Origin of the sequence: Nitrincola iocasae (genome assembly GCF_008727795.1) — a bacterium.
In the GTDB taxonomy this organism is placed as follows: domain Bacteria; phylum Pseudomonadota; class Gammaproteobacteria; order Pseudomonadales; family Balneatricaceae; genus Nitrincola; species Nitrincola iocasae.
The window spans coordinates 745011-860353 of record NZ_CP044222.1 but is presented as its reverse complement, the minus strand read 5'-3'; the positions used below and the strand labels follow the sequence as shown (position 1 = coordinate 860353).

Below are 115343 nucleotides of genomic sequence, written 5' to 3'. Positions count from 1 at the left end.
CCACTTTTCGGGACGGGTATACCGCATCCACTACTTCACCACTGACCAGGCAGCAAGGCGATTCTGAAACACAGCCGCAGTTTGCCGCTCCAAACACCGTATCATGGATAGTGTCATCCATCCGGGAAACCTGTGACACTCTCGTTTCTGTTAAGGGTTCGCCGCCATTACGTAAATAATCTGCATAGTGAGCCCTGACCGTTTCATCCACCGCACCAGCATTGGCGGCATTGATTAGTGAACGCTGTGTTTGTAAACGGGCAGAAAACTTCTCCGGCTGCTCCAAAAACAGACACATCATATCTTCCAGGGTCGGTTGATAGCTCATTGGGTACCTCCTTTTAGTGGGCTGAACAGGTCTTCCATGGTCTGGTCGTTATCATTGGATTCATGTCCAACTTGTTGCTCATACGTAGACTCAAGTTTTTGCAGTAAGAGCCCTTGCGGCACCCATTGCCATAACCCTTCTATGCGTTCATGGGCTGATTTGTGCTTATCTTTTAAAAAAGTGAGTGCTTGTGGATAGTTCTGTGGGAAGTGTTCACCCAAAAGCACCAGGCACTGGGCAAGTGTTTTGACGTGCTTGGTTGAATGGCAATCAAATTGTTTCCCCAACTTGGGGGCTAGCGCAGCATAGCGGAGGTAGTCATCCATAGAACAGCGTTCGGCATAATGCTGATGTAGCGTGATGGCTAAGCTGTTCTGCTGACGACAGGCATTTAGAAAGCCAAACTGTTCAAACTCTTTTGCAGTAATACGGAAACCACGACTTCCAGTAATAACATTGTCTGGTAGATTATCGGCAGGCGCTAGTTTAAGCAGACGCTGCTGGTAACTATCCAACGCAGCGGTCAGTGGCAGGGGCTGATCCAACTTAGCCCATTCCGGAACACGCAGCCAGGGGCTCAGCGGCACATAAAAAGCACTGACCGGGGCACAAAATCGGGTTTGCTTCCAAGGATCAAGCGCACTGAACAGATCTGTCAGGACACGTGGGTCATAAAAACGAAAATAGATCGGTGCCTGTTCATCAGCGGGGGTCCAGACCAGGGTAAATAAGCGAAAATGATCTCGCAGTGCCTTTAATTGAGACTGACTTTGAAACAGAATTAGCGCATGACTATCTTGTGGTCGTGCTTGAACAATGTAGGTTATGGGATTATCGGGTTCCAGACGAACCAACCAAGGGGCTATCGCCTGAGACTGGACATCCTGCGTCGAATACAAACACGCATGTGGCGGCAGGTGCTCGCTCAACAGCGATTGGATTTCAGGCCAGTTTACACCGTCTACGATGGCCCAAAGTGGTTCTGCATCTGACTGTAGTAAAGATCCCCATTCTACTTCTGAACCCAGTGGGGGCGGTGGTAGATGCGTGATGCTAGAGTCACTTTCCTGGCGGCATTGGGTATCTATTGTTTCTGCATTCCCTGCTTGTAAGGGTCCCCTATTGACCGGTTCAAACCTTCCAAAGACCACTCGATTATCATCATTGAGCTGCTGAGCCAGCTCTACCAAGGGGCGACTCATACCCTGACGAGCAAAATGCTGCAGCAAGGGCTCAACCTCTTCAAGCCCAGTAAGGTCGAGATGCAGCTCCTCTAGCGAGGTTAACAAAGCGGCTTCAAATTCATTCTGGGTGTCAGCTTGAATCACCACATAGCTACGACCATCCTGAGCATTGCCAGCCCAGGGAATATCGTGCCCCGGGTGAACGCGTACCTGACACTGTCCGATCCAGGTCGGTCTTGTTATTGAACTCATGCGGCACTCTTGGGACAGTGAGAAACAAAGGGGGAACCTGTGCCCGACGCTGTATCCAAAACCTCTGGGATAGCGGGTATAGCGGCGGTGCCTGGCGATGCAGAACCCACATTGAGACTGGGAACCACGTTGACACTGCCTGCGGACACTACCAAAGCCGTCCCACCAGACACCAGGGTGATCTTTCTGGCATCCAGAACAATTTCACCACCGGTTTTATAGGTGATATCGCCTCCCGCTTTGGTGTGTTGATCGCCACCCAGGGTAATCCCCTGATTGCCATCAATTTTTTCAGTCAAATTACCGGTAATAGTCGTATCTTGATTCTGATCGATTTTTTCGATGCGGTCATGAGCAACGGCCAGATAGGAGTTATTGCCAATAGTGGCGGTATCATCAAACTCAACTCGCTTGTGGCGTGAGTTTTGCACCTGCAATTCCATGTTTTTCTGCGCATGGATATAAATAAACTCTTCACCCGCCTCATCCTCAAAGGTGAGCTCATTAAACCCTTCCCCCTTGTGCGTATCGCTGCGCAGGGTCATGCGGGTTTTATTCGCCGGTAGGCTGTTGGGCGGCATCTGTTCAGCGTTGTAGACACGCCCGGTGATGATCGGTCGGTCCGGGTTGCCGTCGTAGAAGTCGACAATCACTTCCTGACCGATACGGGGTATGAATATGCCACCCCAATTCTTGCCGGCCCAATTGTTGCTCATGCGGACCCAGCAGGAGCTGTTTTCGTTGTACTGGCCGTAGCGGTCCCAGGGAAACTGAATTTTTACCCGGCCATAGTTGTCGGTGTAGATCTCTTCACCGGCCGGGCCGACCACCATGGCGTTCTGGGGTCCCTGCATTTTTGGCCAGCCGGTAATCATCGCCGGACGATAGACGCGGGAAGCTGGCATGGCGCGGAAGGTGTTTTTGTATTCGCGCTCGACGTCATCCTGACTGGTGTAGCTGTAATCACTGGCCTGGTGATCTACGCCCAGCAGCAAGTAGTCATCCATCTCGTCGGGGGCATCATCGTGCCGATTCAGGGTAAAACTATGCCCGGGCGTAAAGCTCCGGCAGCCACTTTCACCTTTGACCTGATCGTGGGAGGCTTCGTCCTGTTCAATGCGTAAACGGGTGAGTTGATCACCGAAGCTTTTGTCCTCGTAGCGGCCCGGGTAGATAAAATGCTCAAAGCGTTTCACACCATTTAAGGGCATATCTGCCGCGACACCCGTCTGCAGTCGATCAGAAGGCTTTTTGAAATCATAGTCACGTTTGGCATAACGTCCGGTTCGAAACTCATATTGATGCGACCAGGCATGAATACTATGTGCCGACAAAGAACCAGCCTGGTAGCTCACTGAGCCTTCTTGGCAGGTCTCATAAGCACCATTATGGTCAGCGATAATCAGGGTATGTTTGCCGTCTTCGTGATGGAAATAATAGAAAATCCCTTCCTCTTCAAACAGACGAGACAGGAAGGTGAAATCACTTTCCTGGTATTGCACGCAATATTCCCTGATCGGGTGCTGCCCGATCAGTCGGAACTCAAAATCATTAAAACCATTTTCAGCAAAGATCTCAGTAGCGATCTGTTTAATAGTTTTGTTCTGGAAGATTTTCGAGTCGCTGGTTTGTGTTAAGAACCATAACCAGGGCACCACTTCGGCCGTGTAACGGCGTAATCCCTGCAACTGCTCACCTTCACCCCGAAAGCGCCGGACGTAACCATTAATATGCCGATAGCCACCTGAGCGAAGTCCCAGGGTGTCTGTCTGCATAATTTTCAGCGTCACATTTTCACCCACGATTTTGTCTGCCTCAATCTGGGTACTGGCGGAATAGAGTTCCACATCAAATGCATACAGCGACGAAATGTTTTCCTGCCCCTTTAATCGGGTCAGTAACAATACATCAGACCCCAGTGGGGTATCGATAGCCAGGAGCCGGTCCTGTTGGGTAAAGAGAGCCATAGTAATCCCTTATTAAGCACATCAGTAACGTTGAGTTGTTTATGACAACGAGTCAGTAATAATACATAGTGCAACGCGTAAAAGTTGCAGCACGCATCGTCTTATCTCCTGCTGTAGCAATCGGACGACCACCACCTGTTGGTGATGCAAACTATGTAATGGCTGTTGATCCATATTTATGCACTGGACATTGATCCAAATCACCCAACCGCACTAGAGGTTTATGGTTAATGAGCGTATCAATTGAAGCGAAATAGAGGATAAAAATATAGCAAGCAGGGTGATTGAAATGGAGAGTCGGCATGACTATATCCTTGTCGTGATTAGTTCATTAAGTTCAGAAATGGTCCTTACTTCTTAGAGCAGAGCCTAATTTTTTTAGCCTGTGGAGTCAAGAGTGCAAGGGGGTCTTCTAGGGGCTAGCCTTCTTCATCTAAATCCTGGCTTAGCATTTGGCAAACTTCCCAAATCGCGTTATAGTTCGTTCGCGGTCATCAGGGAGTAGGCTGTCTCATGTAAATCATCAGCATGGGTGTCATTCAACAAGGAGTGTTTTATGGGCAAGCCCTCTGCACGTTTAGGCGACAACCACAGCTGTCCTGCCGTTACCGGTAAAACCCCGCATGTTGGCGGCCCCATTTCCAGCGGCTCTAGCGATGTTTTTATAGGCAATCAACCGGCGGGGCGTGTGGGTGATAGCCTGGTGTGCAATGGCCCTCCGGATACCCTTGTCAGTGGTTCTGCCACGGTGTTTATCAATGGTCGCCCTGCCGCGCGCATGACCGATTCCACCGCCCATGGCGGGGTGATTATCGGTGGACTGGGGTCTGTGCTAATCGGTGATGGCGCAGCCGCTAGTTCAGGTGAAGGCGAAGCTGACCAAATTGCGCCCTGCTCCCCCAACTGTGGCAATCCGGTTAACCCGATTCTCGGCTCCAAGTTACTGCCCGCCACCACTGACTTTGCGTTGCCAGCACCGGCTCCGTTTGTTTTTAGCCGTGGTTATGTTTCCAGCAATGCCAACATCGGTATACTAGGGCAAGGCTGGTCAGTCACGGGTAACAACTTGCGTTTAACCCTCCAGCCTATAGAAACACCGGAGTCTAATGGAACAGACGCCACGGATGCGTTAGCAGAGTTTGACGACTTCGCATTAGAGCACAGCACCGAAGTCACGAATCAGCCAGTTAATCAATTGATCTTGCATGATGCCCATGGTCGGCGGATTCGCTTTTCAGAATTAGCCCCCGGTGCTGTGGTCTATTCAGATTCTGAACAATTTTGGTTGGCCCGTGGCGGTGTTCAAGACCTATCCGATCAACAACCCACACAGTCCACAAACTCACATCCAAGCCAGCACCCCGCGTTTAACGGTCTACCTGAATCTGAAACTCTTGATGAAAATCTCTACTTCGTATCCACCGGCCAGCGTGTCTATCTGCTTAAACCCTGTGCACTGGATTGGCAGCTAGCCGCTGAATATACCCAACAGGGTTACGGCACCACCTATGAACGTGATGCCGCCGGTCTGATTCAGCAGGTGATTGACAGTGCTGGCCGACGCTACCAGTTTCATTATCAAGTGGCTGCCAACCCCGAACCTGACGACCCCAAGGTGCGCTTAAATGCGGTCGATGTCGATGGCGAAGCTGCCTGCCAACTGGTTCAATTTGATTACAACGCCACGGGTGATTTAATCGCTGTCCGCGATCGTACCCATCGAATCGTAATAGAGTATCAATGGACTCAGCATATACTAACCGGTTACACCCAGCCGGGCCGTCGCACCATGCACTACGAATGGACCGAGCACACACCGCAAGGCAAGGTACTCAAACAGATTGAAGAAGACGGCCTGACACGCACATATGATTATCAAGACACCTTCACCCGTGTCACCGATAATCTCGGACGTGAGGAGCGTTATGCCTTTACCGGCAGCGGCCCTAATCTACGCTGGAGTGCACATCACCGCGCGGACGGTAGTGAAATTCACTACAGCTACAATAAACAGGGCCAGCGGTTATCTGAGATCGACCCATTGGGTGGCGTCACCAGTTATCAACGTGATGGCTACGGTCAGCTGATTTATGTTTCTCTACCGGATAAACAGCACTACCGCTACCAACGGGATGCCAATGGACGTCTGACACAGACCCAAGCTCCTGATGGTGCAACCCATCAGTTTCAATATGATGATCAGGGCAATATCTCTGCCATCACTGATGCTCTTCAGCACACCTCGCAGATTGAGTATGATTACCCGAGCTTACCGGACAGACCCACACGACGCATTGATCCAGAAGGCGCAACGCACCACTATACCTGGACAGACCTGGGCCAACTGGCCAGTGTCACCGATTGCTCTGATCAGACCACCCAGTATGAATATGATGTATGGGGGCAATTGATTCGAGTCACCGATCCACTGGAGCAGATCACCTGCTTCGAATACAACGCCGTTGGCCAACGCACCGCTGTCATCTTGCCGGATCGCAGCCAGTTGCACTACACCTACAATAACGAGGGCTTGTTGAGTGAGGCCCGCGATGCCAAGGGGGTAATTCAGTCACTGCGTTACGACGCTAAAGGCCAGGTCATTGCCGAGACCGATGCCAATAACCATACCCGCCGTTATCGTTATGACCTGGCCGGTCGTCCGATTGAAATCACCAACGCCAATGGCGCGACCTATGCGTTTGAGTATGACACCCTGGACCGGGTGGTGCGCGAGGTCGGCTTTGATGGCCGTGAACGTCACTATACCTATAACCTGCGCGGGGATCTGATCCAGCAGCAGGAAGTGGTCAACGGCGAAACGCAATCCACGACCTTGCATTATGATGCCCTCGGCCGTTTGCTGGCCCGTGAACTGCCTGCTACCGAAATGGCACCCGAACAGGTGGAGCACTTCCGCTACGATGCCGTCGGTCGCCTGGTCCAGGCGGATAATATTTATGCGCGGGTTGAATGGACTTACGATCCCTCTGGGGCGCTCCTGATTGAACAGCAATGGCATAAAAACGCGCACCTCGCACTGCAACGTGCTGAAGTCGAGCCACCGGAATGCGACCAATTCCTGCCCCCTATACCGGTTAAAGAGGTTGTCTGGGAGTGGCATAATCAAACCGAATACAACTCGCAGGGCCTACCCACGCTGACCCAACAGGGTGAACATCCCATGGGCTGGCTCACCTACGGCAGTGGGCATTTGCTGGCATTACGCCTGGGCACCCTGGAGTTCTCTATTGAACCCGATGCCCTGCATCGGGAGCAGACGCGTCAGATTCAGGTCAGAGATCAGGCACAGCCTCTGCTGACACGCGAACGCCGTTACAACCCAGTGGGTTTACTGGCGGCCCAACGCGATATCTATATCAGCGGTGAGCAACACCTCTCCGATCAAAGCCACCCGATTCAGATCCATCAATACCGCTACGATGCCCGTTTTCGTTTAACCGGCCTTACGCAATCAATCCCAACCTCAGAGCCCAACACGCCACTGATCACACAGGTGGCGCAGACGTTTGAATACGACCCTGCCGGGCGCTTAACCGGCAGTGCATTACAAAGCCCAACGGGCAACCATGAACACCACTACGCGCTGGACCCTGAAGGAAACCGCATCAACGGCCTGCCCTCCAGTCAAAGTACCTGGTCGACTAACCGTATTGATCAATACCAGCGTGCCGAATACCGCTATGACAATGCCGGTAACCTGATCGAAAAACGTACCCCTTACGATCTGCAGTCCTTTGAATACGACGGCTTACAGCGGCTCTCCAGCGTCACACGCCAGCGGCCCGGCTACCCAACCACGAAAACCTATTACGTCTACGATGCCCTGTCGCGGCGCATCGCTAAACAAGTGTTCCCCGAACGCTGCCCGAGCCAGCTCACCCGCTATGGCTGGGACGGAGATCAACTGGTGCATGAAGACACTGGCGAACAACGCACCACAGTGTTCTACGAACCCAGTAGTTTTGCGCCCCTGTTTAGAGTCGATGAACTCGGCATTGATGCCCTCGAAGCCAGTGGACTGACACTGGAACAATTTAACGACCACAATATCAACACCCCACGCTACAGCGCCTTCATCACCAACCACCTCGGCACCCCGACCAAACTGATCGACGAAGACGGCCACCTGCTCTGGAGCGCAGAACCCGATGACTGGGCAGCCATCAAAAACGAACGCACGGTGCCGAACCTACAACAACCGATTCGTTTTCAAGGCCAATGGCTGGATGAAGAAACCGGACTGTATTACAACCGCTATCGTTACTATGATCCCAAGCAAGGGCGGTATATCACCCAAGATCCGATTGGATTGGCGGGTGGGCTGAATAGCTATGCGTATGTGGCCAATCCGACCGGGTGGGTTGATCCGTTGGGGTTGCATCCTTTGCTTTCGGGCCTTGCTCGTGTCGCAACAAGGATTAGACAAGCTTCTACAGCTATTACAGTAACACAAGCACAGCAAGCCAATGACATAGGAAATGCCATTAGTAACGCTAGAGCCTTACCACAATGCATATATCATGACAAGATTATGCCATCTCAAATACCTCCGATTGAAGAGCATTTCCGTGAAATAGCGGATCAAACTCGTCAAACCAAAATTGAGGGGTGTGAAAGCGATCGACGCAATCAATTGCAATCGGGTGCACGTTATTCCCTTGAGGATATTCAGGCAAACTATAACCTGTGCATTATGGATGCTGAACGCGACATAGGGGAACAAATCGCTGCAGATGCAACCAGGGTGAAGGATATAGTTGCAGATCAACAGAAACGCACGAGGGAGCTATGCCTTCCTGGCGTTCCAAACCCATAATGCTAAAATCTAATATGCAGAAAAAAATAGCGACAAAGCAAAGTAACAAAACGATAACCATTTGGTATTTCATTATATGGATAGCCATCATCGCACTGTTTGGATTATTTTTTTATTTTTATATAAATAAACAGCGTTTAGCCTACGAAATTTGGGAATACAAAACTTTGAGCTTCTCTATGTCTGAAATGACAATATATGATAACGCTCTCATTTTTTCTGATGAAACAAATCACCTCTATTCCCTTTCGCTAGATGGCACTCTCAACTGGAAACTAGATTTAGAATGTCCACTAGAAAACAAACTTACGGTTAGTGATGATTTTATCATCATAAGCACAAATGCTGCTTATCAGACCTTTTATCCAGACACCGTTACAAATTGCCGAAATCCACAGCGCATACATGTTATTGGAAAAGCAGATGGAAATGTTCACGACATAGTAAAAACAAATCGCAGTATCATGGCATACTTAGCAAAAAACGAACGTATTTTTTTTTCCACAACACTTGAGCTCTATGAGAAGTCAGTTACCAGTCAATCTATTAATCTAATAATGGGTTTTGATCAAAACGATACAAGGCTTAGCGGGTTTAATTCGGATTTTTATATTCATAACAATGTATTATATATGAAAAACCTATATCAAGACGTATTTTCATTTAACGTAGATACGCATGAGTTAAAATGGCGTTATACCTCTGACTGGAATAATGAAGAAAAAGATTCAGTTGAACCAACATTGAACTCACGTTCACTCATCTATGATGAAGGTGTCATTTACACCGTCAATAAAGTACAGCACTCTACTGCCGCCGATGTTTATGCCTTTGATGCTGAAAGCGGCGTTATTCTAGGCCGTTACCATATTGAAGCCGGAGCAAGCCCAGGGCGCCTATCGGCTTCAGAGAAACATATTTATATTCCATCTGTCGATGCCCGTGTCCATGCACTGCGAAAACGTGACCTTATACCTGTTTGGGATGTGCCAACCAGAGGTAGTATTCGAGGCGCAATGGTGCCGTACAATGGGGTAGTCTATGCTGGCACTCAAGCCGGCGGTATCATTGGCCTTGATGAAAAAACCGGTGAGCGGGTGTATTACTACCCAACAGAACACCCCATCCCACGTTCGCTCGCCATACAAGATGGCATTATTTATTTTGCAACCAATGGCGGGTCGATCCATGCTGTTCGGTTACCTGACGAGCTGACAGTAGTGAGAAATTGATCGATAGACTGTACCAAAGTATTTTCTTGCGAAGAGATCGGGATCAGTAAAAATTTAAAACCAACAACACATCAAGAAACTAACGCTCTTTAACAAAACGCAATCAAAACACACAGTAGCACAGAAATCTGTCGTGCTACTGTTCTTAATTGATTGAACAGCCATCTAGCGTCACTGATTGTTCAAGATTACCAATATTCAAGGGGTCAGCCTTCTTGATATAACCAGACTGTTATGAATAAACTTTCAGCATGAAAGCCATTCAACAAGGAACGTTTCCTGAATTCAGATAATAACCGCAACACTCATGTGACGTACTAGGTCGGAGGGAGGTCAGCTTGTGCTGCATTAACCCTCCTTGATCAATACAAGCCGCCATAAAGATAAGCACAAAGAGCAAGCCTATCAGATTAAACAGGCCATACGCATCAATCGATCTCTAATGCTCTGCTCTTTGGTGTCAGTTATGTCCATTTGCGTTGGTTTCATCAACTATAACTATCCATTGTATGCTTTTTATTGCGTCTGCAGCCTTGCTCGGATTTCACGCTGCTCGGCTGGGGTTGGCGGTGGATAAGGGATGCCTTTTTCGATGAGAAGCGCCTTAATCTGTTCTCCAACATGACCTAGTTGTCGACGTGAACTAGACTCAATATCGTATATATTAGTTGCTATAGAACCACCTGTGCTTGATATTAGGTTCGGAGCAGCCCCTCTCTGCAGTAAATTCAAAGAAAAATCATAACCGCTAACATAGACTGCATACAATGCAGCATTTCTCCCAGAATTATCCACTGCATCCATATCAGCACCGGCCGCCAGCAGAATTTCAAAATGCTCCCAGTTGTCTTGACTTATAGCTTTGAATAAAGGGCGCTGATTTGTTGTATTTGTAGAATTAGGGTCTGCACCATACTGCAACAACAATTTCAGTAAAGGGGTGCTATTTCCTCCAGCTACAAACATTAATGGCTGTGTATAACTAACCCCAAGTCTATCCGTATACTTCACCGGAAAATTAGGATCTGCTCCTAACTGCAACATCAGTTCTGTCGCTTGCAGATCCCATTGCATGATAATCCACAACAATGGCGTAATATCCTCCCGCCCATTGATATTTAAATCTAACCCTTGATCTAAAATGGACTGAGCCCGCTGCCGATCTTTACCCTTTACTGCATTTAAAAAAGACGCCATCGGTTCATCAAAGTATTGATCCGCTGGAAATTGTTTGTTGTTCATTGCTGTACCTACCTGTAAGCATCCGGTTAAAAGTATAAGAAGACCTAAACACATCAAGATCCATAATATGCGCTGCTGCAAATCACTGGTCATAACATTCCTTTGGAATAATTCGATAGGGTTTGTATATCTTCCTGTTTTTGTGTTTCTATCCCTTGTATTACTTGATTCATTCCATGTCGAGCCAACGGATCCCCCCCTTCTGCGCTTGGCAAGGTAGACAAGCTACCGGATGCCTTAGGCAACCAGTTTTATTCAAGGGGTCAGCCTTCTTGATATAACCAGACTGTTATGAATAAACTTTCAGCATGAAAGCCATTCAACAAGGAACGTTTCCTGAATTCAGATAATAACCGCAACACTCATGTGACGTACTAGGTCGGAGGGAGGTCAGCTTGTGCTGCATTAACCCTCCTTGATCAATACAAGCCGCCATAAAGATAAGCACAAAGAGCAAGCCTATCAGATTAAACAGGCCATACGCATCAATCGATCTCTAATGCTCTGCTCTTTGGTGTCAGTTATGTCCATTTGCGTTGGTTTCATCAACTATAACTATCCATTGTATGCTTTTTATTGCGTCTGCAGCCTTGCTCGGATTTCACGCTGCTCGGCTGGGGTTGGCGGTGGATAAGGGATGCCTTTTTCGATTAGAAGGGCTTTAATCTGTTCTAGCAGTGGTCCAAACTGCATACGCGAATCAGATTCTACCTTATATAAATTAGTGGCTATAGAGCCTCCTGTACTCGAGATTAAGTTTGGTGCAGATCCTCGTTGTATTAATTCCAAAGCAAATGCGTATCTACTAACGTAAACAGCATGTAAAGCAGCATTAGCACCTGAATTATCCACTGCATCCATATCAGCACCGGCCGCTAGCAGAATTTCAAAATGCTCCCAGTTATCCTGGCTTATAGCTTTGAATAAAGGACGCTGATTTGTTGCATTTGTAGAATTAGGATCTGCACCATACTGCAACAACAATTTCAGTAAAGCGGTATTATTACCACCAGCAATTATGGCCAGTGGTTGACTATAAGTGACACCAACCAGCCTATTTGAATACTTAACTGGAAAATTTGGATCCGCACCCAACTGCAACATCAACTCCGTCGCTTGAAGATCCCATTGCATAATGATCCACATCAGTGGTGTGATGCCTTCACGACCATTAATATTCAAATCAAGCCCTTGATCACGTACCGACTGTGCTTGCTGACGATCGTTTCGTTTAACTGCATTTAGAAATGCTACCATCGGTTCATCAAAATATTGATCCGCTGGAAATTGTTTGTTGTTCATAGCTGTTCCTACCTGTAAGCATCCGGTTAAAAGTATAATGAGACCTAAGGACATTAGGGTCCAAAATGTGCGCTGTTGTATATCACCGGTCATAACATTCCTTTGGCATGGTTGGAAATGGTTTGAATATCTTCTTGCTTTTGTGCTTCTATCCCTTGTACAACTTGATCCATTCCATGTCGAGCCAACGGATTTCCCCCTTTTACGCTTGGTAAAGTCGACAAGCTACCGGATGCTTTAGGCAACCAGTTTAGTCCGGCAAAGCCCATTCCCGTTATAAAAGCTCCTACAGGGCCTGCCACCTTGGCGGCAAGACCTGTGACTAAGGCTTTTACACCTGTACTTTGTGCTAAAGTCAATACTTCACCCCTAACGGCCTGGGATTGTATTAAAGCTCTCGTTTCTTCAAAAGATAAAGCACCGTTTTCCAACTCCCGTGAAAGCGTTTTAGGGTGCAGACCTGCTGAGTTAAAGGTATAGCCTTGAGCTCCCGTCACCCCTACTGCTGCACTCGCTAATCCACCTCCTAAAGAATGGCCAACATTCACAAAATCCCCATCTAAAGCTTCATCAACATGCCTACTCAACCTTATCGCCTGCGTATATTGCTCAGATTCAATCCCTAGGCCCTGCTGAGCGTTATTTTTCCAGTCTACACCTGAGGTTGTCCCCCTAAAGGTCAACATGGTTTCGCCAGTGATATCAGACTCAAATAGAGCGGCGCCAAAGCCGGTTTCATCATTTAAAAAATCGCTTGGTTCCAAGCCTTTTTCTATTAGCTCATCAGCACCAAGAGCCCTAAGGCCTTCAGGGGGTTCAGGTAATACATCTGATTCACCACGATAATAGGCATCGTGAGCGTAGACATACTGAGCGGCTTCAGCCCGTATGATGTTATCATTATTAAAATCTAGACGCTCACGGGCATTGGTCAGTTCGGGAATATCAGCTGTGGTGCTAATCAGCTCCTTGCGCATCTCATAGCGTTCTTTGCGTGTAATACCTTCTTCGGATTCCAACTGGGCAGCAGATGCCTCGGGCACACTACCGCCGACTTCTTTTCCACTGAACATCGCCAACCCGGCGGCCATGACGGGGGTAATGTTGGATAGCAGTGAGGCAGTCTCCGAGGCATCCGGCCCTTCAGGGCTAGCCCCTGACGCCACGCCGCAGTTGATATTGACCGTTCCTCCATCGATATTCACCGCACTGCCACCCAGAATATGAATGGTGGGGCTGTCGAGGTGGATGGCACTGGGCGTTAGCACGATTTTGGAGGCACCGCAGACCAGCTCGATGGTTTCACCCGCTTCGATGCTCAGGGTCTTGCCGACTTTTAAGCTGTCTTTGATGCCCACGCGTTGGATTCGAGATAAGCCGACAAGGCTTTGCTGCATGCCGCCCACGGTGAGGGTTTCATTCAGGCCCACCGCTTGAATGCGGGCTAAACCGACACTTTTGATCTCGGTTTTGCCGATGCTATGGGTGTGGTTTTTGGCAATCGAGACCTTTTCGTTACCACCCACGGTTTCTTTGCGGTTGTTGACGATGCTGATGGTTTCGTTATTGCCGACGTCTTCGGTACGGTCATGTTTAACGACGACCGTTTCATCCCGATCGATGGTTTTTTCCCGGTCGCGACCGACCCAATGGGTTTCATCGTTCTCGACTTCGATATCCTGGTTCTTTTCGGCGTGGATAAAGAGTTGTTCTTCGCCTTTCAGGTCTTCAAAGCGAATACAGTTGGCATTATCCGCCGTACCCCCTTTACTGGAGCGGGAGAGGACACCACTTTGGGTTTTGTTGGCGGGCAGGTTCCAGGGCGGCATCTGTTCGGCGTTGTAGACCCGACCGGTGATAATGGGGCGATCGGGGTTGCCATCGTAGAAGTCGACAATGACTTCCTGACCGATACGGGGTATGTAAATCGAGCCCCAGTTTTTACCGGCCCATTGATGACTGACACGGACCCAGCAGGAGCTATTCTCGTTATATTCGCCGTAACGATCCCAGGGAAACTGGACTTTGACCCGACCGAACGCATCGGTGTAGATCTCTTCGCCTGGAGGGCCCACCACCCTGGCGTGCTGTGGGCCGAGCATTTTGGGCCAACCGGTTTTTAGTGGCGGTCGGTAGACGCGTGAGGCGGGCATGCACACAAAACAGTTTTCGTAATGGCGTGTCTCTTCATCGCGGCTGGTGTAGCTGTAATCCGCCGCATCGTGCTGGATGCTCACCAACAGATAGGTATCGAGTTCACCGGGGTTGTCATCGTGTCGGGATAGATCAAAGGTGTGGCCTGTGCGGAAGGTGCGGCAGGTACTTTTGCCCAACACCTGATCATGCAGCGCTTCGTCGTGTTCGATACGCAGGCGTGTGAGGCTCTCACCCAAGCCTTTGTTGTAATAACGGCCCGGGTAAAGATACTGCTCATAGTGACCTATGCCCGGCACGTCCATGTCCCCTTTGATACCGGTTTGCATCACATCGGATGGTTTTTTAAAGTCGTAATCGCGTTTGGCGTAGCGTCCGGTACGAAAGCTGTGCTGGTGTGACCAACTATGAATAGTGTGCGCACTTAAGGAACCGGTGCGGAAGGTGACTGAACTTTCTTCACAGGTTTCCGGGGCACTGCTATGGTCTGCCAGCACGAGGATATGCTGGCCTTGGCTGTGCTTGAAGAAGTAGTAGATGCCCTCTTCTTCAAACAGACGGGATAAAAAGGTGAAATCACTTTCCTGATACTGCACACAGTAATCACGGACAGGGTGCTGACCGATCAAGCGAAATTCAAAATCACTGAAACCGTTATCGGCAAACACCTCACTGGCAATCTGGCGGATATTTTTGTGCTGAAAGACTTTGGAGTCACTGGTTTGGGTTAAAAACCATAACCAGGGCACGACTTCTGCCGAGTAACAGCGTAAGTCTTGCAGCTGACTGCCTTCACCCCGAAACTGGCGTACAAAACCGTTAATCACTGTATGTGAGTCAGTTTTGAGGCCCTGATCATCCGCTTGCATCAGCTTGAGGGTGACGTTTTTACCAACAATCTCAGCAGGTAAAATCGACTGACGGATGGAGTACATCTCTATTTCTAACGAAAACAAGCTCGACAGAGCCTCCTCGCCTTCAACACGGGTGAGTAGGACCGTGTCTTGACCCAGGGGGCTGTCCATGGACAGCAGGCGAGATTGTTGTGAAAAATGAGCCATGGTATTTCCTTTACAAGCACATGTGCGGAACACAGCGTCCTATGCTAAGGCGCACTCGTCCTTTTCGCTTAACCTTGTACTGCTTAGGTCAATGGTATGATGTGCAGTTAAAAAATGTCTACTGGATAGTCATCTAGTAGACATTGATTCCGCCTAAGCTTATAGCTTAACGCCCAGTGCAATATCGTAACCCGCAGGTACGCTACCTTCTGGACGGTGAGCTTCATCCCATGGAGTGTATTTCATCTCAATCTTGGTAAAGTTGAGTGTGATCGACTCTTGTGGACGATTGTCTTCATCGGCTGATACGCTGTAGCCACTAACCTATTCCGCTTCGGCTTATGGCTACTAGGCATACGACACCAAACCACCGAGAAGCATTGCCCTTGGCAGAATGGTCGGATCGAACGCTTCTTTGGCACCTTCAAAACCCATATCCGCCAAATCCTGATTGAGGATGCCACGCAACTGGGTAAGCAAGTGCCCACTTTTTTTGGGTGGAATATCCAGATTCGACTGCACCAGAGTCTGGGAGGACGAACACCCGCTGAAGTCTGGCTAGGTCTTGAACCACCTAAGGCGAGTAGCTGGTTCTATGTGTCATTATGGCATGGCGCATTACGTGGTTTTTACGCACCACCCACATAATCAATAAACATTGCTCTTTAAAAAACAACACAAACACACTGTCCGCAAAGAACAGGGGCATACCCTACTCGAAAGCAGCCCAATGCCGAAAAAAGTGAGTGTCGGTTGCTAAAAATAGGCGTTTTAAAGCTGTCATTTGACACTCGATTGCACATATCTAACGCAAAACTGATCGAAGCTTAATCAATTTTATTGGTTTTCACATACCCAACTGCCTTGCGGACAGTGGACGGGACACCGTAACTTGAGTAGTAAACCCTAATAGAAAAAAATCACCTCCAATTAGCAATGATATCGTCATATTCTAGAAAGTTCGTCACCCCTATCACAGCCTCTTCTACAGAAGAACGGGAAAAAACGCCCTCAACTCGCTCACATAAGTTATCTAGACGACTGGCATTACCCCTCCAGTCTTCTGGATTATCAAAAAATTTCAACAGATGCAGCGAGCCATCCCCCAATGATTCAGCACACATAGCCTCATCTACTAAATCGACCAGTTTGACACCATGCTGCGCTAGCAACCCATCAGAGAGTAACGTATACCAGTAAACACCGGAAATGTATTGATCCAGTTTCCGGCCTATCCAGTCCTCAACGTGGTTTTTTCCTATCGTGATATAATACCTGTTGCGGTGATCGTATTCACCATCTTCGCAAGCATATCCAAATACTGGTTTACAACCGATCAAACTCTGAAACAGCGCTATACTCAACTCTCCAGATAAGTCTTCGGTCAACCAAAGAGTAACTTCAGCATAACCACTACGTGGCGTTGAGATATCAATACAGGTTTTATTTTCAGAGTACAGGAAAAAACCGATGGAGTTTTCCTTCAGAAAAGTCTGGAAGCGTTCCGTATCTGACAGCACATTAGCCTTAATAACTCTACCTTCGTCCTCTGCAAAATATATTGGTCGAATCGACTCTGGCAACACTGTTAGCGCTTCCGTAAGAACTCCAGAATCGGTGCCATTTTTAAAATAAAGTTTCGTCTTAATCATCACTGAGGTCCTAAATCATCGCGTCTGATAATTCGATCAAACGCCTCTCTAGTTTGCGGGGTGACATGAGTCCTTTCTCCCGTAACCAACACCGACTCACGGCCTGATTGCCTTGCTGCTTCGGTCTGGATGCGAACTTGCCTTGTGCATGCTACACTTTTACAATCTTTGACTTCAATTGAGCGGGTAGATGTCATCGCATCAGGTATAGCATTTCCTTCATCTGTGCTAACTTTTTTTGTATTTTTTGGTAACCCAAGATCATCTAAAACTCTAGCTTCTGATGCACGCCCTCTAGCAAGCGGTCCTGCTACATCATCCCCAGCCTTAGCTACCTTACGCACTCGCAAGCCGGTTTGTGCCGCTTTCAAAACCCCCTTACCACCCGGGATAATGCCCGCAATGATTCCTGCGGCTGCCCAAGCGCGGCTAGTCTCTTCTCCCGTAATATAATCTTTACCCGATACCAGCTCAACAACGGATTGGACTGACCCAGCAACAGGAACAACACCTACGCCGATCGATACCGCATCACGAACACCAAAACCCGAATCACCTTCTCCTTCTGGTGCAATGATATTACTTTCACCAGCCATGCTAATGGGGGCTGCACTGGGATTGAATGGGCTTATATTCAATGCAGGACTTGGCGTGTCCGTTGCGACCGTGGTATGGATTAAGGGCGATGACTGCACGGGTGATGCTACCATCGGTGCAGGCTGTGCAGAAGGCGCGGTATCAACTGCAGATGGTGCATCGGGTGCCGTCAGTACATCCATCGCTTGCAGTGATGCTTCTTCTGGTTCATCCGGCCCCTCTGGACTGGCTCCCGATGCCGCTCCGCAGTTGATATTGACCGTTCCTCCATCAATATTCACTGCACTGCCACCCAGAATATGAATGGTGGGGCTGTCGAGGTGGATGGCACTGGGCGTTAGCACGATTTTGGAGGCACCGCAGACCAGCTCGATGGTTTCACCCGCTTCGATGCTCAGGGTCTTGCCGACTTTTAAGCTGTCTTTGATGCCCACGCGTTGGATTCGAGATAAGCCGACAAGGCTTTGCTGCATGCCGCCCACGGTGAGAGTTTCATTCAGGCCCACCGCTTGAATGCGGGCTAAACCGACACTTTTGATCTCGGTTTTGCCGATGCTATGGGTGTGGTTTTTGGCAATCGAGACCTTTTCGTTACCACCCACGGTTTCTTTACGGTTATTGACGATGCTGATGGTTTCGTTATTGCCGACGTCTTCGGTACGGTCATGTCTAACGACGACCGTTTCATCCCGATCGATGGTTTTTTCCCGGTCGCGACCGACCCAATGGGTTTCATCGTTCTCGACTTCGATATCCTGGTTCTTTTCGGCGTGGATAAAGAGTTGTTCTTCGCCTTTCAGGTCTTCAAAGCGAATACAGTTGGCATTATCCGCCGTACCCCCTTTACTGGATCGAGTGAGGACACCACTTTGGGTTTTGTTGGCGGGCAGGTTCCAGGGCGGCATCTGTTCGGCGTTGTAGACCCGACCGGTGATAATGGGGCGATCGGGGTTGCCATCGTAGAAGTCGACAATGACTTCTTGACCGATACGGGGTATGTAAATCGAGCCCCAGTTTTTACCGGCCCATTGATGACTGACACGAACCCAGCAGGAGCTGTTCTCGTTGTATTTGCCGTAACGATCCCAGGGGAACTGGACTTTGACCCGCCCGAACGCATCGGTGTAGATCTCTTCGCCTGGAGGGCCCACAATCATGGCGTGCTGTGGGCCGAGCATTTTGGGCCAACCGGTTTTTAGTGGCGGTCGGTAGACGCGTGAGGCGGGCATGCACACAAAACAGTTTTCGTAATGGCGTGTTTCTTCATCGCGACTGGTGTAGCTGTAGTCTGCGGCGTCGTGCTGGATACTCACCAACAGATAGGTATCGAGTTCACCGGGGTTGTCATCGTGTCGGGATAGATCAAAGGTGTGGCCTGTGCGGAAGGTGCGGCAGGTACTTTTGCCCAACACCTGATCATGCAGCGCTTCGTCGTGTTCGATACGCAGGCGTGTGAGGCTCTCACCCAAGCCTTTGTTGTAATAACGGCCCGGGTAAAGATATTGCTCATAGCGTCCGATACTCGGTACGTCCATATCACCCTTGATACCGGTTTGCATCACATCGGATGGTTTTTTGAAGTCGTAATCGCGTTTGGCGTAGCGTCCGGTACGAAAGCTGTGCTGGTGTGACCAGCTATGAATAGTGTGCGCACTTAAGGAGCCGGTGCGGTAGGTGACTGAACTTTCTTCACAGGTTTCCGGGGCACTGCTATGGTCTGCCAGCACGAGGATATGCTGGCCTTGGCTGTGCTTGAAGAAGTAGTAGATGCCCTCTTCTTCAAACAGACGGGATAAAAAGGTGAAATCACTTTCCTGATACTGCACACAGTAATCACGGACAGGGTGCTGACCGATCAAGCGAAATTCAAAATCACTGAAACCGTTATCGGCAAACACCTCGCTGGCAATCTGGCGGATATTTTTGTGCTGAAAGACTTTGGAGTCACTGGTTTGGGTTAAAAACCATAACCAGGGCACGACTTCTGCCGAGTAACAGCGTAAGTCTTGCAGCTGACTGCCTTCACCCCGAAACTGGCGTACAAAACCGTTAATCACCGTATGTGAGTCAGTTTTGAGGCCCTGATCATCCGCTTGCATCAGTTTGAGGGTGACGTTCTTACCGACAATCTCAGCAGGTAAAATCGATTGGCGAGTCGAGTACATCTCGATCTCAAAGGAAAACAGACTGGAAAGCGCCTCTTCACCTTCAATGCGCGTCAGCAGCAAGGTATCTTGGCCTAAGGGGCTGTCGATTGACAACAGGCGAGGTTGTTGCGAAAAATGAGCCATGGTATTTCCTTTACAAGCACATTTGCGGATGAGGATGTCTAACTTATTAAACACACCAATCCTGTGTAATTAACCTTGTACTGCTCAGCTCAATGTTGTGTTTATCTACAAAATATTAAAGTGTCTACTGGCCTGCTCGACCAGTAGACACTTGCTTGAGGGCTTTTTACAGCTTGACGCCCAGTGCGATATCGTAGCCTGCAGGCACGCTACCTTCAGGACGATGTGCCTCATCCCACGGCGTATACTTCATCTCAACTTTAGTGAAGTTGAGCGTAACCGTTTCCTGCGGACGATTACTTTCATCCGCATTGAGGCTATAGCCACTAATCAGTGTATTCGTCAACGTATACTCCATATAAGTTTCGATACCATTAGGGCTGGTCTGCACCATGTGAATCAACGCTGTTTTCCCCTGCCCCACACAAGCTTCGGAAAAGAAGATGGGTGAGGTTTTATCCATTTTTGTTGTCAGCGTAATTTCACCTATGCTGGGAGAGGTGGATTCACGATCTTTACCCTGACCGGGTTTAGTAGAGAGACCTCGACTGACATTCCAACTCATTGAATCACACTCAACCCAATTTGAGTGAGAAGACTCAGTCACATCACCTTCTACGCCATCAATCTTAAGATATATAGCCATGTAAACATCCTTTTAGTTTGCATATAAAATACTACCTATTGTGACTTTCATCCCAATAAAGCAGCACAACTCACAGATACACGACTTCCTAAACATGTATCCATACCAAACCTGTCTTTCTGCTGCATCAGCAACAAAAAAACAGATTTATTCAGAGGTGGCGGGCACTTCGGGTTGGTACTCAACCCAATATTTAAAGTAGCCCTCATCACCACAATTTATACTTTTCCGATTACAGCTTTCATTGAATACAAGCTAAAATCATAAGTGTTATTATGAAAAAACTCCATCATATAAAGCTATATAATCTAGCTAAGGATTTTAACATTCAACTATCCTCTCAATATTTTTGAGAGAATGTCTTTAAAATAACCCTTCTTACCCAATCAATACTTCCATATCAAACCTATTTTATCTAACTTCTGAATTAACTATAATGCTATCTATATATGTGGCACCCTCACCTTTATAGGTGATCTCTACAACAAAATCCAAAATCTGAGATAAGATATATACTTGCTGTCCATCTTCACTATCAAAATAGAAAAATTCAAGATCAGTAGAAGAATAATCAAACCTCTGCACTGTACTCTTCAACCCTTCTAAAAATCGTTTTTCCTCTTCTGAAGCTGGGTTTGTGAAAGCGTTTTTAAAGAACGTGTAAGGAGAATTTTTTGAGCCAATAAACTCTATCTCTTCTTTATCTATCCACCGGTACACGATACTATACTCCGGCGCAGTAATAATGATTGAGTGCTCATCCAATAGCACTTTTTCGTACTGTTCAGGTAACGGCAATGAAATCCGACCTTTCAGAACCAGTTCTTTCCCACTGCTTAGATTTGTATCGTTATCTGTATGATCAATGTTATGCACCTGGCATGCTTGTATCATATGCATCACTAACAAAACAGCTATAATTTTCCATGCATTTTTCATATATATAGCCATGTAAACATCCTTTTAGTTTGCATATAAAATACTACCCATTTTGACTTTCATCTCAATAAAGCAGCACAACTCACAGATACACGACTTCCTAAACATGTACCCATACCAAACCTGCCTTCCTGTTGCACCGGCAACAGAAAAACAGATTTATTCAGAGGTGGCGGGCACTTCGGGTTGATACTCAACCCAATATTTGAAGTAGCTCTCATCACCAAAATCCATACTACTGCGGCAACAATTTTAATTGAATAAAACTGGTTCATAATTGTTAGACGTTCGATATTTATCATATAAATTAATTAAATTATTATTCATCAGGCTTAACCCTGCTAGAAAATTTTCTTTTAACCGGTCTAAACAGAGTGAAAATAAAAATAAGTGTCAGAAAAAAAGCGGTTACATACTTACCAAAAGTAGAGTAAAAAAACCATGATAATACTGCAATGACTACACATGATATTAATATCAGAATATTCTTAACCATAACGGTCACGCATACTCAAACGATAAGGGCGATTTTTTAGCTCGGATGCCGAAGCTATTCCTAAATGAATGGTCTTTATCAATCACCTGAGGATTTTGCGTATAAAATGTATTAATACCTTTAAAATGCAGATTATGCTGATGTGTAAAGACAAATAGGTCTGATATTCGCGAGCCACATCCAAGTGAACGACCACTAGCGACAGCTATACTTCCGATAATGGCACCAACATACGCAGAGGCACCAAATGTAGCTGCCACTTTCAATTTTTCAAGACCTGTTGTAGCGCCGATCAACTCGGCCACCGTAGCGCCCTTACCTAACGTTCTTAACGCATCAACCATAACAATGGCATGAGCAAGTGCAGTGTTGTAGCTATCGAATAGTGTCGAAGGAACCGGTAGTCCCAACGCCTGCATATTTTCGTTAAAGTATTTTTTGAAATCGCCTGAGTTATAACACCCACTCATTTTGTCTCTCCCTAGTTGAGTTAAACGTGCTTCAACAGCAGTTTGATTAAAGCTTAATCCCCAATGCGATATCGTAGCCTGCAGGCACGCTTCCTTCTGGGCGGTGCGACTCATCCCAGGGTGTATACCTCATTTCAATTTTAGTAAAGTTGAGCTTAATAGATTCCAGTGGACGATTAATCCTATCGGCAGATACACTGTACTCACTTACCAGAGCATTGGTGAGGGTATATTCCATATAGGTTTCTATACCATTAGGACTGGTCTGTACCATGTGAATCAAAGCAGTTTTACCCTGCCCTACACAAGCCTCAGAAAAAAGCACCGGAGAGCTTTTATCCATCTTAGTTACCAGCGCAATTTCACCTATACTGGGAGAAGTAGATTCACGATCTTTACCCTGTCCTGGTTTAGTAGAGAGGGCCCGACTGACATTCCAACTCATGGAATCACACTCAACCCAATTGGTATGAGTTGACTCAGTCACATCACCTTCTACGCCATCAATTTTAAGATATATAGCCATGTAAACATCCTTTTAGTTTGCACTTAAAATGCCACTTCATTCAGAGGTGGCGGGCACTTCGGGTTGATACTCAACCCAATATTTAAAGTAGCCCTCATCACCACAATTCATACCGCTACGACAGAAATTTGAATTGAACACAAATTTTGCGAACCAGTGGCGTTCCGCTTCTGTCATGCTAGCCTGTCGGCTACTACTGAAACCAAACTGGCTCAGCCCGTATACTCCCCTATCGGCAAAATAAAGACGTCCTTGCTCAGCCAAATACATCCCTTCGGCCTGCGCTGAACGACAACTGCGTCGCCAATCAACTCCCAGCCCATCTCGCAGTTGAACAGGGGAACCCAGATGCACACTGGGCTGCTCACAGTCTGCACCCAGGTTATTCAGTATCGAGTCAGCATAAGCACGAACACCCTGTCCTGTAGTAGCGAAACCGGCAGCCTCCGGAGGTTCGGTTAACATCAGCACACGAATATTACGATATCCTTGTTGTTGCCAGGGTGTACTGGCCTCCGGTGGCATCAGCACCAGCACATTGCCATAATGAACAGGGTGCGGCGTCATGCTGAAAGGCTGATAACTTTCAGGTAGTGCAAAACGGAAGTTGTCTGTTTCTGCGAGTGACTGACCTGCTATCAGAGATAACATCAACGCTAACAGTGTGTGGAAAAACCTGAAGCGTTTCATAACGATTGATCACCTCTTTCGACACTGAACTGCCCGTTATCATCGACTGACAGGTGCAAAGTGCTCAGCGGCTGTTCGTCTGTCAGAGAGTTGAGCAATACCAGCGACAGGGCTGGCAAAATTTGTTTGCTGATGATGTGAATGGCATTGCGGGCCCCCGTATCCACTTCCTTGCAGCGCGAGACGATGGTTTGCAGTAGTTGATCATCGTAGCGGAGCTGTACCCCATGCTCCTGCGCAATACGCTGTACGATCTTATCCAATTGCAAGCGAACGATCCCCGCCATGGCGTCATCTTGCAGAGGCAGATATGGAATAATCCGCAGTCGTCCCAAAAATGCGGGTTTGAAATAGCGCAGCAACTCTGGCTTTATCAGGGATTCCAACTGTTCGCCATCTGGCAGGGTATCCGGATCAGCCGCTAATCCCGTCAGCGTTTCGGTACCGGCATTGGAGGTCATGATGATCAGAGTGTTGCGGAAATCTATATCCCGACCTTCACCATCTTTCAAGGTACCCTTATCGAACACCTGATAGAAAATGTCCTGAATCCCTGGGTGGGCTTTTTCAATTTCATCCAGTAACACCACACTGTAGGGCTTGCGACGTACAGCTTCTGTAAGTACGCCGCCTTCACCATAACCTACATACCCAGGAGGTGAGCCCATCAACAGAGAAACCTTATGCTCTTCTTTATACTCAGACATGTTGATGACAGTCAGATTTTGCTCGCCACCGTACATCAGATCGGCCAGGGCCAAGGCGGTTTCGGTCTTGCCAACACCACTGGTGCCACAGAACATAAACACCGCTAAGGGCTGTCGCGGATCAGACAAGCGCGCACTGGACACTCGAACACTTTCACTGACACGGTCGATTGCATGATCCTGTCCAACGATGCGTTTACCCAGGTCATGGCGTAATGACATCACCCGTTGCACGTCACCGGAAAGCATTTTACCTGCCGGAATGCCGGTCCAGGCCGAGACCACCTCTGATACCACCTGGACATCGACATGCGGGCGAATCAGTGGCTGTTCGCCCTGCAGCAACTGCAGCTGCTGTTGCAGGTCACTCAATTGCTGATGCAGCTCAAGAGGCTCTTCAGGTGACTCGGTCAGTTGACCACGCAACGCCACAATTTGAGTTACTAAATCACTTTCAGACTGCCAGCGTTGCTCAACAGCCAGACGCTCAATATCCAGATCAGACAATCGACTCACCAAGGAATCCAGTGCCTGATGCGTCACGCCATAGGCCTGCTGTTCCCGCTCAAGGCCTTTGACCTGTAGACTCAGCTGTTGAATCGCCGCCTGGATATTTTCCAGGTGCGAGGGACTGCTTTGATGCTGCATGCTGACGCGTGAACAGGCTGTATCGAGCAAGGAGATGCACACATCCGGTAGTTGCCGTCCGCTGATGTAGCGTTTGCTGAGAGTGACCGCTGCCTGGATGGCGTCATCCAGAATCATCACCCCATGGTGTGTTTCGAACCTGTCTGCCACAGCCCTTAGCATTGCTGTGGCCTGCTCGATAGAAGGTTCTTCAACTTTGACCACTTGAAAACGACGGGTCAGCGCCGCATCTTTTTCAAAATATTTTTTGTATTCCGCCCAGGTTGTAGCGGCAATGGTACGTAACTCACCGCGTGCCAAAGCGGGTTTAAGAATATTAGCCGCATCGCCCTGCCCACCATTGCCACCGGCACCCACCAGGGTGTGTGCTTCGTCGATAAACAGAATAATCGGCACAGGTGACTGTTTGACCTCCTCAATCACTGACTTGAGGCGTTGTTCAAATTCGCCCCGAACACCGGCTCCAGCCTGAAGCAGAGTCAGATCCAGGATGCGGATCACCACCTGGCGGAGCGATTCAGGCACCTGACCTTCAATCACCCGCTGTGCCAAACCTTCGACAATCGAGGTTTTACCCACACCCGCCTCGCCTGTCAGGATCGGATTATTCTGTCGACGGCGGCAGAGGATATCGATCACTTGACGTACTTCAGCTTCACGGCCCACCACTGGGTCTAACTGCCCGGCCCTTGCACGAGCAGTAAGATCAAGCGTATAGGCATCCAACGCAGAAGGCTTGCCAAATCGTGCTGCAGGCTGAGCAGCGCCAGCCTGCGGATGTACTTCAGCGCTGTCCGTAGCATCGCCCTCAGGGGTACTCTCCGAAAACGAAGTGAACTCATGACGCGCCAGCCGTTGCCCTTCACGCACGATACGATCCAAATCAGCCTGCTGCAGGGAGGCACAACGCGACAGCATTAACAACCTGAGCGACTCATCCTTGAACAGCACCACCAGACAAGCGGCGGAGGCGATCGCTGGAAAACCATATTCAAGGCTCGAGAGCATCCAGGCCTTTTTAAATACCTCAATGACCCGTGGTGAAAACGCAGGAGCCTGGGTATTACCCTGGTCAAAATGGGCAATATTGCGCTCCATCTCTTCGATAACACGTACCGCATTCAAATTGTATGCGGCCAACAGCCCGGCCAATTGATTGGACTCGGTTCTCAGCAGACCGATCACCAGATGTTCCAGCTCAACAGCGTAGTGACGATGTGCAACAGCTACCGAAGCCGCTGTTTCTACACCTTCGCGGGAGGTTTCCGAGAGTTTTCCGATCAGAGCCCTTGCATTCATCCTTCAATCCCTTTGTTCAGATTCAATATCACAGTTTTATCTGCTTCGATTGGCACCTCAGCCGCTTGCGGTGAGTTTTTTTGTACACTATCAACATCATCAGCGGATGTAGCCGCGCGCGGCTGGTCGAAGAAGTTTTCCAGCTGTTCGGCCAAGTCATTGAACTGGGATTTGAGCGCGCCTATTTCATCCTTGCGTTCAACTTTCAAGCGGGTGTAGAAATTACCCGCATAGAGACTTTGCAGAGCATCATTCAACACTTTGATCTGCTTAAAGAAATATCTATAAATTAAGTATACGACGGCAACCACCAGCCCACAGATCAACAGGATAAAACTGAGCAGATAGAAAAGGGTTTTATTGACGATACCATCGAGATTTTCTGACTTAATCCCGACATAGATTCGCCCCAGAGTGGAGTCGGCATACTGAATCCGACTGGAGAAACGATAGATTTCGGAACCTGACAGATCCACAGGGTAGTGAAACACATCATACTGAGAGTCCAGTTGTAAGCGGGAGAGTCCGGCAGGCGCCTGATAATAGCTGCCTGCATCAACCCCATCAGTGGAAGCCATGTATCGACCTTCGTTATCGACTAAATGGACATACAGAATCTCATCCGCAGCTGAAAAGCGGTTAATGATTGCATTCATCGAGGCACTGTCTCCCAAGAGTACCGGCTCAGCCAGATGATCATGCATCTGAGCAACAAACATGTCGCCATAAGACACTAGTGTATTGCGCAAACTGGAAGAAAGTTGATTGACGGTGAGATATAACAAGGCGGCACACAACATACCAAAACAAAGTGCAACGATACCGGTATTGCGCCAGGCAGTGCTTATGTGAAAGTTCAACAGTTTGCCATCACTCCTGAGCTCTGCATTCAAAGCGTCCAACTGTTTGAGCAGTTCAGTTGCAGACTGGTAACGAAATGCCGGGTTTTTATGCAGCAGTTTGCGGATGACTTTTTTAAGACTGGGAGGGATCTGTTTCGATTCCAGATCCACTTCAGAACGCTGGATCAGTTCATCAAGATCTTTCAGGGTGCTGGCCTGGAATGGCAGTTTTCCAAACACTAGATAGTAAAGCAGCACGCCAATCGAATAGAGATCGCTTTGAGCCGTGGGCCGATGCCCCTGCAACTGCTCTGGCGCCATATAAAAGGGCGTACCAATCACGAAAGTGTCGTCTGTCACACCAGATTCATTCAGATAGGCCACACCGAAATCGGTCAGTTGAACCAAGCCTTCGTCATTAATCAGTATATTGCTGGGTTTAATGTCCCGGTGGTATATGCCTTTTGCATGTGCATGCTCAATCGCTTTAAGCAACTGCACCACAATACGCAGTGACTGCTCGATAGTCAGATCGGGATGATCGCAAAACCAGGATTCAAGGTTACGGGATTCGAAGTGTTGCATCAGAATGAAATGCACTTCATCAATCTGCCCTACATCGAAGATGGAGACAATATTAGAATGGTGCAGACGCCCTGAGAGCTGAATTTCGTTCAGGAAAAGTTCTACGCGCTGTGCGTCCTGAGCAAACTCCGGTTTCAGAAGTTTGATCGCGAGCTCGCGCTGTAGCTTGGGGTCATAGGCCAGGTAGACCTGAGACATGGCCCCCTCACCCAACATCCTTTTAAGCTGATATCGTCCTAAGGATTCCATCCTTCCTCTATCCTGTTGTTTGTCCGGTCAAGGTAAAACACACATCATCTGCATCCATTGCCGGCATCCTGCCATCAAGCCACGCATTGTAACCCAAACGGGTGGCGTTGGTAAGACCGTTCTTATTCAAAGTTGCCACCGGTACTTCGGTACTGCGCAACACTGGCTGCAACTCCACATCAAAGCCTATGCCTAGGTACTGCTCTGTCACTGCAGCAACCAGTTGATACAAAGGTCCGCCGGGCTGCAGGGAATCGAACAGCAGATAATCGACCGGATGGGTGGTAACACGCAGACTCATATTGCCATCGATAATTTCCTCTCCAACCACAAAGTCTCTACCCAGGCTGGAGGCTCGGCAACCAAGTCGGTTGCACTCATCGACCGGGAGTTTATAGCGGCGAGCATGAAACTGCTGAACAATGACCTCAACTCCTATCACCTTGGAGAAAATTGCCTTTAAACCTGCGGAGGTTTTCCGCTGATTGGAAAAATAACCGCAAAAATAACTGGCCACCTGGGTCATCACTGGTGCCTGTTGAAAAGCATCCAGATGAGTTCCGGCATAACCTGAGATCAGATTTTCACCCCGAAATGCCGATTTATCCTCCAACCGCTGCCGCCTTTCGTGAATAAAGGGATAGCGATTGCGGTTCCAGGCAGTAAACAAAAAACCCAGTGTCCGGCTGTTGAGTGCATCCAAATAAACACGAAACGCATGATCACCCTGCCGGGCACGCTGATGAAGTAGTTCGGTATAAAAAGACGGGAGCACCCCCTGACTGCCAAACAGACCAAACATGGCAACCCTGAGGCGGTTTTTCCCGGGCATATCGGCATCCACACCGACAGAAAGAACCCCCTGAGTCGTGAAATTCAGCTCTGTCTGCTGTGAAAATTCGATAAACTCCGACTCCAGTGGCTGATCAGAAGGCATTAATCCTGCCCGGCTATTCTGCGTCGCCACATACAGGCATTCCGCCAGGCGTACCAGCTGATAAAAGTCATATTCAACCGGTCGATAGCGCAAATAAAAATTCAGATCAAACATTGGTCCCCCGTTCTCGGTGGCCAGGCATGATAAGGCTCTTCAGTCTGACTAAGTTGGACATCCAGCTGTGTAAAGGAGTTGATACTGGTATAGACCGATAAAAAACGTTCCAAAAGGGTACAGAACAGGAACGGGCTCGCGCCGGGAAAATTATTGGGATCAAGCCTTACACTGAAGCGACTTCCCCGACAGAAAAAAGCCATACCGGCAGGAGACAGAATCCGCCGGGCCTCAGGCTCGATGGAAAGCACCTCCAGCGCATCGATCATTTTGCGGGTTTCAGGACTATTTTTGAAATCGTAAAGCGATAGGATCTCTTTGAGAATACTGCTTGAATCCGCCGGATTACCGAGACTAAGGTAGTTAAGATTCAAGTGTGAAATAAGTTTCCAATGATGGCCATCCCGATCATAGTCAACTATCGCAGGCTTAACTGGCAGGCAGATTTTGGCATTGGTTACGCCCGGATTGGCCTCAAACAATGACAGATGCGACAACTTCCCTAGCTTCCATAATTCATGGGGCAAATTATCATTAGTCACCAGACACTCTAGCAGTAGCAAATGTCGATTAGAATTCAGCACATCCAGCGGCAGGTTGTGCAATGAAATCCCGGCATCCGGACCTGTGGCATTTGTCTCGTTCAGCTTGTGGCTGAAATGCCAGAAGGGATGTCCGGAATAATCGGCATAGTGCTCAAAATCAAAAAAGCGGCTTAAGGGGATCGTGTGATCGCTACCGTCCGACAACACCGCTGACTCAACCGAATAGACTTTTACATCCTGTCGATTACGGGCATCCGCAACCACAGGATAGTCAGACCGGGTATGGCTAATGCGGATTGGCTCAGCCATTTGTGCATAGAGGTTCACCACCGGCGTGGCATTCAATTGAAAATGCTCTGCAGTAATATGTGAGGCTATATCGTCATAGGCTTTATTCAGATAGAAGAACAGGCTGAAGGTATCTCCATCAGTTACTAATTCCTGCATAGCCGAGAGATCCAGTTCGACAAACAGAAATTTTTCCGGAAACACAAAGAACTCTGACAACAGCCTGTAGCCGGGAAATGACTGTTCAGAGTAACTCCAGGCTGCCTCTTCCGGAGCAAAACCGACTGTCTTGATGATATCTTTGTTCAGTAGTATCGGTTGTGTATCCAAGGCATGCCGGGCCAAAGCCAGCGTATTGACCTGACTGAATAAGAGTTCGTAGAGTTGGTAAGCTATGTACTTGGGAGCGTTCAAATAAATCCGCACACGCTGCAATGCCGTATTAGCCAAAGCCTGGGTATCCAGACCGGTAGCATCAAATACCAGCTGCAGCACGCCGGCCATCTGATTGGTACAGGGAATCTGCGGCGCCTCAAAAGGTGCCGGACGTAACATTGCTTGCTGTACAGTTAACGGTAGTACATCCACATCGTATAGGGTGGTAAATTGGCAGGTTCTATCCGATGACGCCGGAGATGCCAGCAAGCTGCCACGGGGTATCCGTACCGCATTAGACAAATCTGATGATGGCTGGAAGCTGACTACGGTATGGCTCGGTAATGGCTTTAGATAATGAGGATAAACCAGGTCAAAGATTGCCTGGCTCAATTCAGGATAATCATCTTCCAGCTTAGCCCGAATACGTGCATTCAGTAACGCCGTGGCTTGTATCAATCGCTCAACATGCGGGTCTCGATTACCCGATTCGGTCAACTGCAAGCGATGCGCAATCTTGGGGTACTTCTGGGCAAGGTCTTCACCGACCCTTTCCAAATAATTTAATTCTTTTTGATAAAGCTCAATCAATGCTGCTTTCATGATTACTCACTGAGTCTAAAGCGTCTGACAGTCGGCACAAAGGCGGCATTAAACATCACCAGTTCTGCACCATCATGAAGGGATAACACCGCATCCACCTGAAAAGCGATCTGTGTACGATTCAGCGTTGGCTCTTTCATGGATACCTTGACATCACAGAAGCGCGGTTCATTCGCTCGTAGCGTCTTCAGCAATATCTGACGCAATTGCTCAACACTGTCTTTTGAAGCGACATTCACCGAAGAAAAATCTACTACCCCAAAGCTGAGCAACGTATCAAAGGCAACCTGCTGGTAGAAATCCACATTCATTTTGGAATTCAACACCTGTTCCAGATCAGCCAGAACAGAATCCATATAAAGACGACTCAGTAACCGTGGCGAAACAGGCTGATCTTCAGTAAATCCGGGCTGATCATCCAGGAAGCGGTTTAGAAATGTAACCGACATATTCAGGCCTCAAACTCGATGGACCTGAGCTGACTCACCGCAATCAGCTCATCATCCAGGCAAAAGACCTTCTGCCCTACGCCAACAACTCCACAGGACAGTCGCTGGGCATCCCAATCTGTTGCATTCAGATCGACAACTCCATCAGGAACAAACGGATAGTGATTGATATGCAACAGTGTTTCTTGCCTAGCGCTCGCTGACGGCGTGGCTTTCCAGCTAACCGTAACACGTTGCAGCAAGCAGTCCAGCGGTTTGCCTGGTGGCTCAAAGCTCAGGCTTTCAAGTTGTGTCATGGGGATCAAACGGTACAGGCCCTGGGGAGATATACATTCAACAAAGCCACGCAACAGATCATCCGGATCCAACCACTCACCCTGGCGACTATCACCCTCAATCATGCCAACCCGAGCCTGACGATTCAGCTTATTATCGACATCCACGCCCTCATCGACGTCAGACTCCCCGGCCAAGCGGCGTAACAGTGCCTGTAACGCCTTTTCGGAAACCTGTGATACGTCAACTTCAACCAGTTTGCGCTGATTAAACAATAACTGTCGGGATGACAAAGCCTGGGTTATCTGACGGTAACAGTGTATCGAGAACGCCTTCTGCATATCCTGCGCGACCGACTGTTCAAGCAAACCCAGGTGGGTGAGGGCTTTTTCATACTGATTACCAAGCAGGTATAACTGCACCAACAAAAACCGCAGGGTTTCATCTCCCGCCCTGGCTTTCAAGGCCGATTGTGCCTGCAACAACGCCTGATCTAACGCCCCTTGGTTAAACTTTGCTAACACACTGTCCATGACTTCCCTCGTTAATTCCATCAACCGTTGTTCACGACATCCGTCGAGAACAGCAGTTCTGTTTCAACACATTCCAATTGATAATGCGGCGTCAATCTGACCACACACTTGAACACACCGGCTTGACCCGGCAATTCGAACACACTGACCTGCGCTTCACGCAGGGGATATTTGGCCAGCAAATGCTCTGAGGCATCACTGGTAGACATAACATAGTTCAGTAGCCAACTTTTCAGATACGCCTGACACTCATCGACAGAGGTAAAACTACCCACCTTGTCTCGCATCAGTATTTTCAGGTAATGTGAAAAACGCGACACACAGAGTACGTATTGCAGCTGTGCGGCATACCTTGCATTATGCTGTACAGCTGTATCATCGTAGCTGGGAGGGTTATGCAGACTCGGCGTCGTATACACAACGGTTTTAGCGCTATTAGTGGTGCTGGTCAGACTGATAAAGCCATAATCTGCCAGGGACTGAGATAGCTCATCATGTACCAGCTTCTCAGTTTGCAAACAGGGAAATGCATCAACCAGACTGCTAAAGCCGCTGGCATTGTCATTGACCGTTGCACCATGCGCTTTTACACCACAGATTTCAGCCAGCCATCCGGTCGCTTCATAACAATGTGTCAGCGTTCGGCCAAGCGAGTAGACCGGGCTCATCCAGGTAAAACTGTCAGCACAGCGTGTCGCCAGCACTTCACTGACCATAAAACCACTGTCAGATTGTAAATGAACCGGGGTGTCAATCAGTACACCAGGCAATGCCATACCAATAAAGCGGGCATCTGGATGGGAACGAAAACGATTCCATTTGAGGAACTTGAGCTGCCGATAGGTGGTGTCCAGGTTGATCCGACCTGACAACTGATCATAGTTTTCCAGATCCAATAAGGCCGGTGGAGCCCCCAGCATAAAGGGACAAAATGCCGCTGCACCTATCTGTGCCAGATGCTGAAGATAACTGATATAGGTATTCAGTGACGCAGGTTGATCCAAATTGACCCGGTGGTCGCAAAGAATCACGCCATAAGGTGTACCACCTGCGGTACCAAACTCTTGACTATAGATCTTGTGGAACAGATTGCTCTGATCAAACTCAATGGAAAAGTCAAAGTCCTTGAGCAACTCGGCATAGGATACATCCAGCATGCGCACGCTAACCGATGTGGTGGATGTAGCCTCAACCAGATAACGCAGCCCGTACCAGCCGGATTTCAGTGCCTGGAAATCTGGATGCACCAGAATTTCATGCAGCAACTGACTGATCTGCTCATCAATATCCGCAATCCAACGACTTACCGCCACGCGTCCTGCCATGGCGTTAAGTCGTTCAGTCTGTGCGGCGGCATCCCTTCCGGACATCACTTAAATCAGTCCTTACCCAGTTGAGGAATCTTGGCAACCATGCGCATGGAGACCGTCAGCTCTTCCAACTGTAACCAGGGACGCATCCAGGCAACGACATTGTACGCACCCGGCTGGCCTGGCACCTCGGTCACCTTGACCTTGGCTTCTTTAAGCGGATAACGTGCTTTCATCTCCGGACCCGAGTTTGGATTGTCATTGACATAGTTCATCAACCAGCGATTCAGCCAGGCTTCGACATCGTCAGCTTCCATAAAGCTGCCGATCTTATCCCGTGCCATGACCTTCAAATAATGCGTAAACCTTGCGGTGGCCATGAGATAGGGTAAACGTGCTGATATCGCCGCATTGGCAGTTGCCTCAGGACGATCAAATTTCTTAGGTTTCTGCGCAGACTGCCCACCGAAAAATACTGCATAATCAGTATTTTTATAGTGGCATAGTGGCAGAAAGCCCAGCTTTGAAAGTTCGGCTTCACGTCGATCGGTAATGCCGATTTCAGTTGGGCATTTCAGATCCAGGTCGCCATCATCACTGGTGAAGATATGCGCGGGCAGATTTTCCACTTTTCCGCCCCCTTCTGCGCCCCGAATCGAGGTACACCAACCGGTTGTCGAGAATGAATGGGTTAAGCGTGTACCCATGACATAAGCGGCATTCATCCAGCAGTAGTCATCGTGTGGCAAGGGCAGTGCTTTACCATCCGGTGTTTTCAATGCTTCTTCATAGTTGAAGGCGTCAACGGCCAGTGTGTCGGAGCCGTAGGGCAAGCGTGCCAGTGTCCGCGGCAGCGTCAAACTGACGAAACGAGCATCCTCGGAATCGCGGAAACTGCGCCATTTAATGTACTCTTTGGAGTCGAATACTTTTTCCAGATCACGCGGACGAGACAATTCATTCCAGCTTTCCAGTCCGAACAGGCTATGATCCGCTGCAGAGATGAACGGACAGAACGCCGCCGCGGCGACATTGGACATTTTCGACAGCAGCTCAATGTCTTCCGGATGGTTGGTCATCTCAAAGTCACCAATCACGGCACCATAAGGCTCACCACCGGGTGTTCCAAATTCGTTCTCATAAATCTTCTTGAAGGTTTCACTCTGATCAAACTCGACAGCCCGATCCAGATCTTTATATAGCTCACGCTTGGTCAGGTTGAGTACGCGCACCTTCAGGTTCGCATTGGTTTCAGAGTTGTGCACCAGATAAGAGAGGCCACGCCACGAACCTTCCAATTTTTTGAATTCGTCTGCGTGCATGATCTCCGCCAGTTGCGACGAGATCTTACTGTCAATCTGAGCTATAGCACGGTTAATGGTCTTGGCAATATTGCGATCCCACACCACTGTGCCTTCCTGGACTTCGTCTACCAGATTACGGATCAGGTCACGGGTATCATCTGCACTGGTTTGTTTGGTTGCGGAAATAACCTGTTCAAGGATATCGTCCTGGTCAACGACGCGAGTCTCTGAACCATCCTGTGTCTTAAACTGATTCATCATTACCACCCTCTTCTTCACCTTTCAGACGTTCCGCCAGTCGACTGACCTCATCAGTACTCTGCAGCACATTTTCCAGCAGAGACTCGAGTTCTTCAGATCGGTCTGATTTGGTTAGCAGATCACGCAGTTTGTTACGGGTATCCAGCAGTTTCTTCAACGGCTCTACCTGTTCAACTAACTGACCCGGCTCAAAGTCATCCATAGACTTGAAACTGAGATTAACCGACATAAGACTGCCATCATCAGCCAGGGTATTTTTGACTTTCAGATTCAGGCCCGGCTCCATTTTCTTCATCACATCATTGATGTTATCTCGATCGATCTGGATGAATTTACGTTCCGACAGAGGCTTTTTAGGCACGGTCGGATTGCCGGTAAAGTCGCCCATCACGCCCATCACAAATGGCAGTTCTTTCTCTACCATGGCACCTTCAGTTTCCACGTCATATTTGATGTGAACCCTGGGCTTACGGACTCTTTCAAGCTTTTTATGAATACTTTCATTCATGATGCTATTCCCTTACTTATTGATCACTTCAACGCCAGTGATCTTGTTGAAATTCGCGCGTGCGCTATCGTCTGTAATCAGTTCACCGATCAGTTCCGGCAAACTTAAATCCCCCCATCTGTTGATGCGTTCCAGGTTGTAAGCAATGGGTGAATGCGGTTCTGTCTCTTTGAAAAAGACAATCAGTTTTCGAATCAGGATAAAGGCGTCTTCGCGGTTGGTCGGACGATAGCCCTCCAGATTGAATTTGTGTTCAACAGGTGAAGCCGGCGGTGATACTGGCTCAATAGACATGCTTACCTCCTGATCATCAGACACCTCGGTCTGCTCAGAAACAGAGGTCATCCCGGACAGATGCATTGCTCTGTCCAGGGCTTCTTGCAACAAACCTTTAATCTGAGAGGACGGCGGTGATTCATGCCCGCACTGTGCATACAGATAGGCATCAATCTGACCAAAACTGTCCATGCATCGTTGTAGAGCATTGATGGCTGCTTGGTGTACATCAGTACCTAACTGACCCACTTGAGCTTGCAACTGCTCATAGTCAGGTAATCCTTTGCGTTTAAGTGCTTCCTTTTTCTGAGGGTCTTTAGTTTCAGACACCTCGAAAGCCTTGATACAATCCAGCAATGAAATGCTTTGTCCCTGAGGAAACAAGGGCGCCATACGCAAGGGCATAATCAAGGCACCATCAGAAGAAACCCCGTTAAGACCGGTTAAAGGAAACAGGGTTGATTCAAAACCATCTTCATCTTTAGGGTAGAGATTTGGCCAGTAGCTCAGTAGTATCTGATGCAGTAACTCAAAGCCTTGCGCCAATCCGGTAAAGCCCTCCAGACGAATAGCCGCTTCAAGGGTCCAGGCAACTACTTCTATATCCTTGCTACCCACTTGCAGTAATTCAATTGCACCGTCATAAAGCGGTTGCCACCCGGCATAGCCGGCATAAATATCATCAATACTCAGAGCCTGTCGCTCTTCATTTCTCAAGGCATTTCGCAGATCTTTCAATGAATGAAATTCATTGGCCCAGTGACTGGAGCGCAGATCGTCTCCTTGAGGCATATCATCCGATATAGGCTGTTGTAACGCATGCATATCCATATAGCCGTCCTGACTTCACCTGTTTACAAAAGTGCCTCAACCAGCACCCGCAATCTACTGGGCTGCTCCCGCACAGAATCGGTATTTATCAGCTCTTCAAACTGATTGGTACCTGACACACTACTGACCTCCAAAAGAACGCTGTCATGCGGTAGAAAACTGTCAATCTCAGCCGTCAACATGACAAACGGCAAACTGCCCAGCCCATCAAGATGCACTTCTTCTACACGAACATTTAAATCACTTAACAGCGTATTCAACTTCGGGTTTGATTCCATAACCTGGTGCATCAACAGATAATGCAGCAGATAATCTTCCAGTCGATTGCCATCTATCGCTTTGCGCTGCTGAACCTGATCTCTGAAATCACGTAAATCAAAGCCTGTATAGCCAAGAATCCAGCGATTGGGAGACAGGATGTCAAATACCTGAAGTTCGGCATTTTCATCTTCTATCACGCGTTCGTAACTGAATTTATATAGACCGGGACTATGTGAATACACATTCACCGGGGCCGACAGAGGTTTTTTCAGGTTAAACGGCTCTTCAGCCGCAAGGGCACTATAACGTTCCTGTATCAGATTGAACGCCAGATCATCGTTGCTGACATTCGCTTTACCCTGTCCATTAATATACTTCCCCAATACACTCACCGGAGAAAAGGAGCCTGTCAAACAGGACAGATACAATTCCATTCGTTGCTGCAGAACACCGGAGAGTTTCCGGGTCATTCTACGGCTAGCAATCAATTCAGCTGTATTCATCTCATCCCACTCTTCAATCGATATCACTTAAACGTGCTTCCAGGCGCATTGCCCGGTCCATATACTGCCGGGCACGCTGATGCTCCGGTTCAATGCTCAGCACTCGCTGAAATTTTTCAATTGCATCCCGCACCTCCTGGGCATGAAAATGGCTAACGCCCTCACGGTATGGTGTCTCCACCAGGGACTCCCGTAAGCGCTCATACAGCTGTTGATCACGTTCGGAAACGGCTTGTTTGCGGAGTAAGCGATAAGCGGCAACTGAATGCCCCTGCTGATACAGTTCCTGTGGCGTCGGCGGCTGAGGTTTTTCAGGTTCTATAGGTTCGTCTATAGGTACTGCCAATACCGTTACTGGGTCAGAATCTATTCCGGGCTCCTCAATTAATGCAGTCACTTCCGGGTCAAGTGAAGCATCCGGCGCACTATCAGCCGGAGTCTGTGCTACCGGATCCGCGGTGGGAGTGGAGGGAGTTGCACGCACCGCCGGTGCGGCCACTGTCCGTGCCGGCCTGGCTGGCTGGTAATAGTCATCCAGCAGCGGGAGCTGTGTCAGATCAGGTACATAGAGCTGCCGTGTTTTCTGATACTCAGCGTTAACCTGTGCGTTATAGCGCTGTAACAGTACGGCATAGTGCTCGTTATCATAGACCCGCGCGGAGACATCCGGCAGTGATTCATGCACGCCGTAAGTGACTCGACGAACCGCTTCGTTGTCAGTGTGCTCACCGAGCAAACCAAACAAATCTGTTGACTCCAGTTGAGCGGCAACCGCCTTGCTGTCGACATTGAATGGATCAGCAAATAACGACATACGTAGATGCTGCAGAGCTTGCTGCTCACTTCCGGTGAAATACAACGCATTGAAACGCTGCAGGTTCGCACGCCCACCTTCACCGGCGTTTTCCACCAACAGACGAACGCCGACTTGATGCAAGCCCTTATAGAACGCCATCAACTCGGATTCACTGGCCGCATCGACCGGGGCGAGTTGCATAGGCTTCTGATTTCCGGCTGTACAGCCTGCCAACATCAGAAATAGACTTATCAATAGTACGACTGATCTACACATCGGCCATCCCCACGATGACTGCACTGACATTATCAGTTGTTCCCCGAACTACAGCCGAATTAATCAGCGTTTTCAGGGCTGAAGCGTAGTCATCTGCATAGTAAAGCGACTTACCCAATTCCATCTGGTCGATGACGTTATAGAGGCCATCAGAACACAGCAGGAACACATCCTGTTCCTGCACATCGATTTCCACCATTTCAAACTCCAGCTTTTCTCTAACCCCCATCGCCCGGGTCAGAATATGGTTTGCCGGGTGTGTCTGAGCGTTTTCAGCCGTGCTTTCATCCAGTAGATGCTGACTTCTAAGCGCCTCATACTGGGTATGATCAATGGTCACCTGCTCAAAATAGACATCCCGCATCCGGTACAAACGGCTGTCTCCAGCCCAAAGTACGTATCCCTTGTCCTGACACAAAACCAGAATGACGAAGGTGGAGCCGATGATCTGTTTCGATTCAAACATGTCATTCGAAATTGAATAGATGATCTGATTGGTGCTTTTCAGCAGTTCAATCAGCTTACTGATAAATGCATCGATTGAACCCATCTGATCTGGATGCAGATCTTCCAGTGACTGAGTGATCAAGCTACTGGCCACACCCCCTTCAAGATGTCCACCCATGCCATCCGCCACACACCACAGCCCCAGAAGATCATCGGTATAGATCCGGTCTTCGTTGTTCTGTCTTACCGGCCCGGTAATGCTTTCACCGACACTGATCCAGCGTTTATCTGTATCGCTCTGCTCAGGCCCGGTCATCGAATATAAGGACTCATCACTCATGTCTTACCGGCCCCCTGGTTAAAATTGACTGATAATAGTCAACGGGCGGCATACCCGCGGTTTCGCACAGCTGATCCGGGCGATCTATCTCCCACCACCAACTATGTAAAATGGCATCCATATTTGATGGCTTATCAAACTTGCTGACTGGAAGAGACGCTAGCGGCTCCAACGCGGTAGCCAGGTCTGTGACACCAGGTCGAGCTAACAAAGCAGCATAGAGCAGGTCAACCTGCTTTCGACCGTGCAACGCCTTAACTTGCTCATCCAGTATCGCCTGCAAGGCCAGGTCCAGCAGTGGTTGATCCAGCCTGGTTGGATCAACCTGACCCTCAATAAACAAGCCGCTGAACAGCGGAAAATAACGTCCGACACGGTCTACACTAGGCACCATGACACCATAAAATGACGCTAAATCCGGGCACTTGGTTTGCAATATGCAGCCGCAGGGATTGGCGTTAAGAAAAGCCTGTAACCATTGTTCCCGCCCTAATACGCGCTCAGTTGCAGATAAAACCTGCACCGACCATTGATGCAAAGCAGTTTCTACTCCGGCCGGAAAATTCAACAACACATAATCCGAATGCGCAGGTAATTTTCCGTAGATTGCAATATTGATACTCATTAATTGCACCTGATGGACTTGAACAGATTGGCGTCAAACGGGTTATAGACACTGCCTGCAACCAGCTCAAAATTAAAACGATGACCTGAGCGGGTAGAGAACTCTATCAAGTAACGTTCACTGTCAATGCGCTTCATATGTCCCTGATCAAACAGCCTGAACAATGACCAGTCCCCCTGCTCAGTAATGGCTTCTGTCTCATCGGCCATCTCAATAACCAGGCGTGAAAACGACTGAGTAGACAAGTTCGATGACGGCCAGTCAAAACGACGCCCCAACTTGGGACCATGTGCATAACTCAACTCTTCATTGTCGATCACCAGGGTAATCTTGAGTATTTCCGGATCAACATCCCGTGGAACCAACTCAAAACTTAGCGACGGGGTATCACCTCGTGGCCCAAAAAACATATTTTGAATGCGATTGCTCAGCTCGACCTGCCGGAGCAACCGGTTCACTCCGGCTGACTCAAAGCCGGTTACCTGCTGCCAACGCCAAGGAGAATGAGAGCGGTCGACATAGGGAGACAAATAGGTCTCAAAATACCCATCAACAATGCCACCGCCAGCAAAATAACTCGCCAGATCTCTCAGGGTAATTTCTCGGCTGGCATCGGCCGCAAAGGGATAACGGCCTGCAATCATGTCGCGACAGGCCGGTACCACATTACTGGCCCATTGATTTTGGATATAACTGCGTGCCTGAGAACCGGTTTCTGCTTTGGCTGAGTCCAGCAACTGAGCAATCCAGGTTGACAGCGGCTTGGGTAAAGTGGCAATTTCCATTTCCAATTGAGCTACCACTTCGCCCATGCCTTGATGACTGCTGGCACGCATCCAGGCTGAGCGTTCAGAATTAACTGAATGCTGTAATCCCTGCAGGAAGATTTTTAACGCATCCAACTGCGAAAATAATGCAGAAAGCCGCTCGGGCTCATCCGCATCGGTAGAAAGGGCAAAACGGTTAATCTGGGCAAACATCGGCAGTACTTCCAGCGACATAAGTTCCATATAGTCATCGCTGAGCACGGCCATGGCAGGGGTTCCCTGCTGATTATTTGCTGGGTTGGCCGCTTCACTCACAGAGGTAAAAATGGTTGAGAATTCCGTATTTGCCCTGACAAGACCAAGCAATTGCTTGATGGGAGAGGACTCACTGATCAATACATCGATGGCACGGGCTTTTGCCTGTACATCATCAATATTATCCAGATGAATTGCATGCAGAGTATCCAGCCAGACTTGCTGATATTTCTGTAGATACTGCCTGAAGAGCTCGGCTTTATAACGCTCGGCCAGGGACTGATCATAGCCTAAAATACTGGCATCTTCTTCCAGCAATCTATCCAGAAAACCTGACTGTTGCGCAAAATAGCGCTGCGCTCCGATACGGGTATAAAGGCCTGCAATCAGAACCTCCTGCAGGCTTTTGCCTTCAACAGCAAAGATCAGCACACCGTTATTTCCCACCAGATCCAGCAAACTATAGCCTTGACTGATGGAGTCACTGGCGGCTTGTGACTCAATCTGCGCCAACAATCTTAAGGATACGGGTTGTTGCAGCAGGCTTCGCTGAGCAAGCTGAACCAACTCGGGATTCAACGATGGGTAATAATGCGCTGGCAATAGATCGATCAACTGTTTGACGTGATCCTCTAATGTGTTGCGAGAGTCGATATCGTAGTGACGAAAACGGGCCTGGATATACCGACTGACAAACGCCTGATCTATTTCAAGTTGTCCACCCAATACCTGATAAAATTTTAGGTCGTCAAACAGCCCCTCTTCCTGCTGCAGCAGTCGCTCTTCAGTGTGAAAGACCAACCTAGGTAACAGCAGGTTCAACAGGGAGCGTTCATATAACCGAACGGACTCCGCATGCATCTTACCGGCCTGATTCAAGCCAAAGCCTGACATTACCGGACCCTCTGCGTTCCAGCGCCCATGACCAAACGGAATGTCCCGTGATGTATTCAGTATGGGCAGGACATGTTTGATGTCATGATCCGATTCCTGGACGGTTTGGCGCTGCGCTTCCACTTCAGCAATAGCATCATTGAACTGCTTCAGTTGCTGAGTGTTTTGCGTAAAACTGTGATACCAAAAAGCGGTAATACCAATGCAGGCAGCCAATAACGCCACATAGCTGCCAAGGTAGAGCATCGAGCGAATTTTTTCGAACCGGGCATTATGACCAGCCAGTCCCGCTTCTTTGAATACCACGTCGTTAAGTAGATTTTTAATGAAGTAGCTTTTGCCCTGTCGCCCATCAGCGCCGCGGGCGCGCCCAAGATGGGCGGACAGACCGCTGATCACTTTATCCAGAACCGATCCATCTTGTATACCACTGGTGAAGTAGACGCCGCGTAACATCAGGTCCGTTTCGAACCGTGTTGGCTTGAAACTGGTATCCAGGAGCAGACTGATACGATCCTGCAAAGAGGCCATCATGCGCGGAAACAGATAAATACTGTCACGCTTGGTCAGATCGACTTCGTTTTTAAGGCCATCAAGTACCTTGAGCTGCAAACGTTCGGTCAGGAGTTTATGTTCCACCAGATAACGACTGACCGGATCATCCTGTTGATCTGCTATTTTGAATGTTGTCCCCCAAACCTGCTCTCGCCCTTCGCTGTCCAGGTGGCCAAAAAACTCTTCAAAACCAGGAAGCAGATCCAGTTTGGTAAATACCAGGTATACGGGAAACTCTATTTTTAACTTCTCATAGAGTTCGTATATCCGTTTTTTGATCAACAAGGCATCAGAAACAATATCAGCTTCGTCTTTACGTACCAGATCTTCAATGCTGTAGGCCACAACGATGCCATTAATTGGCTTACGCTTGCGATACTTGGCCAACAGAGACAGAAAGGTATTCCAATCTTTCTTGTCTCTTTCCTGTTGATTATCCTGCGTGGTGAAGCGACCGGCAGTATCCACCAGAATAGCTTGATCGGTAAACCACCAGTCACAGTTTTTGGTGCCACCGACACCTCGTATCGATGCACCAAACTGATCCAGCAACGGAAAATGCAGCCCCGAATTGATCAGCGCCGTGGTTTTTCCCGATCCAGGTGGGCCGATCAACATATACCACGGCAGGGTATACAGATAGTTTCCACCGGCTCCCGGCCCTTTTTGTCTTTTCAGTAGCCGGACCGCATCTTCAAACTTGGTTTTGAATTCGGTTTCATTGGCTTTATCAGCTTTGTCGTTCGTCCCATCCTCGGAGGATTTCACCACTCCCTGGCCCAGTTGATCATTGCGTTTTCTGGCCAGCACCCAGGTTCTGGCTTTATAAACCAGTGCCACTGCAAACAGGGTAAAAATCATACCTCCGCGAGCTAGCGCCGACTGGAAGGGGTTGCTATTGCCCATAGACAAAGCCGGTAGTACGAACCAGATAATAGCCGCCAATAACAGCAAGGCAATCAAGCCCAGTAGCCCACCTAGATTTTTAAAGATTCCCAGAAACATCCTCATACTGATTTCCCTATCCTCAACGCCAATCCGAGTTTGGTAACAACACCAGTTCTACCCGGCGATTCTGGGCACGACCGGCCGGGGTATCATTGCTCGCTAACGGTTGAGTATCGGCCTTGGCATCGATACTATAACGCCCCTGCTCATTACCAGCACGCTCCAACAATTCCTTGACCTGCTCCGCACGTGCCTGGGACAGATGCCAGTTGGATGGAAAGCGCAGCGTATTGATTGGTATACTGTCAGTATGCCCTTCAACGATAATCCGCCCTTCCACATCCATCAAAGCAGTACCTATATGGTTGAGCAGTTCCGCATAATCCGGCTCAACATCGGCACTACCCGAGCGAAATAACTGATCCGTATTGATGACGATACGGATCTGGTTTTGACGATCATTCAGACTCACCTGTCGCCGCTCGACCTCACGCTCCAACAAACGGCTGATGCGCACCAGGACTGATTCATCCACATCTGGAACCTGAACCTGGAAGTCGCCATGCTGTTCAGTCAACGTTCGCGAAGCATTTAATAATGAGAAGCTTGACTGGTCATTGACACGTATGAGCAAATAGAAATACACCACGCACATAATAGCCAGCAGAAAAACCGCCATAACCCACAGAGGTAGGGTTTTACGGATTTTTTCTGCCGCCACTTCCTCACCTTTCCAGTGAATGGAAACCGGCTTGGGAATCGCACCACGAATTTGGGTGATGGTGCGATACAAAGCATTTTTGAGTTCTTGTAACTTACTTGCTCGATCGGGTTCAATGGCATACTTGCCCTCGAACCCCAGGGCCAGGCATAGATAAATCAATTCAAGCAAATCAATATTATTTCTTGGGCTTTTTTCGAGATTACCCAAAATGACGAAGAAGTTTTCACCGCCCCAGGTTTCAGCATGAAAATAGCTTAGCAAGCTATGACGGCTCCAGTTATTCTTGGCTCCCAATGGCGTATTCAACACAAATTCATCGGCAGTCGCACAGAGTAAGTAGCGAGCGATCTCTATATCCTTGGAATCCACATTGGCTTCATAGGCTTTCTTTTCAAATACCTTAATCAACTCGATGAGCTTCAGTTTGAGGGCCTCTGCACTCAACTGAGTCTCGTAGTTACGAATCGACGGCAGCATAGCCAGTATTTCAAACGCTGCATTCTCCAGCAGGTTCATCCCACTGCTCAGCGATGAAATCTCTTCTATCGCCATGATCGACCCAACGGTACGTGCCGATTGAATCTGCTCATAATCAATCTGACCTCGCCCACCTGGGGTAGGTATCATGACTGTTCTATCACCGCTAAAACCCATACACCGTTCCTGTGTTACTGTTTGATCGCCCAAAGGTCCATTTTCAGATCGGGAAATTGTTCGCCGATATGCAGTGCAATTGCCCGGTTAGTGCGAATGGCTTCCCATAAACGTCCTTGCGCCTGAAGTTCAAAATAGACAGCACCGCCATAGTAGGGTATCTGTCTCGGTGCCACCGGCATCGGCTCAATGCGAATACCGGGAAGCTGTCGATTCACCAGTTGCGTAATATGTTCTACTGGCCCTATTTTCAAATGAGTGGGAAATTTACTTCGGAGTGCTTCTTTGGGTAAATCCGAAGACACAACTAATACATAGGAGCGCTCACTTAACTCTTCACCCGGTATCATGCCGATGCGGACGCCATAGCTTTTCACTTCAAGCTCTATCCGATAAGCATTTTGCTCCAGCAGGGTATTCAACGACCGGTTCAACTCCAGCATCAGTTCATCAAAGCAGCCTTTGAGATCCTGATGGTTATAGCCCAGCAGCTCTGTCAACGACCGCGTCTCTGACGTGAAGGTAGCGAGTTCTGCTGCAAGACTGAGCCCTTGTTCGTAGATCTCCAGTGGATGCAACCTGCCCAAGCGACCAAAATGCTCGAACAAGGCTTTATAACGATTGGTAATCTGCAGTAGCAGCAAGTCAGAAATATCGGCGGCAGCTTCCGTCCCGGCATTTAAAATACGTTGGGAATACAACTGGCTACGCAGAGACAACAGACCGGTAATTTCCCGCACATACCCCTGAAGATTGGCATCAGAGACAACAAACAGTGCGGGTGGAATAAAACGTTTATCCAAACGAATTTCATCGCCGGCGACAGAATGCACCTGAGCAATCGGGATCACGGTATTCTGCTGATGGGTAAGGCGTTCAGATTTCAGCTGAATTTTCTTATGCGCAACGTCTATATCGGCTAGACTGTTGGTGTCTGCCACCACATCGGTAAACTGCTGGGTTTCAATCCGAAAGCGGGCATTGCTGGCAGTTCTCTGGGGGCGATCCATATCGACACTGCCATTTTTCCACAGCGGCAAGCATAAGTTGATCCGATCACCATCCTGTAACTCGCTGACATCCAGTGCATCTGGCAAGGAATCCGTACCCGGCATATCAAAGGGCGTACCATCTTCAAAAATCCCGCTACATTCGCGAACCAGCACCTTTCCGATTTTTAAGGCACCGTCGTCTAAAGAGAGACTGGTGATTCCCCATGCATAACCGCTCAGCGCCGTGGTTTTCAGGTTGATCAGTTTTTCAAAATACCGGTCCTGCTGCTGAAAATGCTGCGGGCGAATAAACATGCCCTCAGTCCAGGCAACTTTTTTATGCCAACTCATCGAAATACTTCCTTTTATTTTTCGAATGTAACCACTTTACCTTCTAGATTCACATGTAACTGAACATGGTTATTCAAGCTGAGGTATTTACCGATAAACCCACGGTTATCTCCCACCTGAACCACATCTCGCCAGGTGGCATTATCTATATCCTGGAAGGATGCAACGACACCTACGAAACGAACATATTCATCAATTTCAAACAGGATCGTTTCACGACTACCCGGACGAATAACAACTGTTTTTGCCAGATCTGAAACACTGGCAGCTTGATGATTATGAAATTCAAAATAGTCCGCACGTACAAATTCTGATTCGCGTTCCATAAGGAACACCTGCACCTCGACTGGATAAGATTGGTTCAACGCACTCGGATTAAGGTGCGCATCAGCAATCAGCTCAACACTGACAAAAAACTTTCCTTCCTGACTACCGATAATACGCATTGCATCCAATGCACTGCAGCCTGACAGCACACTGAACAAGGCCAATAACAACCAGCGCTGACTAACTGTCATGATTAAGCTTTTTAAGTTGGTCTTCATACGCCATACCAAACTCCTTGATAAAAAATCCCTGCAGATCATCCGACATGCTCGCTTTCAAGGTTTCATAAAAATCTTTATATTCTTCCCAGTAGTTCACTTTTTTCAGGCCTGGCATCCCCGTGAGGTGACGCGGCTTGCGCTGAAACTGTGTTTCCAGCGATTCGGGATCGAGACGCTTCAGCAATTTAAACAAAGCCTCCTGAACGCCTGACATCATCGCCAGTTGATGCGCCTGTATATCGGCAAAACTTTCTTCTATGGCCTTATCTCCAGCCTGATAGGCCTGCCCATCTGAAAACAAAATAATGTTCAGTGCCTCACGGCCAGTGGGGGAGAATTTGAAAGGATTATTATCGGTTGGTTGTATCATGGTCTGTTGCAAACGAAACTCTCCCTTAACCAGAGAGCGCGTTGCCAACGCCTGTATCATGCCATTGGCAAAGGTTTTAAGCAGTGACCCGAGTCGATCAGCCAGCAGAGGCGAATCTTTAAGCAGCGAGGGGTCCAGATCAGCAGCCTGCAGAATTCGCCTTACTGTCGCAGCGTCGTCAGATAGCAAATCTGCCGGTGCTGCTGCAGAGGCTGCCGGGGGCGTTGAGGATTGTGTCTCATCGGCAACTGCTTGCATAGGAACAAAGGCAGTTTCAGTTTCTGCGAGTTCGGCTACGGGTGCGGGTTCGGGTTCGGCTACGGGTGCGGTAAACGGAGCATCCGTTATTTCTGGAGGTGCTTCCGGCTGATCAATAGACACTCTGGACTCGGCTGCATCCAAGCTAAGGAACCAATCATCGGGTAGAACCCTTTGCTGGTCAGACAAAGCCTTAGGTCGGGATGTCGTTAAGCTGACCCGTTCAGGACTCAAGTGATCATCAGAGGTCTGTATATCCGGCGAGGTGGGGACTGTCGATGCGGCTGCAGAGGTATTCGCTAACGCCGCCGTTAAAGCACTACCAGCAAGTTCACTGGAATGAAAAGCAACGCTATCGGCTTGTCTGCCAGAGGGCTGATCAATCGATACACTGATTCGGTAGTCACCCATACGGATCAGGGAGCCATGCTTCAGTACAGCACTACGGCCACGCCCCAAAGGCTTTTCCTGACTATCCAGGTACACACCGTTGGTGCTCAGATCGGTAATAATAAAATTGTCATTTTTACGACTGACAATGCAGTGCTTACCGGATAAGTGCAGATTATCATCTGGAAGAACCCATTGGTTATCGGCCCCTCTCCCTATCGAGAGTAGCTCACTTTCCAACTGGATTGAACATCGGTCTTTCAGCTGCAATTGCTGTTCACTGATAACTCTCAGCTCCATCAGCATCTCGAACTCCTTTCAAGCTCCATTTAAGCCTGCATACTCCGCAGACTCTGCTTTAATTCAACGCTCTGACATACATCCCGGATTGCCAGACTTAGCGTTGACGAAGGATTCTACCACCCATTACCGGACCCTTGGCAAATATAAATTGATTTTTTTACGATCCAGATCAAAAAAGGCCCCAAAAGGGGCCTTGAGTCATCGATCAATGTACTTCAGTTCACAGCAGCAAACGCCGAATATCGCTGAGCAAGCCATTCAGTTCGGTCAAGAAACGACCCGCATCACTGCCATTGATAGCACGGTGATCATAGGAAAGGCACAGCGGTAACATCAGCCGAGGCTCAAACTCTTTACCATTCCAGCGCGGCTTGATATCCGCTTTGGAAACACCCAGTATGGCAACCTCAGGTGCATTCACGATTGGCGTAAAGCCAGTGCCGCCAATGCCACCCAAACTTGAGATGGTAAAGCAGGCACCTTGCATCTCATTTGGCTTGAGTTTGCGATCTTTGGCCTTGCCAGCCAGTTCAGCGGCTTCTTTGGACAGATCGTAAACGCTCTTTTTATCAGCATCTTTAATGACCGGCACCATCAAGCCATTCGGTGTATCGACGGCCAGACCGATGTTGACATATTTCTTATACACAACATGCTCGCCGTCGGCATGCAGAGACGCGTTAAACTTCTGATGACGCGACAGGGCAAGTGCGCAGGCTTTAATCAGGAAAGGCAGTGGCGTCAGTTTCACACCTGACTTCAACGCTTCTTCCTTCATCTCCTTGCGGAACGCTTCCAGTTCGGTGATATCGGCATCATCGAATTGCGTCACATGGGGAATGTTCAGCCAGCAACGGGCCATGTTATCGCGGGTCAGGCGAGCAATTTTGCTCAGCTTGACCATCTCGATTTCACCAAACTGACTGAAATCTACCTCAGGTATTGCCGGTATTCCCGAACCACCCGAGACAGCAGCCTGTGGCTTGTCGGCGATCTGTTTCAGCGCTGTTTTAACGTAGAGCTGTACATCTTCTTTGAGTATGCGGTTTTTCGGACCGGTACCACTGACTTTGGACAGATCGACACCGAACTCACGCGCCAGGGCACGCACAGCCGGACCAGCATGCACCTGACGGTTGCTTTTTTCCAGTGCATTCAGATCTGCTACCGAAGCGGCTTTTGCGGCGGCTGGGGCGGGTGCGCTCTCAGCTGCGGGGGCGGCTTTAGGTGCAGCTGCCTTTTCCTCTGCAGCTGCAGGGGCTGGTGCACTGCCTGCGACTTCAAGCTCCAGCAACAGGTCGTTTTCATTAACCTTGTCACCTTCCTTGATGTGCATCACTTTGATCACGCCCGATTTAGGCGCAGGGACTTCCATCGACGCCTTGTCGGTTTCCAGCGTAATCAGACTGTCGCCCTCACTGACACTGTCACCCGCTTTGACCAGGACTTCGATAACATCCACATCGGTGGCGCCACTGAGATCCGGGATCAGCACTTTTTCCACACCGCCTGAAGCGGCTGGTGCTGGACCGCTGGCTTCTTTAGCTGGTTCAGGCTCTTTAGCAGGTGCAGGCTCGGCTGTAGAGGCATCAGCCGATGCAGACGCTGGTGCAGCGGCACCTTCGACTTCCAGTTCCAGTAACAGGTCATTTTCATTAACCTTGTCACCTTCCTTGATATGCATCGCTTTGATCACACCCGACATGGGTGCAGGCACTTCCATCGACGCCTTGTCGGTTTCCAGGGTAATCAGGCTGTCGCCTTCGTTAACACTGTCGCCCACCTTGACCAGCACTTCAATGACATCAACATCGTCCGCGCCACTCAGATCAGGGATCAAGACTTTTTCAATGCCGCCTGAAGCCGCAGCCTGCGGGGCTGATGAAGCGGGCGCAGGCGCTGCTTCTGCAGCCGTCGGTTTTTCAGCAGCCGCTGGCTCTTCTGCCACTGGCTCACCCGCTTCCACTTCTAATTCAACAACGGCATCACCTTCACTACAGGTCTCACCTTCTTTCAGTAATACCTTGGTAATTTTGCCTGCAGCTGTGGATGGAACCTCCATCGAGGCTTTATCGGTTTCCAGTACAATCAGGGAATCGCCTTCGGCTACCACATCGCCCTCTTTGACACAGAGTTCAATGATATCGACGCCTTCATAACCACCAATGTCCGGAACTGTTACGGTAATTTTACTCACATTCGTATCCTCTCGCTTAACCAGTCAGAAGTGCCTGTATCACACGGTCCAGGGGGCCGGCTTTTCAGGGTTGATATTGAACTTCTGCATGGCCTTGGCGACGACGGACGCCTCCAGCTTGCCATCTTCCTGCAGCGCCTTGAGTGCGGCAACCACCACATAGTGTCGATTCACTTCGAAGAACTCACGCAGTTTCGCACGGGTATCAGAACGGCCAAAGCCATCGGTACCCAGTACTTTGTAACGGCGCGGGATATACTCACGCAACTGATCCGCGTACATACGCATATAATCCGTCGATGCCACTACCGGTCCTTCGCGTCCTTTCAGACACTGCTCGACATAGGATTCACGTGGCTGCTCTTCTGGGTGCAGCATGTTCCAGCGATATACGGCCTGTGCATCACGACGTAGTTCATTGATTGAGGTGGTGCTCCAGACATCCGCCTCGACACCAAACTCATCGCGCAGAATACTGGCTGCCTCACGGACTTCACGCAGAATTGAACCACAACCCATCAGCTGTACCCGCAACTCGGCTTTCTTACCCTCATCCAGCAGGTACATTCCCTTAATGATGCCTTCTTCAGCACCAGCTGGCATATCCGGATGCTGATAGTTTTCGTTCAGCGTTGTTACGTAGTAGAACTTGTTTTCCTGATCATGGAACATCCGTTTCAGACCGTCCTGGATAATCACAGTCAATTCATAACTGTAGGTCGGATCATAGCTGACACAGTTGGGGATCATCTGCGCCATCAAGTGGCTGTGGCCATCCTGATGCTGCAAACCCTCACCATTCAGGGTGGTACGTCCTGAGGTTGCCCCGATCAGGAAACCGCGCGCCTGCGAGTCGCCAGCCGCCCAGGTCAGGTCCATCACCCGCTGGAAACCAAACATGGAATAGAAAATATAGAAAGGGATCACCGGACAGTTGTTATTACTGTAAGAGGTCGCACACGCCAGCCAGGCACTGAACGCACCTGACTCATTGATACCTTCTTCGAGTATCTGACCGGTTTTTGACTCTTTATAGAACATGATCTGATCACGGTCGTGTGGCGTGTAACGCTGACCCTGAGAAGTATAAATACCCAACTGGCGGAACATGCCTTCCATACCAAAGGTACGCGCTTCATCCGGCACAATCGGCACTACACGATTACCGATACTTTTATCTTTAACCAGGGTGCTCATCACACGGTTCAACGCCATCTGCGTTGAGATTTCACGCTCACCGGTACCCTTGAGCTGGCTACTGAAAGCATCTAGTTCAGGTGTGTCCAGCTTTTCAAAACTGCTGCGTCGAGCCGGATAAAAACCACCCAGTTGTTTACGCCGCTCAAACATGTACTTCATTTCAGGTGAATCGGGCGAAGGACGGTAATAAGGTACCGTTTCCAACTGCTCGTCTGTCAGTGGAATATTGAAATTATCTCGAAAGAGTTTAAGGTCATCTATTGCCACTTTCTTGAGTGAATGAGTATCGTTTTTAGCCTGCCCTGACTGACCAGTACCATACCCTTTAACGGTTTGCGCCAGGATGACGGTAGGCTTGCCTTTATGACTCATTGCTTCATGATAGGCTGCATATACCTTGTAAGGATCATGGCCACCGCGATTCAGGTTCATAATGTCCTGATCCGACATATCCTTGACCATTTCCAGTAGTTCCGGATATTTGCCAAAGAAATGCTCTCGAGTATATGCCCCGCCATTAGCCTTGTAGTTCTGCAATTCGCCATCGACGACTTCGTCCATGCGCTTCTGTAACAGCCCCTTATGGTCCTTTTCAAATAATGGATCCCAATGACGACCCCATAAGCATTTGATCACATTCCATCCGGCACCGCGGAAGATGGATTCCAGCTCTTGAACGATCTTACCATTACCACGGACAGGACCATCCAGGCGTTGCAGGTTGCAGTTCACCACAAACACCAGGTTTTCTAACTGCTCACGACCCGCCAGAGAAATGGCGCCCAATGACTCAGGCTCATCACACTCTCCATCGCCGAGGAAGGCCCAGACTTTACGCTCACCGCGCTTAACCAAATCGCGCGCAGACAGATAACGCATGACATGCGCCTGATAGATTGCCTGAATCGGCCCTAGCCCCATGGATACAGTTGGGAACTGCCAGAAGTCAGGCATCAGCCAAGGGTGCGGATATGAAGGCAGACCATTGCCATCTACTTCGCGACGGAAATTATCCATCTGTTCTTCAGTCAAACGTCCTTCAAGATAGGCACGGGCATAGATACCCGGAGAAATATGGCCCTGAAAAAACACCATATCCGATTCACGATCACCTTCCGGCCCATGAAAGAAGTAGTTAAAACCTATGTCATACAGCGTAGCGGATGATGAGAAGCTGGAAATATGTCCGCCTAATGCATCATTATTGTCGTTGGCACGCATGACCATCGCCATGGCATTCCAGCGAATAAAGGAGCGGATACGTCGCTCCATAAACAGATCACCCGGCATACGCACTTCATCACGTGGTGAAATAGTATTACAGTAGGGTGTGGTTAACGAACCGGCGGCGCCGAGCCCGATATCAGCAGCCTTGTGACCCAGCTTCTTTAAAATATAGCGTGCTCTGTCATCACCTTCGTGCTTGGCAACTGACTCAAGCGCGTCTAACCATTCTTGAGTTTCTAATGGATCCACATCTTCTTTTATGTCGTGCACTTTGTATTCTCCGACCAGTTGATAACTGTATTATGAAGCCTAGACGTATGCCGCACGTTTTGCATGCTGCATCGCACAGAAATTATTATGTAGTAATACTACCTTTTTCGGTTTTTTATGTCCATATTGCGAAAAATAGACACACATATTGAGTAAAAAGAAACGAAAGATGTAATAAATATACAAGATTTGATTGACTAACTTGCTGTTTTATCTTGCAGATTAAGATCAGCCCGGCGTAACGAGCGTTCAACCCGGGTATTTTCTTTACCCTGTTCCTGCAAGACTTCTTCAACATAGGCCAGATGATCATGAACTGCCTGCCTTGCAGCAACAGGATCACCCGCTTCAATTGCAGCAAGCAGGAGCCCATGTTGTTCATGTATGGTATGACGGTAATCAGCTTTGGGGTAAATTTTGCTCAGATTGCCACCGATATGATGACTCAACAGACTGAACAGCGCACGCATCATATGCAGAAGCACCGTGTTGTGCGCAGCTGCCGCAATAGACAGATGAAACTCCACATCAGCACGTACTTCGTTATCAAATTCACGCAAATCATGAAAGCGTTGCAGCTCATCATAACAATGACGGATGTTCTGTTTATCAGCCGAGGTGCTCCGCAGTGCGGCATAGTAGGCCGAAACACCCTCTAATGCATAACGAAACTCCAGCAAATCATACTGAGCTTCGGGATGACTTTCAAACAATGACATCAGCGGGTCAGAAAAACCCGAGCCAAGATTGTCAGCCACATACGTCCCGCCTCCATGACGACTGCTCAACAACCCTCTGGCCACCAATTTCTGCACAGCTTCACGTAAGGATGGACGAGAAACGCCAAACTTGACTGACAACTCACGTTCAGGCGGCAATCGTTGCCCAGGGTTCAGTGCACCCTCAAGAATCATCTCTTCTATCTGCTGCATAATGACATCAGATATTTTTGGCTGCCTGACACTTTTATAAACCATCGAACTCGCTACCTTTCGCTGAAAAACACCACCACAGTGGCCAGACCTGCATCCGGCACCCCATATAAAAGGAATTTAACCATAAATGGCCTGACATGGCAGTCACTTAATCGTATAGTCAGCGGTTTCAAAGCGTAAACAGGTTATTTTTATGGAAGTCACCGCTTGGATGGTCGCCGATCGTATATTTCAGACCATATTCCCGTTGCTGGCCATTGTGCTGATCGGTTTTATCTATGCGCGTAAGCGTCCAACTGATATGTCCGTTGCTAATAAGGTCAATATCGACATTTTCACCCCAGCACTGATTTTTTCGGTCATGTCAACTGAAAGTTTTGACCTGCCAAACTATTATCCACTGGCGTTCGGCGCGCTGGTGGTTATTCTCGCCTCTGGTTTACTCATCTGGCCAGCATGTCGACTTATCGGCGTCAAACCAAAGACCTTTCTACCACCGATGATGTTTTCCAACAGTGGTAATCTGGGTATACCCTTGATTGTTCTGGCATTCGGCGAGTCTGCTCTACCTGCTGCGGTAGTACTATTTCTAGTCGAGAATTTACTTCACTTCACGCTGGGTTTGTATATTCTTGATCATAAAACCCGCTTGCTTAACCTGCTTCGTATGCCGATGATCATTGCTACCCTGGCCGGGGTTGCCTGGAGCTATTCAGATATGCTTCTACCACCAGCATTACGTACTTTTGTAGACATGCTGGGGCAGATCGCCATCCCATTAATGCTGTTTGCACTGGGTGTACGTATGACCAGCATTGATTTCACCCATTGGAAAATTGGTTTATGGGGCGCAGTGCTAGCCCCTGTGTCTGGTTTGCTCGTCGCCGTTGTATTACAACCCTTTTTGCAACTCGAGCCCAGCCACTTTGCTTACCTGCTACTGTTTGCAGCCCTACCACCCGCTGTACTTAACTATATGATTTCTGAGCGCTACAATCAGGAGCCGCACCTAGTCGCCGCCATCGTCCTGATTGGCAATGTCGGCAGCCTGTTGTTCATCCCGATTGTGCTGGCGTTTACACTCTGACGACAGCCCTCAAGCTGCCGTCAGAGCGAAACTGAATCAGTCCTGCGCAGCAGCGACCTGGTCCACTTGCAGCACATCACGATTACGCTCCAGCGTAGCCGGACCGATACCCTGCACTTCAGTCAACTCTTCAATACTGACAAAGCTCCCCTTTTCAGTGCGATAATCAACAATAGCTTGCGCCTTGGCCGGCCCTACACCGGTCAAGGCGGCAGCAATTTGTTCAGCACTGGCAGTATTCAGGTCAATTGGGGTCGAAGCCGATAGCGGTGCGGCAAAGCATAATGCGAAGATCAGTGCCAAAGCACCAACTAATGATAGTTTCATTGTAAACCTCCATGTTTAAGAAAAACGCCGGTCTCCAGACCAGCAACTTAAATTTAATCTGTTCGGTTCTGACACACCAGTGGTCAATGCATAAAAATGCAGCCAAATTGATTCAGATCAAAAAATGATCAGAAAAAACCGCCCTGCTGTAGTTCGTTCAGAATTTGACTGCAGCGAGCGGCAGGATCTTCTGCACGGGTAATAGGACGGCCAATAACCAGATAGTCACTGCCTTGGCGCAAGGCTTCAAGCGGTGTCATAATACGGCGCTGATCACCTGCATCTGCATCCAACGGCCGAATTCCTGGGGTTATCAGCTTAAAGCTATTCGCTAACTGCTGACGCAACAGGCCAGCCTCTTGAGCAGAACACACCACACCATCAAGTCCACATTCAGCGGTCAGTTTGGCTAACCGCTGCACCTGCTGCACAGGCTCAACAGCAATACCGATATCCTCAAGGTCCACCTGCTCCATGCTGGTCAGCACAGTAACAGCAATCAGCAGTGTCTGGCAGTCTGCCTGTTTATCCAGTATTTCCCGTGCCGCCTGCATCATGCGTCGGCCACCGGATGCATGCACATTAACCATCCAGACACCCAGCTCTGCTGCCGCTTTCACTGCACTGGCTGTCGTGTTAGGAATATCATGAAATTTCAGATCCAGAAATACCTCAAACCCCCGGGATTGCAGAGCTTCAACCACAGCCGGCCCAGCACGGGTAAACAATTCTTTGCCCACTTTCACTCGGCAAGTGTCAGGGTCCAGACGATCAGCCATAGTAAGGGCTGCACCCTGATCAGGAAAATCCAAAGCTACTATGATCGGTTTTAACGCATCAGTCATTCTCATATCCTGTTTTATTCGCCTTCCAGCCCCTGAACAGGGCGTGAGCTGTCCCAGGTTTTACACGAAGGGCACTGCCAGTGAAGTGTTTTGCTATCATAACCGCACTGACCACAACGGTAGCGGGGTTTGCTTTGCGCCAACTGTTCGGTGAGTTCCCGCAAGGTGCTTAGGCTTTTTACGGCAACATCACTCTGCAGTAGCTGCAGGTCAATCAGATAATTAAATCCCCGCAGAGACGGATGTTTTTTTAATGCATCGACAATGAACTCTGTCGCTACTTGATCACCTTGACTTGCCTGCAGCAGTTGCGCTTTTGTCACGATCAGCGTGGTGGACGGATACTGCGCCAGACACAGCTCCAGATAGCTCTGATAAGCCATGATATTATCCAGCTCAGTGTAGCATTGCCAAAGCATTTGAAGTGTTTCAGGTATCATCAGGGGATCCTGATCAGCCACTTCTTTCAGGTGCTTGATCGCACCACGCCAGGCATGGCGCTGCATGCGATGCTCAGCCAGCATTATATTTGCACGTACACAGGTGGGGTCCAGTTTTAACGCTTGCTTGAGTCGGTTTTCGGCATCATTACCTGACTCGCCCAGTCGCCCTTCAGCCAATTGGCAAGCGTAGTGCGCCATTTCATGGGCAACCGCTGTACGTTTAGAATCAGGTAATTTCAACGCAGTATTCAGCGCCTTATCCCACTCCAGCTGTTTTTCATACAGCTTTGCCAAAAGTCGACGTGCACTATGGCGCAACTCATCACGCGGGTTATCACTAATCACTGACTGCAACAAGGTCTCAGCCCTATCCAGTAAACCCACAGCGTTATAGTCTTTGGCCAAGGATATCTGGATGTTCAGGAAGTCTTCATGCAACAAGTCGCTACGAGCCAGTAATGTCTGGTGCAACTCAATTGCCTTGTCATATTCCCCCTTTTTCCGGAACAGATCAGCCAAAGCCAGGTAGGCTGGCACCGTGTCAGAATTAATTTCCAAAACACGAATAAAACGCTCTACCGCTTCATCGGTTTTATTGTGAATCAAAAAATTAAGGCCATGATAATAATCACGGCTGGGCAGGGAGTGTAACTGTTGGGTTGAGCGCTGATAGCGCCCCAATAGCCAACCCGCCGCTATCGCGGCCATCAGCATTGGGATCAGTACAATGTAGTCGAACATCTCAGGCCGGATCTTTCAGACTCGATGTTCTCAACTTATTGATTTCCTGACGTGCTGAAACCATCTTTTTGTTCAGATAGTAAAGCCGGGTTTTCAGAGACAGCACTACCACTGAACTCAGCAGCACACCGAGAAGCCCACCGATAGCAAATGCCCCCAGCAACCACAGAGACAGACTGGCTTGCGGTAGCGTGAAGAAAATCAGATCTATTTGCACTGGCGTCATGTTGTGCAGGGTAAACAGTATCCCCGCCAGCAATACCAACAACGCAACAACCACAACACTCAAACGTTTCAGAAAACGCACGTTACAACCTCCGTCAGTCCGGCTTTGTCAGCTGGCATTCATACTGCTGTTTACCTGATCCCGCATCTCTTTCCCGGGTTTGAAATGAGGCACATATTTCGCATCGAGCGAAACCGCCTCGCCTGTTTTAGGATTGCGTCCAATACGCGGGGCGCGGTAATGCAGCGAAAAGCTGCCAAAACCGCGAATCTCGATTCTATCACCATCGGATAAAGCTTCGGTCATGTGATCGAGCATGGTCTTCACGGCCAATTCCACATCCTTAACTGATAATTGCGGGTGCTGCTCTATCAGGCGTTCAATAAGCTCTGATTTTGTCATGGTTTCCTCCACTAAAATCGATGAATGCTCATCGCTCTGCCGATACGAGCGCATGAACTACCTTCAGGCAGCGCACCTTATCGGCTATCTTTTTTCATCTGCGCCTTGATCAGCTCTCCGATCGTTGTCGGACCGGCGGCTTCAACAGGAGCCTGCTCTTTTACCGCTTTAATAGCATCTTTTTCAGCCTGCTCAGTTAACTGCTTCACCGACAGGTTCACACTGCGATTACGGCGGTCCAGACTGATAATAATAGCATCAACCTGCGTACCAGCCGGATACAAGCTGGGAAGATTATCAACCCGGTCACGCGACACTTCGGAGACCTTCAGCGTACCTTCAACACCTTCAGCCAACTCAATGATAGCCTGGCGCTCATCACAACTGATCACTTTACCCTGAACCTGGGCACCTTTCGGATTTATATCGGCATAATTAGCAAACGGATCAGAGCTGGCCTGTTTGATACCCAGCGCAATACGTTCACGATCCGAATCTACCGACAACACCACAGCCTCGACTTCCTGTCCCTTGCCATACTGCTTTACAGCCTCTTCTCCCGGCTCGTCCCAGGACAGATCAGACAAGTGGACCAGACCATCGATACCACCATCCAGACCGATAAAGATACCAAAATCGGTAATAGATTTAATCACACCGGCAACACGATCGCCTTTCTTGCAACGGGCCGCAAAACCTTCCCATGGGTTTTCACGACACTGTTTCATGCCAAGCGAGATACGCCGACGTTGCTGATCAATGTCCAGAATCATAACATCAACCTCATCCCCTACCTGTACGACTTTTGAGGGATGAATATTGCGGTTGGTCCAATCCATTTCAGATACATGGACCAAACCTTCTACGCCTTCGCCTATTTCAGCAAAACAACCATAGTCAGTCAGATTAGTGACGCGCGCCCGAACCTTGTCACCGACGTTATTTTTACTGATCAGTTGATCCCAGGGATCAGCCTGCAGTTGCTTAAGCCCCAGAGAAACCCGACTACGTTCTTTATCAAACTTAAGCACCTTAACATCAAGTTCCTGACCAATGCTGAGCAGCTCACTCGGATGCTTGACGCGTTTCCACGCCATGTCGGTAATATGCAATAAACCATCGATACCACCCAATTCAACAAAGGCGCCATAGTCGGTCAGGTTCTTAATCACCCCTTTGATGACCAGCCCCTCTTCCATTTTTTCCAGCAGTTTTTCACGCTCTTCAGTATAAGCCGCTTCAAGCACGGCACGACGGGAAACGACGATATTATTGGTGCGGGCATCCAGCTTCACCAGTTTGAGTTCCAGCTCCTGTCCTTCGAGATAAGCGGTATCACGAACTGGGCGTACGTCGACCAACGAACCCGGCAAGAAAGCACTGATGCCATTTACATCCACGGTAAGACCGCCACGCACTTTACCGGTAATGTAACCAGTGACGATTTCATTACCTTCAAATGCGCTTTCCAATACACCCCAGGATTCAGCACGACGTGCTTTTTCACGGGAGAGGAGTGTGGTGCCAAATCCGTCTTCCAATGCTTCAAGAGCCACTTTGACCTGATCACCCACAGCAACGGTCAACTGTCCTTTGTCATCCTTGAACTGCTCCAGCGGAATAATGCCTTCAGATTTCAATCCAGCATTGACGATGACGAAATCGTTTTCAACAGCAACCACCGTACCGGTGACTATGGAGCCTGGAGCCATTTCAAGCTCTTTCAGACTTTCTTCAAATAGCTCTGCAAAACTCTCGCTCATTACCCGCATCCTCAGACTGAAACTGCCTAACGCAGCCCTTTATGTTTTGCTTCATCCAGCACCACCTCCAACACCTCCTCAATTGTCATTTTGGTGGTGTCAAGAATCACCGCATCAGGCGCCGGTTTCAGGGGCGAGACACTGCGGTTCATATCCCGCGCATCCCGCGCTTTTAAATCCAATACTATATCTTCAAGGCTAGCACTCAGGCCTTTGCTAATCAACTGCTTATAACGGCGGCTGCCACGCTCTTCAGCACTGGCATCCAAATAGACCTTCAAACAGGCTTCCGGGAAGATCACCGTACCCATATCACGGCCATCGGCAATCAGACCTGGAGCGGCAACAAAGTCACGCTGTCGCTGTAGTAACGCCTGGCGCACCGGGGCCATAGCCGCGACAACTGAAGCGTCCGCACCCACCGCTTCAGTTCTGATAGTATCAGTAACTTCTTCACCTTCAAGCACGATTTTAACATCATCAGTGGTTCCAGCCAGAAACTGCACATCAAGATGGGCGGCGACAACCTGCAGAGACTCTTCATCATCCAGAGAGATACCATGATGCCGCGCAGCGACGGCTGTCAAGCGATACAAAGCCCCACTATCCAGCAGATGCCAACCCAAGCGCTGAGCTAACAGACGACAGATTGTTCCTTTGCCGGAACCACTCGGGCCATCAACAGTGATGACAGGTATTGAAACTCTGGTGGACATCAGTCCGCCTCCTTTCTTGATTAGTAGAACAGCACAGAATTAAACAGGTTAATTCTTGCAGCGACGTTTCGCTTGTCATTCACCCGGCTTATCTACACCCAGGTTCGGTGTTTCAACTGAAGGTGGTGTCGATGACAATTCATACGCTGTACCAGTCAGTAACGTACTGAAATATTCACGTGCAATGCGTGCTCGGGTAAAAATACCCAGCAAGGTCTGGCTATCTTCTGTGTCTATGGCCTGACGCAAGCGAGACAACCCCATAGTAAACTGGTCAATCTGATCAAGCAGCGCATCCCGGTTTGCCTGACAAATATCGTGCCACATGACCGGGTCACTTGCGGCGATACGGGTAAAATCCCGGAAGCCACCGGCCGCATAGCGAAAAATATCTTTTTTTTCTTCTTCATGCGCCAGTGTATCCACCAATGAAAATGCCAAAAGATGCGGTAGATGACTGGTCGCCGCTAATACCTCGTCATGTCGATGTGGCTCCATCTGCAACACCTCAGCGCCCAATGACTGCCACAACTCGGCCACCAGACTGACTGCCAAGGGGTCAGTTTCCGGTACAGGGGTCAAAATGACCTTATGGCGCACAAACAAATCGGCATTGGCCGCTGTCACACCACTCTTTTCTGCACCTGCTATCGGATGACCAGGCACAAAGGTGGCGGGAATAGTCGGGAATACACGTTGTGCCGCGGCAATAATATTCATTTTAGTGCTGCCGGCATCCGTTACCAAGGTGTCTGGTCGCAGCGCAGGTGCAATGGCTTCCAATAACTGCTCCATCGCCTTGACCGGCACAGCCAGCATCACCAGATCAGCTTCGGCAACAGCGTCTAGCAGAGATGTGACTTGCTTATCTATCACACCCAACTGCAGCCCCAGCTCACATTCTGCTGAGTTCAAATCATAGCCACTCACTTCATCTACAAGATGACGTTTCTTAAGTGCTTTGGCAAACGATCCACCAATCAACCCAAGACCAATAACTAAAACCTTGTTCAAGCTATATTTCACGCTATCACCTTTTTCAACGCGTCTAGAAAGCGTTGATTTTCTGTTTCTGTACCCAGCGTAACACGCAAATGTTGCGGCATGGCGTAAACACCCAGCGGCCTGACAATAACGCCTTGTTCAAGCAGCGCTTGATAGACCAGCAAGGCATCCTGTTCACAATCAATAGTAATGAAATTGGCAACTGAAGGAATATAGCTAACCTCTAGCGCCACTAACCCGGCTTGCATTTGCTTGAGGCCTTGCCGATTTAAACTGACTGTACGCGCCAGATATTCCCGGTCTGCCAAGGCCGCCATGGCCGCCGCCTGGGCGACGGAGCTGACATTAAATGGCTGACGAACACGGTTCAGAAGATCGGTAACCACTGGATTGGCAACAGCAAAACCGACACGCAGTGCAGCCAGACCGTAGGCCTTGGAAAAAGTGCGGGTTACGATCAAATTATTGTAAGTTGCAGTAAGTGCCAGGCCATCAGGCGTATCAGCCTGATCGGTATACTCGCTATAAGCTTCGTCCAGCACCACCAGCACCTGCTCGGGTATGCGTGCCATAAAGCGCTTGAACGCCTGACTGGTCAGACAGGTACCGGTCGGATTATTGGGATTGGCGATGAAGATCACTCGGGTATTTGCTGTAACGGCATCAGCCATAGCATCGAGGTCATGACCATAATCCCGTGCAGGTACCCGCACGCCAGTGGCTCCACAGGCTTTGACTACCAGTGGATAGACAATAAAGGCATACTCAGAATAGACCGCTTCAACTCCTTCGCGCAAAAAAGCACGTGCAACCAGTTCCAATAGATCATTGGAGCCATTGCCAAGCGTCAGTTGATTAGCAGCCAAATTGAAACGCTGGCTCAGCGCTTGCTTAAGATAGTAACCATTGCTGTCAGGATAGCGGGTCAACCCCGATAGTACAGACTGTACTGCTGAAATGGCTGCTGACGACGGCCCCAAGGGGTTCTCGTTGCTGGCCAATTTAACAATATCGCGAATTCCCAGCTCACGCTCCAGTTCCTCAGCAGGCTTGCCAGCCTGATAGGGCTGCAGCGCCTGTACACCGGGATTCGACAGAGCTACAAAATCACAGCTCATAATGTGTTTCCTGTTGTTATTAGAGTACAGCCCTGGGATAAGATCCCAGCACTTTAAGAGTATCGGGACCGTTTGCCAGCTCGCTCAGTAATTCCACAACGGAGGCATCTTCCTGATGCCCTTCAAAATCCATGTAGAACAAGGAGTAATCACCCGCTCCCTGATGCACTGTTCGGCTTTCCAGGCGCGTTAAGCTGATATTACGTTGTCGGAAAGCACCCAGCACATCATGGAGAACACCAGGCTGATCCTTCACTGACAGCAGTATTGAAGTTTTGTCATGGCCACTAGGCTCGACATACTGTTTCCCCAATACAAGATAGCGGGTATCAGCCGCCAGGGTTTTATCATCGGTAGGATCAAGTAAAAGTTCTACCTCACCACAGATCCGCAGATCATAGCGGCGAAACAAGTCCAGCGTATGACTGACCAAGCCTTCATGAGCACTTTCTATCGGGGTAACAGCATAGTGACAGTGCCCCTGCTCTACCGCTTTGAAGGCTTGCTCAGGATCGGTCATTGCGACTCCCTTAGCCGAAAGTCCGAAGTGCTTACGTACAGCTTGTTCAGTGTACCCACCCTCAGGACCTGGGTAGGCAACACTCAGCGGCTGCTCCAACGCCAGACATACGGACATGATTTCACGAAACAGGCGGGCCATATCCTGATCAGGTAGCGGCCCGGTGTTACGTTCCATAACACGTCGCAACACCTGGGCTTCACGTTCAGGCCGGTAAAACACGGCGGGTAAACTCTGGTTAATACCTTGTTTCACCTCAGCCACTTGCTGTGCACAGGCCGCGCGCTTATTGATCAACGACTGTAATTGCTGATCTATGTCATCAATCTGATCACGCAACGCCCTGAGTTCGGCCTCAGCGCGGGCCGATGGAGTCTGTGGAACCTGCTCAGCCATGCTGGGTCTCAAACTCGGACATAAACGTCAGTAGCGCATCGACAGCGGCTTCGGGTACCGCATTGTAAATACTGGCACGCATCCCGCCGACAGATCGATGTCCTTTAAGGTTCAACAGCCCGGCGGCTTCAGCCTGCTGTAAAAATAGCTTATCCAGTGCGGCATCAGCCAGGGTAAAGGGCACATTCATACCGGAACGGCTATCAATTGCTACCGGGTTGGCATAGAAATCACTTCGATCTATGGCGGCATAAAGCTTAGCCGCTTTACGTTGGTTAACCTCAGCCATTGCAGCAACGCCTCCCTGACGCTTCAGCCAGTCGAACACCAGTCCTGACAGATACCAGGCAAAGGTTGGCGGCGTATTGTGCATCGACTCACCCTCAGCATGCACTTTGTAATCGTACATGGTGGGTGTTCCCGCCAGAGTATGCCCGAGCAGATCTTCGCGCACGATCACCACCGTCAAACCAGCCGGACCGATATTTTTCTGGGCTCCCGCATAGATCACTCCGAAACGACTGACATCGATGGGACCGGATAGAATATCCGATGACATATCGACGATCAGAGGTACGGAGCCACTATCGGGAATGTAATTGAATTCCACACCACCAATGGTTTCATTACTGGTGTAGTGAAGGTAAGCTGCATCCGGGCTCAACTGAATTTCGGCTGGTGTGGGTGCGCGCAGAAAATGTTCAGCTTCCGTTGTGGCAGCTATATTAACAGTACAATAACGAGAGGCTTCAGCAATGGCCTTCTTTGACCAGATACCGGTGTTTATGTAGTCAGCGGTTTGCTTGCCCCGCAACAGGTTCATTGGCAACATAGCAAATTGACTGCTTGCTCCCCCCTGCAGAAACAACACCTTGTAATGATCCGGAATCGACATCAGGTCCCGCAAATCCTGCTCAGCCTGCTGTGCAACCGAAACGAATTCATCACTACGATGACTCATCTCCATGATTGACAGACCCTTTCCTTGCCAATCACACAAATCCCGCTGCGCCTGTTGTAACACTTCATCCGGCAACGCTGCCGGCCCTGCACTGAAATTAAATTTACGTGTCATTACGTCTGTCAGTCCGGTTGCTCAGGTGGGAGATATCTCCCACCCAGTTGATGTACTTACTTTGATGTATTTACTTTGATGTATTTACTCGTCTGCGCCTGCATCAGTGCCTGAAGGATCATCTTGAAGTTGATCCAGCGCATCAGCACTCAGCTCAACATCGTCATCCTCAGGCTCCTCTATACGTGCCAGACCTACCAGTTTTTCATCATCACTTAAGCGAATCAGCATAACCCCCTGAGTATTACGACCCAAAACGGAGATTTCTTCTGTTCGTGTGCGTACCAGCGTACCGCGGTTACTAATGAGCATTACGCCATCACCACTAAAGACCTGAACAGCACCTGCCAGGGAGCCATTTCGATCAGTGCACTGCATGGCAATAACCCCTTGACCGCCACGGCCCCTGAGTGGGAAATCTTCAACCGCCGTTTGCTTACCAAAGCCTTTTTCAGATGCAGTCAGCACCTTGCCACCCTCCTGTGGAATCATCAGGGAGATAACATTAGCCTCTTCCGGCATTCTGACGCCGCGCACACCGCGAGCCGTACGGCCCATGGAGCGAACATCCTGTTCATTAAAGCGCACGGCTTTACCGGCACTGGTCACCAGCATCACATCGTCATTACCATTGGTAATGGCAGCACCTATCAAGTGATCGCCTTCAACGATATCCAGTGCAATCAGACCGGTACTACGAGGTCTGGCAAAACTCTGCAATGGGGTTTTCTTCACAGTCCCCTTGGCGGTCGCCATGAAAACGAAGCGGTTTTCGTCAAACTCTTTGACAGGCAGAATCGTGTTGATTCGTTCACCTTCTTCCAACGGCAATATATTCACCAGCGGACGACCGCGGGAGGCACGGCTGGCCGGTGGAATTTCATAGACTTTCAACCAGTAAACCTTGCCGCGGCTGGTGAAACACAACACAGTGTCATGCGTATTGGCAATCAACAGGTGTTCAATAAAGTCTTCATCTTTCATCGCAGTTGATGACTTGCCCTTGCCACCACGCTTCTGTGCCTGATAGGCATCGAGCGGCTGGGTTTTGGCATAACCACTGTGCGAAATTGTCAGCACCATGTCTTCTTCTGTAATCAGGTCAGCAACAGTAAGGTCCTGCTGTGAAGACATGATCTCAGTACGGCGCGGGTCGGCATATTCTTCAACGACAGCTGCCAGCTCTTCACGGATCACTTCCATCAAGCGCTCACGAGACGACAGGATGTACAGCAGCTCGGCGATTTTCTCCACCAGATTGCGGTACTCACCAATCAGTTTTTCATGTTCCAGCCCGGTCAAACGGTGTAAACGCAGGTCCAGAATAGCCTGAGCCTGAACTGGTGACAGGTAATACTGACCCTCACGCAGACCATACTGAGGCTCCAGATCCTCTGGACGGCAGGCATCTTCACCAGCACGCTCCAGCATCTCAACCACATCACCTGGCTGCCAAGGTGACGCTATCAGACGCTCACGCGCATCAGCTGGCGTTGGCGACTCTTTAATTAATTGAATAATCGGATCAATATTAGCCAGCGCTATCGCCAGACCTTCCAGGACATGACCACGCTCACGCGCCTTACGCAGTTCATACACAGTCCGGCGTGTGACCACTTCCCGGCGATGCAGGATAAAGCACTCCAGCATGGTTTTCAGGTCAAGCGTACGTGGCTGCCCATCCACCAGTGACACCATGTTGATACCAAACACACTTTGTAGCTGTGTTTGAATAAACAGGTTATTAATAACCACCTCAGGGACTTCGCCACGGCGCAACTCGATGACAATACGCATACCGTCTTTATCAGATTCGTCACGCAGCTCGCTGATGCCTTCCAGCTTTTTCTCTTTAACCAGATCAGCAATTTTTTCAATGGTACGGGCTTTGTTAAGCTGATAAGGAATTTCAGTAATGACCAGCATCGGCCGGCCATTACGTGGGTTATCTTCAACATGGTGGCGTGCCCGGACATAAATACGTCCTCGACCAGTACGATAGGCCTGCAAAATACCCGCACGACCATTAATAATTGCACCTGTGGGGAAATCCGGGCCTGGAATGAACTCCATCAACTCATCAACCGTGAGCTCTGGATCATCAATCAACGCCAGGCACCCTTTGACTACTTCACTGAGGTTATGCGGCGGAATATTGGTTGCCATGCCCACAGCAATCCCTGAGGACCCATTAACCAACAAGTTCGGCACGCGGGTGGGTAACACGGCCGGAATACGCTCAGTGCCGTCATAGTTATCAACAAAATCGACTGTTTCCTTATCCAGATCAGCCAGCAGATCATGCGCGATCTTGGCCATACGGATTTCGGTGTAACGCATCGCAGCCGCACTATCACCATCCACGGAACCAAAGTTACCCTGGCCATCAACCAGCGGTGCCCGCATGGAAAAGTTCTGTGCCATCCTGACGATGGTATCGTAAACAGCACTGTCACCATGTGGATGGTATTTACCGATGACGTCACCGACAACACGTGCCGATTTTTTGTATGGTTTGTTCCAGTCATTTCCAAGCTCATGCATGGCAAACAAAACCCGGCGATGCACCGGCTTCAGGCCATCACGTACATCAGGTAATGCTCGACCTACAATGACGCTCATGGCGTAGTCGAGATAGGACTGTTTAAGCTCATCCTCAATATTGACTGGCAGGACTTCTTTGGCTAGATCACCCATTCGCTCAGCGTTCCTTGATTCGGTATGCTTACACGCCGTTGATACGGCAGTTTATTAACGCGCTATTATACCATAAACACACGCTGACTCACCTCTGCTATGAGTGTTAGAATCAACTTGAACTGACCAATTGGAAATTAATTGACCATGAGCAACCCGCGCGCGCTGAACCTAGACCCTGCCGAGATTTCAAAATTTGAAGAACTGGCCAGTCGCTGGTGGGACAGAAACAGTGAATTCAAGCCACTGCATGACATTAACCCACTCAGAGTCGGCTTTATTGACCGCATTGCCGGGCTGGCTGGCAAACGTGTCATCGATATTGGCTGCGGCGGTGGCATATTATCGGAAGCCATGGCAAGACGCGGCGCTGAGGTTACCGGTATCGACATGGGCGAAGCCCCACTGAAAGTTGCCAAACTGCACGGACTCGAAAGCGGCGTTAAAGTTGACTATCAACGCATTACCGCTGAGGAGATGGCTATCAGCCATCCGGAGGCCTTTGATGTCGTCACCTGCATGGAAATGATTGAGCATGTACCTGACCCGGCTTCAGTGATCAATGCCTGTGCCAGCCTGGTAAAGCCTGGTGGACAAGTATTTTTATCCACGCTCAACCGCAATCCGAAAAGCTACCTGTTTGCGATCCTCGGCGCTGAACGTTTACTCAGACTGGTCCCCGCAGGCACGCACGATTTCAATAAATTTGTCCGACCTGCCGAGCTGGCTGGCTGGGTGCGTGACAATGGATTGCATATTACTGAAATGACTGGCCTGACCTACAACCCACTGACCCGTCAGTACCGCCTCGACCCCAACGACGTAGATGTAAACTACATGCTCGCCACTCAGAAAGTGACTCTGACATGACGCCAATTCAAGCCATACTGTTTGACCTTGATGGTACATTAGTTGATACCGCACCTGATTTTTTGCGTATCTGTAATCAACTACTCAAAGCCGAAGGTCGTCCAGCGATTGATTCTGCCCAACTAAGACTGACTGTGTCCAACGGCGGACGTGCCGTCATTGAAGGAGCGTTTGGCTTTAAAGATGATCACCCTGACTTTGAGCGCTTACTTGAGCAAATGTTGTCTCTTTATGAAGCCTCGCCTGCGCAGGATAGTCGGCTTTTTGCCGGTTTTGATGAGATGCTTGCCTGGCTGGATGAAATTGACATCCCCTGGGGCATTGTCACCAACAAACCCGCTCGCTTCACCCACAAACTGATACAACAACTGATGCTGGATACACGCTGCGCCGTCACCATCTGTCCCGATGATGTTAGCCGCAGCAAACCTGATCCAGAAGGGTTGCTACTGGCTTGCAAGCGCATTGACCGACTGCCAGCGAATACACTCTACATTGGTGATCACCTGCGAGACATTCAGGCTGGTCAGGCGGCAGGCATGCGCACTTTAGCTGCCGCTTTCGGCTATTTAGGTCCGAACGACCAACCGGAATTTTGGCGCAGTGATTTCTGCATTCAGGAATCAACCCAATTGCTGCCTCTGCTAAAATCACTGATACAACCGCATTAATAGTAATACACGCTTAAATAGGAGCACCAAGATTATGTTTGCATACAACGCGCCGACTGATCTGCTTAAAGACAGAATCCTTCTCGTTACCGGCGCTGGTGATGGCATAGGCCGCGAAGCAGCAAAACACTATGCAGCTCACGGCGCCACAGTGATTTTACTGGGCAGAACCCAGGAAAAGCTGGACGCGGTTTATGATGAAATAGAAGCTGCAGGCTATCCCCAGGCAGCGATCGTACCTATGAACCTGGAGGTAGCTACGGAGCATGACTATATCGAGCTCTGCAACACACTGCATCAGGAGTTCGGGCGTCTGGACGGCATTCTCCACAATGCAGGCATTCTAGGCGTAAGAACCCCAATTGAGAATTATGACCCGGTTATCTGGCATCAAGTTATGCAGGTCAACCTCAACGCTCCCTTTATGCTGACACAAACACTTATGCCTTTATTGATGGCATCCGAAGATGCCTCAATTATTTTCACCTCATCAGGTGTAGGGCGCACAGGAAAAGCTTACTGGGGGGCTTATGCTATTTCTAAGTTTGGCACAGAGGGATTGATGCAGGTACTGGCTGATGAGCTGGAAAACACGCCCAACATCCGCGTCAATGCTATCAATCCTGGCGGCACACGCACTAATATGCGGGCTTACGCCTATCCAGGCGAAAACCCGGAAACTCTGCCAACACCAGCGGATATTATGCCGGTATATTTATATCTGATGGGCCCGGACAGCAAGGACACCCAAGGCCAATCAATCGACGCACAAGCTTAAATGATGCGCAATGCTAGCCGTTAGCGAGCGTTGCGCTTGCCGACTGTGCGCCCACGGGGTTTTGCTTTTACTGATCTGACATCGCCTTTTCCAGCCACCGCATGCTGGCGCACACGCTGCTTACGAAAACGCCGCTCATCGGCATCCAACTGTGCCGGTGTTCGATCAAACGGCGTTTTATCAGCCTCAAGACCGACTTCAGCCGCGAGCATATTACTCTCTTTACGGCCCAGCTCACGCCAGGTACCTACTTTAACATCACTCGGCAGGAATACTGGTCCAAAGCGTACACGTTTCAGACGGTTAACCTGAATACCCTGAGATTCCCATAAACGGCGAACCTCACGGTTACGCCCTTCCATAAGCACACAGTGGTACCATTTATTAGCACCCTCGCCATCAAAGAAACGCACATCGGTAAAGCGCGCCATACCATCTTCAAGCAACACACCCTTAGTCAGTTGCTCAAGCATAGTTTCAGTGATCTCACCCAATACGCGTACCGCATATTCACGATCTATCTCAGCCGAAGGGTGCATTAACCGATTGGCTAACTCGCCATCGGTAGTAAATATCAACAAGCCAGTGGTATTAATATCCAGCCGCCCGACTACTATCCAACGCCCTTGTTTCAGCGGTGGAAGATTATCGAAAACAGTCGGTCGCCCTTCCGGATCATGACGGGTGCACACTTCATCCAACGGCTTATTATAAATAACAACGCGCCTGGGCGACTCTGATGCGAAAATCAATTTTGCAGGGCGCCCATCAACCATGACCTGATCACTTTCACCAACCCTGTCTCCAAGGCCAGCAAGGCGACCATTGATTGATACCCGACCTGCTTCGATCCAACGCTCCATCTCACGACGTGAGCCAACTCCAGAGCGCGCCAATACTTTTTGAAGTTTTTCACTTTCCATTGACGCTACCCTGATAACCTATCAAAAAAACCATTAAATCAATCTACACTCGGCAACTGATCTTTACTGATACCACGTTGCTGCATATATTCAGCAAACACAACCGGCGTTCTGCCACGACCCGACCACTCATGACGCTCACCCTCAGCATCAACAATATAATATTTAGCCTTTACTGTTTTCTTCGGTGCGACTTCAGCCAACTCAGACAAATCAGAAATATCCAGACCGGCTTCTTTCATTGCCAGACGAATCTGTTCAATTTTTTCAATGCGCTTATTTTCTTCCGCTGCTTTGATCGCTTCATCTTCCTTGCGCTCAGCAAGAATATCAGTCAAATCAGACAACACTTTTTCCACATCACCAACAGACAACTCCTGACACTGCTTTCTCAAAGAGTTTTTACGCATTAGCGTTTTGATAAAATCAGACATTTAATTAATTCCCATATTGATTATTGACCTGCTCATTATCTTCAGAAATACAACATTTGCAATATTAGACTAATAAAAACCCTATTTACATAAAAGAATTTATATTACCTGCACCTTCACGCGCTATTTCAGGTTCATCTCCAGTGAGGTTAATAACACTGGTGGCCTCCATACCACAAAAACCACCGTCTATTACCAAATCAACATGATGCTGCAAGGTATCCCGTATATCGTAAGGATCAGTTAAAGGTACCGTCTCTTCGGGCATTATCAACGACGTACTCATAATGGGTTCACCTAGCTCAGCCAGCAACGCTGCCACAATGAGGTTATCCGGAACGCGAATACCGATAGTACGGCGCTTTGGATGTAGCAAGCGCCTGGGTACTTCACTGGTTGCATTCAATATAAAGGTATAGGCACCAGGAGTATGCGCCTTCAACAACCGATATACGGAATTATCTACCTTAGCATAGGTGGATATAACCGACAGATCGCCACAGACCAACGTGAAATTATGCTTATCGTCCAAACGCCGTATTTGACGAATACGATCAACTGCCTTTTTATTTTCAAGACAACAACCCAGCGCATAAGCACAATCGGTTGGATAAACAATCACCCCACCCTCTCTCAGTATTTCAACAGCCTGAGTAATCAGGCGCTTCTGAGGATTTTCAGGATGAATCTGAAAAAACTGACTCACTACTACCTCCATCGCCGGCTAGCTCAAACCGACTTCCACATTAAAATTCACAACCAGCTTATTTAACAAATGTTTGTCATCGACATCTATAACAGGAAAACGACCCGGCGCAGTCCAACCAAACTCAGGTGAATGAAAATCACTACCCGCCGATACCAGGAACTCATATTGCTTAGCCACTTTTAACAACTCCCTCGCCTGATCAGGGTTCATTCCTGGATAGCCGACCTCAACTGCATCACACCCCCAGTCTTTCAACTCACCAAACAATAATCGTAGCCGTGTAAAAGTCATATTGTATTTGGTCGGGTGCGCCAGCGCTGCATAACCACCAGCATAATGAATGATTTTAATGACACGCTCAGGATCTGGCCACTCAGCTTTAACATCACCAACCTTACCCTGCCCCAAATAGGTATCGAACGCGGCTTTAGAAGAGGCAACATAACCACTTTGGATAAGTGCCTTGGCAAAGTGAGGGCGGCAAATACTGGCCCCGTCGGCAATAACGCGTGCTTGATCCAATATATCAGTTGAAATACCTTTTTTTATCAAGCGTTCTGCTATTTTTTCGGCACGTTTATCACGCACAGTAACTAACTCATGCATATACGCCTGTAGCTCTGAATTTTGCTCATTCAGGTTCAAACCCAGTATATGCAACACCTGCCTGCGCCACAGACAAGTAAACTCAGCCCCTGGTATAAACTGCACTTGCCGATTCGCTGCACATCGCCGTGCCTCAGAAATCCCTCCAAGCGTATCATGATCCGTTAACGCTATAATTTGTATGCCTTTATCTGCACACAAGTCTACCAGTGCAGTTGGAGTCAACACTCCATCCGAGGCATTACTGTGCATGTGCAGATCATATAACAAGGTGTATCTCCGAATTCAGGGTATAGATAAGTCCGAGCATCAATACAGACAAAACCAAAGAGCAACAGCCATAGAAGATAAAAATAATGCAGATTCTGATGCTCTATTATAGTGATATAATGACAAAAACGCCCGTCTAATATGGGGTTAAACAGGTCGTATCAATCAAAATACCGGAGACATACCATGTTCTATGCCATTATTGCTGAAGATAATGAAGGCAGTCTAATAAAAAGGCTGGAAGCCCGGCCCGCACACCTTGAGCGCCTGAAGCAACTCTGCGCCGAGGGTCGTTTGCTTATTGCAGGACCACACCCGGCAATTGACAGCGAAGATCCAGGCGAAGCAGGCTTTAGCGGCAGCCTTATTGTTGCCGAATTTTCTTCATTAATCGAAGCACAATCATGGGCAGACCAGGATCCATACGTTGCAACAGGTGTATACAAAAGAATTAGCGTCAAACCCTTCAAGAAGGTGTTGCCCTGACCTCAGGTATTTCTGCTATACTCTTCTGTGTAGAACTTAACCAAAGAAACGACACTTATTCTATGAAGTGCGTTTATCTTGGGTTAAGCTTTAGTATGCTTAAATTAAGCTGAGAAATTTAACTAAAAGACCTACATCCAACCTGGCACAAGGAAATGATGATGAAGAAAATTGCTATAGCTGCCGGCCTGGCCATGACTCTCGGCTTCTCTGCCGCTCAGGCTCAGGTTCCAGGCTACGCCGCAAATTCCAGCGATACTGTTTGGCGCACCAGCTTTGGTGAATGCTGGCAGACAAGCTCTTGGAGCATTGATAAAGCGGTTCCAGGTTGCGCTGGCTACGTCGCTCAAGCAGATGCTCCTGCTCCTGCTCCTGCTCCAGCACCTGATGTTGCTGGACTTGAGCGCAAGTTTGCACTCTACTTCGACTTCGACAAAACCAATGTTGGCGACATCTCTACCATTGTTAACCATATCGGTTCACTGGCTAGCGTTGAAAGCATTGAACTGGTAGGTCACGCTGACCGTATCGGTAACATGGCTTACAACGATCGCCTGTCACAGCGTCGTGCGGATGCCGTAGCCGCTGCACTGGCAAATGCTGGCGTTAACCGCAGCCTGATGAGCACTAGCTCTATGGGTAGCCGTTCACCAGTTGCTAACTGTTCTGGTCGCGGTGCTGAGCTGATCGCTTGCCTACGTCCTGATCGTCGCGTAGACGTTGAAATCAAAGGCACTCGTCGCACTCAGTAATAACTGATCGATAAGCGTCAAAAAAACCAACCTTCGGGTTGGTTTTTTTTCGCCTGTTATGGGTAAGAAAGCCACCCATCTTCTGCAGATGGGTGACCAAAACGCGCCTTCTATTTCAGCCAGGCACGCGCATTTCGGAACATACGCATCCAACTGGCATCTTCACGCCAGTCTTCCGGACCCCATGAATGCTGAACCGTTCGAAACATCCGCTCCGGGTGGGGCATCATAATGGTTACGCGACCGTCCGGTGTTGTAATACCAGCGATCCCGGCTGGTGAGCCATTGGGGTTAGCTGGATAGCGCTCAGTTACCTTGCCATAGTTATCCACATACCGCATGGCGATATCCGAGGATTGCTGCAAGCGCTGCAGGTGATCAGCATCACTGAACTCAGCACGTCCTTCACCATGTGCAATCGCAATTGGCATACGCGATCCAGCCATCCCCTGCAGGAAGATTGAAGGCGTCTGCTGAACTTCTACCATAGCCTGACGCGCTTCAAACTGCTCAGAACTATTACGTACAAAGTGCGGCCAACGCTCAGCGCCGGGAATCAACTCATGCAGATTAGACATCATCTGACAGCCATTACATACACCCAATGCAAAACTGCTTTGACGGGCAAAGAAGGCGGCAAATTCATCACGTGCACGGCTATTAAACAACACAGACTTCGCCCAACCCTCACCAGCGCCCAGTACGTCACCGTACGAGAAGCCACCACAAGCCACCAATCCCTGGAAAACATCCAGAGAAACACGACCGGAAAGAATATCGCTCATATGCACGTCTATAGCGGTGAACCCGGCACGATCGAAGGCAGCGGCCATTTCAACCTGACCATTAACCCCCTGCTCACGCAAAATAGCCACCTGCGGCCGCTGCCCTGAGGCTATATAAGGTGCTGCAACATCTTCGTTTACGTCATAACTCAGGGCCACATGCAAACCTGGGTCATTTCGATCCTGAATCTGCTCAAACTCCTGTTGTGCACACTCAGGATTATCACGCATCGACTGCAGCTGATAAGACGTTTCAGCCCAATAACTTTGCAACAAGGAGCGGCTTTCACTGAAAATTTCTTCTTCATCGAAGTAAAAATTAACCGAGTCATCCTCATTGATCGTACCAATAACACTGACCAGATCACCCAGTCCGGCTGCATTCAGCTCAGTTAGCACCTCTGCAGTGTGTTCACGGCGCACCTGAATCACAGCACCCAACTCCTCAGCAAAGAGTGCCGCTGCAATCTCATTCTGATCGGCTGCCAGCATATCCAGATTGATATCAATACCACAGTGACCGGCAAAAGCCATTTCTGCCAGGGTGACGAACAAACCACCATCGGAGCGGTCATGATAGGACAGCAGCCTACCCTGGGCATTAAGCTCTTGAATCGAAGCAAAGAAAGCACACATCAACCCAGGGTCATCCAGATCAGGAACCTGTCGTCCGACCTGATTATAGACCTGCGCCAAGGCAGACAGGCCGAGTCGATTCTGACCTGCACCCAGATCGATCAACAGCAGATCGGTTTCACCCTGATCCGTACGCAACTGTGGGGTCATAGTTTTACGTACATCTACCACCGGCGCAAACCCCGATACGATCAAGGACATGGGCGCGGTGACGCTCTTCGACTGATCATCCTCTGTCCACACCGTGCGCATCGACATGGAATCCTTGCCTACCGGAATGGTAATGCCCAGTTCAGGACACAGCTCCATACCCACGGCTTTTACCGTGTCATAAAGTTTTTCATCTTCTCCCGGGTGACCGGCAGCACACATCCAGTTGGCTGAGAGCTTAACATCACTAATATCGGCAATCCGCGCCGCTGCCAGGTTAGTCAGAGTCTCACCAACAGCAATGCGTCCAGAGGCTGGCGAATCAATCAATGCCAGGGGAGTACGTTCCCCCATGGCCATGGCTTCACCAGCATAGGTATCAAAGGAGGCCGCCGTAACAGCGCAGTCAGCTACCGGTACCTGCCAGGGGCCGACCATCTGATCACGTGCCACCAGCCCGGTAATGGTCCGATCACCTATAGTGATCAAGAAGGACTTGGAGGCTACGGCTGGCAGTTTGAGTACCCGTTCAACCGCTTCTTCAAGATCGATATGACTGGCATCAAACTCTGGCAAATCATAGTTAATGCGTGCAACACTTCGATGCATTTTCGGTGGTTTGCCAAACAATACTGACATCGGCAAATCGACCGGTTTAGATTCAAAATGAGTGTCATTTAAGGTTAGGTGATGCTCATCCGTCGCCTCACCCACCACGGCGTATGGACAGCGCTCACGTTCACAAATGGCTTCAAAACGTGGCATGTCCTGCGGACTGACCGCCAGCACATAACGTTCCTGTGCTTCATTACACCAGATCTCCAGTGGTGACAGACCGGGTTCATCATTATTGATGTTACGCAGTTCAAAATGACCACCGCAACCGCCATCTTTAACCAGCTCAGGAAACGCATTGGATAAACCACCCGCACCCACATCATGGATAAAAGCGATCGGGTTTCTATCCCCCAACTGCCAGCAGCGGTCAATCACTTCCTGACAGCGACGTTCCAGTTCAGGATTTTCGCGCTGCACCGAAGCAAAATCCAGATCAGCCGCCGAACTACCCGATGTCATAGATGAGGCCGCGCCACCACCCAGGCCGATCAACATGGCCGGACCACCTAAACAAATCAGCTTGGCCCCTACCGGAATCTCGCCCTTTTCAACGTGATCTTCACGAATATTGCCTAAACCACCGGCAATCATGATCGGCTTGTGATAGCCGCGTACTTCGTCACCTGCCGCACCGGGTACCTGCTGCTCGAAGGTGCGGAAATAGCCAGTCAGGTTTGGTCGTCCGAATTCATTATTGAACGCCGCACCACCAATCGGACCTTCCAGCATAATATCCAAAGCAGTCACAATGCGCTCAGGCTTACCGTAATCCGACTCCCAAGGCTGTTCAAAGCCAGGAATATTCAAATCCGATACTGTAAATCCGTTCAAACCAGCCTTGGGCTTGGCGCCTTTACCTGTAGCCCCTTCATCACGAATTTCTCCACCCGAACCAGTTGCAGCACCGGGGTGTGGAGCGATAGCCGTCGGATGGTTGTGTGTTTCAACCTTCATCAGGATATGAATCGGTTCCTGATGATAGCCATAAGCGGCTGAATCCGGGTCCGGGTAAAACCGCCCGGCGACAGAACCGCTAATAACGGCGGCATTGTCTTTATAAGCCGAGAGGACATTCTCACCACCCAGCTCATTGGTGTTACGGATCATCGCAAACAGGGATTTATCCTGAGCTTCACCATCAATATCCCAGCTGGCATTAAAAATTTTGTGACGACAGTGCTCTGAGTTTGCCTGAGCAAACATCATCAACTCCACATCGGTCGGATTACGCTTCAACTCGGTAAAGCTATGCAACAGATAATCAATTTCATCGCCTGCCAATGCCAGCCCCAATGTAATATTGGCGTTTTCAAGCGCACCCCGCCCCTCTGTTAACACATCAACCAGAGCAAGCGGACGAGGTGTTTCATGCCTAAACAGGCTGGCAGCCGTCTCCAGCGTGTCAACGACTGACTGTGTCATGCGATCATGCAACTGTGCCTGGATAAGGCTGCGCTCATTATCACTCAGTGCAGTATGACTATGAATATAGTAGGCTAATCCTCGCTCTAGCCGATTTATTTGCGTTAGACCACAGTTATGTGCGATATCTGTAGCCTTGCTGGACCAGGGAGAAATTGTTCCAGGTCGAGGAATGACCAGAAACAGCTCGCCCTCAGGATTTTCAGCCGTCCCTGTGGGGCCATAGCTCAGAATCCGGTCGAGCACGCCTTGCTCTTCGCTCTTCAGCGGAGCCGGTGTATCGGCAAAATGAATGAACTCAGCATACAGACCGGTTACTGAATCGGTTTGTGTCTGAAGGAGTGATAATAACTTATCACGACGGAAAGCCGAGAGAGCGGGTGCTCCACGCAGAACGAGCATGTCGATTTCGAGCCTCTTTTGGTACCTGTAACGCCAGGCATTAACAGCGGGAAATTAAGTGTATAGTTTACCCGAACAGGGGTATCCGATACCAGAAAAGCAAAGACATGATACCAACACAGAAATCTAACTACCTGCGCGAACTGCTGCTGACCCTATTGGTACTCGGCCTGACCTTTGCCGTCGTACTAATCAGCCTGAACAATGCCACGCAACTCAAACTGATCCAAAATCAGGGGAAACTGCGCGTAGGCACTATCAACAGCCCTATGACTTGGTACCTGCAGCGGGGAGATCCCGCCGGTTTTGAATACGAACTCAGCAAAGCCTTTGCCGATTACCTGGGTGTTGAGCTGGAACTTACGGTTAATCGCGATTACAACGAGCTGTTCAACGATTTGCAAGGACGCAGTGTACATTTTCTGGCCGCCAACCTGCTGGCTACCGATGAGCGCCGCCTGCTGTTCAAAGCCGGGCCAATCTATCGTGAAAGTAATTCAGTACTCATCCACCGACAACGTCAGGGCATACCTGCACCGCAAACGGCTGAAGACCTGGTTAATAGTCGAATAGGCGTATTACCCGGTACCAGTCATGAAGCCAGCCTACACAACTACATTTCCGGCATCGATTCAATAGACATCATCACCCCGACAGATGCTGACAGCATCGACCTACTGAGAGCCGTGCACGAAGGTGAGCTGGACTACACCGTGACGGACACTTTCTTTTTTGGCACACAGCGTTCTTTTTTTCCAGGCCTGCAGGAGGCCTTTGCCTTAGGTGAGCCCATCGCTGTGAGCTGGCTTTTGCCATTGCAAAAAGATCAATCCTTTATCAATGCACTCAATGATTTTTTTGCAGAGCCCGACACTCAGGCACTGATAACTGAACTGGAAGCTCGCTATTTCACTCAGGAAAATCCACTGAATTTTTTTGACACGGTATCTTTTCGAAACCATCTGACTGAACGATTTATGCCGCTTAAACCCTATTTTTCACAAGCAGCCGAAAATACCGGTTTTGCACTACCGCTACTAGCAGCCATTGCTTATCAGGAATCGCACTGGAATGCCGATGCCGTTTCACCAACCGGGGTCAGAGGCGTGATGATGCTGACTAATGCCGCTGCTAGCGAAGTCAATATTGAAGACCGCACCGATGCAAAACAAAGCATCCTAGGTGGAGCACAGTACCTGCTGAATGTTAAGCAGCGTATCCCCGAGCGCATCCCTGAACCGGATCATACCTGGTTCGCTCTGGCTGCGTATAATATAGGCTACGGCCATCTGGAAGACGCACGTCGACTGACACAGCAACTCGATGGCGACCCTGACCGCTGGTCCGATGTTCGTTCACATCTGCCAAAACTGGCTCAGGAACGCTATTACTCGCAACTCCGGTACGGCTATGCCCGCGGCCATGAACCCGTCCGTTATGTCGATAATATTCGTCGCTATATTGATGTATTTGAGTGGGAATACCAGTTACTGACTCGCGAAAACCAGGAACCGCCTGCCGAGGATGAGATAACCAACGGCAACAATCCAGAGGATTTCCGAGACATCAGCGAAAAAGTGCTAAGGAACTTTGCTCCGAGCTTATGATTCGCGCTTAGCTGCTCGCCGGGCCTTAAAAAAACCACTCAACTGCTCACTGCATTCAGCTGCCAGAACACCCGCCGTCACAGCCGGACGATGATTCACATGTGCCAAATCAAAGCTATGGAGCTGGCTGACTACAGCCCCCGCTTTAGGCTCAGTTGCAGCGAAAATAAGCCGCTCTATGCGCGCATGGATCATCGCCCCAGCACACATCATGCAGGGCTCCAGCGTGACGTAGAGTTCAGCACCCGGCAAACGGTAATTACCCACCCGCAAGGCCGCTTCACGCAGGGCAATAATTTCAGCATGCGCACAGGGGTCATGCGCACCAATCGGCTGGTTGAAACCCGCACCGGCCACCTCTCCATCCAGTACCACCAACGCACCCACTGGCACTTCACCTAGATCTGCCGCCTGTTGAGCCAACTCAAGCGCCTTTTTCATCCAGTCTATATCAGCCTGATCGGTCACGGCCTGCGTTACTCCCACTCAATTAGTAAACGGATCACATAATATCAGAGTTACACACATGCCAGCGACAGCCGGGTGCCGCTACATTGAGGCCGGCTCAATCCATACCTCCCTACACAACAACCCATCAACCAAAAAAACGTTAATGATAATCATTTGTTCCTATGATCAATTCTGTGCAAAAATACCTGCCTATATTCTGTGAACTAGAGAAACTCTCCATGCTGGACAACGCTCTGGATCCATCAGCAACATCGAAGGCGTCCATAAACCAAGCCTGCAACTGGTTGGCCAGACTATGGGCAGATGACGCCACAGAAAAAGATCACGCAGCCTGTCTGGCCTGGCGCCAGTCAGCGCCCGAAAATGAACAGGCCTGGCAACAGGTGCAAAAGCTACAACAGCGATTCCGTGCCCTACCCGACCCGGAAGCTGGCAGCAAATTATTAAGGCAGACAAAATCCATTTCACGCCGCCAGTTCTTAACCTATGCAAGTGTTAGCACAGGTTTGGGACTATTGGCCACAGAACACTTCCGCTCCAACTTCTTATCTACAACGGACTACGCTACCAACAAAGGTGAAATCCAGAAAACCCTATTGGCCGACGGCACTCGTCTGTTTATCAACACATCAACCCGTGTTGATATTAATTTTAATCAGCAAAAACGTGAAATACACCTGCATGAAGGCGAAGTCTATATTGAAACTGCACCACACCACCTGCCGCTAACCCTCGTCTCACAAGAGGGTACTCTACGACCACTGGGTACACGCTTTTCGGTAAGACTTATGGACCAACAAGCTCGACTGGCCGTTTACGAAGGTCGAGTAGAGATTCAACCAGCACAGTCAGATAAAACAACCATTATTGAATCTGGCCTGGGCGCCGACTTCACGCGCTTTAGCCTGATAGATAACCACACTATAGATGCTGCCAACATGGCATGGACTTCACGTAAACTGGCTGTCTCTAGCATGCCATTAGTAGAATTTATCCAGGAACTCTCTCGTTACCGGCCAGGTAAATTAAGGGTAAGTCCAGAAGTGCCCTCACTCACCGTAACCGGCATATTTTCGTTGCAAGACACAGATCGCATCCTCATGCAACTGACAGAAATACTCCCCGTAAAACTGCATTTTTTCACACCCTACTGGGTCACCCTGCTACCGGCTTAATCTGTACAACAGAGGTAAAGAAGTACAGTAATGGTGATTGTGCCATTTCATTTAATACGAATATAAATCATTTAGTTTTATTTTACGGATTTTTAATTCTCATTCGGTATACAAGTTAACACTGCATAAGTAACCGAAGGAGCCCGTATGTTGTCGCAACCCTTTTCACGACTGAACGTCATCCTAATCAGCTTGTCTCTGGCAGGCATCACCCCTTTTTACGCCTTACCGATTGCGGCTCAAACCACGGTATCAACCGTGCAAACCTTTAACATCCCAGCAGGAAATTTCGACCAAGTACTGAACCGTTTTGGGTTGGAAGCTGGCCTGGAGCTTTATCTGGATGGTGCCCTGCTGCAAGGACAAACCAGTCCAGGGCTTCAGGGACAATACACCGCGCATGAAGGGTTGCGCCGCTTATTAGCTGACACAGGGCTTGTAGCCATTCAACAAGCCGATGGTGCTTACCGTGTTGGTTCGGCCACAGCCGTGCAGCAGCAACACAGCCTAGCTGACACTGACAACGCCGATGCTGTACAACTGGATGCGATTAATGTGTTTGGCAGCGGTTTTGCCTTTACCCGAGATGAGCAGGGACACAACGAAGTGTATGATCTGGATACCTCCACCAGTTATCTCGGCAAGGTCGAAATCGAACGCTACAAAGGCACCACTCCATCCGACTTGTTGCAAGGTATCCCCGGTGTATTCAGTGGTGAGGCCCGCAACAGCGGTGCACTAGACCTGAATATTCGTGGCATCCAAGGCCCCGGCCGTGTTCCTGTAACCATAGATGGCACCGAACAGGCCCTAACGGTTTGGCGCGGCTACAACGGGGCTACCAACCGCAACTACATTGATCCCAACCTGATCAGTAATGTGCAAATTTACAAAGGCTCTGGCGTGGTACGCGATGTAGACACTGGCGTCGGCGGCGCCATGGTGGTGAACACACTCAGTGTCAATGATATCGTTAAACCAGGTGAAGATTTTGGGCTGGAATTTAAAGTCGAAGGCAGCAGCAATGCGGTGAAAGAACGGATTCCAGCACTGAGTACTGGCGAAGATTACCGTAATGTTCCTACCTACCCTCAAACTAACCCCAGTCTTGCCACAAATGACGATTCTTTTGTTCTCACTCCCAATTCCGGTGGTGGCGGTTATAACGCACTGTCTGGTGAAGACTATGCCTACCGGCTTGCCATAGGCAAAAAGACCGATGTAGTCGATTTTATGGCCGCTTATGCCTACCGTGAACGTGGCAATTATTATGCTGGTAATAACAACATAGACTATTACAACACACCCATGGAAGACGCCGAGCGTGATTATATCACCTCAATGGCGCAGTTCTGGCAACCCGGCGATGAGGTGTTAAACACCTCCAGCCAGATGGAATCCTGGTTGTTAAAATCCACCTTCCATCTGACTGACGATCAGGAGCTAGAACTGGGATATCGCGATTCATCCTCTACCTATGGCGAAATCATGCCATCGCGTATCAGTCGGTTCAGACGCGGCACTGTGCAATGGCCATTAAGTCATGTAGATGCCCAAGCTTACAACCTGAAATACACCTACAAGCCAGAAAGCAACCAATGGGTAGACTTCCATGCCAATATTTGGCGTACCGATACAGAAAGTGAAACTTACAGCAAAGGCGGTTTCCCGAACTACACCGATTACAATCCAAACACAGGAACAGGTGATCCTATATTACGCAATACAGCCGTAACACAAGCCAGGCATCTTCGTAACGGGATAACTGCCAGTAACAAAATGACCTTGACGGACACACTGGATTTAACACTTGGCGGTAAATTCCAGTATGAGAAGCTGCGTTCTAATGATGACTACGACAGCGAGCTAAACGCCATGATTCCCAGAGCTGGCCGCAGGAACAACTGGGAGGGCGACTTTAGTCTGAATTGGAAGCCAACCCGTTTTCTGGAGTTTAACGGTGGCATGCGCTACACCTCTTACTGGGCCTTTGATGATTTCCTTAGTAAACATGAAGGCGAGATCACAACACAACAGCTTCAACACTACAACGTGGAGTATGAGGTACGCCGCAATTTTGCCAATGAACAGGAAAAGGAGGATTGGATACGAAATACAGAGCCCTTTCAAAACTATCAGATTTTAGTTGATATGGGAGTCTGGACTCAGGCGTTTGTTGACAACCTACTAGCTGATCAGCTTGCGACCACTCCAGACTATTATGATGAATCTACCACTGTAGCCTGGAATCCTGATAACGACGGTAACTATGATCGGGCGAACAACCCCTGTCTCAATGGTTCCCTGGATGAAGTGGAGGTCACCAATTGTCGAGTAATTGCTCAACGTGAACTAGTTGAAGGCAAAGCCAAAGACAATAAAGACCATGGCTGGGTGCCACACCTTGGAGTCACCGCCCACATCAATGATTACAGTCGTGTCTACTTCCGCTATAGCGAAGATTTACGCTTCCCCAGCCTGTTTGAAAGCACCATCGGCTTTTCAGCTTCGCTGAGTCAGTATGACTTGAAACCCGAACATAATCGCACATGGGAACTCGCCTATGTGCATAACCTAGCCCAGTGGTTACCCAAAGCAGAAGTTGCTGATTTCAAAGTCGCTTATTACCAAAGCCTGACTCGTGATGTTATTGAACGTGACAACGACTTCCGCTTCGACAATATTGAAAAACAAACTATTCGCGGGATTGAGCTGAGTGGTCGCTATGACAATGGCCGTTTCTTCACCGATATAGGCCTTAATTACCAGCTGGAAAACGAAGTATGTGATGAAAGTCTGGCTGCACAAATTTCTAACAACGATATAGCTAGAGCACAGTCAGACCCTGTTCCAAAATGCATGAAATACGGCTTCCCCAGTGGTTATTTACTCACACAGGCCACACCAGAGCTTTCAGCAAATCTATCTGTCGGAGGGCGGTTTTTCAATCGAAAACTGGAGCTTGGTAGCCGGATTACCTACTACAAAGAATACGAAAACAAGGACCTGGAGTGGTATGAATCCAATTCAGCTAGCAATGCCACAACAGGTTACGTTTATTTCTTCAACATTCCATTCAGCTGGGGTAATACCACACTGCTGGATGCCTATGCCCGCTATAACGTTAACGATGATATCAGCATAGAACTGGTCGGTACGAATTTAACTGACCAGTATTACGTTGATCCAGCCACTCGCTCAGCAGTAGCCGCCCCCGGACGCTCAATAAGATTAGGTTTGACCGCAAGGTTCTGAAACCAAGTGGTCAATGACAGGGAAGATGCTACTGGGAAAAGGGAAGTTGCCACACTCAAGCTGTAATCATGTAATACAAAGGAGATTTACCATGTACAAATCACAACTTTTTTTAGCAATAGCCGCCACTCTAGTCGTATCAGGTGCTGCCAATGCATTTGATGGCGACTCAAGCAACACAAGTAATGTAGCTGTTGGTGTATCAACAGTTAATGCACCTCCCTTCCATTATCCCAATAGAGCTGGCATCGCTGTAAACTCATCAGGGCTGACAAATTTTGTGGATTTTGAAAGTTTGAAAAACTACGGAAGTTCAAATAACAGCACTGTGGATTGGGGAACACATACTGTTTACGAATTGAACTTCCCTTACACCGGCGCACCAGAGGATCATGACAATCTGGGCGTATTTTCCTTTGCTCAAGCGGGTGATGGTGATGTCTGGTTTGGAGAATGGTCTGCATATGGCACCAGTGATGCAACTCGTACCGTATATTACTCAGGTTTAAACGAGGATACCTCTATCCCCGGTTCTATTTCTGTACCCGTAGAAGCCACCTATAACGTAGTCGGAATCAATAATTATGATCCAACTAGCGGCGGCAATCTATTATCTGGTCAATTTGATGCTACGTTCTACGGTGTCACTGGAACTTTGACAGGTGATATTGAAAATGCAAGTGGCTTCAATATCAATATTGGCAACGCAACTATATCTGCAACAGCAGTCATTTCAAGCTCTAATGCTGTAGCGTCTGACACCGGTGGTACTTTGGCTTCCAGCGGAACTGTTTCGGGTCGCTTTTTCAATAGCTATGCAGATCTGGCAGGTATTGTTGACTTCTCCGGTACACAGTACGACACAGCCTTTGGTGGCTCAGTCGCTGATTAAGTTAACCACTTAATCTCACACAAAGTCAGGTGCCTTCGGGCAACTGACTTTCCCTTTTCTACCGAAGCCAGATTATGTTACTTCAATCACATGTACTGTTTATTTCGTCACGAAAATGGGCGATTGTTGCTGCATTTTTTATCAGCTTATCAATTGGCCTGGATAGTTGGGCCAATGATCAGGATACCTCTTTGCGCCTGAATCAAAGTATTGATCTGCAGTCGCTCCAGCAGGAACGGCAAATCCTTGAGGGTGAAGATTACCTGAAAGGTGAACGCCCAACACTCACCCTTGATGGCAGAACCTACACCATCAAACATGATGTGAATGATGTTGGCCGTGCCTTGTACCTGTCGATTCAACAAAGACAGTGGCCCGCCGTAATGTATTTTTTAGAAGAATATCGGACGTTTCCTGCAGCAGACCCCATGCTGATGGCCTATGCTCAGGGCTCACTCGCTAGATTACGCGGTGATATGAGGCAGGCCGAAACCGAGTTTTCTAATCTATTGACGATTAATCCTGACTTCTTGCTCGGTCAGTTGGAACTGGCGCGTGTGCTGTTTGAAAACCGTAAAGATGCTGAAGCCAAGCGAATGTTCCAGCAAATTGCTCACACACTCAACCCGGATGATGTGCACCAGCAAGGAGTACTCAAAACCATTGATAGTTTTTTGCAAGCTGTAGATAAACGCCAATCCTGGCAAGGCTCTTTATCCCTGGGCCCGACCTGGTCAGACAACCTGAACCAATCATCGGAAAGCTATACCTGCCTGGGATATGTCGGCTCGGTTTGTCTGTTTGAACGTAAAACCCCCGCCGCCATCAGAGCCGAGGGTCTGGAATACGAGATGACCTTGAACAAGCGCTTTGCCTTGTCTGGGCATCATGGTTTGTATTTTCGTTCATTACTGTTTGGGCAAAGCTACGAAAATGATTCAGCCTATAATGAAAGCCAGCTAAACACTCAGTTCGGCTACAGTTACCACACGCTACGCAACCAGTTGTCACTGGCACCCTCCTTTGAATATTCACGTTACGGCGATGAGTCTCTCTATACCGCTTGGGGGCTGCATGGTGAATGGCTGCATTACCTGACTGATAAACTGATGCTCAAGCTGGAAGCAGACTACAAAGATCAGCAATACAGTCAAGATAATCTGGCATCTCAATATGATGGTTATACCGGATCAGTCTATGCCACTGCCTGGTATGCGCTACCAAACAACTGGACCCTATTTAGTGGTTTGGACTGGACCCGCAAACAAGCGGAAGTTGAGCCGAATACCTATGAACAAATTGGCCTCAGGGCCGGAGTTGCCAAGACCTTTAATCAGTACGTCAATGCGGTGTTTTTTGCATCTGTACGTGAACGCGAACATGATGCATTCAGTGCGATATTTGCTGAGCAGCGAAAAGATGTGGAACAAAACTATACCGCTATCCTGCGTTTTCCTGGCCTTGCCGTATATGGATTGGAACCCAATCTGACCTTCAAACACCGCAAAGTGGATAGCACTATAGACTGGCTGTACTCCCATAACCGTAACAGTGTCAGCTTGAAACTGGAAAAACGTTTTTGAATACCTGCCCGATAGTGAGAATTTTATGCGACAACTTCATCTTGGTTTATTGATCCTGTGTTTATTATTTTTCAGTCTGCAGTCCCATGCAAGCACTGCAGACTGGCAAGCATTTCAGTCACAGGCAACTCAAGCCTATCAGAGCGGAGACTATCTACAGGCCGAGCAAGCGATACAGCAAGCCATCCGCGTGGCCGAAAAGGCTGATAATGGCGACGCCTATCAAGCCAGCAGTTTAAATATGCTGGCCTATATTTATTCAGCGCAAGGGCAAACCGATCAGGCTCTGGAGGTGATCGCTGAAGCCGTGCAACTAAGCAGGCTGGCATCTGGAGACCATCAGGAACAGTTAGGTCAATTATTATTCAACCAGGGACAGTTATTGCAACAGGCCAATCGCTTCGAGCAAGCCAGACTGGCTTATCAGCTGTCCATTGAGCGTTACCTCGCCCTGATGAGTACCGGTGAAGGTAAGTTGTGGCAGGCCGTGTTGGCACAAGCGCAGATACTGACGCAAGAACATCAGTATGCCGAAGCAGAAAACCTGATCAACAATGCCTTGGCAGGCTTTGCGGAGACAGAGTATTATAATCCACAACCCACCTCCGCACCGGACAGGGTGGATTTACTATTATTGCTGGCGCAGATACACACCGCGCAGCAGCAACCGCAACAAGCCATTGGTGCCTTAGAACAGGCCAGACAAGCCTTACAGCAAAGCTCGCAACCAGATAATGAACGCCTACTGAATGTATTGGAGCACCTGGCGAATGTCTATGATGATGCTAACCAGGAAGCCAAGTCTACTCCCCTACGCGAACAGGCCTTATTGTTACGCCAGCAACAAACTGAGCCGAGCCTGGCCAGCGTGATGCACCTTAATGAACTGGCACTGCGCCATCAACTGAATGAAAACTACCCACAAGCCGACAGTCTGTACCAACAGGCGCTTGACCTGCTGTCAGACTTGAATGAAAACGAATCTGTTGAGCAGGCGCTGATCTTGGGCAATCTGGCCAGTCTAAAACTTTCACAGAGAGATAACACTGCCGCGTTGGCCTTATTTGAGCAAAGCCTGTTGCTGCATGACCAGTTGAAACAGCGTCCGCTGGAAGCATCACAAATAGCCAGCTATACTGCCACTATCTATTATAATCAGCGGCAATATGAGCAAGCTGAGCCACTGTTTCTGAAAGCCTTGGCGTTGCTGGATAGTGCTCCATCAGCGAATCAGGAAAGCCTGCTGGTTGCACTGGATAATCTTACGGCCCTGTACACATCCTGGGGGAAACCAAGCATGGCCCGGCCTTACAGTAATCGAGCCAGAGCCCTGAAAACCAAATAAACGCGAATCTCAGTTTATTTTTACGGAAATCATGTTTTCATTCGGTATATAAAGCATACCCACTGATCTTTAATGGATAATAGCCTGATGACCTTAACGATAAACAATGAAACCCCAAAACCTCTGGTTGGCTTATGTTAATCATTGCGTTATGGCGTTTGTTGGCTCTGTTTTTTGTCGGACTGGCTTTTATCGGTGCTATTCTTCCAGGCATACCCACGACCGTATTTCTGCTTTCAGCTGTATGGGCTTCCGCCAAGGGTTGGCCAAAATTACACGATTGGCTATTGGCGCATCCTCGTTTTGGACCGCTAATTAGCCAATGGCAAACCCATAGAGCCATCCCACGCCGCGCCAAGTGGATTGCCGGTCTCAGTATGCTAGTCAGTACGTTCTTGCTTCTTTCCAGTAGTGCACCCTTATGGGTTAAATACACAGCACCGACCCTCATGGCGGTGGTGATGATATGGTTGGCAAGCCGGCCTGAAATGCCGACCACCTGTCCGATGAAAATTAAAACGAAAGTAATTAATCCTGAATAATATCGGCCATACAGGCCTGCAGCGCTTTAGCCACATATTTTTCTACAGAAGAAACCGATACATTCAAACGTTTTGCAATTTCTTTATAACTGAGATTATCCAACTGCCGTAACAATAAGGCCTCACGCACTTTATCAGGCAAGCGGTGCAGCAGCGCATCGATACTGACAAGCGATTCAAGCATCAGTACATGCTCTTCAGCCGATGGCACATACTGTTCCGGCAATTGTTGCAGATACTGTTCATAAGCTTTTTTAACCTGCTGCCGACGATAGCTATCAATCAACAAGCCTTTGGCAATGTGCGTTAAAAAGCGTTTTGACTCATGTTTCTGGGGTAGATAGCCACAAGTCAGAATACGCATATAGGTATCGTGTATTAAGTCTGCCGTATCATCCGGGCACCCAAGACGCCGCTGGATAAAGATAGACAGCCAAGTACGGTTTTCAAGATACAATTTTTCAACCTGTTCCGCATGCTGTGTACTAATAGCCGTCATGAACCAATGCTCCGATAGCTCCCTTAAATGATATTAGTTATCATTATTATTAATATCAACCCATGATGCAAGCTTTTCCATATAACCGGCTACCTCACAAACCATAGCGAGCCCACCGACAAGATCAGCATTACGGCAAAGATAATATTTGCCGTCCGCCCAATGCTTGGCTTTCTTAGCAAATTGGAAAAAGTCGCACCAAAGGCAAGCCAGGCGATACTGAAAGATAGAATGACCAATATGAGCGCTAACAGTTTGCAGATTGTATCGGCCATCAGGCTGTTATCCACAATGGTATGGCTTGAATAGACCGCACCGATGGCTGCAAATGCTTTGGGATTGGCAATTGCAAGACTGAATCCAGGTAAAAAACTTGGCGCGTTATCAGACAATCGCTTTACCTGACCTACAGGCGCAGTTGCAATTTTCACAGCAAGAAAAAGAATATAAACGCCAGCAATGCTTGATAGAATTACACGCATCATTGGCTGGGCAAGTATGAGGGTTGTAACACCGGTTGCGATCATAAGCAGCACGGTTATTGTTCCCATAATAATGCCATACAGGTAATTCAGACTTTGCCTGAAACCAAACGCGGAGCCAAGTCCGGCAAGACTCAGAGTTGCAGGTCCAGGACTTCCCATCAAGGGAAGAGCTGCCAGCCACAAGAACAACAGATTATCCACCATAAGCCAGCCCTCTGCTGGGTGCTGGACGCTCCAGCACCAACAGGTGTGCAACGGCTGAAAACACGCCTAAAAGGATAGCGAGGTACCAGACCTGATCATAACTGGCGTATCGGTCAAAGAATACTCCGCCAAGCCAAACCCCGGCAAAACCTCCAAGCTGATGACTTAGAAAGACAAATCCAAACAAAGTACCCATGGCGCGAGGACCAAACATCGTAAGCACCAGCGCACTGGTCAGCGGGACTGTTGAAAGCCACAAGCCACCCATCACAAGAGCAAAAATCATCACCGATGTTGGCGTGAGGGGCAGTGAAATAAAAATAATAATGACAAATGCTCTCAACGCGTAGATCGCGGCAAGCACGTATGGCTTTGGAAACCAGGTTCCCAGGCGCGAGGCCAATAAGGTGCCAAAGATGTTCGCAAAACCTGCCAAAGCAAGGGCCTGGAGCCCCAGGGCACGCAACTCTGCAGGAGAAGCTGAGGAAATGCAGAAGTTCTGAACATAGTTCGGTAGGTGTGCAGTGATAAAAGCAAGATGAAAGCCACAAACAAAAAACCCTATATTGAGCAAAGTGTAGCTTGTATGCCCAAAAGCATTTCGGATTGTGTGCGTCATTGAAACAGGCTCGGCACTACCGATGGGCAAGTTAACTTTTACCCGGAGAAATGGGATGCACAGTGCCATTGGAACCAGCGTAAAGGTAACAATAACAAGCGTAATCCGCCAATCGAACCATTCTATTAACCAGGAGGTTAATAGAGGCAGAACAACCTGACCGGAAGAGCCTATCGCCGAGGTAATACCAAGATAATAGCTACGCTTTTCTTCCGGTGCAGCTCTGCCAACTACGGCTAATATAGTTCCAAAAGCAGTTCCTGAAATCCCCATACCAACCAGTACGCCAGCACCCAGATGTTGAGCCAAGGGCGTCGAACTCAGAGCACAGACCAGCATACCAAGGACATAGCACATAAAACCCAGCCATAATGCACGCCGATCACCAAATTTATCAGCAATAATGCCGAAACCAGGCTGTGCAAGTCCCCATACCAAATTCTGAATAGCGATAGAAAATGAGAATATATCGATTCTGCCGCCAAACAGCTCGTTTGACAAAGGTTCAACGACACCTCCAAACATAGCCCGAACACCAAAGGCCAGTGCCAACACAATACCACCGGCCAGGATGATGGGCGTCATTGCCTGATTGGTACCAGCATCTGTGCTTTTGTTAGTCATCATGATGATTACGCTCCTTTATCGCCACACCAGTACTAAGACATCTGATCTGCAACCCGAGGAATGTTGCACTTGAATTGACCTAGATATTAGCAACGATATACACTTTAAAAAAACGAATATATTTGAACTTAGACTTTAGGTTTTTTGAATTGAATATAGCCTTTGATATTGATGCCCTTCGTGCCGTTGTGTCCGGGATCGACCTGCATAGCTTCGCACGTGCGGCTGAACAACTGGGCCGTTCGCAGTCGGCAATCAGCATGCAGTTAAAAAAACTGGAACAGCAGACGGGTACACAACTGTTCGTGCGCAAGGGCAGAAATCTGGTGCCAACAGAAGCGGGAGAGGTGCTGGTTGCCTATGCGCGCCGGATTATTGCTCTTAATGATGAAGCCGCACTTACTCTCGGGGCAACAGCGACTTCAACGACAGTGCGCCTTGGCTTGCCTCAGGATTTTTTTGAAGATGTGATGCCTGCCACCCTATCAGAGTACTCGCACAAACACCCTGGCGTTCACGTAGAAGTCCAGGCTGGACCAAATCATGTATTAGCAGAAGAGGTTCGGGCAGGTCGTCTGGATGTTGCCATCGCTTTTTTCTCCACAAACACCAGAAATGAGGGAGAGCTCATTGGCGAACTCCCCATGCGCTGGATGGCCCACGAGGACTTCATAAACAATGCTACAGATAGCAGGATACCCTTGGTATTATTTGACCACCCTTGTATCTTTCGACAGTCGGTTCTCGCCGCACTCGATCAGGCAAACAAGCGTTGGCGAGTTGCAGTAACAACACCAAGCCTTCCTGGTATATGGGCGGCATTACGTTCAAACCTAGGGTTTGCAGTACGTACAGAGCACGGTATGCCTAGTGACATTAAGTGCATTGATAGCCAGCTTGAACTGCCAAAACTACCACCCATCACCCTCAAAATACTGCGGTCATCCAATACCACACCTGCAGTGCACGATTTATACGAAATTCTGCAACGCGAAACCATCAAGCGGGTTATTCCAGATTGATGCCTGCTGTTTGAAGCTAAGCCATTGGAAAGTCCAGAAGGGTACGCAATTTCATATCTGCTAAGGAATATGCTGGGTTATCAAAGTCGTGAGGTGCCGGCACAACAACCGTTTGCATTCCTGCTGCCTTAGCAGCCGCCACACCAGAAACAGAATCTTCAAAGGCAATGCACTCGTTGGCATGGGCTCCCAGCTTTTTTAACGTGGATAAATACACCGCTGGATCAGGCTTACCTCTTTCCACATGTTCAGATGATGAAATTCCATGGAAATATGGGGCAATATCTAACCTGTTCAGAACCGTAGCAATCAACCTGAACGGCGAGTTAGTTGATAAGCCAATCCGGTAATTTTTTTTATGGAAATAACTGAGTATCTCTTTAGTCCCTGTCATCGGCTGACCATTCTTTTGTATCAATTCATCGACATAATTAATCACTTCATTTTCAACCGTTTCTATGGACTTATGTTTCCACGGAAAACGTGCGTACCAGAATTCAGCAACCTCTCTGGTTGTCATGGATGCAGTTTTTTCACAGAGTGAATCTGATAACTCTACGCCAACCGATGAGAAGACCCTTCTCTCAGCTTGAGCCCAAAATGGCTCGGAATTGATCAAAAGACCATCCATATCAAAGATGACTGCATTTATCTTCACAGTTTATTTATCCCTTCCAACTAGTCGATCTGGTCAGCTTGCTGACACCACAATGAACTACCAGCCATTGTAGCACTCACCACGAAAGAACGTTGATTTCTCTGATCACCTGGTATTTCTAAGCTGGGCAGCGGAACCCGGCTCATCCCAGAGTTTTCACGAAATGCTCAGCCAGCACCCTTACCGCTGGCAATATATCTTTGCGTGAAGGGAAAGCCATATACAACGTATGCCGTTGTGCCAGCTTCGGTTCATCAATATCGAGAGTTCTCAGACGCCCCTCCATAAGGTCATTTTTGCAGATTGGGAGAGGCAGGTAAGCAATCCCGCCTCCAGCCAGGCACACTTGACGCAACAGTTCCAGACTGTTGGTTTTTATGCGGGCGCTGGCCCAGCTCAACGTCGAAAACGTCAGCGCTGACTCCCTAGATGGATCATCCTCTGTGAAGTAGCTATTTAGCCAGTGCCCCGCGAGTGATTTTTCCCTCAATGGCACTGACGACGATTCCAGGTAAGCAGGACTCGCCACAAAAACTGCAGAAAAATCTCCCAGTCGACGTATAATAATAGATTCTTTATCAGGCACCCCGACCCGGAGTGCAAGGTCAATATTTTCCTCTACCAATCCGGTTACCCGATTGGTTACTTGCGTCTCGATAGTTATTTCAGGATGCTTATCAACGAAATTCAGCAGCGACAGAGCGAGCTGTTGTTGCGGATATTCCACCGGAACGCTGATTCGAAGCACCCCTTTAAATCTCCCAGCCCTTCTCCCGATTTTTTTTTCAGAGTCCATGAGAGCATCGATGGAAACAGCCGAGTTTTCGTAAAGCAACTTGCCATCCACAGTCAAAGTCACCACCCGAGTCGTTCGTTTGAACAAACGCGTACCCAGGTAATCTTCCAGTGCTTTGATGCGGGTACTGATAGTCGATCTAGGCAAGCCCATCACCCGAGCTGCAGCGGTGAAGCTTCCGGGCCCTAACAACTTCGACAAATGTTCTAATCTGGTTCAGATCCACAGAAGTAAGCCCACCAATTGTCCAATTAAATGAACAGTATTAACGCTATTTAACGGTATTATATTCAAAATTAGCCAAATACAATTACTAAATAGTCTTGAGCATATCCTTGAATAGGAGATAAATCATATGAAAAGCAAACAAATTATAGAGCCTGAACACACTGAATTTTCAGGAATGTGTTGCGACTTTCTGGTAACTCCAGACGATACTGAAGGATTTTTCAATGTCATTGAGATGCACGTAGCACCAGAGATGGGAGCACCACTGCATATTTCTTTCGACGAATACAAATTCTTCAAAATCATCAGCGGTAATATCGAATTCTACGCTGGTGATGAAGTGTGGAAACTTCAGGGAGGCGATAGCGTCATGGTTAATAAAGGAGATAAGCATGGTTTCAAAAACATCAGTAAAACAATCGCTACCATCGTTCTTGTTTCCAGTCCGCCGCGACATGTCGATTTCTTCAGGGAAATGGGCACCCTACCCACCCCTCACGATTCCAAGCAGGTGATGAAAATATGCGAACGCAACCGCCAACAGTTACTAATGCCGTGATGTGGCACACCCAACAAAGGTAAGCCCCCTACGCAACGGCGCCTAAATGTGCCCTGCATAAAAAAGGCACTGCCCTCATGAATCGATAGGCCAGGGTCTACCCATCCCCGGAAGCGTCCTTTAACCTATCCGCCAGCTCAAGAATCTCCTTACCCATCACCACCCGCTCTTGCCAGTGGGCGGGGATGCTGTCCAATCCGTACCAGGCACCGGCAAGCTGACCGCAAACAGCAGCCGTGGTATCAGCATCATCGCCCAGGTTGGCCGCCGCCAGCACCGCATCACTGAAACTCTCGGTGTGATAAAAACACCAGAGGGCGGCTTCCAGGCAGTCGATGACGTAACCACTGCCTTTAATTTCGTCTCGGCTTTTATGCCGGTAATGCCCTTGCTGAATGGCCTGAACTTTAGCTGTTTCAGGCTGGTAGCCTGCGCAACTCAGCAGGGCTTCACGATCTTCACTGGTGTCTGCATAGGCCTGGTGCAGCAGGGCTGCAAAATAACGACAGGCATCGACACACTCTTTAGCACCGTGCGTGGTGCGGGAGCTTTCGCCAGCAAAATGCAGGGCTTGCTCGGCATCGGGGCTGAAGTACATCACCACCGGCGCCAGGCGCATTAGCGAGCCATTGCCCGCCGAGAAGGGATCACGGGAACCTGCCAACGGGTTGCCCGTGCGCAGATAACAACTGATGGCCTCAGAGACAGTGGCACCGATATCAAAGCAGCGGCCATTACTGCTCATGTAGCCATTGGAGCGCCAATCACAGTAACGGCGCATCTGGTCTTCGGCATCAAACCCCTGGCAGTCCAGTAGTGAGTGAGCCAGGCACAGCGCCATGGAGGTATCATCCGTCCACTGGCCAGGTTTGAGCAAAAACGGCCCGCCACCCACCATATCGGTGATAGGCTCAAAACTGCCACGTGGACGAAATTCAAGCGTGGTGCCAAGCGCATCTCCAACTGCCAGCCCCAGCAGGGAGCCGCGATAGCGTTGCTGTCGGTCAGGCATCGGTTTTTCTCCTGCTGATTGCCGTAAAACCCTTTATACTGTCCGGGAAGATAGATAATAGAGTGACACCCATCTTGACCTATCGCAATCACCATTTTTCCGCACCTTCAGCCCTCGAGCTGGCACAATCAACCAGTGGTGAGGCAACCCTGCCAGGGTGGGCGCGACGCTCTATTAATCGTTGTAATCTGCCGCCGGTGATTCTCGGTAGTCTGGCTTTTCAACAACAACCGGCTCCCTTGTTCATTGATGGCGTGCACACCTTGCACCGGCAGCTTTTTATGTAGCGCGGCGCGATATTTGGTTTCGTTTTGCGCGATATTTGACCCTGTAGAAACCTTTCACTAACGGCAATAGCTTTTCATTAATCGCCGTCCGCAGTATCAATACAGAACCATATTATAGGTGGGTAGGTTCGGAGCCTGTTCAGTGATCTGCTGACCCTTGATATAAACTCTATTACCTGGCGTTCCAGTGCCGCTCACTCTCACTGTGTCACCGCTCAATAGCTCTACGGTGCTCCGCTGGCCATCAGTGTTTAGGACCGTGGCGATCTGGGTACTATCCTTTCCGAGCAGCCCCTCGAATTGCTTCCAAACGTTAGTCATCACCCTGCCGCTCCGCATCCTCTGCAATCCATTTATCGATAGCAGTATCTAGTTCAGGACCGCCAGTAATGCACTCCTCCTCTGGAGCATACGCATTGCCATTTCTAAGCCACTGGTATCTGCGGGCATCTTTTTCTGCATCAGCCTTAGCGGCTAGATAGCCATCCATCCACGTTTGTATATATGCTTCTTGATCGCCTGAAAACATGGTATTCCAGTCCTCGGCACCGTGGTTTTTAACGCACTCGCTTTCAGCCAGCACCTTCAGTTCTTCATCAGCCTGATTGTCCTTACCTGTATTGAATAAGCTTAACCGAGTATCTGGAGGCGTAGTGGTTATCTCACTGCTTCCTTGCGGCCTATCACCCCAGCCATACAGCCTAAGGGACGGCTTTCCTATCGGTTGAGTGTGGTTACAGGCTGCATCAAAAATATCTAAATCAGTGAGATGCCCTGTATTGTAGTCAATCTTACCGACACGCAATCCCTTATCATCAACGAGATTTCCGTGCCCATCGTCAGAATACGGGCCATATTTGACCGTTCCTGGAACAGCCTTCAGTTTTATATCTTGATGAGAAATAGCCATTGGTTGGGCTCCTGTTGATTCTTGATGATCACATCCAGTTGTTCTAATAATACTACCTTTGGGGGGTATGTGAATTAATCATCGATTTTTCTTTCCATGCCCAATATCTGCCGAACTGAAATCTCCTCCTCGGTACTGGCTGCTGTGATTTCTGTACTACTGATCAGTACGGGGTATGCGGTGCCGGTGTCGGGCTGGATCTCTACCAGGTGCCCTGGGAGTATTAAACCTGGCGCGTTGTCGGGGGTTAGCCATGTTGTGGCTCTGATGGTTTCCCATACGCCTCCCTGGGCGATTTCATTGCGGCCTCGTTCGTAGCCTGCTGCTTGATCGGTGATCAGGTCGTGCTGCTGGATGGGGGCCAGTATGTCGCCTGCGGTGCCGTCTCGGGTTACTGTGACAATTACCCCGCCAACTGCGCCACCTGTGACGATTGCACGGTTGTACCGGGGTTGTGTGCGGTATTCGCTGCCGCTTTGAAGGATAAAGTCCTCTGGTAGAATCGCGTCCAGTTGAGTGCTGGCTTGGGTCCACTTGTGAGGGTCTACTGGGTAGCGTGGTTTAACGATCAGCGTTTTGTCGTTTGGATGGCTCTGCAGGATCGCGCCAATGGATTCCGCTATGCGCTTGATTGCAGCGATTGGGTCCAGGTCGTGGTATGTGTATGCGCCACCGGGTATCTGCCAGTCTGGGCCGTGCCAGTCGAGGGTGAAGCCGGTATTCTGCAGCTCCTGCTCAGCGAGCTGTCGGGCTGAATATGGGGCGGTGACAAGCTTGCTGCGCTGGGGTGCGTAGGGGTCTGATAGCCAGGCGGTGCGGCTGCGACCTTGGATAGTGAATACTGTCTGGCCGAACTGGCGTGATTTGGTGTAGCTTTCGACCAGTGCTGTGAATAAATGGCCATTGATTTCGCAGCCCAGTTCACGCGGACCGTTGCTGTTGGGTTTGATGATCTCCAAATGAGCTGGATCACTGATAGTGGCTGTCAGGCTCCAGGCCCAGGTGTCAGCGTCAGTGTACCAGCGCACGTTAGTGGCTTCGATCTCTGCGCCGTCCGGGATTCGCCATAGCGTTATATTTGGCATGATGATGTAAACCTCGCTGATGATCGGTTGTGGTGGCCTCGGTGCTGGGTCTGTGTCTGGTTCTGCGTTCCAGCCACCGCCGCCGATGTAGTCTGGTAGTGGGCGCTCCCAGCGTCCGTTGCCCCACTTGACTCGGTTGTCCTGGTCGTTTTCGGTGGGCACTTTATGCGGTACGCCGCTGATGCTGTCGGTCGGCATGATCGGCTGGTCGCCGTAGGGTGATGGGGCACCCCAGCTGAAATCCAGCGCTAGTGGATCGGGATTGTACCCCGCTTCGGTAAAATTAAAATCGACAGCGTTTCCTACCGGTGGTGTGTAGTCCCTGGTATCCCAGATTGGGTGCTTGGTCATCCAGTGCTGTACACGCCAGAAAGGGATCAGCTTGTGCTCGTCTTTTGGTGGTGGGTGGCTGTATCGCTGCCAGTTGTATCCGTCGGCCCACTCCTGGAAGTCGGCCCATTTGAACTGCAGCCCCCGATCCTTCCAGTCCGGGTGGCTGTATTGCTGTCCACTGTGTCGGTCGGTATCGCTGAAGGTATCCCAGGGAATCAACACACCGTCGTCTAATCGACGGAACTTCTGTGCAGTCATACGTGGCTCGCCGTTCTTTGTGTCCCCATCTTGCCAGCGCACATCTGTGATTGGACGCTTGGCCGGTATCAATCCGAAAGGTAGCGATTTGATGGCCTGACCGGGGGTGCCTCGTTTCCAGCACAAACCACCTGATGCACTCCCACCGCTTGATCCGATCAAGCCGGTACCGGGGATGGTTTCTCCCCAATTCAGCGCCAGCCCTGCTGACAGCATCGGCATATATGCTGCCAGCTCCAGCGCCACCCCTCGAACCATTTCTATGTTCGCGGTTAATGTCGGTAACGTTGATGCGATAACGATATCGCGGGATATATCAAGATAAAGCTGAATCGATGACTGCAGAGCAGGCAGCGTGGGTGCAATCGAAAGATCGAAGGCTGATACTGAGGTGTCGGTAAACGAAAAGTCGACAGCATTGCCAGTTGGTGGCGTGTACGCCTCAGTGAAGTTAAAATCGACAGCATTACCAGCTGGTGGCGTGTAGCTCATGTTAGCTACCTGGCTCTATCAACTGGGGTGTAGTGCCTTCTTTGATGCGGATCGGGCCACCAGCCACGATGCTGGTAGTGTTTATGATAAAGTCAGCGCCGCTGCCCTCAGCGCCCACGCTGCCATCCAAAACTGTATTACCGTCTCCATCCCGGAACCGGCCCCATGACGCTATGTTGCTCGCATCAGCGCTGGCATCTTCAGTCCATGCATAAAACTCTATCGCTACAACAGTGACGCCTCCTGCCAGCTCTGTAACAACAACGGTTCCACAGGGCTGGCTAAGAGTTAGAGTGCCGAGCAGGATCGGTATCTCGCCCAGATCACGCCAGGTGATGTCATTGTCAGTGACCGTAGATCCGTTTGTTGGCCATGCCGGTGCGGTGGCAGCACTGGTGCCGCCGTTCTCAGCTCTGTAATATCGTCCCGCAGCTGTAACGTACTCGCCTATGCTGTACGCGGTTTCTGCTGCATAGGCCGGGATGCTATCGATAGATGCATCGGGGTCTGGTTGACCACCGCTGTATTGCTCAAAGGTAGCAGGGGTAAGCGATGCATCAATAGCGTCGATGATTGCCTGGGCGCGGGCGACACGCAGAGTCGTTGCGATGCGGATCGTCATTATAGATTCCTTAAGACTGGAATAATCGGGGCGTGGGCTAAGGGCTTATAGCCGCTAGGGGGATCCGGGAACACGTAGATAGGATCATCTGTTGGTAGGGCTTTCTGATAATTGCCGTCTGCATCAGTATTTACGATTGCTATAAGTTGAGCAGTCGCAGCATCATAAAGTCGAACCTGTGTTAAATACGGCTGGGAGTTTTTTTCAACGCTACCGGCTAAAAAGTATGGATATTTTACTTCGACTAATTCTTGCCATTCAGCATGAGTTAGCAAGGTGTTATAAATTCGCAGCTCATCGAAAATTGCGACAGAACTGTATTTAGCAATTCCTGTTGAACCCAGTGCCGCACCAATGCCAACACGGGCTGGGCCGGACGGAATTATTTCCGGAAAATTACCATATGAGATCGCCATGGTTTTTGCCACTTCGTGGCCATTGATGCGAATAGTTACTCGATCTAAACCATTATTTGTATTAGACGCTCCGTTGTATGCAATACCGACATGGTAAACTTCATTATCATTTATTGGAGCCTCAGTAGCCCTAACATCTCTAAGTGAAGTTCCGCCCAGATTCCCGTACCACAACATTCCAACATAGCCATTTACTGTGCGAATAGTAAACTGACGAGAGTTTTCATTGTGATTAGAGTCCCCGAGTTTTGTAAACAAATTATCTAGGTTTGAGCCTCTAACAAAAAAACCAATCGAGAAAAGCGCCCCTGGCGCTGATACTAAGTCATCAAAAACATTACCTAAGTCCGCTGCTCCATTTTCATTAACTTGGAGGGCATGCCCGACTATATCTGTAACTTGAGTTGCATTCGTTAGAGTCGCAGTAATATCTCCCACATCTAACGCCAGCTGAGTATCAGTGATTCCCGTCATCGAGCTGTAAGCAACAAGATTCGGATGTGCTGGATCAAGGATTGATATCTCGCTCATCAGTCTGCATCCCCTCTAATCTGAAGTTTAAATGAGTCATCGTCTGCCGTAGGCGTGCCACTGATCGTTGTTCGTGCGATCCAGATCGGCGCGTGCGCGGCATCGGTGTTAAATCTGAGTACGTTATTGGTCGCCCATCCTCCACCCCAGCCTGCCGCGTAAATCGTGAAGTACGGCTCTCCGGTCACTGGGTTGATTGGTGTGCAATCGGCACTTGTATTGCCGGTTGTGATGACACCCACAGTCTCGCCGACCACGTTAAACGTGGTGCTGCTGGTGAATATGATCGCCCAGCGCTCCCTGATCGCGTTGCTGTTGTTGACGGTGATCGGATATAGCACGTTGTTGTATTGCGCATTTGTTGAGCTGCCGATGCGCTGGTCGCTCCAGACGCTGGTCCAGCTTGCTTGACTGAACACGTTACGCGCTCGGCTGCCGAGGGGGCCGAATATCATGGCGCTGCTGATCCATGTATCGGCTGGGTCGTAGGCTCGTGGTATCGCGCCGACTAACCGCAGCTGACCGTTGATCTCGGCCTCGTTGACAAGGGCCATGTCCTCAACACGGTGGTGTGCCGCTAGTGGCATGTCGTAGGTGCTTAGATCAGCCAGTGCGTCGATGGTGATGGTTCCAGCCAGGCGATTGACTGTGTATAGCTCTGGGTCAACTTTTAGTCCGGTGCTGTCGGTTAGCCAGGCCCCCGCCAGCTCATCGCGTGGCAGGGTGATGAGCTGGCCTGCGGTGACGGTACCGGCGTCGGTTTCCTGGGTGTTGTGGATGACAATGACTTCGCCTGCGCGGATGATGGGTACGCGGCCGTCTATGGGTAGGCGTACTGGATCGAGGCCGAGGATGCTTGCGTCGAGTGGCATCATTGAGTAAACCACGGCGTTGAATTTGGCGGTGTAGGGTACGACGCGGTGCGGTACCCAGATGGTGCCGTCTGTCTCGATGTTGGCGGCGTTATACCAGGGCTCGGCCTTTTGTTCGACTGTTAGAGTGCTGTCTTGCACATAACGCCCGAAGCGCACGTCGACAATGCCGGTTTCCCAGTTGACGGTGCCTTGCATGTCGGCACTGTCGATGGTGCCGGTGAAGTTGGCGCTGCCGGTTATCTGTGTGCCGTTGTCGAGGTTGGCGCGGATAAAGAGTGAGCCAGGGCGCAACGGGGCACCTGGGGTGCGGAAATAGAACCCATCGGCAAACCAGGCACCTGGCGTGAGTAGCATGCTGTGCATCTGGACTGCATTGCTGCCGCCTCCGGTGTACTGTTGCAGCGTGACTTCGCCAGATGAATAGTCAATTGTCCCGACGGCGAGTGCTGCACCGGTTTGACGGGTCCAATCGGTATAAATCAACCCCTCGCGGTCGATGTAGCGCTGGCCTGCCCAGGTGAATTCTATGCTGCCCGGTATGATGTATCGGCGCGTTAGTGGTGTCAGGTTGAAAGAAACGTCCTCGGCATCAATTGTTTCTGTGAGGGTTTCCGGCAACACGCTGTCGAGTTGGTATTTAACCGTTACAGCGCTACTGAGTACGGCTACCTCGCCACTGATGCGATCATAGGTTTCACGGGCACCGGTTTCCGGGTTTGTCCACACCGCTGTGCTGGTTCGGGTGTAGTCATAATCTGTGAATAGTGTGACTTCACCGGTTGTGTAGTTGATTGATCCAGATGCACCAACCAGCCCGCCTGCACCATCATCGGTGACGGTTTTTGTCAGCGTTACGTTATTGACAGCCCCCGGCCCCTGGAATCCATGACTGTGCGGTTGATTACGCACTTCCTGCACCTGATATTCAGCTGCAAAACTGCCGGGGCGGATCGGGGCATCTGAAATTGTGAAGGTTACGGATTGGCCGACCTGGGTAAGCGCCGGGGTTTCTGTTACGGCGAAGCCCTGATCGTATTCGACGCTGAAGATGGCTCCACTATCCGGCACCAGGTTGGGGCGAATGCCGATACGACCGTTGCCGTAGACTACGCGCCCAGTGGCCGCACCGGTCAGATTGCCGTTGCCATCATCGGTTGCTGTAACCGTGGCACCGCCGCCACCCGACTCCCAAGTGATCGTCAGACTGTTGGGAACGATATCGCCCGCACTGACCTCCAGCATGATATAACCCGGATCAATCTCTTGATCCTGCTGCCGGATCTCGTAGTTGTCCGGTGTGGCCCATGAGTAAATAATAAAACTGCCAGTGTCAGGAAGTGCCCCGAGCGTAACAATCACACTGCCAGAGGCATAATCAATCGTACCTGCACCGCCAAATTCATCGCTCATCTGGCCGTTACCGTTATCTTGCATCCGGTACCATCGGCCCTGTGCCATATAATCCACAAACAGGGTGCCCGGTTGTGGGATGGGTCGCAGCGTTCGGGTGTAGTTGTAGCCTCGGTTAGCCAGCTTAACTTCCTCGGCATCGGTATGAGCGGTGTCTGTAATGGCTACGGCGGGTGCGGCGGTGACTGCACTACTGCCGCTGGCCGGGATCGCTGAGCCCCGGCTGACAATAATCCCTTCCTCATACTGCACATCGGCATAGACTGAATTGTCGGCATTCAACACCTGGCCCTGTCCGTTATCAGATCGGGTGTTGAGTATCAGCGTTCCTGGAGTGATTGCGCGTCCGAATCCCAGGGTGCGTTCATCATTGTTCGGCAGTAATAGGCTGTACGCACTGCCGCACTGTTGCAGGTTAACGCGGTCGGCACCGGCTTGGACGTCTACAACCGGGCTTTCGACAGTAGCGCTGGGTACCAACTGGCCGAAAATAGTTTCAGCTTTGATCTCCAGATCACCAGGTGCGATCGCTTCTTCCAGGCGCACGATCCCGTAGTAGCGGCTTGCATCCGCGACCTGCGTTAAACGGAACTTGGTTTTAACGTCGGCAACATCTCGGGTCAGGCGCTCTACGGCTGGCAGACCGGGAAACGTACGGCGCAGCGCATTGCCGATTTCCAGCTTCAGCCACATCCGTTCAAAGGTGCCGCGATCATCTTCATAGGTGCGGATCTCCCATTCCACTTTGGTTACGCGGATGTACTGCTGCTCGCCCTGGATGGTTGTCTCGCCGCTGCTATTGGTGGTTTCTTCACTCAGCAGATATACATTGCCCACTTCCGGAAGTGGTGCGTCTACGCGGGTGAATAAAACCACCATGCGCTGTCCCATCAACTGATCACCGAGCAGCGTGTAATCGCTGACGCTGCCCTGTACCACGTATGACTCGATGCGGTCCTGCGCCTGGCGGCGCTCGTCGTTGTAGCTTTGGGTGGTGAACATCAACACGCTGACGCGGGGATCCAGTGGTGCATCGGTGATGATCGCGTGGGCACCGTAGTACATATCGCGGTTGGCGGTCTTAACGGCGGCATAGACTTTGCGTAGGCCGACGTTGCCATAGGTGCGGTCGAGGCGGCTAATGTCTGGGAACAGGTTATTGACTACGCCATCGACCACCTCAATGGCGCTCATCTGTCCACCGCCGTCCTCGGCATCCAGGAGCCGCTCGGAGGCCATTAGTTTTATGTCTTGTTCGCGGATAGTCATGCAACCACCATTAATCTGAGTATCAGTGAGTAAAAGTCATCATCATCCGGATCGGTGACGGGTTTGATTGGCTCGGCTGTCAGTGCCTGCTCTGTGTGACGCCAGGCAACTGTGTAGGTCTGCCCCTGCAGGGTCAGGGTGTGAGTTGTGCCAGGTGTGCTGGCGAGAGTTTGCAGCTGCTGCAGGGTTGCACGGGTGACCCATGCATCTGTCAGAGTGACTGGGCGACCCTTGTGTATAGGACCAGTTTCGATGAAAAGCTTTTGGGTCAGAGTTCGCTCTGTCCGCTGCCAGACTGGCCGCCAGGTAAACTCATCAGACCAAATCATGTCCGGCAATATGATTGAATCCAGGGTAATCATCGGCTGATCCTCGCCATGTCTGTCAGTGAGCGAATCAATCTGTCGGCTTCAGTGTCGTCAAACATGCCAGTTACTTTTCCAGTGGGGAGATTAAGGGTCACTTCAGTCTTTTTGCTGGCTGCTTGAGCCTGGGGGATGGCTTTAGCTAAGGCCTGTTCCATGGCTTTGCTGAGTTCGTCGAGCGAACTTGTACCTGGCTTTTGCTCGGGTGTAGATTCTGACTGGCGCTGGCTTTCTTGCCGTCTTTCGGCGGCTTTTGCAGCTGACTCGATGTTGCGCATGGCGGTTTCATAGCGCTCTTTACGATAGGCTGTGCTGCTGCCGTCGCTGGCAAGGTTCATGTTTAGTGCTGCAACTGCTTCTGCAGCTCGCTGGGCAAGATCTTTATCTAACGCTTCCAGGTCTGACATGGAGTACTTGCCAGCTCGGAATGTGCCACCGCTTTTGGTGACTCGTTCTTTTTTGTCACCTTCGTCATTTTCACTGCCACCATTGCTCTGATTTTTGGCATCGCCCGCTTTCTGTGCATCCGCTGCCATGCGGCGATATGCGCCTGACGCATCATCAGCGGCATTTTTGATATCACTGGTGGCTCTGGCCGCATCACGCATGGATTCAACAATCACGCGACCGGTTTCATCGGCTGTCAGCTTTAGTCCGTTCTGTGCGGCTTCTGCTTTTAGGGCATGACTGGCTACACCGTTATTGGCTTCGATAGCTCGCTGGGCATAGGCCTGGAAAGCCTGTTTCAATTCGCGGGTTGTGACTTGGCCACTGGATTTTATGGTTTCGAATGCCTGGCGGGATTTTTCAGCCGCATCATCCAGGGCAGATTGAGAGGTGATGCCCAGCTCGTCATAGGCACTTGCGAGTTTTGCAGCCGCAACCTCTGCTTTTTCCAGCTCATCGTTTGCATTAGAGGCTGATTCGGTGACGGCATCGATACCAGTCGCTGCCTGTTGTGCTTCACCACCTACGTAGTCGGCTGAATCACCCAGAGAGTCCAGCTGGTCAGCGGTGATACCCGATTGCTCAGCCAGAGTTTCTTCTGATTCAACCAGCTTTTCTATCGATTCAGATGCAGACTGTTGAGTTTCAGAGAGCTGATCAAATGCTTCACGTAACTCACGGCCAGAGTCAGTTGCTTTATCAATAGCCTCAGCAGCTTTTTGATAGTTCTCTTCTGCTGACGCCCGGAAGCTTCTAGCAAGGCTGTCTGCCTCTTCAGACAGCTTTCTGGCTGTACTGGAGAAGCGACTGAACAACCCGAAAGCTGCTCCGAATCTCTCAATAATGCCTGCAATAACCTGAGCCAGCACGCCCGCAAAACCATGCATTGTTGCTTGTAGGGTTTGAACGCCAGTTGCTATTGATAGAAAGGCAATTTTTCCATAAGTACTAGCTGTCTGTAGCCTTTCAAGCCATACATCAACAGTCTCTTTTGTCTGATCCAGCCAGCCTTTTAGCTGCTGCACCACCTGATCCAGATCGAAGTTGTCCAGAAACTCATTGAAATTTTTCTGTGCTGTTGTGAAAACTGAAGCCAGTATCTCGCCAGCTCGCTGAACAACGCCTTCGCTGACAAAGCTGCGCAGGCGTGATGACAGTCTGGTTACTTGCTCGGTAATAGGATCCAGTAACGGGTCTACCAGTGTCCGTTTAACTGCATCCCAGGCGCTACCTAACCCACGAAGTGCGCCATTCAGGTTGCTGTCCATCGTGTCGGCCGCATCCTGAGCAGATCCTTCGGCATTCTGTAGCTCGTCCCTCAGCTCTTTGAGTGAGCCGATACCTTTTGACAACAAAGCCTGTAACGCTGGACCCGCTTCCAGTCCCACTGCCCGAATCGCTTTCTGGCCAGCAGGCCCAGCATTCGCAAGCTGCTCCATTGCTTCATAGAAATCAGTTGTGTAGATGCCCAGCGACGCCATTTCTTGACGGAATTTGCTGGCTGGATCACTGAACTGCGCAAGTATTGAGTTAAGTGCGGTACCGGCGCGGCTGGCATCGATACTAGAATCAGCAAACTTACCAATAATAGCGACTGTTTGTTCAAGCGTTAGCCCCAGTGCATTTGCCGTAGGCGCGGCATAGGAAAGCGCGTTTCCAATTCCCTCAACACTTGTACTTGCACTTGCAGCAGCTTTAGATAGAACATCAGAAACTCTTCCAGCTTGATCGAACGCTAACCCCATCCCTTGTACAGCTTTTGTAACAAAGCCAGCTGCCTGACCCAGCTCCAGGCCATTTCCCTGAGCCAGAGCCAGTACAGCAGGCAGCGTTTCAACAGATTGACGCGCATTAAGACCGGCGCGGGCTAGACTTTCCAATGCCTGTGCAGCTTCGGTAGCGGTATAGCGTGTATTGGTACCGGCTTCATCAGCTGCTTTGCGTAGCAGCTCCATCTCCTCAACCGATGCTTTAGTAATTGCCTGGACAACCGACAACTGCTCCTGGAATGCAGCCGCTGAACTGATCGCACCCGAAAACATCTTGATGCCAAAATAACCGACAATGGCTGCCGCGATCTTACCCGCATTACGACGCAGGCCACCGAGTACTCCGGACGCCTCATCTCTGGCAGTGATTAGCAATCGTATGGCGAGGTTTCTTTGGCTCATGTGTTAGTTCCGGCTGTGTCTAACGGCAAAACGGAGGGCCGCGCCCTCCACGGGGGTGGGCTATGTTCAGTCTTCCTGATCCAGATAGAAGGGTGCGGTTTCACCCTCTTTGAGCAGCACTTTCCCGCCCAGGGTGGTGCTGACGTATTCCGAGGCCATCAGATCGACGGCTTCAGTCGGTGCCGCATTGATCAAGGGAATATCACACTTGACGGGCTTTCCTGTTGCTAAGTTGGTGCCATCAACGAACACACGAGCGCGAAGGGTGCTGCGTACAGCGCCCTTGATCCGTGAGCCAGACACTGCCGCATAGCTGTAGCTGAGCTTAATCTCACCACCTGCTGCCAGTGCGCCTTCAGCCGTCGCTGCGATCATGCCAGTGGCGTAGTTGATCTCGTAGGCTGCTGGAGCAATAGCCACATCCTGATCATCTTTTGCACTGATGCCTGTCTCTGACAGGTTGCTGTGGGCCAGCTTCAGCCAACGCCCGGCGGGTGGCAGGGTGATCAGGGTATCGGTCACATCACCCGCGCCCTGGTTGATTTGCTCCACGTCGCCCAACAGTGCCATAGCCAGCATCTCAGCAGGCTGATCATCAAACTGAATGGTGATCTCAGTGGGCTTAGCGATGGTGACGCTATTAAGCGCCTGGCCGTAGCTGGCTTTTTTCTTTGAGGGGCGATCAACCGTATCCGACGGGGTGTTGATCGACAACTGGGTGGCGTTGATCGGGCCAATAAGGCCTGTGGAAACGCCGGTATCGGTTAGGCGGTCGAAGTAGACGTCACCTGCAAGCAGTAATCCGCTCATGGTTTGGCTCCTTTGGTTCGGAATTTAATTTCGTATGCGAGTGGGTAGTAGCCGAAACCGGCATTGAACGTGGGTTTAGGTGCAGCCTGGCGTACCAGGTTGCCCAGGGTGAGATGATAACCAGCCAGCGTTTTAATCATCTGTGCCAGCAGCGGACCGGCATCATCCTTTTTGCGCAGGTTAACGGCTAACACGACCATCCATGTTTGTGTTACATGCCCGGTTGCACCGCCTTGAGCAGCCAGAGCCGGGGTGTCGCCCCAGTAGATCACGTGTGCCGCTGGGGTCACCTGACTGCGCTGTTTCAACTCGGCCAGATCGACCGAGGTGTAAACCTTACGCAGTTCGCCAACATTATCTTCCAGTAGTGCAACCAGTTCAGACTCAGCTGCAAGATAGTCATCTGTCAGCTCCATCATCAGATGAACCCCTTGCTTTGCTTGCGCCCGAACACAGATCCGGCTGATTCAATTTGTGCCAGGTTGTTGCTGGGACCCGCTGAGCCAGTATCTGGAAGCCCCAGACTGATCTCACCTTTGCCCAAGCTGCGCAGGAACGCGACCACCTCTGCATAGCGTTTCTGCAGCTGCTCGGGTGCCTGCTCATCGTGCAGCAGGTAACGAGCGATATCGCAGCAGATACGGGTCAGCACGGCTGGCACAGTGGGCAGCGGCAACTGGTAACGACCGCCCAGGTAACCATCAATCTCGGCGCTGGCATCGGCAATCGCCTGGTCTAGCACCAGATCCGCAATCGCTCCCAGGGAGCCATCACGGTCTGTGAGCAGCTGCAGCTCATCCTCGCCAAAGCGGTTGATCATGTCCTGGGTGGTCGCATAGAGCTGCATGGTTAGGCGTCCTGTTCCTGGTTATCGATGCCAGCCTTGAACATCTCCCAGGCATTGGCACGGTCTTCAGCAGATGTACCGGCAGGGAAGTTCGCTGCCTTGGGGGTGCGATCCTTGTTCCACAGCGCCTCATCCTGCGGGTCCAGGCTCGCAATGACGTCAATCAGCGGTTGCAGCAGGTTGACACCTTCCCCGACTTCATCAGTTGAGGTGGTGTCTGTGGTGGTGTCTACAGTCCCAGGTACGCTGTCTGGCTCCACGGTCCCTTGCGAATCAATAACCGGATCTGTGATCTCATCAGCGGAGATGTGTTCGACAACCAGGCGCGGTTCCGCTTCCAGCTGTGCGAGCTGCTGCTCGGTGAAGAATTGATCCGGATAAGTAGTCGGAGCCGTCGTGTGAGCGACGCCAGCACGTCGGAAACCGTTGATAGCAGATGTGATACGAATAGGCATTTCATGTGTCCTCTCTCGATCAGTGTCAATGAGAGGCAGGGAACCCCTGCCTCAGTGACTAGGGGTTAGGCCAACCAAGGGCAGACCATCAACTCAACTTTTTTGTAGTTGGTGTTGGATTCACCGTTGGCTTTGTTCATTGCTTCCAGCAGCACTTCTGCCTTGGTCACGTTGTCTGGGCCAACCACCAGCAGGTCAGGAATAACACCCAAGGGGCTACCAGCATCGTTTTTTAACTTCATCATGGCTGTGCGGGCCGCGCTGAAGTTCGTCCCGTTAAGCTCAGCTTTGGAACCGAACGCTAACTGCCACAAACCCAGCCCAGCATTGCAGCGACCATCAACACCCCACAGAAGGTCGTCAGTCATGAAAACGTGATCCGAGGTCTCAGGATTGGTTTTCATCACTAGCTTGAAGTCGCGACGGTTCTGCCAGATCAGTGGTTTGATATGGCGTTTGGTACACAGAAGGAACCAAGGATCACCTGAACCCGCCTGCATATTGGATACGGAAGTCACTGTTTTGGTACCGACAGGGTGATCCGTATCAAAGAACGGCTGACCGTCGTAACACAGTTCGGTGAAACCGTTTTTCAACAGAGGAAAGGTGAGCAGGTCCGGGAACTCTTTGGCGTCCTGACCCATCTGCGCGAACAGTGGCATATACGCGCCATACTGGTCATCGTCGACTGCATCCCTGGGAATACCCTCTGTCTTCTCGAACTTCTTGTTCTTGAGGGTGAAGTCATGCTGTTTCAGGCGGTTGATAACACGCTCGCCTAACCACTCACGAATGTGGCTGGAGTTACCCAACCAGGCGTAAGTGTTAGCGGCAGTTTTTGAGGGCACCACGGTAGCGATGCGGGTGTACTGTGACTCAGCCCCCTCGAACGCGCTGTTAAACGCCGTTGATACGGCTGTGTTGAGGATGCTGAGGTTCTGTGCATTTACGTCCATTTCACTCTCCTGGAGTTTGGCTAATCGGTTGCGCGTTAAGTCGGGGTTACTCGATCACCACCCAGACACCGTCTGGCTCGACGTCATCGATACGTCCTACCACGGAACTGTCAGTGGAAACGGCGGTGACGGTCTGGTCATCCACGATGTAGGCGCTCGTACCGATATGCTCACGGGTGATATCCCCAGCATTAATAAAGCGGTGAGGGCCGGTCTGCGTGGTTATAAAGCCATCGCCATTACTGCCGGTGCGATTATCTGACGCATCCACGGCTACACCGCGAGTGCGCAGGCCTGTTGCGGCTGTTGCTGGTGCGGCAAAGTGGGTGGCGTTCAGGACTACCAGCGCACCTGAAAAGATCTGCACACTGCCAGCGACTGGATCAACGTGCTGGCCTGGGAGGCGGCGTGGTGTCGGGCGGTTTTTGTTCAGTGCTGTCATGACTGCTGTCCTATATTGGTCTGGAAGTTGTCAGCCGAGCCGACTACTGTCCTTTCTTGGTTTTCAGGTAGGCTTCAGGAGAAACACCTGTCTCACGACAGACATCTAATTCCTGGGCGCTGAGTGCCGCCAACGGATTGTCGGGATCTTCGCGGGTGGTTGTGGTGGTTGTGGTCTGCTGCTGCTTAAGCGCGGCGATCGGCGAGGCTTTATCCAGGAAGGCACTCAATGCAGCCATGTCCTTCTGACCCAGCTCACGCGCCCACTCTTCCATGCTGGGGATCAGGCGTCCGTCATCCTTGGCAGACTGGATCAACTGATCCAACTGACCGGTTTTGCTTTCAGCCGTGAGGACGGCCAGTTGTGCCTGCAGATCCGTGACCACCGTGATTGGCACGTACTTGCGCGGATCCGGCTGTCCACCATCCTGGGCCTTCAATGCGGCGACTTGAGTCGCCAGGGTATCAACGGTACCGGCTTTGTCTGCCAGGGCTTTCAATGCTGCCAGGGCTTCGGTTTCCTGCTGCTCGGTTAAGGCGGCAGTGGCAGGATCAAACTCGATCCCCAACTGTGCCAGCAGTTTTTTCAGTAGTTCGTTCATGGATTTCTCCTGATTCAGGGTGTGGTTTGCGGTCAGGGAGGCAAGCGGCTGCATCCCATCTATGCCTGGGCGGTTCGTCAGCGCAGCCGAATGTAAGCGCAGTGGCTGGCCAGTGGTGGTGTCATAGGGGAAAACGGCGCTTAGATAGCGGTACTCGCCATCGTTAACGAATTGTTTGGCACGTGCTGTCCAGCGGGGTTTGATCCATAGGCCAGAGCCATCACGCCATTGCATATCGCGGAACCAACCTGCAGCGGGTGCGGGTTGGCCATTCTTGTCAGCGTTCAGGGTTTGGTGTTCGTAGTCGATGACCAGATCATTAGTGGCGCTTTGTGCCAGAGCAATCAGACCCGCCGCTGCTTCAGCACCGAGATGCCAATGACCTGCCGCCACATCCAGCGGGCGACCATCAATGGCACGGAAGTTTCCAGCGGGCAGCAGCTGATACCAGCCATCGTTATCTGGCGTCAGCTCCATGGCCAGGATGGCCATGCCGTCTGATTGAGTGGTGCTCAGAACAGCCAGCCCCGCCCCGTTAGTAATGGGCTGGCTGCTTGCTGAGCTACTGTAGTGTGTGGGGCTATGTGTTTTCATGCCCTCATGATCGCGCCTGGTTGATCTAAGGTCTTTTGAACAGGGGCAAAAGATTTACACTGAGTCAGAGAGGATTTAGATCTAATTGGCCCGTGTGAGGGTCAGCAGTGTCTGATAACGGGGCCGGTTGTGTTTATAAAGGCTTTACAAGGTTAAAGCGGTCATTATGTGTAACATCATTGCGCTGATCTGCTGAAGCGTGTCAGCACGGTTGTGGGCGTGTTCATAGCGCGGACAGCAGTTCATCCTCAATAATCGCTAACACCTCGCGCTCGTCTTCCTCTCCCAGCCCCATAAACGGCCTCGCTTCGATGTTACGGCTCTCATCACCAAACATCTGCGTTGCAGCATAAGCGTCTGTACCTGGGCCGGTGCTGACTCCGGCTTCGTCATTACCAAAGAATGGGAAGATGGTGTCGCGCAGGTGCAGGGTTTGGCCGTGCAGGATCTTATTGATGGGTACGCCCTGGGCTTGCTTGCGTTCCAGTGTGCTGTCAGCCAGTGGTGCCCAGGCATTACCATCAGGGTCTTGCTGGTTGTCGAAGTGTTCACGGGTACGGCCATGCAGGTACTCGGCAATCTCGGCCATAACGGGCCGTGTGTTTTTAACCGTCTTGAAAAGCTTTTCCAGCGCGGCCTGCACATGGCTGTCGTCGTAGTCTACGCGGATACCGCTGGTTGATCCGGCCATTGTTGGCTCCTATACTATCAGTGTGGTGTGTAATCCATGCAGGGGAAGGCCTCCAAGGGCTATCCAATGACTCTGCAGGTGGCGTACTGGTGGAGCGACTGCGCTACACACCACTTAATCCTCTTCTCTGCGGTACAACAACACACCTTCCCGCATACTTTCCATATAGCTTTGTCGTGCCGGTACTTTTTCAGAGCCACGGCGGCGACCTGGTGTAAAGGCTGTATTCCCTGACCACACGCCCTGACCATATTCAAAGGCACTGAAGCCATGCACTTCCTGTCCGTCCTCTTCAATCATCCAGCGCTTCAGGTACCGGCGCTTGATACGGTATTTCCCTGGTGTCGAAAGATCCGGTTCAAGGAGCGACCAAACCTCATCCGGTTGTGTAATGGTCCTTGCCAGCAGCCGCATATAGCGGTGGCGCATACCGTCCTTGTCTATTTTGTAATTGCCCAGGGTATCGCGAAACAGATAATCGTTGATGGCAATTGGCTCACCGGTGACATCACGATAGATTACCGGACCTGTTACGCCAAACTCTTCTAGGAAGGCATTTACATAGCGCTCGGGTGGTAGATCATCATCCATCAGCAGTGTGTTAGATATTGGCGTTTCTTTTGGCATGGTCGGCTTTGCAGCAGGACCATAGGGGATCGTATCAACACCGCCACGTTTTACAGCGTCTTGCCAATCTGTCGCCGTCATTGTCTGGTTCCGTAACCAGCTGCGACCAGGTGTATGCTCGAAACCGGGATCGATTCCTTTGGGGATTTGCCTCACTTCACCGGTGCGTTTGTCCACAAATTCGCGGTATTCAGTTGCAGGAGCTGTATCAACGGACCTGCCTGTGCGCTGCAGCCAACGGCGCGACCTGGGGAATTTCTTGCACTTGCAGCCGTAGCCGTTAGAGGGTGATCGCCAGGCCCAGGACGGGTCGTCGCTTGGCAGCACCAAACCATCCCATGCTTTGTGCTCGGGTCTGAAATTTTCAGCGCCAGAGTGACCGTACTCACTGTATGGAAAGCGATCTCGGAATTCAGGATCATCCATCTGGGCTTCGCGCCCAGCATTGTATGCCTGGCGAATATTGGTCTCGTAGATCAGGCGTGATCGCCAGCCACGGCTACCGTTATAGTCCCAGCCCTCGGTACTTACGATCTCATCAAAGCGCTTGCGGAAGTCCTGCAGGGTTTCGCCTTTCTCGATTGCCGCCTGCACGGCCGTCGCGAATCCCTCAACGATCGACATACGGTTGGCACCGGCCACCATAAAGGCATGATCATGCTGCTGGCCATAGACGTCCTGAAACCCAGTGGTAGGAAGCGGCAGCTTCTGGTTGAAGTAGTCTATAGCCTCTTTAAAAGGTCGACTGCCATAGCGAGGCATTATTCTGCCCTCGCTTTTAATGTCTCTGCATCAAACGTACAGGTTATGTAATAAGCGTCCCCTGTTTTACTGGGTACAGATATAGAGATTTTTTCTGCCCCTTGATCAAGACACTTTTTGGCAGCCTCATTGGAGTCAATTTTTTTGCTGCAAGCCGTTAGAATTAACAAACCCAGCATGATGATCAGTGCTTTCATTCAGCCTCCTGCAGCAGTTCATAGCGACCGGCCAGTCCTGCCACAGTGAGTGCCTGACTCATGGCATCGGCCAGCTGCTCAATAGGGATATCCAATGCCAGCAGGCCATCCCGGATAGCTTCCAGGCTGTTTGCTGTTTCGACCAGGTCACGTATCTGATCGATCATCCCTGTGACCGGCTTCTGAGCGACGCGCTGCAGCTGCTCGGTGTATTGAGTCACCACGTCTGCATCAGCGACTGCTTGTGCCTTCAATGCGGCCAAGGGTGCCATGCCTGGCAGTGTGGGTGCGCTGGTGAGGATTTCTTCATCCTTTTCAGCGGTTGGAATCTGTAGGGTTTCATGTACCCAGTCTAGCGGGATCCGCATACCCATGTTGACTAACGGCGGCAGGGATTCGCTGTAATGTGCCAGGTCAGCTGGTTCCGACGTGTCGAACACGAAACGAGGAGCACGGCGTGGATCTCCGGCTGTTTTACAGTTCAGCATCCACAGCGGGAAGATCAGATCTCGGGTGATGCTTCCTGCTATCTGTCGCAGATCGGAGTCGCGCAGCTCCTGGCGGATCTCATTGTGTACATTGCCCAGGGCATTGGTGCTGCTTTTGCCATCGGCCTGACTGGTCAGCGTGCCGCCGAGAATCGCTTTGGACTGGGTGCGTTCACACCAGTTGATCATCACCTCAAATGGATCAGCCGCGCCTTTGGCCGCTTCCTGGAAGTCGATCTCCATGCCTTTGGGGATAATGCCACCGGCATTGTGACCGATGCTCATCACCGCCTGCAGCAATGTGGACTTTTCTTTATCGCTGGCACCACTGGGGTATTTGCCCAGGCGAAGTGGCAGGCCATAGATCTCCAGAAACTCGGCTAAATCTCTAACGCTGTAGTTCTTAAATAGGTACGGCCAGGACAATATTCGCGCTAAACCATTACGCCCTGGATAGCCGGAGCGTGAGCGGTGGATGTGGCGCACCCAGCCGAAGGATTGCAGCTCAGCACCCTTGGCACTACCATCACGCAGTACAATTTGATTACGATCATCGGGGTGCAACTGGAACCAGCTCTGGGGACGATAGTGGGCCTGACCGAGAAACCAGTCATTACCTGCACGCTGCCACTCCAGCTCAATGTTGCTGAACCCTTTCAGCACACCATCGGCCATGTCCAGCACCAGGTCATCAAAGTCGGGCATCTCGTCCAGCAGCTCCTGCACCCAGGCGGCATCCTTCTTTTCTTGCTCGCTAGCGTTTCGGGGTGGTGCCACACGGCCCGTCAGATTGAGCATGGCCAGCTTGCGCTTTTGCAGCTCACTGAATATGTGTCCGTCTTTCTCTTCGAGATCCTCTGCCAGCTCACACTGACTGATCAGATTGCCTTGCTCAGCATCACGAAGGATTGCTGCCAGCCGCACCGGCGTTAGTCCACTGGATGGGTGCTCGGCAAAGTGTTGCTTTAGGTGGCCCAGTTTGGATTCATCAGTCTGCAGTTGCTGTTCGCTGGGCCAGGGGATCGGATTGCCCCGGTGGTCGATTAGTTTAGTCATTA

General features: G+C 49.9%; 97 protein-coding genes (2 of these 97 cut by a window edge). 19 read left to right on the top strand and 78 right to left on the bottom strand.

The genetic code is table 11. The features are described from left to right. The 3 genes in view from F5I99_RS04080 to F5I99_RS04070 are tightly spaced (each overlapping or abutting the next) and all read right to left on the bottom strand, a layout consistent with a single transcriptional unit that may run on beyond the window. Positions 1-328 carry the 5' end (the start) of a hypothetical protein gene (locus tag F5I99_RS04080; RefSeq protein ID WP_151053774.1) on the bottom strand. Its footprint begins 1619 nt before the window's first position, so the window shows 328 of its 1947 coding nt (coding positions 1-328); it begins with the start codon at positions 326-328; the stop codon falls past the left edge of the window. Next, positions 325-1764: a DUF4123 domain-containing protein gene (locus F5I99_RS04075; RefSeq protein ID WP_151053773.1), complete on the bottom strand. Its 1440-nt coding sequence runs from the start codon at positions 1762-1764 to the stop codon at positions 325-327. The genes F5I99_RS04080 and F5I99_RS04075 overlap by 4 nt, the downstream gene beginning before the upstream one ends. Further along, positions 1761-3731 (bottom strand): type VI secretion system Vgr family protein, encoded by a 1971-nt coding sequence (locus F5I99_RS04070; RefSeq protein ID WP_151053772.1) that lies wholly within the window; start codon positions 3729-3731, stop codon positions 1761-1763. The genes F5I99_RS04075 and F5I99_RS04070 overlap by 4 nt, the downstream gene beginning before the upstream one ends. A gap of 556 nt (positions 3732-4287) precedes the next feature. Between F5I99_RS04070 and F5I99_RS04065 the strand changes: the two genes are divergently transcribed. Both F5I99_RS04065 and F5I99_RS04060 read left to right on the top strand, forming a co-directional pair. Further along, entirely contained in the window at positions 4288-8568 is a 4281-nt protein-coding gene (locus F5I99_RS04065; RefSeq protein ID WP_151053771.1) for an RHS repeat-associated core domain-containing protein, read from the top strand. Next, a complete protein-coding gene (locus F5I99_RS04060) occupies positions 8541-9800 on the top strand; it encodes an outer membrane protein assembly factor BamB family protein (RefSeq protein WP_151053770.1) in 1260 nt (419 codons plus the stop codon). The genes F5I99_RS04065 and F5I99_RS04060 overlap by 28 nt, the downstream gene beginning before the upstream one ends. A 516-nt stretch (positions 9801-10316) precedes the next feature. Here F5I99_RS04060 and F5I99_RS04055 read toward each other — a convergent pair. The 3 genes from F5I99_RS04055 to tssI (F5I99_RS04045) form a co-directional block, all read right to left on the bottom strand. Next, on the bottom strand, positions 10317-11135 hold the full coding sequence (locus F5I99_RS04055) for an ankyrin repeat domain-containing protein (RefSeq protein ID WP_151053769.1): 819 nt from the start codon (positions 11133-11135) through the stop codon (positions 10317-10319). Positions 11136-11615: 480 nt separating this feature from the next. Beyond that, positions 11616-12344, bottom strand: a complete 729-nt coding sequence (locus F5I99_RS04050) for an ankyrin repeat domain-containing protein (RefSeq protein ID WP_191905947.1) — start codon at positions 12342-12344, stop codon at positions 11616-11618. Positions 12345-12433: 89 nt separating this feature from the next. Next, a complete protein-coding gene (gene tssI / locus F5I99_RS04045) occupies positions 12434-15559 on the bottom strand; it encodes a type VI secretion system tip protein TssI/VgrG (protein ID WP_151053767.1) in 3126 nt (1041 codons plus the stop codon). 354 nt (positions 15560-15913) lie between these two features. On the opposite strand from tssI (F5I99_RS04045), the gene F5I99_RS19945 reads away from it, so the two are divergent. Then, positions 15914-16207, top strand: coding sequence for an integrase core domain-containing protein (locus F5I99_RS19945; protein ID WP_151058953.1), 294 nt, complete (start codon positions 15914-15916; stop codon positions 16205-16207). Between the two features lie 272 nt (positions 16208-16479). Here the strand turns inward: F5I99_RS19945 and F5I99_RS04035 are convergent, their stop codons facing one another. The 29 genes from F5I99_RS04035 to F5I99_RS03895 form a co-directional block, all read right to left on the bottom strand. Continuing rightward, positions 16480-17211 carry a hypothetical protein gene (locus F5I99_RS04035; RefSeq protein ID WP_151053766.1) on the bottom strand — a complete coding sequence of 244 codons (732 nt, stop codon included), beginning with the start codon at positions 17209-17211 and terminating at the stop codon, positions 16480-16482. After that, positions 17211-20099, bottom strand: a complete 2889-nt coding sequence (gene tssI / locus F5I99_RS19760) for a type VI secretion system tip protein TssI/VgrG (protein WP_151053765.1) — start codon at positions 20097-20099, stop codon at positions 17211-17213. Before tssI (F5I99_RS19760) ends, F5I99_RS04035 begins: the two co-directional genes overlap by 1 nt. Positions 20100-20265: 166 nt before the next feature. Then, positions 20266-20745 (bottom strand): Hcp family type VI secretion system effector, encoded by a 480-nt coding sequence (locus tag F5I99_RS04025; protein WP_151053764.1) that lies wholly within the window; start codon positions 20743-20745, stop codon positions 20266-20268. 411 nt (positions 20746-21156) lie between these two features. Then, on the bottom strand, positions 21157-21696 hold the full coding sequence (locus tag F5I99_RS04020) for a hypothetical protein (protein ID WP_151053763.1): 540 nt from the start codon (positions 21694-21696) through the stop codon (positions 21157-21159). Between the two features lie 489 nt (positions 21697-22185). After that, a complete protein-coding gene (locus F5I99_RS04015) occupies positions 22186-22764 on the bottom strand; it encodes a hypothetical protein (RefSeq protein WP_225307545.1) in 579 nt (192 codons plus the stop codon). Then, positions 22697-23176, bottom strand: coding sequence for an Hcp family type VI secretion system effector (locus F5I99_RS04010; RefSeq protein ID WP_151053762.1), 480 nt, complete (start codon positions 23174-23176; stop codon positions 22697-22699). Before F5I99_RS04010 ends, F5I99_RS04015 begins: the two co-directional genes overlap by 68 nt. A gap of 36 nt (positions 23177-23212) precedes the next feature. Further along, on the bottom strand, positions 23213-23866 hold the full coding sequence (locus F5I99_RS04005) for a hypothetical protein (protein ID WP_151053761.1): 654 nt from the start codon (positions 23864-23866) through the stop codon (positions 23213-23215). Then, positions 23863-26520 carry a type VI secretion system ATPase TssH gene (gene tssH, locus F5I99_RS04000; protein WP_151053760.1) on the bottom strand — a complete coding sequence of 886 codons (2658 nt, stop codon included), beginning with the start codon at positions 26518-26520 and terminating at the stop codon, positions 23863-23865. The genes F5I99_RS04005 and tssH overlap by 4 nt, the downstream gene beginning before the upstream one ends. Continuing rightward, entirely contained in the window at positions 26517-28196 is a 1680-nt protein-coding gene (locus tag F5I99_RS03995) for a serine/threonine protein kinase (RefSeq protein WP_151053759.1), read from the bottom strand. The genes tssH and F5I99_RS03995 overlap by 4 nt, the downstream gene beginning before the upstream one ends. 7 nt (positions 28197-28203) lie before the next feature. Continuing rightward, the gene (tssG, locus tag F5I99_RS03990) at positions 28204-29247 is read right to left on the bottom strand and encodes a type VI secretion system baseplate subunit TssG (RefSeq protein WP_151053758.1); all 1044 of its coding nucleotides are present in this window, start codon (positions 29245-29247) and stop codon (positions 28204-28206) included. Beyond that, a complete protein-coding gene (gene tssF / locus F5I99_RS03985) occupies positions 29235-31058 on the bottom strand; it encodes a type VI secretion system baseplate subunit TssF (RefSeq protein WP_151053757.1) in 1824 nt (607 codons plus the stop codon). Before tssF ends, tssG begins: the two co-directional genes overlap by 13 nt. 2 nt (positions 31059-31060) lie before the next feature. Further along, positions 31061-31507 carry a type VI secretion system baseplate subunit TssE gene (tssE, locus tag F5I99_RS03980; protein WP_151053756.1) on the bottom strand — a complete coding sequence of 149 codons (447 nt, stop codon included), beginning with the start codon at positions 31505-31507 and terminating at the stop codon, positions 31061-31063. Between the two features lie 2 nt (positions 31508-31509). Beyond that, positions 31510-32316, bottom strand: a complete 807-nt coding sequence (locus F5I99_RS03975; RefSeq protein WP_191905945.1) for a type VI secretion system accessory protein TagJ — start codon at positions 32314-32316, stop codon at positions 31510-31512. 20 nt (positions 32317-32336) lie between these two features. Next, positions 32337-33686, bottom strand: a complete 1350-nt coding sequence (gene tssC / locus F5I99_RS03970; protein ID WP_151053754.1) for a type VI secretion system contractile sheath large subunit — start codon at positions 33684-33686, stop codon at positions 32337-32339. Positions 33687-33694: 8 nt separating this feature from the next. Further along, positions 33695-35191: a type VI secretion system contractile sheath large subunit gene (gene tssC, locus F5I99_RS03965; RefSeq protein ID WP_325063008.1), complete on the bottom strand. Its 1497-nt coding sequence runs from the start codon at positions 35189-35191 to the stop codon at positions 33695-33697. Continuing rightward, the gene (tssB, locus tag F5I99_RS03960; RefSeq protein WP_151053753.1) at positions 35175-35699 is read right to left on the bottom strand and encodes a type VI secretion system contractile sheath small subunit; all 525 of its coding nucleotides are present in this window, start codon (positions 35697-35699) and stop codon (positions 35175-35177) included. Before tssB ends, tssC (F5I99_RS03965) begins: the two co-directional genes overlap by 17 nt. A gap of 12 nt (positions 35700-35711) precedes the next feature. After that, entirely contained in the window at positions 35712-36806 is a 1095-nt protein-coding gene (tssA, locus tag F5I99_RS03955) for a type VI secretion system protein TssA (protein WP_151053752.1), read from the bottom strand. Positions 36807-36829: 23 nt separating this feature from the next. Continuing rightward, positions 36830-37570 (bottom strand): hypothetical protein, encoded by a 741-nt coding sequence (locus F5I99_RS03950; RefSeq protein WP_151053751.1) that lies wholly within the window; start codon positions 37568-37570, stop codon positions 36830-36832. 13 nt (positions 37571-37583) lie between these two features. Beyond that, positions 37584-38642: a hypothetical protein gene (locus F5I99_RS03945; protein ID WP_151053750.1), complete on the bottom strand. Its 1059-nt coding sequence runs from the start codon at positions 38640-38642 to the stop codon at positions 37584-37586. Continuing rightward, positions 38635-39429, bottom strand: a complete 795-nt coding sequence (locus tag F5I99_RS03940) for a PP2C family protein-serine/threonine phosphatase (protein WP_151053749.1) — start codon at positions 39427-39429, stop codon at positions 38635-38637. Before F5I99_RS03940 ends, F5I99_RS03945 begins: the two co-directional genes overlap by 8 nt. Next, positions 39422-40054 carry a type VI secretion system-associated protein TagF gene (gene tagF / locus F5I99_RS03935; RefSeq protein WP_151053748.1) on the bottom strand — a complete coding sequence of 211 codons (633 nt, stop codon included), beginning with the start codon at positions 40052-40054 and terminating at the stop codon, positions 39422-39424. The genes F5I99_RS03940 and tagF overlap by 8 nt, the downstream gene beginning before the upstream one ends. Continuing rightward, complete coding sequence (gene tssM, locus F5I99_RS03930; RefSeq protein ID WP_151053747.1) at positions 40054-43536, bottom strand: type VI secretion system membrane subunit TssM; 3483 nt, start codon at positions 43534-43536, stop codon at positions 40054-40056. The genes tagF and tssM overlap by 1 nt, the downstream gene beginning before the upstream one ends. Positions 43537-43552: 16 nt before the next feature. After that, positions 43553-44824: a type VI secretion system protein TssL, long form gene (gene tssL / locus F5I99_RS03925; RefSeq protein ID WP_191905944.1), complete on the bottom strand. Its 1272-nt coding sequence runs from the start codon at positions 44822-44824 to the stop codon at positions 43553-43555. 41 nt (positions 44825-44865) lie between these two features. Continuing rightward, complete coding sequence (tssK, locus tag F5I99_RS03920; RefSeq protein WP_151053745.1) at positions 44866-46194, bottom strand: type VI secretion system baseplate subunit TssK; 1329 nt, start codon at positions 46192-46194, stop codon at positions 44866-44868. 14 nt (positions 46195-46208) lie between these two features. After that, positions 46209-46712 (bottom strand): type VI secretion system lipoprotein TssJ, encoded by a 504-nt coding sequence (gene tssJ / locus F5I99_RS03915; RefSeq protein ID WP_191905943.1) that lies wholly within the window; start codon positions 46710-46712, stop codon positions 46209-46211. After that, positions 46702-48066, bottom strand: a complete 1365-nt coding sequence (tagH, locus tag F5I99_RS03910) for a type VI secretion system-associated FHA domain protein TagH (protein WP_151053743.1) — start codon at positions 48064-48066, stop codon at positions 46702-46704. The genes tssJ and tagH overlap by 11 nt, the downstream gene beginning before the upstream one ends. Positions 48067-48283: 217 nt before the next feature. After that, positions 48284-50260 (bottom strand): dihydrolipoyllysine-residue acetyltransferase, encoded by a 1977-nt coding sequence (gene aceF, locus F5I99_RS03905; RefSeq protein WP_151053742.1) that lies wholly within the window; start codon positions 50258-50260, stop codon positions 48284-48286. Between the two features lie 39 nt (positions 50261-50299). After that, on the bottom strand, positions 50300-52957 hold the full coding sequence (gene aceE / locus F5I99_RS03900; RefSeq protein WP_225307544.1) for a pyruvate dehydrogenase (acetyl-transferring), homodimeric type: 2658 nt from the start codon (positions 52955-52957) through the stop codon (positions 50300-50302). 197 nt (positions 52958-53154) lie between these two features. Next, the gene (locus F5I99_RS03895; protein WP_151053741.1) at positions 53155-53934 is read right to left on the bottom strand and encodes an FCD domain-containing protein; all 780 of its coding nucleotides are present in this window, start codon (positions 53932-53934) and stop codon (positions 53155-53157) included. Between the two features lie 151 nt (positions 53935-54085). Here F5I99_RS03895 and F5I99_RS03890 point away from each other — a divergent pair, with 151 nt between their 5' ends. After that, positions 54086-54979, top strand: a complete 894-nt coding sequence (locus F5I99_RS03890) for an AEC family transporter (RefSeq protein ID WP_151053740.1) — start codon at positions 54086-54088, stop codon at positions 54977-54979. A 36-nt stretch (positions 54980-55015) separates the two neighbouring features. On the opposite strand, the gene F5I99_RS03885 is transcribed toward F5I99_RS03890, so the two are convergent. From F5I99_RS03885 to gyrA, 12 genes are all read right to left on the bottom strand, one after another. Beyond that, positions 55016-55306, bottom strand: a complete 291-nt coding sequence (locus tag F5I99_RS03885; RefSeq protein WP_151053739.1) for a ComEA family DNA-binding protein — start codon at positions 55304-55306, stop codon at positions 55016-55018. A 128-nt stretch (positions 55307-55434) separates the two neighbouring features. Beyond that, entirely contained in the window at positions 55435-56151 is a 717-nt protein-coding gene (gene pyrF / locus F5I99_RS03880; protein WP_151053738.1) for an orotidine-5'-phosphate decarboxylase, read from the bottom strand. 14 nt (positions 56152-56165) lie between these two features. Then, positions 56166-57335, bottom strand: coding sequence for a lipopolysaccharide assembly protein LapB (gene lapB, locus F5I99_RS03875; protein ID WP_151053737.1), 1170 nt, complete (start codon positions 57333-57335; stop codon positions 56166-56168). Position 57336: 1 nt separating this feature from the next. Next, a complete protein-coding gene (locus F5I99_RS03870; RefSeq protein ID WP_225307543.1) occupies positions 57337-57642 on the bottom strand; it encodes a lipopolysaccharide assembly protein LapA domain-containing protein in 306 nt (101 codons plus the stop codon). Between the two features lie 27 nt (positions 57643-57669). Further along, positions 57670-58017, bottom strand: coding sequence for an integration host factor subunit beta (gene ihfB / locus F5I99_RS03865; RefSeq protein ID WP_191905942.1), 348 nt, complete (start codon positions 58015-58017; stop codon positions 57670-57672). 23 nt (positions 58018-58040) lie between these two features. Further along, positions 58041-59726, bottom strand: coding sequence for a 30S ribosomal protein S1 (rpsA, locus tag F5I99_RS03860; protein ID WP_151053735.1), 1686 nt, complete (start codon positions 59724-59726; stop codon positions 58041-58043). A gap of 26 nt (positions 59727-59752) precedes the next feature. Beyond that, entirely contained in the window at positions 59753-60442 is a 690-nt protein-coding gene (cmk, locus tag F5I99_RS03855; RefSeq protein WP_151053734.1) for a (d)CMP kinase, read from the bottom strand. Between the two features lie 75 nt (positions 60443-60517). Then, positions 60518-61468 (bottom strand): prephenate dehydrogenase/arogenate dehydrogenase family protein, encoded by a 951-nt coding sequence (locus tag F5I99_RS03850; RefSeq protein WP_151053733.1) that lies wholly within the window; start codon positions 61466-61468, stop codon positions 60518-60520. After that, a complete protein-coding gene (hisC, locus tag F5I99_RS03845) occupies positions 61465-62565 on the bottom strand; it encodes a histidinol-phosphate transaminase (protein WP_151053732.1) in 1101 nt (366 codons plus the stop codon). The genes F5I99_RS03850 and hisC overlap by 4 nt, the downstream gene beginning before the upstream one ends. A gap of 19 nt (positions 62566-62584) precedes the next feature. Next, entirely contained in the window at positions 62585-63481 is an 897-nt protein-coding gene (gene pheA, locus F5I99_RS03840) for a chorismate mutase (RefSeq protein WP_151053731.1), read from the bottom strand. Continuing rightward, positions 63474-64556, bottom strand: a complete 1083-nt coding sequence (gene serC / locus F5I99_RS03835) for a 3-phosphoserine/phosphohydroxythreonine transaminase (protein ID WP_151053730.1) — start codon at positions 64554-64556, stop codon at positions 63474-63476. Before serC ends, pheA begins: the two co-directional genes overlap by 8 nt. 84 nt (positions 64557-64640) lie before the next feature. Then, positions 64641-67253, bottom strand: coding sequence for a DNA gyrase subunit A (gyrA, locus tag F5I99_RS03830; protein WP_151053729.1), 2613 nt, complete (start codon positions 67251-67253; stop codon positions 64641-64643). A gap of 147 nt (positions 67254-67400) precedes the next feature. Here gyrA and ubiG point away from each other — a divergent pair, with 147 nt between their 5' ends. From ubiG to F5I99_RS03815, 3 genes are read left to right on the top strand one after another with little or no spacing between them, the layout of a single operon-like run. After that, positions 67401-68123 carry a bifunctional 2-polyprenyl-6-hydroxyphenol methylase/3-demethylubiquinol 3-O-methyltransferase UbiG gene (gene ubiG / locus F5I99_RS03825; RefSeq protein WP_151053728.1) on the top strand — a complete coding sequence of 241 codons (723 nt, stop codon included), beginning with the start codon at positions 67401-67403 and terminating at the stop codon, positions 68121-68123. Beyond that, positions 68120-68794 carry an HAD family hydrolase gene (locus F5I99_RS03820; protein WP_151053727.1) on the top strand — a complete coding sequence of 225 codons (675 nt, stop codon included), beginning with the start codon at positions 68120-68122 and terminating at the stop codon, positions 68792-68794. The genes ubiG and F5I99_RS03820 overlap by 4 nt, the downstream gene beginning before the upstream one ends. Before the next feature lie 34 nt (positions 68795-68828). Continuing rightward, complete coding sequence (locus F5I99_RS03815) at positions 68829-69572, top strand: YciK family oxidoreductase (RefSeq protein ID WP_151053726.1); 744 nt, start codon at positions 68829-68831, stop codon at positions 69570-69572. 20 nt (positions 69573-69592) lie between these two features. Here the strand turns inward: F5I99_RS03815 and rluB are convergent, their stop codons facing one another. The 4 genes from rluB to F5I99_RS03795 all read right to left on the bottom strand — a co-directional run bounded on the left by rluB (position 69593) and on the right by F5I99_RS03795 (position 72514). Next, positions 69593-70495: a 23S rRNA pseudouridine(2605) synthase RluB gene (gene rluB / locus F5I99_RS03810; RefSeq protein ID WP_151053725.1), complete on the bottom strand. Its 903-nt coding sequence runs from the start codon at positions 70493-70495 to the stop codon at positions 69593-69595. A 38-nt stretch (positions 70496-70533) separates the two neighbouring features. Then, on the bottom strand, positions 70534-70929 hold the full coding sequence (locus F5I99_RS03805) for an H-NS histone family protein (protein ID WP_151053724.1): 396 nt from the start codon (positions 70927-70929) through the stop codon (positions 70534-70536). Between the two features lie 85 nt (positions 70930-71014). Further along, positions 71015-71635: an L-threonylcarbamoyladenylate synthase gene (locus tag F5I99_RS03800; RefSeq protein ID WP_151053723.1), complete on the bottom strand. Its 621-nt coding sequence runs from the start codon at positions 71633-71635 to the stop codon at positions 71015-71017. An 18-nt stretch (positions 71636-71653) separates the two neighbouring features. After that, complete coding sequence (locus F5I99_RS03795) at positions 71654-72514, bottom strand: PHP domain-containing protein (protein WP_225307542.1); 861 nt, start codon at positions 72512-72514, stop codon at positions 71654-71656. Positions 72515-72700: 186 nt separating this feature from the next. On the opposite strand from F5I99_RS03795, the gene F5I99_RS03790 reads away from it, so the two are divergent. Beyond that, the gene (locus F5I99_RS03790) at positions 72701-73000 is read left to right on the top strand and encodes a YciI family protein (protein WP_151053721.1); all 300 of its coding nucleotides are present in this window, start codon (positions 72701-72703) and stop codon (positions 72998-73000) included. A gap of 155 nt (positions 73001-73155) precedes the next feature. Then, on the top strand, positions 73156-73752 hold the full coding sequence (locus tag F5I99_RS03785) for an OmpA family protein (protein ID WP_225307541.1): 597 nt from the start codon (positions 73156-73158) through the stop codon (positions 73750-73752). Between the two features lie 110 nt (positions 73753-73862). Here the strand turns inward: F5I99_RS03785 and purL are convergent, their stop codons facing one another. Further along, the gene (gene purL, locus F5I99_RS03780; protein ID WP_151053720.1) at positions 73863-77765 is read right to left on the bottom strand and encodes a phosphoribosylformylglycinamidine synthase; all 3903 of its coding nucleotides are present in this window, start codon (positions 77763-77765) and stop codon (positions 73863-73865) included. A gap of 107 nt (positions 77766-77872) precedes the next feature. Between purL and mltF the strand changes: the two genes are divergently transcribed. After that, positions 77873-79372: a membrane-bound lytic murein transglycosylase MltF gene (gene mltF / locus F5I99_RS03775; RefSeq protein ID WP_151053719.1), complete on the top strand. Its 1500-nt coding sequence runs from the start codon at positions 77873-77875 to the stop codon at positions 79370-79372. Here the strand turns inward: mltF and tadA are convergent. Further along, on the bottom strand, positions 79367-79840 hold the full coding sequence (tadA, locus tag F5I99_RS03770; RefSeq protein WP_225307540.1) for a tRNA adenosine(34) deaminase TadA: 474 nt from the start codon (positions 79838-79840) through the stop codon (positions 79367-79369). The two genes, mltF and tadA, sit on opposite strands and share 6 nt — an antisense overlap. 221 nt (positions 79841-80061) lie before the next feature. Here tadA and F5I99_RS03765 point away from each other — a divergent pair, with 221 nt between their 5' ends. The 6 genes from F5I99_RS03765 to F5I99_RS03740 all read left to right on the top strand — a co-directional run bounded on the left by F5I99_RS03765 (position 80062) and on the right by F5I99_RS03740 (position 88635). Continuing rightward, on the top strand, positions 80062-81018 hold the full coding sequence (locus tag F5I99_RS03765; RefSeq protein ID WP_225307539.1) for a FecR domain-containing protein: 957 nt from the start codon (positions 80062-80064) through the stop codon (positions 81016-81018). Between the two features lie 147 nt (positions 81019-81165). Next, positions 81166-84273 (top strand): TonB-dependent receptor, encoded by a 3108-nt coding sequence (locus F5I99_RS03760; protein ID WP_151053718.1) that lies wholly within the window; start codon positions 81166-81168, stop codon positions 84271-84273. Between the two features lie 91 nt (positions 84274-84364). Beyond that, positions 84365-85165, top strand: coding sequence for a Slam-dependent surface lipoprotein (locus F5I99_RS03755; protein ID WP_151053717.1), 801 nt, complete (start codon positions 84365-84367; stop codon positions 85163-85165). Positions 85166-85239: 74 nt separating this feature from the next. Then, a complete protein-coding gene (locus tag F5I99_RS03750; protein WP_191905941.1) occupies positions 85240-86748 on the top strand; it encodes a porin family protein in 1509 nt (502 codons plus the stop codon). A 25-nt stretch (positions 86749-86773) separates the two neighbouring features. Beyond that, positions 86774-88093 carry a tetratricopeptide repeat protein gene (locus F5I99_RS03745; protein ID WP_151053716.1) on the top strand — a complete coding sequence of 440 codons (1320 nt, stop codon included), beginning with the start codon at positions 86774-86776 and terminating at the stop codon, positions 88091-88093. 134 nt (positions 88094-88227) lie between these two features. Beyond that, positions 88228-88635: a YbaN family protein gene (locus F5I99_RS03740; RefSeq protein ID WP_151053715.1), complete on the top strand. Its 408-nt coding sequence runs from the start codon at positions 88228-88230 to the stop codon at positions 88633-88635. Here the strand turns inward: F5I99_RS03740 and F5I99_RS03735 are convergent. From F5I99_RS03735 to F5I99_RS03725, 3 genes are all read right to left on the bottom strand, one after another. Continuing rightward, positions 88622-89134 carry a sigma-70 family RNA polymerase sigma factor gene (locus F5I99_RS03735; protein WP_151053714.1) on the bottom strand — a complete coding sequence of 171 codons (513 nt, stop codon included), beginning with the start codon at positions 89132-89134 and terminating at the stop codon, positions 88622-88624. The two genes, F5I99_RS03740 and F5I99_RS03735, sit on opposite strands and share 14 nt — an antisense overlap. A gap of 89 nt (positions 89135-89223) precedes the next feature. Next, positions 89224-89823: a LysE family translocator gene (locus F5I99_RS03730; protein WP_151053713.1), complete on the bottom strand. Its 600-nt coding sequence runs from the start codon at positions 89821-89823 to the stop codon at positions 89224-89226. Beyond that, positions 89813-90997: an MFS transporter gene (locus F5I99_RS03725; RefSeq protein WP_233282112.1), complete on the bottom strand. Its 1185-nt coding sequence runs from the start codon at positions 90995-90997 to the stop codon at positions 89813-89815. Before F5I99_RS03725 ends, F5I99_RS03730 begins: the two co-directional genes overlap by 11 nt. Before the next feature lie 221 nt (positions 90998-91218). Between F5I99_RS03725 and F5I99_RS03720 the strand changes: the two genes are divergently transcribed. Next, the gene (locus tag F5I99_RS03720) at positions 91219-92091 is read left to right on the top strand and encodes a LysR substrate-binding domain-containing protein (RefSeq protein ID WP_225307538.1); all 873 of its coding nucleotides are present in this window, start codon (positions 91219-91221) and stop codon (positions 92089-92091) included. Positions 92092-92107: 16 nt separating this feature from the next. Here F5I99_RS03720 and hxpB read toward each other — a convergent pair whose 3' ends face one another. Both hxpB and F5I99_RS03710 read right to left on the bottom strand, forming a co-directional pair. Further along, entirely contained in the window at positions 92108-92749 is a 642-nt protein-coding gene (gene hxpB / locus F5I99_RS03715) for a hexitol phosphatase HxpB (RefSeq protein ID WP_225307537.1), read from the bottom strand. A gap of 142 nt (positions 92750-92891) precedes the next feature. Next, positions 92892-93746, bottom strand: coding sequence for a LysR family transcriptional regulator (locus F5I99_RS03710; RefSeq protein ID WP_151053711.1), 855 nt, complete (start codon positions 93744-93746; stop codon positions 92892-92894). A gap of 154 nt (positions 93747-93900) precedes the next feature. Here F5I99_RS03710 and F5I99_RS03705 point away from each other — a divergent pair, with 154 nt between their 5' ends. Continuing rightward, positions 93901-94332: a cupin domain-containing protein gene (locus F5I99_RS03705; RefSeq protein ID WP_151053710.1), complete on the top strand. Its 432-nt coding sequence runs from the start codon at positions 93901-93903 to the stop codon at positions 94330-94332. Positions 94333-94429: 97 nt separating this feature from the next. Here F5I99_RS03705 and F5I99_RS03700 read toward each other — a convergent pair whose 3' ends face one another. Then, positions 94430-95344, bottom strand: coding sequence for an ADP-ribosylglycohydrolase family protein (locus F5I99_RS03700; RefSeq protein ID WP_151053709.1), 915 nt, complete (start codon positions 95342-95344; stop codon positions 94430-94432). Between the two features lie 62 nt (positions 95345-95406). Between F5I99_RS03700 and F5I99_RS03695 the strand changes: the two genes are divergently transcribed. Continuing rightward, positions 95407-95631, top strand: a complete 225-nt coding sequence (locus tag F5I99_RS03695; protein WP_225307536.1) for an NAD(+)--dinitrogen-reductase ADP-D-ribosyltransferase — start codon at positions 95407-95409, stop codon at positions 95629-95631. Positions 95632-95944: 313 nt separating this feature from the next. Here the strand turns inward: F5I99_RS03695 and F5I99_RS03685 are convergent, their stop codons facing one another. The 19 genes from F5I99_RS03685 to F5I99_RS03595 form a co-directional block, all read right to left on the bottom strand. Further along, positions 95945-96541 (bottom strand): hypothetical protein, encoded by a 597-nt coding sequence (locus F5I99_RS03685; RefSeq protein ID WP_151053707.1) that lies wholly within the window; start codon positions 96539-96541, stop codon positions 95945-95947. A gap of 74 nt (positions 96542-96615) precedes the next feature. Continuing rightward, positions 96616-98709 carry a hypothetical protein gene (locus F5I99_RS03680; RefSeq protein ID WP_151053706.1) on the bottom strand — a complete coding sequence of 698 codons (2094 nt, stop codon included), beginning with the start codon at positions 98707-98709 and terminating at the stop codon, positions 96616-96618. Between the two features lies 1 nt (position 98710). Continuing rightward, complete coding sequence (locus F5I99_RS03675; protein WP_151053705.1) at positions 98711-99331, bottom strand: hypothetical protein; 621 nt, start codon at positions 99329-99331, stop codon at positions 98711-98713. Next, positions 99331-100278: a LamG domain-containing protein gene (locus F5I99_RS03670; protein ID WP_151053704.1), complete on the bottom strand. Its 948-nt coding sequence runs from the start codon at positions 100276-100278 to the stop codon at positions 99331-99333. Before F5I99_RS03670 ends, F5I99_RS03675 begins: the two co-directional genes overlap by 1 nt. Further along, positions 100278-103502, bottom strand: coding sequence for a hypothetical protein (locus tag F5I99_RS03665; protein WP_151053703.1), 3225 nt, complete (start codon positions 103500-103502; stop codon positions 100278-100280). The genes F5I99_RS03670 and F5I99_RS03665 overlap by 1 nt, the downstream gene beginning before the upstream one ends. Before the next feature lie 326 nt (positions 103503-103828). Beyond that, positions 103829-104194, bottom strand: coding sequence for a hypothetical protein (locus F5I99_RS03660; RefSeq protein WP_151053702.1), 366 nt, complete (start codon positions 104192-104194; stop codon positions 103829-103831). After that, on the bottom strand, positions 104191-106815 hold the full coding sequence (locus F5I99_RS03655) for a phage tail tape measure protein (RefSeq protein WP_151053701.1): 2625 nt from the start codon (positions 106813-106815) through the stop codon (positions 104191-104193). The genes F5I99_RS03660 and F5I99_RS03655 overlap by 4 nt, the downstream gene beginning before the upstream one ends. A gap of 66 nt (positions 106816-106881) precedes the next feature. Then, positions 106882-107625, bottom strand: a complete 744-nt coding sequence (locus F5I99_RS03650; protein WP_151053700.1) for a phage tail tube protein — start codon at positions 107623-107625, stop codon at positions 106882-106884. Next, complete coding sequence (locus F5I99_RS03645; RefSeq protein WP_151053699.1) at positions 107622-108044, bottom strand: phage tail terminator protein; 423 nt, start codon at positions 108042-108044, stop codon at positions 107622-107624. The genes F5I99_RS03650 and F5I99_RS03645 overlap by 4 nt, the downstream gene beginning before the upstream one ends. Then, complete coding sequence (locus tag F5I99_RS03640; RefSeq protein ID WP_151053698.1) at positions 108044-108472, bottom strand: gp436 family protein; 429 nt, start codon at positions 108470-108472, stop codon at positions 108044-108046. Before F5I99_RS03640 ends, F5I99_RS03645 begins: the two co-directional genes overlap by 1 nt. A 2-nt stretch (positions 108473-108474) precedes the next feature. Further along, positions 108475-108927, bottom strand: a complete 453-nt coding sequence (locus F5I99_RS03635) for an HI1506-related protein (protein WP_151053697.1) — start codon at positions 108925-108927, stop codon at positions 108475-108477. Positions 108928-108992: 65 nt separating this feature from the next. Next, a complete protein-coding gene (locus F5I99_RS03630; protein WP_151053696.1) occupies positions 108993-109883 on the bottom strand; it encodes a Mu-like prophage major head subunit gpT family protein in 891 nt (296 codons plus the stop codon). Between the two features lie 46 nt (positions 109884-109929). Beyond that, on the bottom strand, positions 109930-110325 hold the full coding sequence (locus tag F5I99_RS03625; RefSeq protein ID WP_151053695.1) for a hypothetical protein: 396 nt from the start codon (positions 110323-110325) through the stop codon (positions 109930-109932). 43 nt (positions 110326-110368) lie between these two features. Continuing rightward, a complete protein-coding gene (locus F5I99_RS03620; RefSeq protein ID WP_151053694.1) occupies positions 110369-111520 on the bottom strand; it encodes a phage protease in 1152 nt (383 codons plus the stop codon). A gap of 223 nt (positions 111521-111743) precedes the next feature. Then, positions 111744-112211 carry a phage virion morphogenesis protein gene (locus tag F5I99_RS03615; protein ID WP_151053693.1) on the bottom strand — a complete coding sequence of 156 codons (468 nt, stop codon included), beginning with the start codon at positions 112209-112211 and terminating at the stop codon, positions 111744-111746. A gap of 114 nt (positions 112212-112325) precedes the next feature. After that, positions 112326-113600, bottom strand: coding sequence for a PBECR2 nuclease fold domain-containing protein (locus tag F5I99_RS03610; RefSeq protein WP_151053692.1), 1275 nt, complete (start codon positions 113598-113600; stop codon positions 112326-112328). Next, positions 113600-113797 carry a hypothetical protein gene (locus F5I99_RS03605; protein ID WP_151053691.1) on the bottom strand — a complete coding sequence of 66 codons (198 nt, stop codon included), beginning with the start codon at positions 113795-113797 and terminating at the stop codon, positions 113600-113602. The genes F5I99_RS03610 and F5I99_RS03605 overlap by 1 nt, the downstream gene beginning before the upstream one ends. Next, on the bottom strand, positions 113794-115341 hold the full coding sequence (locus F5I99_RS03600) for a DUF935 domain-containing protein (protein WP_151053690.1): 1548 nt from the start codon (positions 115339-115341) through the stop codon (positions 113794-113796). The genes F5I99_RS03605 and F5I99_RS03600 overlap by 4 nt, the downstream gene beginning before the upstream one ends. Continuing rightward, positions 115341-115343 carry the 3' end of a terminase large subunit domain-containing protein gene (locus F5I99_RS03595; RefSeq protein ID WP_151053689.1) on the bottom strand. Its footprint extends 1566 nt past the window's final position, so 3 of the gene's 1569 nt are visible here — the last part of the coding sequence; the start codon falls outside the window, past its right edge; the stop codon is at positions 115341-115343. The genes F5I99_RS03600 and F5I99_RS03595 overlap by 1 nt, the downstream gene beginning before the upstream one ends.

Bases quoted from the DNA above. Each gene is read 5' to 3' on its own strand.
- F5I99_RS03660 (WP_151053702.1), bottom strand. From the start codon at position 104,194: ATGATTACCCTGGATTCAATCATATTGCCGGACATGATTTGGTCTGAT.
- F5I99_RS03750 (WP_191905941.1), top strand. From the start codon at position 85,240: ATGTTACTTCAATCACATGTACTGTTTATTTCGTCACGAAAATGGGCG.
- F5I99_RS03885 (WP_151053739.1), bottom strand. From the start codon at position 55,306: ATGAAACTATCATTAGTTGGTGCTTTGGCACTGATCTTCGCATTATGC.
- ubiG (WP_151053728.1), top strand. From the start codon at position 67,401: ATGAGCAACCCGCGCGCGCTGAACCTAGACCCTGCCGAGATTTCAAAA.
- tssE (WP_151053756.1), bottom strand. From the start codon at position 31,507: ATGTCGGTTACATTTCTAAACCGCTTCCTGGATGATCAGCCCGGATTT.
- tssG (WP_151053758.1), bottom strand. From the start codon at position 29,247: ATGTTTGATCTGAATTTTTATTTGCGCTATCGACCGGTTGAATATGAC.
- tssI (WP_151053767.1), bottom strand. From the start codon at position 15,559: ATGGCTCATTTTTCACAACAATCTCGCCTGCTGTCCATGGACAGCCCC.
- lapB (WP_151053737.1), bottom strand. From the start codon at position 57,335: ATGTTCGACTACATTGTACTGATCCCAATGCTGATGGCCGCGATAGCG.
- tagH (WP_151053743.1), bottom strand. From the start codon at position 48,066: ATGCTGATGGAGCTGAGAGTTATCAGTGAACAGCAATTGCAGCTGAAA.
- F5I99_RS03745 (WP_151053716.1), top strand. From the start codon at position 86,774: ATGCGACAACTTCATCTTGGTTTATTGATCCTGTGTTTATTATTTTTC.
- rpsA (WP_151053735.1), bottom strand. From the start codon at position 59,726: ATGAGCGAGAGTTTTGCAGAGCTATTTGAAGAAAGTCTGAAAGAGCTT.
- F5I99_RS04020 (WP_151053763.1), bottom strand. From the start codon at position 21,696: ATGGCTATATATATGAAAAATGCATGGAAAATTATAGCTGTTTTGTTA.
- F5I99_RS03640 (WP_151053698.1), bottom strand. From the start codon at position 108,472: ATGCAGCTCTATGCGACCACCCAGGACATGATCAACCGCTTTGGCGAG.
- tssH (WP_151053760.1), bottom strand. From the start codon at position 26,520: ATGAATGCAAGGGCTCTGATCGGAAAACTCTCGGAAACCTCCCGCGAA.
- F5I99_RS03815 (WP_151053726.1), top strand. From the start codon at position 68,829: ATGTTTGCATACAACGCGCCGACTGATCTGCTTAAAGACAGAATCCTT.
- F5I99_RS04065 (WP_151053771.1), top strand. From the start codon at position 4,288: ATGGGCAAGCCCTCTGCACGTTTAGGCGACAACCACAGCTGTCCTGCC.
- mltF (WP_151053719.1), top strand. From the start codon at position 77,873: ATGATACCAACACAGAAATCTAACTACCTGCGCGAACTGCTGCTGACC.
- pyrF (WP_151053738.1), bottom strand. From the start codon at position 56,151: ATGACTGATGCGTTAAAACCGATCATAGTAGCTTTGGATTTTCCTGAT.
- F5I99_RS03630 (WP_151053696.1), bottom strand. From the start codon at position 109,883: ATGGACGTAAATGCACAGAACCTCAGCATCCTCAACACAGCCGTATCA.
- F5I99_RS04010 (WP_151053762.1), bottom strand. From the start codon at position 23,176: ATGGCTATATATCTTAAAATTGATGGCGTAGAAGGTGATGTGACTGAG.
- F5I99_RS04050 (WP_191905947.1), bottom strand. From the start codon at position 12,344: ATGAACAACAAACAATTTCCAGCGGATCAATATTTTGATGAACCGATG.
- tssB (WP_151053753.1), bottom strand. From the start codon at position 35,699: ATGAATGAAAGTATTCATAAAAAGCTTGAAAGAGTCCGTAAGCCCAGG.
- F5I99_RS04055 (WP_151053769.1), bottom strand. From the start codon at position 11,135: ATGACCAGTGATTTGCAGCAGCGCATATTATGGATCTTGATGTGTTTA.
- F5I99_RS03610 (WP_151053692.1), bottom strand. From the start codon at position 113,600: ATGCCTCGCTATGGCAGTCGACCTTTTAAAGAGGCTATAGACTACTTC.
- F5I99_RS04025 (WP_151053764.1), bottom strand. From the start codon at position 20,745: ATGGCTATATATCTTAAGATTGATGGCGTAGAAGGTGATGTGACTGAG.
- F5I99_RS03735 (WP_151053714.1), bottom strand. From the start codon at position 89,134: ATGACGGCTATTAGTACACAGCATGCGGAACAGGTTGAAAAATTGTAT.
- F5I99_RS03765 (WP_225307539.1), top strand. From the start codon at position 80,062: ATGCTGGACAACGCTCTGGATCCATCAGCAACATCGAAGGCGTCCATA.
- F5I99_RS03645 (WP_151053699.1), bottom strand. From the start codon at position 108,044: ATGATGGAGCTGACAGATGACTATCTTGCAGCTGAGTCTGAACTGGTT.
- ihfB (WP_191905942.1), bottom strand. From the start codon at position 58,017: ATGCGCTCGTATCGGCAGAGCGATGAGCATTCATCGATTTTAGTGGAG.
- F5I99_RS03760 (WP_151053718.1), top strand. From the start codon at position 81,166: ATGTTGTCGCAACCCTTTTCACGACTGAACGTCATCCTAATCAGCTTG.
- rluB (WP_151053725.1), bottom strand. From the start codon at position 70,495: ATGGAAAGTGAAAAACTTCAAAAAGTATTGGCGCGCTCTGGAGTTGGC.
- tssF (WP_151053757.1), bottom strand. From the start codon at position 31,058: ATGAAAGCAGCATTGATTGAGCTTTATCAAAAAGAATTAAATTATTTG.
- F5I99_RS03755 (WP_151053717.1), top strand. From the start codon at position 84,365: ATGTACAAATCACAACTTTTTTTAGCAATAGCCGCCACTCTAGTCGTA.
- F5I99_RS03975 (WP_191905945.1), bottom strand. From the start codon at position 32,316: ATGGACAGTGTGTTAGCAAAGTTTAACCAAGGGGCGTTAGATCAGGCG.
- F5I99_RS03940 (WP_151053749.1), bottom strand. From the start codon at position 39,429: ATGAGTGATGAGTCCTTATATTCGATGACCGGGCCTGAGCAGAGCGAT.
- tagF (WP_151053748.1), bottom strand. From the start codon at position 40,054: ATGAGTATCAATATTGCAATCTACGGAAAATTACCTGCGCATTCGGAT.
- tssM (WP_151053747.1), bottom strand. From the start codon at position 43,536: ATGAGGATGTTTCTGGGAATCTTTAAAAATCTAGGTGGGCTACTGGGC.
- F5I99_RS03890 (WP_151053740.1), top strand. From the start codon at position 54,086: ATGGAAGTCACCGCTTGGATGGTCGCCGATCGTATATTTCAGACCATA.
- F5I99_RS03705 (WP_151053710.1), top strand. From the start codon at position 93,901: ATGAAAAGCAAACAAATTATAGAGCCTGAACACACTGAATTTTCAGGA.
- cmk (WP_151053734.1), bottom strand. From the start codon at position 60,442: ATGTCCACCAGAGTTTCAATACCTGTCATCACTGTTGATGGCCCGAGT.
- F5I99_RS03730 (WP_151053713.1), bottom strand. From the start codon at position 89,823: ATGGTGGATAATCTGTTGTTCTTGTGGCTGGCAGCTCTTCCCTTGATG.
- F5I99_RS04060 (WP_151053770.1), top strand. From the start codon at position 8,541: ATGCCTTCCTGGCGTTCCAAACCCATAATGCTAAAATCTAATATGCAG.
- F5I99_RS03945 (WP_151053750.1), bottom strand. From the start codon at position 38,642: ATGTGTAGATCAGTCGTACTATTGATAAGTCTATTTCTGATGTTGGCA.
- F5I99_RS03670 (WP_151053704.1), bottom strand. From the start codon at position 100,278: ATGAGCGAGATATCAATCCTTGATCCAGCACATCCGAATCTTGTTGCT.
- tssJ (WP_191905943.1), bottom strand. From the start codon at position 46,712: ATGACAGTTAGTCAGCGCTGGTTGTTATTGGCCTTGTTCAGTGTGCTG.
- F5I99_RS03680 (WP_151053706.1), bottom strand. From the start codon at position 98,709: ATGAGCTACACGCCACCAGCTGGTAATGCTGTCGATTTTAACTTCACT.
- F5I99_RS03655 (WP_151053701.1), bottom strand. From the start codon at position 106,815: ATGAGCCAAAGAAACCTCGCCATACGATTGCTAATCACTGCCAGAGAT.
- F5I99_RS03740 (WP_151053715.1), top strand. From the start codon at position 88,228: ATGTTAATCATTGCGTTATGGCGTTTGTTGGCTCTGTTTTTTGTCGGA.
- tssI (WP_151053765.1), bottom strand. From the start codon at position 20,099: ATGGCTCATTTTTCGCAACAACCTCGCCTGTTGTCAATCGACAGCCCC.
- F5I99_RS03790 (WP_151053721.1), top strand. From the start codon at position 72,701: ATGTTCTATGCCATTATTGCTGAAGATAATGAAGGCAGTCTAATAAAA.
- F5I99_RS03635 (WP_151053697.1), bottom strand. From the start codon at position 108,927: ATGCCTATTCGTATCACATCTGCTATCAACGGTTTCCGACGTGCTGGC.
- tssL (WP_191905944.1), bottom strand. From the start codon at position 44,824: ATGATACCTACCCCAGGTGGGCGAGGTCAGATTGATTATGAGCAGATT.
- tssA (WP_151053752.1), bottom strand. From the start codon at position 36,806: ATGGATATGCATGCGTTACAACAGCCTATATCGGATGATATGCCTCAA.
- F5I99_RS03620 (WP_151053694.1), bottom strand. From the start codon at position 111,520: ATGAAAACACATAGCCCCACACACTACAGTAGCTCAGCAAGCAGCCAG.
- F5I99_RS03895 (WP_151053741.1), bottom strand. From the start codon at position 53,934: ATGGTTTATAAAAGTGTCAGGCAGCCAAAAATATCTGATGTCATTATG.
- F5I99_RS03700 (WP_151053709.1), bottom strand. From the start codon at position 95,344: ATGCCTGACCGACAGCAACGCTATCGCGGCTCCCTGCTGGGGCTGGCA.
- F5I99_RS04075 (WP_151053773.1), bottom strand. From the start codon at position 1,764: ATGAGTTCAATAACAAGACCGACCTGGATCGGACAGTGTCAGGTACGC.
- hisC (WP_151053732.1), bottom strand. From the start codon at position 62,565: ATGAGCTGTGATTTTGTAGCTCTGTCGAATCCCGGTGTACAGGCGCTG.
- tssC (WP_325063008.1), bottom strand. From the start codon at position 35,191: ATGATGAATCAGTTTAAGACACAGGATGGTTCAGAGACTCGCGTCGTT.
- F5I99_RS03625 (WP_151053695.1), bottom strand. From the start codon at position 110,325: ATGACAGCACTGAACAAAAACCGCCCGACACCACGCCGCCTCCCAGGC.
- F5I99_RS03785 (WP_225307541.1), top strand. From the start codon at position 73,156: ATGATGATGAAGAAAATTGCTATAGCTGCCGGCCTGGCCATGACTCTC.
- tssC (WP_151053754.1), bottom strand. From the start codon at position 33,686: ATGTCCGGAAGGGATGCCGCCGCACAGACTGAACGACTTAACGCCATG.
- serC (WP_151053730.1), bottom strand. From the start codon at position 64,556: ATGACACGTAAATTTAATTTCAGTGCAGGGCCGGCAGCGTTGCCGGAT.
- F5I99_RS03685 (WP_151053707.1), bottom strand. From the start codon at position 96,541: ATGGCTATTTCTCATCAAGATATAAAACTGAAGGCTGTTCCAGGAACG.
- tssK (WP_151053745.1), bottom strand. From the start codon at position 46,194: ATGAGTTGGCATAAAAAAGTTGCCTGGACTGAGGGCATGTTTATTCGC.
- F5I99_RS03805 (WP_151053724.1), bottom strand. From the start codon at position 70,929: ATGTCTGATTTTATCAAAACGCTAATGCGTAAAAACTCTTTGAGAAAG.
- gyrA (WP_151053729.1), bottom strand. From the start codon at position 67,253: ATGGGTGATCTAGCCAAAGAAGTCCTGCCAGTCAATATTGAGGATGAG.
- F5I99_RS04070 (WP_151053772.1), bottom strand. From the start codon at position 3,731: ATGGCTCTCTTTACCCAACAGGACCGGCTCCTGGCTATCGATACCCCA.
- F5I99_RS04005 (WP_151053761.1), bottom strand. From the start codon at position 23,866: ATGAAACGCTTCAGGTTTTTCCACACACTGTTAGCGTTGATGTTATCT.
- F5I99_RS03950 (WP_151053751.1), bottom strand. From the start codon at position 37,570: ATGAATACAGCTGAATTGATTGCTAGCCGTAGAATGACCCGGAAACTC.
- F5I99_RS03650 (WP_151053700.1), bottom strand. From the start codon at position 107,625: ATGAGCGGATTACTGCTTGCAGGTGACGTCTACTTCGACCGCCTAACC.
- F5I99_RS03995 (WP_151053759.1), bottom strand. From the start codon at position 28,196: ATGGAATCCTTAGGACGATATCAGCTTAAAAGGATGTTGGGTGAGGGG.
- F5I99_RS04035 (WP_151053766.1), bottom strand. From the start codon at position 17,211: ATGATTAAGACGAAACTTTATTTTAAAAATGGCACCGATTCTGGAGTT.
- F5I99_RS03820 (WP_151053727.1), top strand. From the start codon at position 68,120: ATGACGCCAATTCAAGCCATACTGTTTGACCTTGATGGTACATTAGTT.
- F5I99_RS03675 (WP_151053705.1), bottom strand. From the start codon at position 99,331: ATGACGATCCGCATCGCAACGACTCTGCGTGTCGCCCGCGCCCAGGCA.
- F5I99_RS03615 (WP_151053693.1), bottom strand. From the start codon at position 112,211: ATGGCCGGATCAACCAGCGGTATCCGCGTAGACTACGACGACAGCCAT.
- pheA (WP_151053731.1), bottom strand. From the start codon at position 63,481: ATGGCTGAGCAGGTTCCACAGACTCCATCGGCCCGCGCTGAGGCCGAA.
- purL (WP_151053720.1), bottom strand. From the start codon at position 77,765: ATGCTCGTTCTGCGTGGAGCACCCGCTCTCTCGGCTTTCCGTCGTGAT.
- F5I99_RS03600 (WP_151053690.1), bottom strand. From the start codon at position 115,341: ATGACTAAACTAATCGACCACCGGGGCAATCCGATCCCCTGGCCCAGC.
- F5I99_RS03605 (WP_151053691.1), bottom strand. From the start codon at position 113,797: ATGAAAGCACTGATCATCATGCTGGGTTTGTTAATTCTAACGGCTTGC.
- F5I99_RS04015 (WP_225307545.1), bottom strand. From the start codon at position 22,764: ATGAGTCGCACCGCCCAGAAGGAAGCGTGCCTGCAGGCTACGATATCG.